The organism is Actinosynnema sp. NPDC091369 (assembly GCF_044757065.1).
Lineage (GTDB): Bacteria > Actinomycetota > Actinomycetes > Mycobacteriales > Pseudonocardiaceae > Actinosynnema.
On record NZ_JBIVUG010000014.1, the window covers coordinates 1 to 110555 of the forward strand.

The following is a 110555-nucleotide window of genomic DNA, read 5'->3' on the forward strand; positions in this document are numbered from 1 at the left end:
AGTTGTCCAGTAACAATCTCAAAGGAAACCTCTTGACGAGGTTCATAAATTTACTGGCTATTCGGCACGCTGTTGAGTTCTCAAAGAACACGCGCACATCATCACTCGCCGCTCGCGCGGCTCGATCCGAGGCTTGTGATTCAGCTAAAGCTTGTTTTGGAAGCTAGACGCCCTGGTCGCAACGGCTCAGACGAGCCTGGACTGGGTCTTCCGTTCCGCGGTCACCCACTCTACCACCTTCGTGGGAGCTTGGTTCGTGACCTGCCGCACTCCGTTCCGGTGTTCCCGGCCCGTTCCGCGCTGACATGGAGAAAGTTACACGCACCCGAACCGGAGGTCAAATCGGGGGCGCAGCGCCGCGCCACAGGCTGAAACCGCAGGTCAGCAGCCCGTGCCGCAGTCCACCCCACGCTATCCGACCCGGTCCACGCGCAACAGTGTGACCGCGATCACACCAAGACAGCGCGAAGGCCGCCGGTCCCACCAGGACCGACGGCCTTCGACGTCACGCTCCGCGGAGCTGTTCTCGCGGGTCAGACCTGCACCCGCACGCCGGCGGTGTTGCGCTTGCCGCGCCGGACCACCAGCCACGACCCGTGCAGCAGGTCCTCCTTGGCGGGCACCCACTCCTCGTCGGTGACCTTCGCGTTGTTCACGTACGCGCCGCCCTCCTTCACCGTGCGCCGCGCCGCGCCCTTGCTGTCCGCCAGCCCGGAGCTGACCAGCAGGTCCACGATGGTGGGCCCGTCGGCCAGGCGGACCTCGCCGGTCGGCGCCTCGGCCATGGCCGCCTCCAGCGTCGACAGGTCCAGCTCGCGCAGCTCGCCCCGCCCGAACAGGGCCTGGCTCGCCGCGATCACCTGCCGCGTCTCGTGCTCGCCGTGCACCAGGTTGGTGAACTCCTCGGCCAGCTTCTTCTGCGCGGCCCGCAGGTGCGGCGCCTCGGCGGTCTGCCGCTCCAGCTCCGCGATCTCGTCCTGGGACAGGAACGTGAACAGCCGCAGGTAGCGCAGCACGTCGGCGTCGCCCACGTTCACGAAGTACTGGTACCAGGCGTACGGGGAGGTCATCTCGGGGTCGAGCCACACGTTGCCGCCGCCGGTGGACTTGCCGAACTTGCGGCCCTCGGCGTCGGTCACCAGCGGCGCGGTCAGGGCGTGCGCGGTCCGGCCGTCGACCCGGCGGATCAGGTCGACGCCGCCGATGATGTTGCCCCACTGGTCCGAGCCGCCGACCTGGAGCCGGGTGCCGTACTGGCGGTTGAGGTGCAGGTAGTCGTGCGACTGGAGCAGCAGGTAGCTGAACTCGGTGTAGGACATGCCGTCGCCTTCGAGGCGGCGCTTGACCGTCTCGCGGGCGAGCATGACGTTGACCGAGAAGTGCTTGCCGACGTCGCGCAGGAACTCCAGCGCGGTCATCGGGCCGGTCCAGTCGAGGTTGTTGACCACGAGCGCGCCGGTGGGGCTGTCGTCGAACTCGACGAACCGCTCGAGCTGGCCGCGGATGCGGCCGACCCACTCGGCGACGGTGTCGAGGGGGTTGAGGGTGCGCTCGGCGGTGTCGCGCGGATCGCCGATCATGCCGGTGGCGCCGCCCGCCAGGACCAGGGGCCGGTGCCCGGCGCGCTGGAAGCGGCGCAGCATGAGCAGGGGCACCAGGTTGCCGGCGTGCAGGCTGGGCGCGGACGGGTCGAACCCGGCATAGAGCGTGAGCGGGCCCGAGTCGAGGTCCTTGCGCAGTGCGTCGAGGTCGGTGGATTGCGCGATCAGGCCGCGCCAGGTCAGCTCGTCGAGGATGTGCTCGCTCACGGCGAGCCATTCTCCTCCACCTGGTCAAAGCAGTTTGAGGCGGTGTCGCTGCCGGGTAGTCGGCGTGGGGGCTCTAGTGAGAGGACCGCAGCGATGACCTACCCGAACCGCGACCGACGTCCCGCTGACCGGCCCACCGAGTTCATGGACCGCGCCGAGCCCGTGTACCGCCAGGAACCCCTGTACGCGGGGGAGGAAGAGGTCGTCGAGAGGGGTGACGGCCGGGTGCGCGCGGTGCGCGTGGTGTGCGCCGTGATCGACCTGGTGTGCTGGCTGTTCGCGATCGTGCTGGCGATCCACATCTTCCTGGTGATCGGCGGGGCCAACCCGGCGAACGGGTTCGCCCAGCTGATCGGCTCGTGGTCGGCGGGGGTGTCGCTGGGCTTGCGCGACCTGTTCACGCCCGCCAACGCCGGGTTGCGTACGTTGCTGAACGACGGTCTGGCCGCGTTGCTGTGGCTGGTGATCGGCGCGGTGCTGACCAGCGTGATCAGCCGGGTGGCGCTGCCCGCGCACGAGCGGCGCGTGTGGTACCGGCGGACGGTGCGCTAGTCGCCGATGAGGTGGGCGACGTCGGCCTCCTCGATCGCCCGCAGGTCGTCCGGGGTGATGCCCCGGCCGGTGAAGCGGGCGACGGCGGTGAGGCCGCGGGCCTTCTTGTGCCGGACGCCGGGCAGGCCCGTGAGGAGGTCGGCGACGGTGTCGGGGACGCGGTGGGTCGCCCAGGGTTCGAAGGCGGCGAGGACGCGTCCCCGTTCGGCGAAGGACAGCCTCGTGACGGCGTTGACGTTCCAGAACATGCTCGCGGCGCGTCCGGTCTCGGAGAGCGCGGCGAGGGTGCGCTCGTCCGCGCCCCGATAGACGTTGTGCTCGACGGCGATGATCGCGCCGTCGACGGCGCGGACGGCCACCCACGGGTCCAGGCCGTAGGCGATCAGCAGGTCCCGCAGTGACGCGGTCTTGGTGGCGTTGAAGGCGGCCAGGACGTGGTCGGTGGTGGAGCCGGTGATCACGGTGACGGTGGCGGCTTCGGCGAGGGAGCTGCGTTCGACCCACCGGTGCGCGGCGTAGGGCGGTTCGGCGGGGTCGAGGCGCTTGATCACGTGCTCGGGCGCGGGCGGCGCGGCCCAGACGGCGACGTGGTAGCCCTCGGTGTCGTGGCCGTCGCGGCCTCGGGCGTGCACGCGGACGCGGTAGTCCGCGGGCCACGGCGGTGCGGCGGTCCGGTGGCCGCCGGGGACGCGCGCGCCGCCGCGTTCGGCGCGCCAGCTGATCTCGACCGCCTCGTCCCACCAGCCGAGGCCTTCGTCGGGCGGTTCGGTGAGGAAGCTCAGCTGGACGCCGACCTGGCCGTGCTCGGTGGCGGTGCGGACGGCGACGCCGTCCGGGGTGGTGGTGACGAGGCCGTTGGCGGAGAAGTCGGGGGTGGCGGTGCTGTCCCCCTCGGCCTCGGTGAGGGTGAAGTGGTGTGCGCGGACGTGGGCGTGGCAGTGGGACGTCACGGGGAGCCGGTACTCGGAGCGGACGCGAGCTCGGGTCGCTTCGGTGAGCGCGGCCGGTTTGGGAGGCGCGGCAGGTGCAGCGCGGTGGTGCCGAGTGCGACGCCCACGACGGCTGCCGGGGTGGCCGCGTCGAGCTCGCGCAGGACGGCGTGCGCGGTGATGACGGCCAGGGCGAGGTGGGGCGTGGCGGGCGGCGGGCGGAGGTTGTCGTGGCGGGAGCGGACCGGGGCGTCGTGGACCTGGACCGGCGGTGCGCCGAAGTGCGCGGACAGGGCGGGGTGGCGGGTCAGCCGGTCGACCAGGTCGGCGATCTGCCGCGTGACGCCGGGGCGCATCGCGTCCAGCATCGCGACGGCGGTGGACGTCTCGCTCTGGCCGGTGGTGCCGAGCGGCGTGAACGCGCCACCGGCCGCCGTCTCGGCCCGCACCAGGCCGTGGGCGTGGGTCGGCAGGTCGTCCAGGTCCGGTTCCAGCGCGCCGAGCACCCGTTCGGCGAGCAGCGGTCCCAGCGAGCGCAGCGCCTCGGCCACGGTCGTCGTCGGTCCGGGTTCGAGGTGGCCCAGCGCGGCGGCGGGCGTCGGCGGGATGCGGGCGGCCACCGCGGGCAGGTGCTCGGCGGTCACGGCGGCGAAGTCGTCGATCTTCCCCATGCCCGCCATAGTGGCACTACCGAACGTCACCACGACGTCACTCGGGCGCGCAGAGGTATGCCCCGGCTGGTCAATTGTCCTCGGGGCGTTCCCCGGCCAAGTTTGCTTGCGTGGCCAGCGACTTGCAGCGGAAGAAGACCTCCATCGTGTTCACCGCCATGGACTCGAACGGTGACGGGTTCCTCGAGCGGGCCGATTTCGAGGCGTTGACGGACCGGTGGGAGCACATCCGGGGCGGCGGCGACGGCCACGGCCGGTTGCGGGAGATCATGATGGGCTGGTGGGACGCGCTGCGGTCGGCGTCCGACCACGACCGCGACGACCGGGTCACGGTCGAGGAGGTGCTGTCCGTGGTGAGCGACCTCGGCACCATGCTCGACCTGGTGGTGGCGACGGCCGAGTCGATGTTCGAGGCGGTGGACGAGGACGGCGACGGCCTGGTGTCCGCGCCCGAGTACGGCCGGATGATCCACGCCTGGACCGGGAACGACGCGCCGACCGACGCGGTGTTCGCCCGGCTCGACCTGGACGGCGACGGCTCGATCTCGAAGTCCGAGTTCGTCCGGCACTGGGTGGAGTTCTGGGCGGGCGACGACGCGGACGCGCCCGGCACCCACGTCTTCGGCGAGGTCTAGCCCGGTTCGGAGGCGATGACGCGGGTCCGGCGGGTGCCGCGGCGGTAGGTGCTGACGGCGGGCGAGTCGACCCAGAACCGCCAGGGGACGTCCACCGCCACGGCGACGCCGACGCGCGGGCCGGTGCGGATGTCGGACTCGGCCACCCGCTCGCCCGCGAGCAGCCGCACGGTCGCGTCCGGTTCGGTGAGGTTGACGCCGTTGTGGCCGCGGTCCAGGCCGAGGACGCTGGTCAGGCGGGCCGGGCCCTTGGCCAGTTCGGCGGCGTTGCGCGCGGACGGGCGGCGGGCGTGCGCCAGGGCCGACCCGGTGACCACCTCGCCCGCCCTCAGCAGCACCGCGCCGGGCACGCCGTCGGTCAGGGAGACCACGTTCGCGCAGAAGTGCATCCCGTAGACGAAGTACACGTAGAGCCGCCCGGCGGGGCCGAACATGACGTCGTTGCGCGGGGTGCGGCCGCGGTAGCAGTGCGACGCGGGGTCGTCGCCGCCCCGGTACGCCTCGACCTCGACGATCCGCACGCCGACCACGCCCTCGTCGGTGGTCGACTCGATGACGCCGCCGAGCAGGAGCCGCGCGGCGTCGACGGGGTCGACCGCGAGCTCCTGCTCGGTGAACTGCCTAGGCGTTGCGGGCAACGGACACCTTGTCGCGCAACCTCTTCAGCTGCTCGGCGACCCGGTCGGGGGCGGTGCCGCCGTGCGCGTCCCGTGACGCGATGGACCCTTCCACGGTCAACACGCTACGCACCTCGGGCGTCAGCGCGGGCGAGATGGTGGCGAACTCCTCATCGGTGAGCTCCTCCAGCCCGACGCCGCGGCCCTCGGCGACGCGGACGCACTCGCCCGCCGCCTCGTGCGCCACCCGGAACGGCACGCCCTGCCGCACCAGCCACTCGGCGATGTCGGTGGCCAGGGTGAACCCGGCGGGCGCCGCCGCGGCCATCCGCGCGGTGTCGAACCGCATGGTGGCGATCATCCCGGCCAGCGCGGGCAGCAGCAGGTCCAGCTGCTCGACCGAGTCGAACAGCGGCTCCTTGTCCTCCTGGAGGTCCCGGTTGTAGGCCAGGGGCTGCGCCTTCAACGTGGCCAGCAGGCCGGTCAGGTTGCCGATGAGCCGGCCGGACTTGCCCCGGGTCAGCTCGGCGACGTCCGGGTTCTTCTTCTGCGGCATGATCGAGCTGCCGGTGGCCCAGGCGTCGTCCAGCACGGCGAAGCGGAACTCGGCGGTCGTCCAGATGATCACCTCTTCGGCGATCCGGGACAGGTCCACGCCGATCATGGCCAGCACGAACGCGATCTCGGCGGCGAAGTCGCGCGACGCGGTGCCGTCGATGGAGTTCTCCACCGGCCCGTCGAAGCCCAGCTCGGCGGCCACCGCCGCCGGGTCCAGGCCCAATGACGAGCCCGCCAGCGCGCCCGACCCGTACGGGGACAGGGCGGTGCGCCGGTCCCAGTCGCGCAGCCGGTCGACGTCCCGCAGCAGCGCCTGGCCGTGGGCGAGCAGGTGGTGCGCGAGCAGCACGGGCTGCGCGGACTGCAGGTGCGTGCGGCCGGGCATGACGGCGGTGGCGTGCGCGGACGCCTGGTCGGCCAGCGCCTCCACCACGTCCAGCACACCGTCGGCGACCCGTCGGGCCGCGTCGCGCAGCCACATCCGGAACAGCGTGGCCACCTGGTCGTTGCGGGACCGGCCGGCGCGCAGCTTGCCGCCCAGCTCGGGCCCGGCGCGCTCGATCAGGCCGCGTTCGAGGGCCGTGTGCACGTCCTCGTCGGCCAACGTCGGCGTGAACGACCCGGACGCCACGTCGGCTTCCAGGGCGTCCAGCGCGGCCAGCATGCGCTCCAGCTCGTCGGCGGTCAGCAGGCCCGCCCGGTGCAGCACGCGGGCGTGCGCGCGGGAACCCCTGATGTCGTACGGGGCGAGTCGCCAGTCGAAGTGCGTCGACGCGGACAGCCGCGCCATCGCCTCCGCCGGTCCCCCGGCGAACCGGCCACCCCACAATGAACTCACGTGATCGAATCCCTACGTCGCGGCGATCTTGTCCGGCAGGCGCCGCGGTCGTCCCGCGCCCAGGCCGAGGTCGGGCAGCGGCTCCTCGCCGCGTCGGCCGGTGACGACCGCGCGGCCACCGTGCAGCACGAGCCGGACCTCGCCGGAGACGTGCTGCTGGGTGGTGTCGATGAAGCTGTCCAACGCCTGCTTGAGCGGGGAGAACCACAGGCCGTCGTGCACCAGTGCACCCCAGCGCCGCTCGACCTGCCGCTTGAAGCGCAGCAGGTCGGGCTCCAGGGTGACGTCCTCCAGCTGGTGGTGAGCGGTGGTCAACGCGCTCGCGCCCGGCGTCTCGAAGGCCCGGACGCCGGTGAGGCGGCCGACCCCCGACACGCCGGCCCTCCGGTTCAGCTCCCGGACGGCTTGCGGCATGGTGACGGTCTCGCCGTCGATGGCGACCGGCGTCCCCCGGTCGAACGTGAGCACGACCTCATCGGGGTCGCCCGGTTCGATCCGGCCCACCGGTCGGTGGTCGGCCGGGTCGTCGGCCGGTGCGACGGCGACGACGGCCAGGTCGGGCGCGAGGGCGGCGACACCGGCTTCGAAGCGGAGCCGGTCGGCGCCGGCGCGGTCGTGGGCCACGGTCGTCGCGCCGTGCCGGCGGGCGGCCTCGACCACGTGCTCGGCGACGAGCGGCGCGAACAGCGCCGACACCGACCGCAGGGCGTTCGCGCGCAGCGCGGGCAGGCAGTAGCGGTCGGCGAACTCGTCGCGGGCGTCGGCGACCACGGCGTCGACCGCGCCGCCGGCCAGCGCCCGCAGGCGCAGCGCCTCCGGGTCCTCGCCGCGGCCGGGGTCCACCACGACGGCGACGACCTCGGCCCGCCCGGCGAGCCGGCGCAGCACTTCCGACGCGCCGGCGCAGGCCAGGACGACCCGCTCACTCATGGGGCTCGTCGGGCCGCTGCTGGTCCTCGCCCGCGGCCAGCGCGGTCACCCGGGCGGCCAGGTCCGCGCCGGTGAGGGGTTCCCGCGCCACGGCGAGGATGGTGTCGTCGCCGGCGATGGTGCCGACGATGTCGTGCAGCGCCGACCGGTCCAGCGCGCTGGCCAGGAACTGGGCCGCGCCCGGCGGGGTGCGCAGCACGGCCAGGTTGCCCGAGTGGTCCACCGACACCAGCAGCTCGCCGAGCAGCCGGGTCAGGCGGGACGTGCCGCCCTGCACGCCGCGCACCGGGCTGCCGTCCTCGGGGATGACGTAGACGGGCGCGCCGCCGTCGGGTCCGCGCAGCTTGACCGCGCCCAGCTCGTCGAGGTCGCGCGACAGCGTGGCCTGGGTGACCTCGATGCCCTCGACCGCCAGCGTCTTCGCGAGCTCCGACTGGCTGCGGATGGCGCGCTGGGAGATCAGCTCGACGATGCGGGCCTGGCGCGCGGTCCTGGTCATCGCGACTGCTCCAGCAGCCACACGAGCAGCGCTTTCTGCGCGTGAAGCCGGTTCTCGGCCTCGTCCCACACCGCGCTGTCCGGACCGTCCAGCACGTCGTCGGTGATCTCCTGGCCGCGGTGGGCGGGCAGGCAGTGCAGCACGGTCGTCTTGACGCCGGTGGCGGCCACGAGGTCGGCGTTGAGCTGGTAGGGCCGGAACGGGCGCATCCGGTCGCGGCCGTCGTTCTCCTGGCCCATCGACGTCCACGTGTCGGTGACCAGCACGTCCGCGCCGTCCACCGCCTCGCGCGGGTCCTCGACCACGGTCACCGAGCCGCCGGTGTCCGCGGCGCGCTTGCGGGCGTCGTCCAGCACCCACGGCAGCGGCTGGAACAGCGCGGGCGCGGCGATCCGCACGTGCATGCCCGCGGTGACGCCGCCGAGCAGCATCGAGTGCGACATGTTGTTCGCGCCGTCGCCGAGGTAGGTGACGGTGAGGCCGGCGAGCTTGCCGTGCACGCGCCGGATGGTCTGGAGGTCGGCCAGCACCTGGCACGGGTGGAACTCGTCGGTCAGCGCGTTGATCACCGGGATGCGGGACACCGACGCCATCGCGTCGATGCGCTTCTGCGCGAACGTCCGCCACACCACCGCCTCGACGTACCCGGACAGGATGCGGGAGGTGTCCTCGATGGTCTCCTCGCGGCCGAGCTGCATGGACCGGCCGTCGATGATCACCGGGTTGCCGCCGAGCTGGGCGATGCCCACCTCGAACGACAGCCGGGTGCGGGTGGAGTTCTTCTCGAAGATCACCGCCACGGACTTCGGCCCAGCCAGCGGCTTGGCCGTCATGCGGTCGGCCTTGTAGTCGTCGGCGAGGTCGAGGACCGCGGCCTGCTCGTCGGGGGTCAGGTCGTCGTCACGCAGGAAGTGGCGCACCATCACGGCTCCTGGCCTGGGGTCGGGAGGAACGACGGCAGGTCGGCCACCAGCCGGTGGGCGTCCGCTTCGTCGAGCACCAGCGGCGGCGCCAGGCGGATGACGTCGGGCTGGATCGGGTTGATCAGATAACCGGCCTGCTGCGCGGCCGCCGCGGCCCTCGCCGAGACCGCCTCGCGCAGCGTGATGCCGAGCAGCAGGCCGGCTCCCCGCACACCGGAGATGAGCGGGTGGTCCAGCGCCTCGACGCCGGCCGCGATCTCCTTGCCGACCGCGGCGGTGTGCTCCAGCAGGCCGTCGGCGGCGATCGTGTCCAGCACCGCCAGCGCGGCGGCGCAGCACACCGGGTTGCCGCCGAACGTGGTGCCGTGCTGGCCGGGCCCGAACAGGTCCTTGGCCGGGCCGACCGCGATGCACGCGCCCAGCGGCAGGCCACCGCCCAGGCCCTTGGCCAGCGTGATCACGTCGGGTACGACGCCGACCTGCTGGAACGCGAACCAGGTGCCCAGCCGGCCGATGCCGGTCTGCACCTCGTCCAGGACCAGCAGCGCGCCGTGCTCGGCGGTGATCCGACGGGCCGCCTGCAGGTAGCCCTCGGGCGGCACGACGACGCCGTTCTCGCCCTGGATCGGCTCCACGACGAACGCGGCGGTCTCGTCGTCGATGGCGGCTTCCAACGCGGCCACGTCGCCGAACGGGATGTGCACGACGCCGGGCACCAGCGGCTCGAACGGCTCGCGCTTCGCGGGCTGGCCGGTCAGCGCCAGCGCGCCCATGGTGCGGCCGTGGAACCCGCCGTCGGTGGCCACCACCTTGGTGCGGCCCGTGCGGCGGCTCAGCTTGAACGCGGCCTCGTTGGCCTCCGCGCCGGAGTTGCAGAACAGCACCCGGCCGTCACCGTCCACACCGGACAGGTCGAGCAGCCGCTCGGCGAGCTTGAGCGCGGGCTCGTTGATGTAGAGGTTGGACGTGTGGCCGATCCGGCCGATCTGCTCGGTCACCGCGGCCACGATCGCCGGGTGGGCGTGGCCGAGCGCGTTGACCGCGATTCCGGTCAGCAGGTCCAGGTACCGGTTGCCGTCGGCGTCCCAGACGTGCGCGCCCTCACCGCGGACCAGGGTCAGGCCGGGCGTGCCGTAGTTGTTCATCATCGCGGCCTGCCACCGCTGCTGGTGCTCGCTCATGCCTCGTCCTCGTCCCCGTCCCCGTCTTCGTCCGCCAGCACCATCGTTCCGACGCCTTCGGAGGTGAAGACCTCCAGCAGCACCGAGTGCGCCAGCCGGCCGTCGATCACGTGCGCCTCGGGCACCCCGCCGCGCACCGCCCGCAGGCAAGCCTCCATCTTCGGCACCATGCCGCTGTCCAGGCCCGGCAGCATCTTCTCCAGCTGCGCGGCGCGCACCCGGTGCAGCAGCGAGCCGCGGTCCGGCCAGTCCGCGTACAGGCCCTCGACGTCGGTGAGCACGACCAGCTTCTCGGCCTTCAGCGCCACGGCCACCGCGCCCGCCGCCGTGTCGGCGTTGACGTTGTGCACCACGCCGTCTGCGTCCGGCGCGACCGTGGACACGACCGGGATGCGGCCCGCGCGCACGATGTCCAGCACCGCGTCCGGGTTGACGCCGACGATGTCGCCGACCAGGCCGATGTCGACCGGTTGGCCGTCCACCACGGCCGGGCGGCGCGCGGCGGTCAGCAGGTGGGCGTCCTCGCCGGACAGCCCGACCGCGAGCGGGCCGTGCGAGTTGATCAGGCCGACCAGCTCGCGCTGCACCTGGCCCACCAGGACCATGCGGACCACGTCCATGGCCTCCGGCGTGGTCACGCGCAGGCCGCCGCGGAACTCGGACTCGATGCCGAGACGCTTGAGCATCGCGGCGATCTGCGGCCCGCCGCCGTGCACCACGACCGGGTGCAGGCCGGCGAGCTTGAGGAACACCATGTCCTGCGCGAACGCGCGCTTCAGCTCGCCGTCCACCATGGCGTTGCCGCCGTACTTGACGACCACGATCGCGCCGCGGAAGCGCTGCAACCACGGCAGCGCCTCGATCAGGATGCCGGCCTTGGCCTGGGGCGTGATCACGAGCTGTACGCGCTGTTCTCTTCGACGTACGCGTGCGACAGGTCCGTGGTGAGCACGGTGGCCGTGCCGTCGCCCAGGTTCAGGTCGACCACGATCTCCACGTCGCGGCCGGACAGGTCGGCCTCGCTCCGGTCCGCGGCCTTGTGGCCGTCGGCGAACAGCGTCACGCCGTTGATCGCGATGCCGAGCCTGTGCTGGTCCACGGTGGCCTGCGAGCGGCCGACGGCCATCGCGATCCGGCCCCAGTTGGGGTCGGAGCCGAACAGGGCGGTCTTGACCAGGTTGTCCTCGGCGACGGTCCTGGCGACCACGAGGGCCTCGGCTTCGCTGAGCGCGCCGTTGACCGTGATCGAGACCTCCTTGGTCACGCCTTCCGCGTCCCCTTGGAGCTGCTTGACCAGGTCTTTCGCCACGGCGGTGAGCACGTCGGCGAACTGCTCGGCGCTCGGCTCGACGCCGGAGGCGCCGGAGGCGAGGACCAGCACGGTGTCGTTGGTGGACGTGCCGCCGTCCACGTCGAGCCGGTCGTAGGTCTTGGCCGTGACCGCGCGCAGGGCCGCGTCCAGGGCGTCGCCGTCGATCACCGCGTCGGTGGTGATGACGCTGAGCATCGTGGCCATGTTCGGCGAGAGCATGCCCGCGCCCTTGACGAAGCCACCCACCGACCACCCGTCCGGGTGGTCCTGCCAGCTCTGCTTGGGGTGGGTGTCGGTGGTCATCACGGCGGTGGCGGCGTTCAGGTCGGCCCGGTCGCCGGCGGCGAGCTCCTGGGCCGCCTTCTCGACGCCCGCCTTGAGGGCGTCCATCGGCAGGCGCTCGCCGATCAGCCCGGTGGAGCACACCGCGACCTCGATCGCGCCGACGTCGAGCACCTCGGCGACCTTCTCGGCGGTGGCGTGGGTGTCCTGGAAGCCCTCGGGGCCGGTGCACGCGTTCGCGCCGCCGGAGTTGAGCACGACGGCGTGCAGCTTGCGCTCCTTGAGCACCTGCTGGGACCACAGCACGGGCGCGGCCTTCACCTGGTTGGTGGTGAAGACGCCCGCGGCGGCCTGGCCCGGCCCTTCGTTGACGACCAGCGCGAGGTCCAGCGCGCCGGACTCCTTGATGCCGGCGGCGACGCCCGCGGCCTTGAAGCCCTTCGGTCCCGTCACGCCCTTGTTGCGGTTCACGGTGCGACTCCCACGGTGGACAGGCCGGTGGTCTCCGGCAGGCCGAGTGCCAGGTTCATGCACTGCACCGCGGCGCCCGCGGTGCCCTTCGCCAGGTTGTCGATCGCGGCGACTACGACCAGCCGGTTCGCGTCGCGGTCGACGGCCACCTGGAGCTGGACGGCGTTCGAGCCGAGCACCGCGCCCGTGGTCGGCCAGTGGCCTTCCGGCAGCAGGTGCACGAACGGCTCGTCGGCGTAAGCCTTCTCGTAGGCGGCGCGGACGTCCGCGTCACCGTCCTTGAGCGTCGCCGAGCAGGTGGCCAGGATGCCGCGCGGCAGCGGGGCCAGCACCGGGGTGAACGACACCGAGACCCGCTCGCCGGCGACCTTGGCCAGGTTCTGCGCGATCTCCGGGGTGTGCCGGTGGGTGCCGCCGACGCCGTAGGCGCTCAGCGACCCCATCACCTCGGAGCCGAGGAGGTTGGGCTTGAGCGCCTTGCCCGCGCCGGACGTGCCCGACACCGCGACCACCGTCACCTCGGGCTCGACCAACCCCATCGCGGGGGCCAGGGCCAGCGAGGACACGGTCGGGTAGCAGCCGGGCACGGCGACGCGGCGGGTGCCGCGCAGCTCGTCGCGCTGACCGGGCAGCTCGGGCAGGCCGTAGGGCCAGCTGCCCGCGTGGGTGCCGCCGTACCAGCGGTCCCAGGCGGCGGGGTCGGTGAGCCGGTGGTCGGCGCCGCAGTCGATGACGAGCGTGTCGTCACCGAGCTGCGCGGCGATCTCGGCGGACCGGCCGTGCGGGAGGGCGAGGAAGACCACGTCGTGGCCCTTGAGGGTGTCCGCGGTCGTCTCCGCCAGCACCCGGTCGGCCAGCGGCAGCAGGTGCGGCTGGTGGGCGAGCAGGGTCGAGCCCGCGTTGCCGCCGGCGGTGAGCGCGCCGATTTCCACGTCCGGGTGACCGAGCAGGAGGCGCAGCACCTCTCCCCCGGCGTAGCCGCTGGCTCCGGCGACCGCGATCCGTACCGTCATGCGGATAAGTATGCACGCTGATGCAAAGTCACTCAAATCCGTTTCGGGGTTCCGCGAAACCGGCGGCGCGGTTCCCCGGTGTCGTGCTTTGCTGTAGGGGAACTGGGGGGTTCATCGTGATGCACGCTTCGCAGGACCACGCTCGGGGGCACTTCCCGCACGGCCGACCACGACGCCCGCGCGAGGGCGGCCCGGACCTGTCGACCGCGCCGCCGTGGGTCAAGGCGCTGGTCTGGGTCGGGGTGCTCACCGCGCTGCTGGGGCTGACCGTCATCGGCCTGGCCGTGGTGTGCGACTCCGCCCCGGCGCCCGACCTCGCCGCGGCGAGCGTCGACGGGTTCCCGGGCCGCGACCCGTTCCCGGGCGCGCCGATCCCGGCCGTCGACGGGCTCGACGGCGCCACCGGCGGCCGAACCGCGCAGTCGGGCGACACCGGCTTCGGCATCGGGCTGCTCTTCGCGGGCTTCACGCTCGCGGCGGTCGCGGCGCTCGCGCACTCGCAGCGCGCGCGTCACCAGGTCACCGGCAGCGCCCCGAGGCCGTAGACGATCTGCTGCGCGCGGAACGACGGCTCCTCGTCCACGGCGCGCAGGCCGGGGAACCGGCGGGCCAGGGCCGGGAACGCGATCCGCAGCTCCATCCTGGCCAGCGGCGCGCCCAGGCAGTGGTGCACGCCGTGGCCGAACGCGACGTGGCTGCCCGCGTCCCGGGTGATGTCCAGCCGGTCCGGGTCCGGCACGAGCGCCGGGTCGCGGTTCGCGGCGGCCAACGCGCAGATGACGACCTCGCCGGGCCCGATCGCGTGGCCGCCCAGCTCCACCTCTTCGGTCGTCACCCGCGGCACGCCGGTGTGCACGACGGTCAGCCACCGCAGCAGCTCCTCCACCGCGGCGTCCGCCCGGTCGGGCTCGTCGCGCAGCATCCGCAGCTGGTCGGGGTGGCGCAGCAGCGCGTACGTGCCCAGCCCCAGCATGTTGGCCGTGGTCTCGTGGCCCGCGAGGAGCAGCAGGTCCGCCATGCCGACCAGCTCGCGGTCCTCCAGGCCGGCGGACTCGTCGCGCACGAGCACGCCCAGCAGGTCGTCGCCCGGCTCGACCCTGGCCCGCGCGACCAGCTCGGTCAGGTAGGCCCGGGACTCGAACTGCAGGGCCAGGCGCTCGTCGGGCAACAGCGACGCGTCGAAGTACCTCGTGTACCGCTCCTGGAAGGCGTCGCGGTCGGTGTGGGGCACGCCGAGCAGCTCGCAGATCACCAGCGCCGGGATCGGCAGCGCGAAGTCGCGCACCAGGTCGGCGGGCGGGCCTTGGCGCTCGATCGCGTCCAGGTGGTCGGCCACGATGTCGCGCACGCGGGGTTCGAGCAGCCGCATCCGGCGCCCGGTGAACTCCCGCGCCACCAGCCGGCGCAGGCGGGTGTGCTCAGGAGGGTCGTAGGCCAGCATGTTGCCCGGCCGGGCGGCGGCCAGCTCCTCGTCGGTCAGCGCGGGCGCGCCCGGCACCAGGTGGCGCGCGGACTGGGCGAACCGCCGCGCGTCGCCGTAGACCTGCCGGACGTCCTCGATCCGGGTCACCAGCCACACCGCGATGCCCATCAGGGGCGAGTCGACCCGGGTGACGCCTTCGCGGTCGCGGACCGCCGAGAGCTGGGCGTCGGGGTCGAAGCCGACCCGGCGCATGTAGAGGGGTGTCGTCGGCATCGCGGCCATGCCGCCTCCCACCGTCGAGGGTCTTGCGAAAAACGTAGCCACGCGGCGGAGTGGTGCGGCAGCCTTCGCACGAGTGAGTCGGTGACTACCGAACGTGACCACGAGGGAGTGCGTCGATGCGCCTGCGGGCCGTGATCTTCGACTGGCGGGGGACGCTGGTGCTCACGCCGACGTTCCGGGACTGGGTGGCGGAGGCGTTGCGCCGGATCGGGCGCGACACCGGCCGGGCCGCGGAGGTGATCGCGGCCCTGGACGTGGACCGGCTGGACGTGCCGGGCGTGGACGCGGACGCCGCGCTGCACCGGGAGACGTACTACGGCGCGTTCCGGGACGCCGGGTTCGACGCCGAGCTGGCCGACTCGCTGTACGCGGTCGAGTCGGACCCGGCGTTCAACCCCTTCGCGGTGGACGCCGGGCCCACGGTGCGGAAGCTGCACGCGGCCGGCGTGCGGGTCGGGGTGCTCAGCGACATCCACTTCGACATCCGGCCCGCGTTCGGCGATCTGCCGGTGGACTCGTTCGTGCTGTCGTTCGAGCACGGCGTGGTCAAGCCCGACCCGGCGATCTTCCGCCTCGCGCTGGACGGGCTCGGCGTCGCGCCCGGCGAGGCGCTGATGGTCGGCGACCGGTCGACGCACGACGGCGCGGGCGTCGAGGCCGGCCTGCCGACCCTGCTCGTCCCGCCGCTGCGGGACGTGGACGACGCCCGCCTGCACCTGGTCACGAACCTGGTCGGCTGATCAGGACCCGAAGCGCTCCAGCGCGCGAATCTTGTTGGTGGCGTCCAGCGCGGCCACCTTGTACGCCTCGGACAGCGTCGGGTAGTTGAAGACGGTGTCCACCAGGTAGTCCACCGTGCCGCCGCACGCCATGACCGCCTGGCCGATGTGGACGAGGTCGGTCGCGCCGGTGCCGAACAGGTGCACGCCGAGCAGCTTGCGGTCCACAGTGGACACCAACAGCTTGAGCATGCCGTAGGCGTCGCCGACGATCGAGCCGCGCGCCAGCTCGCGGTACCGGGCCAGGCCGACCTCGTACGGCACGGCGGACGACGTCAGCTCGGCCTCCGTGGCGCCGCAGTAGGAGATCTCCGGGATGGTGTAGATCCCGATCGGCTGCAACGCCGACAGCTCCCGCGCCCGCTCGCCGAACGCGTGGTAGGCGGCGAGCCGCCCCTGGTCCATCGACGTGGCGGCCAGCGCCGGGAACCCGATCACGTCGCCGACCGCGTAGATGTGCGGCACGGGCGTGCGGTAGTGCTCGTCCACGGTGAGCCGGCCGCGGTGGTCGGCCGCCAGGCCCGCCTTGTCCAGGTCCAGCGCCTCGGTGTTGCCCTGCCGACCGGCCGAGTACATCACCGCGGCGGCCGGGATGCGCTTGCCGCTGGCCAGCGTGGTGACCGTGCCGGTGTCGGACACGTCGACGTTGACGACCTTCTCGCCGAACCGGAACGTCACCGCGAGGTCGCGCAGGTGGAACTTCAGCGACTCCACGATCTCGGGGTCGCAGAAGTCGAGCATCCGGTCCCGCTGCTCCACCACCGTCACCCGGGAGCCCAGCGCGGCGAACATCGACGCGTACTCGATGCCGATCACGCCCGCGCCCACCACGACCAGCGACGACGGGATCTCCTCCAGGGCCAGCACCTCGTCGGAGTCGAGCACCCGGACCTCGTCGAAGTCGACCTGGTCGGGCCGGGCGGGACGGGTGCCGGTGGCGATCACGACGTGCTCGGCGGTGACGGCGTGGTGCTCGCCGCGGTGCGCGCCGTCCACCGCGACGGTGTGCGGGTCGAGGAACCGGGCGGTGCCGGTGAGCAGGTCGACCTGGTTGCGGTGCAGCTGGGCGCGCACGACCTGGACCTCGCGGCCGATCACGTGCTGCGTGCGGGCGAGCAGGTCGGAGATGGTGATGTCGTTCTTGACCCGGTAGCTCGCGCCGTACAGGTCGCGCTGGCTCATCCCGGTCAGGTACATCACCGCCTCGCGCAGCGTCTTCGACGGGATGGTGCCCGTGTTCACGCACACGCCGCCGACCATGTCGGCGCGGTCCACGATCGCGACCCGCTTGCCGAGCTTGGCGCCCGCGATGGCGGCCTTCTGCCCGCCGGGGCCCGACCCGATCACGACCAAGTCGTAGTCGTACTCGCTCATGCCCCGAAGCGTCGCACACCCCGCCCCTCTACGGTGGCCGCGTGGACGGACTCGTGCCGGCGATCCGGCGGGCGTTGGCCGAGGTGGCCGATCCGGCGAAGGCCCCGGAGATGCGGCGGTACATGAAGTCCGCCATGCCGTTCCTCGGGGTGCCCAAGCCGGTGCGCGCGCGGGCGTTGCGCCAGGTGTTCGCGGACCACCCGTTCGAGTCGCGGGACGCGTGGGTCGCGGCGGTGCTGGAGGTGTGGCGCGGCGCGGAGTTCCGGGAGGAGCGGTACGCGGCGCTGGACCTGGCGGGCCGCCACCCGCGGTGGCGGGACGTGGACCTGCTGCCGGTCTACGACGAGCTGGTGGTGACCGGCGCGTGGTGGGACTTCGTGGACGAGATCGCGGCACGGCTGGTCGGGCCGCTGCTGCGCTCGTTCCCCGCCGAGGTCACGCCGGTGATGCGCGCGTGGGCCCACGACGACGACCGGTGGCGGCGGCGCGTGGCCGTGATCTGCCAGCTGGGGGCGAAGGCCGCGACGGACCTCGACCTGCTCACCCACGCCGTCGAGGCCAACGCCGACGACCCGGACTTCTTCCTGCGCAAGGGCATCGGCTGGGCGTTGCGCCAACACTCCCGGGTGGACCCGGAGTGGGTCCGGGCGTTCGTCGAGTCGCACCCGGGACTGTCGCCGCTGTCGAAGCGCGAGGCGCTCAAGCACCTGTGACGGGGTCCTCCGACTCGCGCCGGGTCAGCACCAGGGGCTCGTCGTCGGTGATGGCGATGGTGTGCTCGGAGTGGGCCGTGCGGGAGCCGTCGGCCGACCTGATCGTCCAGCCGTCGTCGTCGTAGACGATCCGGTCGGTCGTGCGGGTGAACCAGGGTTCGAGCGCGAGGGTCAGCCCGGGGCGCAGCGTCAGGCCCCGACCCGCCTTGCCCTTGTTGGACACGTGCAGGTCCTCGTGCATGGTGCGGCCGATGCCGTGGCCGCCGAACTCGGTGTTGACCGGGTAGCCGTGGTCGCGGGCCACCGCCCAGATGGCGGCCGAGATGTCGCCGAGCCGGTTGCCCGGCCGCGCCACCGCGATGGCCGCCTCCAGCGCCTCCTCGGTGGCGCGGATGATCCGCAGGTCCTCGTCGTCGGGGGTGCCGACGACGATCGTGCGCGCCGAGTCGGCCACCCAGCCGTCGATGCCGACCGCGAGGTCCGCGCTGAGCACGTCGCCGTCGCGCAGCGTGTAGTCGTGCGGCAGGCCGTGCAGGACGGCGTCGTTGACCGACAGGCAGATGACGTTGCGGAACGGGCCGCGCCCGAACGAGGGCGCGTAGTCCCAGTAGCAGGACTCCGCCCCGCGCCGCGCGATCATGCCGCGCACGTGGTGCTCCAGGTCCAGCAGGTTGACGCCCACCTCGGCGAGCCGGCCGACCTCGGACAGCACTTCGGCGACGAACCGCCCGGCCACGTGCATGCGGTCGATCTCAGCGGGCGTCTTCAGCTCGATCACGTGCTACCTCGCGTCACCAGGGTCGGTATAGTTATACCGTCAACCCTAGCAGCTGTCGGTATTTTTATACCAACCCTGTCCCGGGCCCTATCCTGGGGAGCATGGTCCGCCAACCGCTCACCCCGGAGCAGGTCGAAGCCGGCCGGCGCCTCGGCGCCCTGCTGCGCCGCGCGCGGGCCGGACGGGACCTGGCGGACGTCGCGCACGCGGCCGGCATCTCGCCGGAAACCCTGCGCAAGATCGAGACCGGCCGGTTGCCGTCGCCCGGGTTCGGCACGATCGTCCGCCTCGGCGAAGCGCTCGACGTGCCGGTCGACGACCTGGCGGCCACCTGGCGCGGCGACGACGTGCCGCTGGAAGCCGCGTCCTGAGTCAGGCGCGGGCCGCGCGGCCCGAGTAGGTCAGCGGGAACACCAGGTCCGTGCACGCGTCCGGCACGTCGTGCGCGATCTGCACGACCATCTCCACCTCGACCGCCCCCGACGGCGGGATCGTCACCGGCTCCGCCATCGGCACCACGGTCAGCACACCGCTCGGGCAGCCCGGCACCCGGTTCTGCGCGGAGTCCAGCGGCTGGCCCGGCTCGGCCTCCAGCGTCAGCACCACGATGTCCACGCTGTTCGGGTTCGACAGCCGCACCACCCGGGCGCCCTCGCTGCCCGGCGTCAGCTCGACCGCGCCGCCGCTCACGTCGGTGATCTCGAACGACTGGAGCTCGGTCACCTCGCCGCCGCTCACCGAGTACGCCATCGCGGGCATGTCCGGCTCCGGCCAGGTCAGGTGCATGGCAGCCACCACGGCGGCACCCACGCCGAGGATGGTCATGGCGACGGCGACTTCCATCCGCGGGCCCAAGCTGCGCATGAGGCAACCTCACTCGATTGCTGCTCCAGGCGGTGGGTTCGCCGCTAGCTCCCCGTCGGACCGGCGACCAGACTCGCCCGGCGGTTCATCGCTTCGCCCCTCGGCCCAGCGGGCCGCGAAGCCAATCTTGGAGAACGTTCAACCTGTGCGCAAGGACCTGGCCGACCCGGAAAGAAAGGTCTTTGTGCCCCTTGACACGGCACGCGACACCGCGTGAACTGCGCGTTCCCACTGCCTCCGCCACCGAGTGATTCACCCGAGCGGCGTAAACCTGGACCCGCACCAGTGCGGGTCCAGGCCCCGCGTCAGCCTCTCAGCACGGCGCCGAAGCGCTCCGCCGCAGCGGCCACGGCCGCGTCCCGCGCCGCCGTCGCCTCCTCCACCGTCAACGTGCGGTCCGGCGCCCGGAACCGCAGCGAGTACGCCAGCGACCGCTTGCCCTCGCCGACCTGGTCGCCGGTGTAGACGTCGAACAGCCGGATGTCCTCCAGCAACGCCCCACCGCCGCCGCGCAGCACCCGCGCCACCTGCTCCGCGGGCACGTCCGCGGGCACGACCACAGCCACGTCCAGCAGCACCGGCGGGTACGACGACACCACCGGCGCGGGCCGGTGATCGGTCAGCGGCAACGCGTCGAGGTCCAGCTCCAGCGCCGCGGTCCGCTTCGGCAACCCCAGCGCCTCCACGACCTTCGGGTGCAGCTCGCCCGCGTGACCCACCGGCCAGTCGCCGACGCGCAGCTCCGCGCACCGGCCGGGGTGCCACGGCGCGAGGTCGGAGGCGACCACGGTCAGCTCCACCCCGTAGGCCCGGCCGACCAGCCGCGCGGCCTCCACCGCGTCCGCCCAGTCCGCCTGCCTGCCCTTGCCCCACCAGCCCGCCTGCTCGCGGTGGCCCGCCAGCACGGCCGCCACGTGCACCGGCTGCTGCGGCAGCGCCGCCAGCAACGACGCCACCTGCGCGTCCGACGGCCGCTCGCCCACGCCCACCTCGGGCACCGGCACCTGCTGCGTGCGCGGCAACGTCACCTGCGCGACCGTGTAGACCGCGAGGTCCTTCTGGCCGCGCGCCAGGTTCCGCTGCACCGCTTCCAGCAGGCCGGGCACCAGCGTGGTGGCCAGCGCGTGCTTGTCCGACTCCAGCGGGTTCAGCACGCTCACCGTGTTGCGCCGCACGTCGCCCTCGGGCAGGCCCAGGGCGTCGAACACCGACGGCGCGACGAACGGGAACGGCTTGACCTCGACGAAACCGCTCTCCGCCAACGCGCGCGACACCGTGCGGCGACGGCGCTGCTGCTCGGTCAACCCGCGACCGGCGGGCGCGGGCGGCAGCGTGGACGGGATCGTGTCGTAGCCCTCCAGTCGCAGCACCTCCTCCACCAGGTCCGCGGGCTGGGTCAGGTCCGCGCGCCACGTCGGCGGGATCGCGGTGACCATGGTGGTGCCGTCGTCGCCCGTGGTGACCTCGACCTGGCAGCCGATCTGGCCGAGCCGGCGCGCGGTCACGCCGCGGGCGTAGTTCACCCCGGCGACCCGGTCGGGCAGGTTGATCGGCATCGACACCGGCTTGGGCTGCGCGGGCGCGCCCACGTCGGTGCGGCCGGGCTTGATGCTGCCGTCGCCGAACATGTCCAGCAGCCGGGCGGCGCGCTCCAGCGCGACCGGCGCGAGCGCCGGGTCCACCGTGCGCTCGAACCGCTTCGCCGCCTCGCTGGGCAGCTTGTGCCGGCGGACCGTGCGGGCGATGGACGCCGGGTCCCAGTTCGCCGCCTCCAGCAGGATGTCCGAGCTGGTCGGCGACACCTCGGTGCTCGCGCCGCCCATCACGCCGGCCAGCGAGATCACGCCGGTGTCGTCGGCGATCACGATGTCGTCCGGGTCGAGCGCGCGGACCTGGTCGTCCAGCGTGGTCAGCTTCTCGCCGGCCGCCGCGCGCCGCACCACCAGGCCGCCCTTGACCGCCTGCGCGTCGAACGCGTGCAGCGGCTGGCCCAGCTCCAGCATCACGTAGTTGGTGACGTCCACCGGCAGCGAGATCGACCGGATGCCCGCCAGCATCAGCCTGCGGCGCATCCACCACGGCGTCGGCGCGGTCGGGTCGACGCCGCTGACGCGGCGGGCCACGAACCGCGAGCACGCCCGCTCGTCCTCGACGGTGACGGGCAGGACCTCGCCCTCGCCCTCGGGCACCTCGGCCGTGCCGGGGTCGCGGTAGGGCACGTCGAACGCGCAGGCGATCTCGCGGGCCAGGCCGCGCACGGAGAACGCGTAGCCGCGGTCCGGGGTCGGCGCTACCTCGATCACCGTGTCGCCCAGGCCCAGCAGCTCGATCGCGTCGTCACCGGGCTGCGCCGTGCCGCTGGGCAGCACCATGATGCCCGAGTGGTCGTCGCCCAGGCCCAGCTCGGCGGCCGAGCAGATCATGCCGTTGCTGGTGCGGCCGTAGGTCTTGCGCGCGGAGATGGTGAAGTCGCCGGGCAGCACCGCGCCGGGCAGCGCCACCACGACCGTGTCGCCCTCCTGGAAGTTCGACGCGCCGCAGACGATGCCGTTGACCTGGTCCGGGCCGACCTCGACCTGGCAGTAGCGGATCGGCTTCTTGAACTCGGTCAGCTCCTCGATCTCCACCACCCGACCCGCGACCAGCGGGCCGGTGACGGAGTCGAGCGTGTGGACGTCCTCGACCTCGATGCCGATCCGGACGAACGCCTCGGCGAGTTGCTCGGGCGTGGGGGTCTCGGCGAACTCGAGGTTCTCGACCAGCCAGGTAACCGGAATGCGCACCGGTCATGCCTCCGTTCCGAATGGCTGGGTGAAGCGGACATCGCCTTCGACCATGTCCCGCATGTCGGGCAGGCCGTTGCGGAACTGCAGCGTGCGCTCCAGGCCCATGCCGAACGCGAACCCGGAGTACACGTCGGGGTCCACGCCGCAGTTGCGCAGCACGTTGGGGTTGACCATGCCGCAGCCGCCCCACTCGACCCAGCCCGCGCCGCCCTTGCGCTCCGGGAACCACACGTCCACCTCGGCGGACGGCTCGGTGAACGGGAAGAAGCTCGGCCGCAGGCGGGTCTTGGAGTCCTCGCCGAACATGGCGCGGGCGAACGCGTCGAGCGTGCCCTTCAGGTGCGCCATGGTCAGGCCCTTGTCCACGGCCAGGCCCTCGACCTGGTGGAAGACCGGCGTGTGGGTGGCGTCCAGCTCGTCGGTGCGGAACGTGCGGCCGGGGCACACCACGTAGACGGGCGGCTCGCGGTCCAGCAGCGTGCGCGCCTGCACCGGGCTGGTGTGCGTGCGCAGCACCAGGCCCGAGTCGGCGGGACCCACGTAGAACGTGTCCTGCATGGTCCGCGCCGGGTGGTCCTTGCCGAAGTTCAACGCGTCGAAGTTGAACCACTCGGTCTCCAGCTCCGGGCCCTCGGCGACCTCGTAGCCCATGGCCACGAACACGTCGGCGATGCGTTCGGCCAGGGTGGAGATGGGGTGGCGGGCGCCACGCGGCACCCGGTCCCACGGCAGCGTGACGTCGACCGTCTCCTCGCGCAGCACCCGTTCGTCGCGCTCGGCCTGCAGCCGGGCGCGGCGCTCCTCGAACGCGACCTTGACCGCGTTCTGCGCCTCGTTCACCCGCTTGCCCGCCTCCGCCTTCGCGGCGGGCGGCAGCGCGCCGATCTCGCGGCGGGCCAGCAGGACGGGCGAGCGGTCACCCAGGTGGCTCGACTTCACGGCGGCGAGCTCGTCGAGGTCGGCCGCCTTCGCGAACGCCTCCCGAGCCTGCTCGACCGCCGCGCCGAGCGCCTCGGGTGAGAGCGCCGCGACCTGCTTGGGGTCGTACGGGTCGTTGGCTCCGGACATGGTTGGTGGACAGCTCCCGTCACGGACAACTGGTGGTCAGCCCTCCGCAAGGCATGCGGAGCAGCGCTCCGATCCTAGGTGATCCGCCATCCGCCAGCCGCACCGCCGTCCGACCAGGTGTTCCCCACCTGTTCGAGTGAACGCGGAGCTAGGCGGGGTCGGCCTTGGCGCGGATCGCCTCGGCCCGTTCGAACAGCGGCCGCGCCTCGTCGGCCCGACCGAGCCCGGTCAGCAGCCCGGCGACCGCGTAGAGGTCACCGGCCACCTCGACGTGGTCCGGCCCGTACGCCACCTCGTCGATGGCCAGGACCCGCCTCATCGACGACAGCGCTTCTTCGAGCCGCCCGACCTCGCGCAACACCGAACTCAGGCTGGCGAGGTCGGCGGCCACTTCGACGTGGTCCGGGCCGAATACCGCTTCATCGATGGCGAGAGCGCGCTCGAACATCGCCATGGCCTCGTCCAACCGGCCCAGATCGCGCAACGTCAGGCCGAAGTTGACCAGGCCGGTGGCCACCTCCGGGCTGTCGGGCCCGTGCACCGCCTCGTCTATGGCCATGGCGCGCTCCACCAGGGGCAACGCTTCTTCAGGTCGCCCGAGTCTGCGCAAGACCCAACCCAGGGTATCCAGGTCGGTGGCCACGTCCGAGCTGTCGGCCCCTTTGGCCGCCTCGTCCATCATCAACGCCCGCTCGAACGCCGACCGGGCTTCCTCCAGCTCACCCAGGCTGTCCAAGACCAGGCCGAGGCTGTTCAACAAGCCGGCGACGACGGGCTCGTCGGCCTCGTAGACCGTCTCCGCGATCGCGTGCGCCAGCTCCAGCAGGGGCCGGGCTTGTGCGGGTCGGCCGTAGCTCCAGAGGTAGACGGCGGCACCGTCCAGCAGCAGCGGTGTGTAGATGGTGGTTCCGCCCGCGCCGGCTTGGACGTCGTGGCTCATCGCCAGCACGTGCGGCAGCAGTGCCCGCCACCGTGGCCAGTCCTCCGGCCTCCTGATGATGGTCCGGGGCAAGTCCTCGTACAGCAGTTCCTGCACCGACGACGAGTCGGGGACGTGCCGGGCGCGCAGCGACTGCTGCAACAGCCGGTGGGCGATGGTGATCTCCCCCGACCCCCGCCGGACCAGGGACTGCCCCACCAGCGCGCCGACCGTCTTGGCGAACGCGATCGGGTCGGTGACCACCTCGGCCAACGGCGAGGGCAGGACGTCGGGGTGGCCGGTGAACAGGTCCAGCGGCACCGGCTCCGGAGCCAGCCAGGCCAGCAGGTGCAGCAACTGGACCGCCGCCGGGTCCTCCTCCGCCAACGCCGCCAGCGACAGGTCCCACAGCGTCGCCAGGGTCTCCTCGCGGTCCGCGACCTTCCCGCGCCCGATCATCTTCGCGGTGTGCTCCCGCAGCAGCACCAGGTACTCGGGCACGGTCAATCCGGTGGCCTCCAGGTACGCGGACGCCTGCTCGATCGCCAACGGCAGGTCGCCCAGCCACTCGGCCAACTCGTCGGCGTCGGTGGCCGTGGGCACCCTGCGCCGCACCAGCGCCACGCTCTCCGCCCGGTCCAGCACGTCGACGTCCAGCACCGCGCCCAGCCCGCCGAACCCGCTGCGGCGCGTCGTCACCAACACGCGTCCCGCGCCCGAGGGCAGGAAGTCGCGCAGGGCGGCCGCGTCCTCCGCGTTGTCGAACACCAGCAGGTACCGCCGGTCCCGCAGTGCCTCCAGCGCCGCCTCCGGACCGTCGGCCCCCAGCTTCGCGCCCAACTCGGCCAGGTGGTCCGGGATCGAGGCGGGCTGCTCGGCGGGCACCCACCACACCACGTCGAAGTCCGCGGCGCACCGGTGCGCGAACTCGATCGCCAACTGCGACTTGCCGACCCCGCCCATCCCCCGGATCGAGTGCACGGTCACGGTCCCCGGCGCGCGCAACGCCTCCCGCAACCGGACCAGCGACTCGGCCCGGCCGGTGAAGTTGGGGTTGCGGGCGGGCACGTTCCACACCGCGGGCAACGCGCCGGGGAACCGACGTTCCACCGGGACCGCCCGGCCGGGGAAGCCCGGCGGCCGCGAGGGCTTCAACCGCCCGTCCACCGCACCGCGGACGGCCCGGTGCAGCCGTTCCCGGGCCTCGGCCTCCGGCACCCCGAACAGGTCGACCGACACCACCGACCCCAGCAACCCCGGCCGTTCGCAGTCCTCCACCCGGAACACCAGCAGCTTGCGCTCCTGCCCCAGCGGGTCGTCACGCCACGCCGTCTGCCACTCCGCCGCCCCGTACACAGACGTCGTGTACGCCGACGACAGCACCGCGATCGTCCGCGAAGCACCCCGCACGCCCCGGTGCATGCCGTCGACCCAGTTGCTGCCCGGCACCATGTCCCACGCCTGTACCAGCACGCGGTACCCGGCTTCTTCCAGCTCCCAGGCAACCCACTCGGCCCAGGCGCGGTCGTCCTGCGTGTAGGAGACGAAGAAGTCCCACCCGTCCGGCACCCGGACACCACCTCCCACCGTCCGTGGTGACATCGTGCCGGAACCGCCATCCGCAACCCCGCGAACCGGAATTGTCGGTGGGCCGTGGCAGTCTTGGCGCCGCGAGCAGGACCCCGGCGGGCGATCAGCGGAAAACCGGGTCACAAGCCGCAGGCAGGCCCTTAGAATCGTCCCTCCCCCGTGACCTGACCCGAGGTGAACTCCAGTCCCATGGCACACACCTTCGGTGTCGACCTGCGCGGGATCATCGACCTGCTCAGCCACCACCTCTACAGCAGCCCTCGCGTGTACGCGCGCGAGCTGCTCCAGAACGCGGTGGACGCGATCACCGCCCGCCGCGCGCTGCAACCGGACGCGCCGGGCGAGGTCGTGATCGAGCCGGTCGGGTCCTCCGGCGGCACCTTCCGCATCTCCGACACCGGCATCGGCCTCACCGAGCGCGAGGTGCACGACCTGCTGTCCACGCTCGGCCGCACGTCCAAGCGCGACGACCTGGGGTTCGCCCGCCAGGGCTTCCTCGGCCAGTTCGGCGTCGGCCTGCTGTCGGCGTTCCTCGTCGCCGACCGCATCCGGCTCGTCAGCCGCTCGGTCAAGGGCGGCCCGGCCGTGCGGTGGACGGCCGACGCGGCGGGCAACTACGAGGTCGAGGTCGACGACTACGCCCGCGCCGAGGTCGGCACCACCATCGAGCTGGTGCCGCACCGCGACTCCGAGCACTGGCTCGAGCACGACGTGGTCAAGGCGCTGGTCACCGAGTACGGCGAACTGCTGCCGGTCACCGTCAGGGTCGGCGACGAGGTCGTCACGCACGGCGAGCTGCCGTGGGTCGAGGACGCGCTGTCCTACGGCGAGCGGGTGCTGGGCGTGCGGCCGTTTGACGCGATCCCGGTCGAGGTGCCGACGGTCGGCCTGCGCGGCGTGGCCTACGTGCTGCCGCGCGGCGTGCACCCCGGCGCGCGCCAGTCGCACCGCGTCTACCTGAAGCGGATGCTCGTCGGCGACGCCATCGAGGGCCTGCTGCCGGAGTGGGCGTACTTCGTCCGCTGCGTGGTCGACTCGACGTCGTTGCGCCCGACCGCGAGCCGCGAATCGCTCTACCAGGACGAGACGCTGCTCGCCGTGCGCGAGGAGCTGGGCCGCCAGGTCCGCGACTGGCTGGTCCGGCTCGACGCCACCGACCCCGACCGCACCCGCGCCCTGCTCGACGCCCACCACCTGGGCATCAAGTCGCTGGCCAGGGTGGACGACGAGATGCTGCGGCTGGTCGAGCGGTGGCTGCCGTTCGAGACCACCGACGGCCCGCAGTCGCTGCGCCAGTTCCGCCGCAAGCACGGCGTCATCGCGCACGTGCCGGACGTGGACGAGTTCCGCCAGCTCGCGCCGGTCGCGCACGCCCAGGGCATGGGCCTGGTCAACGCGGGCTACGCCTACGACGCCGAGATCATGGAACGGCTCATCGCCCTGGACGGTCCCGCGACCGCCCGCCGCGTCGCGCCGAGCGAGGTGCTGGCCGCGCTGGGCGACCCGGACCCGGAGCTGGAGCGCGCCTTGCGCGAGCGGTTCACGCTGGCCAAGGACGTGCTGGAGCGGCACGACTGCGAGGCCGTGCCGCGCGACTTCGACCCCGGCTCGCTGCCCGCGCTGCTGGTCACCAACGCCGACGCCGAGCGCAAGCGGGACGCGCAGCAGGTCGGCGAGCAGGCCGACCCGCTGTGGGCGGAGCTGCTGGGCAGCCTGGTCGAGTCGACGTCGGACGCGGCGCAGCGGCTCGTGCTCAACTGCCGCAACCCGCTGGTGCGGCGGCTCGCGCAGCTGACCGACCCGGCGCTGGTGGAGCTGACCGTGGAGTCGCTGTACGTGCACGCCCTGCTTCAGGCACGGCGTCCGATGCGCCCGAAGGACACCGCGGCGCTGAACCGATCGTTCCTGGAACTGCTGGACCGCGCTGTGGGGGATCACCCGTGAACGAGGAGAAGGAAGCCGCCGAGCGGCAGTTCGTCGAGGCTTACCACATGCCCGAGGGCATGCCGCGGCACGAGGCGCTGGAGCGCGCGGCCCGGGCCGCCGACGCCCTGGACCACCTGCCGCTCGCGGTGAGCTGCCGGATCGCGCTGATCCGCTCCGCCTACGACCTGGGCCGCTACGACCTGATGCTCGCCCCGTTCGCCTGGTGCGGCACGGCCGAGCAGCGCGACCCCACCGCGTTCGACGAGTGGGAGCTGCACAGCTACGACTGGGCGCACAAGTGGATCGTCAGCGGCCTGATCGCCGACCCCCGGTTCACGCTGGAGCAGATCGGGTCGTTCGTCGACCAGCTCGCCGAGCGCTACCAGAGGCTCGGGTACTCGATGCAGCCGGTGCACGGCGCGCGCGCCGACCTGGCCGCGCACGTCGGCGACGACGAGGCGTACCGGGAGCACTTCGCGAAGTACCTGGCGATGGACCGCGGCCCGATGAGCGACTGCGAGGCGTGCGTCATCGAGGAGCAGGCCGGTCACCTGATCCGGCAGGGCCGGCACGCCGAGGCGGTCGCGCACGCCGAGCACCAGCTGGCGCAGGACACGGGCTGCGCCACCCAGCCGCAGGGCATCCTGACCACGTTGACGCCCGCGTTCGTGGCGCTCGGCGACGTGGACCGGGCGCGGGAAGCGCACGTGGTGGCGTACCGGCTGGTGCGCGACGACCTGGTCGGCGGCTACCTGGACGACCACCTGGAGTTCTGCGCGACGTCGGGCAACGTGCGGCGCGGCGTGGAGCTGCTGCGCGGCCACCTGCACCGGGTGCACCACTCGACCAGCCCGTCACGGGCCATGCACTTCGCTGCGGGCGCGGCGCTGCTGCTCAGCCGGGTGTCACCGGACGAGGAGTTCGCCGTGCCGCGGGACGGGAGGACGACCGTGCTGTCCGCGCCGGAGCTGCGGGAGCTGCTCGAAGCGCAGGCGCTGGAGATCGCGGCCCGGTTCGACCGGCGCAACGGCAGCGACGCGGTGAGCACCCGCATCCGGGCGACGCTGGCCGCGCCGGACACCACCGCCGTGCCGCTGGCCGTGCCGGTCGCGGCCCCTGCTCCGGTCGCGCCCCCCGTCGACGAGGAGCCGGTGGAGGTGGCCGACCCGGTCGAACTGGCACGGCAGCTGTGCGACGCGTTCGACCAGGGCGAGTTCATCCTCGGCATGCGGCTGCTGCGGTCGTTGCCGGAAGACCTGGACCCGTTGCTGCCGGAGTCGCTGGGCGCGCTGGTCGCGGCTCGGCGGGCGGTCGCGGGCGGGCACGTGCGGCCGAAGGACGAGGTGCTGGCCGAGCTGGACGCGGCGATCGAACGGCTCGTCGCGTGCGGCGAGCACGACCTGGCCAACCGGTTCCGCGCACGGGGTGCGGGGCTGCGCGCGGAGGACGGCGGTGCGGCCGAGAGCACGGCGATCGCGCGCACCTGCCTGGCCGAGGCGGACGTCGCCGGCACCCCGTTCACGCGGGTGCTGACCAGGCTGCTGCTGGCGGACCTGCTCGCGGACGCGGACGAGACCGACGAGCACGGCGCGTTGACGACGGAGGCGCTGGAGCTGGCCCGCGCCGAGGCGCCGGAGCTGGTGGCGCGGGCGCGCTGCGACCGTGCCCAGTACCTGGCCACCACCGGGCAGCTGGACGAGGCGCACGCCGAGGTCGTGGACCTGCTGTCGGACGCGCCGTCGGCATCGGTGCGGTTCGACGCGCTGCGCCTGCTGCTGAAGATCCAGACCGTGCGCGGTGACGAGGAGGCGGTGCGGACGGCGGCCGAGTTCGTCGGCGCGTTCAGCACGCCGCGCGGCCCGTGGACGGCCGAGACGCACCGGCAGCGGGTGGCGTCGATCGAACGGCTCGGCCTGGAGGCCGAGCACCTGGCGGAGCTGCGCGACGCGGTGAGCGCCGGGCACGAGGTCGGCGTGCCGGACGACGTGGCCAAGGCGTGCTACGCCCTGGCCGGCGGCTACCTCAAGGCGGGCCGGTTCGTGGAGGCCGCCGAAGCCCTGGAGGAAGCCGTCCGCGTGATCGAGGGCGGCGAGGTGGACCCGGACGTCATCGTCCCCGTCCGCTACCGCCTGGGTCAGGTGTGCGCCCGCCTGGACGAGACCGAAGCCGCCCGCCGCCACCTGGAAGTGGCCCTGGGCCTCGTCCCCGCCGACGAGCCGTGGCGCCGAGCCATGGTCCTCGACGTCCTGGCCGGCGTCCTGCGCCGCCTCGACCTGCCCCTGGAAGCCGCCTCCGCCTACCAGGGCGCAGCGGCCGCGTGGCAGGAGGTCGACGAACCGGCCGAGGCCGCCGGCTCCCTGGTCGAAGCCGCCTCCGCCCTGCCGAACGAAGAGTCCGCCGAGTGCGCCACCACCCTGGCCGCAGCGGAAAACCTGCTGCCGTCCGTGGACGACCCTGACCACCGCACCCACCTGACCGCCCGGATCGCCGCGATCCGCGCGTTCCTGCACATCCAGGCCGGCGAGCACGCCGCCGCCATCGAGCAGAACGGCATCGCCGAAGAACTGGCCGCCCAACTGGGCGACCTGGACTGGCAGACGTTCCTGGTGGTCCGCGGCGCGCGGTTCCTGCTGGACTCCGGCGACCCGGCCAACGCCGAAGCCGAAGCCCGTCGCGCAGGCACCCTGATCACCGACGAAACCCCACCCCAAATCCTCGGCGACACCGCCAACGTCCTCGAAGAAGCCCTCCGCACCCAGTCCAAGCCAACCTCGAGCGACCCCCTGCTCCGCGCCCTGACCACCCGCCTGGAAGCCTGACAAACCGGCGTGCTGACCACCAAAACCCCAGGTCAGCACGCCGGTAACGAACATCGCCAGATGTCAACCATGATCACCACATCGAGCGAACACGCGTCCCAGCCAGAACCACAATCGACTTCGCGCGTCGCCTAGAACAAGCAAGGAGGCCGGCCCGAGCAGGCACACCCCACAGCCACCTTCGCCCTACCGACCTCGCAGGGATGCCGCCCAGCGGCCCCGTGCCAGCGAGCCCGGTGACCGCCAAGCCACCCAGCCACCCGGCAGCGGAACCGATGACCGGAGCGCGCCGATGGCAGCCCTCAGACCCGCTGCGCCCCTCAAACCCGCTGCGCCCGAGCCGACGCGTAGAGGCACACCGCAGCCGCCGTCGCCAGGTTGAGGCTCTCCGCCCCGCCGTAGATCGGCACCTTCAACGCAGCGTCCAACCCGGCCACGACCTCATCCGGCAACCCGTGCGCCTCACTGCCGAACACCCACCCCGTCGGCACCGCAAGGTCCCCGCGCAGGTCGGCCGTCACCAGGTCCTCGGGCGCGTACCCGTCCGCCGCGACCAGCCGCAGCCCCGCGTCCCGGCACGCCGCGAACGCCTCGTCCGCGTCCCGCACCCGCGCGATCGGCAGGTGGAACACGCTGCCCGTCGACGCCCGCACGCACTTGCCGTTGTGCGGGTCGACCGCGTCGCCCGCGAAGATCACCGCGTCCGCGCCCGCCGCGTCCGCCACGCGCACGACCGTGCCCGCGTTGCCCGGGTCCGCCACGCCGTGCAGCACGGCCACCAGCCGCACGCCCGGCGTGAGCGCGGCCGTCAGCGGCACGTCGACCAGGGAGCACACGGCGACCAGGCCCTGCGGCGTCACGGTCTCCGACAGCGCCGCGGCGGCCTTGTCGGTCACGGTGCTGAGGGGCACGCCGGCGTCGACGGCCGCGTGCACGAGAGCGTGGTTGCGGGTGGCGGCGTCGGAGGTGAGGAAGAGTTCGTGCACCCGACCGCGGCCGGCGGCGGCCCAGGCCAGGGCTTCGCGCACGGCCTGCGCGCCCTCGGCCAGGAAGCGCTCGGCGCGGTCGCGGCCGGAGCGCCTGGTCAGTCGCCTAGCGGCAACGACCCGGGGAGTCCGTTCGGTGAACGGAGCTTCCCCGGGTCGTGGTGCGCGATTGTCCGCGCTCAGACCTTGTCCTCGACGGGCGCGTTGACGTCGCTCGGCAGGGCGGCGCGAGCAGCCTCGACCAGCGCGGTGAACGCGCCGGCGTCGCTGACGGCCAGCTCGGCGAGGATCTTGCGGTCGACCTCGATGCCGGCGAGCCGCAGACCCTGGATGAAGCGGTTGTACGTCATGCCGTTGGCGCGGACACCGGCGTTGATGCGCTGGATCCACAGCTTCCGGAAGTCACCCTTGCGGGCGCGACGGTCCCGGTAGGCGTAGTTGAGCGAGTGGAGCACCTGCTCCTTGGCCTTGCGGTACAGCCTCGAACGCTGGCCGCGGTAGCCGCTGGCGAGCTCAAGGGTGGTACGGCGCTTCTTCTGGGCGTTCACTGCCCTTTTGACGCGTGCCACGGGTCCATCCTGTCGATCTCGTGGGGCCGGTGGGGGCCGACCCCGGTGTTCAAGGGGGTGAAGGTCTTGGGCCTCGGAAGGCTCAGAGGCCGAGCAGCTTCTTCAGCCGCGGCACGTCGTTCTTCGCGACCTCGGTCGTGCCGGAGAGGCGGCGCGTCAGCTTGCTGGACTTCTTCTCCAGCAGGTGGCGCTTGCCGGCCTTCTCACGGACGAGCTTGCCGCTGCCGGTGACCTTCACGCGCTTGGAGGTCCCGCTGTGGCTCTTGTTCTTGGGCATTTCCGTCCTCAGTCTCGTGCAGCCACCGGGGTTGGGGGCGGCCATGCTTGCTCCCGGCCCGGGGGCCGGGAGATCACTCCTCGACAGACTCCGACTCGGACTCAGACTCCGCCGTCGCCTCGTCGGCGCTGTCGTGCCTGATGGGCCGGGTCTTCGTGGTCTTGTGCGGGGCCAGCACCATGATCATGTTGCGGCCGTCCTGCTTCGGGTTCGACTCGACGAAACCGAGCTCCGCGACGTCTTCGGCGAGCCTCTGCAGCAAGCGGTAACCCAGCTCCGGCCGGGACTGCTCACGGCCCCGGAACATGATGGTCACCTTGACCTTGTTCCCGTGCGACAGGAAGCGGGCCACGTGGCCCTTCTTCGTCAGGTAGTCGTGCGGGTCGATCTTCGGCCGGAGCTTCTGCTCCTTGATGACCGTCAGCTGCTGGTTGCGGCGAGACTCGCGGGCCTTCTGCGCGCTCTCGTACTTGAACTTGCCGTAGTCCATGAGCTTGCAGACGGGCGGCCGAGCCTGCGCGGCGACCTCGACGAGGTCGAGATCCGATTCCTGGGCGAGTCGGAGCGCGTCCTCGATGCGAACGATCCCGACCTGCTCGCCGTTCGGCCCGACCAGACGAACCTCGGGCACGCGGATGCGGTCGTTGATGCGCGGCTCGGTGCTCGCGGGAGCACCTCGGTTCGAGGGACTTGTCATTCACGTCCTTTGTGACTCGTTGTGCGCCAAAAGACAAGAGGCCCCACACCTGCCCGGTGTGAGGCCCGCTTCCGACCGATCGCACAACGAAGGGCGCAGTCCACCCCTCGAGGGACCGGACCCGGCCACCTGCTCGAAGCGGCAGACTCGGGTGGGAGCGGGGCTCCACTTGCCGTCCCCACAGGTGCGGGGACTGGTCGCGCCGAGAATAGTAGCAGACGGCCTTGTCAACCCCCGAATCGGCGACCGGTCCGGTGTGGTTGCGAGAATGGCTCCCGTGACCGACCTGCCTTCAGACAACGTCCGCGACCTGTCCGATGTTCCCAGCGTCGAGGTGATCAGCAAGGCGGCGATCATGCTGCTCTCCTCCGCCGCCGAACGCCTGGGCCTGGCCGACGAGGACCCGGAGCACAGCCCCCGCCGCGACCTCGACGAGGCCCGCCGCCTGATCACCGCGCTGGCCGGCCTGGTCACCGCGTCGGCCGAGTACCTGGGTCCGCACGCCGGGCCGCTGCGCGAGGGGTTGCAGTCGGTGCAGCGGGCGTTCCGCGAGGCGTCGGCGTACCCGGACGAGCCGGGCCAGGGTCCGGGCGAGAAGTACACCGGCCCCGTGTACTGAGCGTTGAACTCAGGGGTCCTGAACGTAGGACTCTCGGGACGCGGACGTAGGACTCTCGGGGCCTGAGCGTTCGACTCGCGGGGCCTGAGGGTTCGACTCGCGGGTGGGGCACGGGTGTTACGAACGTAGGACACGCGGGTTGTGGACGCGGGGACGGGCGCCGTGCCAGGGTCGGAGGGGTTCGCGCGAACTCCTGATCCTCGACCCCTGCACGAGGGAGAACCCGACATGGGAGAGTTCCGCGCGCCCTGGACCCGATTAGCCCTGGCGGTCGGCGCCTCGACGGCGCTGGCGGCCTTGGCGGTGACGCCGGCGGGAGCCGCCGAGGTGTCGATCCGCGACGCCGGCGGTCCGACGGCGGTACCGGGCAGTTACATCGTGGTGCTGGAGGACGGCGTCGGCGCGGAAGGGCTGGCCGCGTCGGTCGGCGCCCGCGTCACGCACCGGTACCGGTCGGCGTTGAACGGTTTCGCGGCGACGATGAGCGAACGGGCGGCGAAGCGGTTGGCGGCCGACCCGGCGGTGGCCTACGTGGCCCAGGACCAGCGGGTCGGCGTGCTGGCCGACCAGCCGAACCCGCCGTCGTGGGGCTTGGACCGGGTCGACCAGCGCGACCTGCCGCTCAACGCGAACTACGGCTACGCCACCACGGCGGGCAACGTGCACGCCTACATCATCGACACCGGCATCCGGACGTCGCACGTGGACTTCGGCGGTCGGGCGAGCTTCGACGCCAACACCACCGGTGACGGCAACAACACCGACTGCAATGGTCACGGCACGCACGTGGCGGGCACGGTCGGTGGCGCGGCGCACGGTGTGGCGAAGGGTGTGCGGCTGCACGGTGTGAAGGTGCTCTCGTGCTCGGGTTCGGGCACGATCGCGGGCGTCGTGGCGGGTGTGGACTGGGTCACGGCGAACGCGCAGAAGCCGGCTGTGGCGAACATGAGCCTGGGTGGCGGCGCGAACGACACGTTGGACGCGGCCGTGCGCCGGTCGATCGCGTCGGGTGTCACGTACGCGGTCGCGTCGGGCAACTCGAACGCGAACGCGTGCACCTTCTCGCCCGCGCGGGTGGCGGAGGCGATCACGGTCAACGCGACGGACAGCTCGGACGGTCGGGCGTCGTTCTCGAACTGGGGCACGTGCACGGACGTGTTCGCGCCGGGTGTGGGCATCACGTCGGCGTGGCACACGGGTGACGGGGCGACGAACTCGATCAGCGGGACGTCGATGGCGTCGCCGCACGTCGCGGGGGCCGCGGCGCTGCACCTGGCGGGCAACCCGGGCGCGTCGCCGCAGCAGGTGCGGGACGCGCTGGTGGCGGCGGCCACGCCGAACAAGGTGGGCAACCCGGGGACGGGGTCGCCGAACGCGCTGCTGTTCACGGGGTCCGCGCCGCCGCCGCAGCCGGGTGGGGACACGCTGGTCCGGGGCGAGAGCCTCCAGGCGGGGCAGTCGAAGGTGTCGCAGGACGGCCGGTTCACGCTGGTGATGCAGGGTGACGGCAACCTGGTCCTCTACACGGCGGCGGGCCAGGCGCTGTGGCACACGAACACGCACGGCACGGGTGCGACGCACGTGGTGCTCCAACAGGACGGCAACCTGGTGGTGTACACGGCGGCCGGTCAGGCGTTGTGGCACACGAACACGTACGGCACGGCGGCCGACCGGTTGATCGTGCAGAACGACTCGAACCTGGTGCTCTACGGGCCGACGGGCCAGGTCTTCTGGCACCGGCTGGCCTGATCGCGCGGTGGTGACGCCGGGGCCGGGCCGCACGGGTCGGGCCCCGGTGTCACGGCCGGACGCCGCTGGCGCGCAGCCGTCGGGCGGCCAGCGCGCGGATGACCTCGGGGTCCTGGCGCCGCCAGCCCTCGACCGGGTCGCCGGGGAACGCGGCCAGGTCGCGCAGGGAGAGCGTGTTCAGGGCGTGCAGGGCGAGCAGGTCGAGGCGGCCCTGGTCGCGCAGCCGGCGGGCCACGGCGGCCCGGCGGGCGAACCGCAGCCGCAGCGGCAGCCACGTGATCAGGGCGAACGCCAGCGGGATGGCGATCAGGGCGATGGTGAGCCACAGGGCGGTGGACTCGACGGCGGTCACCTGGGCCTGGCCCGCGTCGGTGAGGGTGCCGCCCGCGGCGCGGCCGCGTTCGAGCGCGTCGGCGAGCTTGCCGCCGACCAGTGGCACGTCGCGGGCCTTGGCGGCTGCGTCGCCGAAGGTGTCGGTGAGGCTCTGGCCGGCGTGGGACAGGCCGTCGCCGGGTGCGCGCAGCGCGCGGACCGCGTCGCCGACCGCGGTGGCGACCTTCACCCAGAACCAGGTCCAGGCGACGGCGAGCAGGTCGGCCAGGACTTGCCACACGAGCCGGGGCGGGCGATCCGCGTACCACTTCATGGTGTGTGGTCTTACCACCTCGGGCGTTACCGGAAACGGACGTGACGGTCGTCGCGAGCCGTCCTCGCGGCCGGTGGCACTACTGTCGAAGCGTGGGGATGACGTTCGGTGAGCTGCTGCGTGCGCACCGGCTGCGGGTCCGGTTGACGCAGGAGGAGCTGGCGGAGGGTTCCGGGGTCAGCGTGCGGGCGATCAGCGACATGGAGCGCGGTCGTGCGAAGGGGCCCCAGCGCCGCACGGTGGAGGCGCTGGCGGCGGTGCTGTCGTTGGCGGAGCAGGAGATCCGCGAGTTGTTGGACGCGGCGAAGGAGGGGCGGGTGCGGCGCGTGCCGTCGCCCGTGACGCCGTCGGCGTTGCCGCCGGACGTGGCGGACCTGACCGGTCGCGAGGGTGAGCTGGCCGAGTTGGCGGCGGTGGCGGAGCGGACGCGGACCACGTCGGTGGTCGTGGTGCACGGTCCGCCGGGTGCGGGGAAGACGGCGTTGGCGGTGCGGGCCGCGTATCGATTGGCGTCTCGTTTCGCGGACGGGTGCTTCTTCTTCAACCTGCGCGGGATGGACGTGCGGCCGGTGCACCCGTCGGAGGTGGTGCACCGGATGCTGTCGGCGTTGGGGGTGCCGGAGAAGGAGATCCCGGCGGGTGAGGCGGAGCGGTCGGACCTGTATCGGGCGCGGTTGCGGGAGCGGTCGACGTTGCTGGTGCTGGACAACGCGTCGGACGAGGCGCAGGTGCGGCCGTTGCTGGCGACGGGGTCGGGGTCGTTGGTGGTGGTGACGTCGCGGTTGGTGCTGGGCGGGTTGGAGGCGAGCAGGCGGCTGGGGTTGGACGTGCTGGGGCCGGGTGAGTCGTTCGACCTGCTGGGTGCGATCGCGGGGCGGGCGCGGGTGGGTGCGGAGCCGGTGGCGACGGCGCGGGTGGCGAAGTTGTGCGGTCACCTGCCGCTGGCGCTGCGGATCGCGGGGAACCGGCTGGCGAGCCGTCCGAAGTGGACGATCGGGCACCTGGCGGGGCAGCTGGTGGACGAGCGGCGGCGGTTGTCCGCGTTGACGGCGGGTGACCTGCAGGTGCGCACGGCGTTCGAGATGTCGTACCGGCAGCTGGGTGGGAAGGCGGCGGCGCTGTTCCGCAGGTTGTCGCTGGTGCCGGGGGCGGACTTCGGGCCGGAGGTGGCCGCGGTGCTGGCGGACGTGGACCGGTTCGCCGCCGAGGACACGTTGGAGGAGTTGGTGGACATGAGCCTGCTGGACACCGCGGAGGTGCCGGGCCGGTACGTGTTCCACGATTTGATCCGGGTGTTCGCGGGTGAGCGGCTGGCCGACGAGGAGCCGGCGCCGGTGGTGGAGCAGGCGCGGCGGCGGGTGGTGGACTGGCTGCTGGGCACGGCGGTGGCGGCGGCCGGGTTCTTCGGGCCGGACGCGCGGACGGCGCCGTCGGGGTCGTTGCGCGGTCAGGAGGACGCGGACGCGTGGTTGACCGCGGAGGCGGGGAACTGGTTGGGCGCGCTGCGGTGGGCGGCGGCGGACGGGTCGCACGCGGAGGTGGTGCGGCTGGCGACGGCGATGCACTGGTACTCCGACCAGCGGGGGCGGCCCGAGACGTGGGTGGAGGTGTTCACCGCGGGGGTGGCGGCGGCGCGGGCGTTGGGCAGCGTGCGGGACGAGGCCGTGCAGCTGAACTTCCTGACGTGGACGTTGTCGGTGTTGATGCGCCGGTACTCCGAGGCGTTGGCGTTGTACGACGAGGCGTGGCGCGCGTCGGTGGCGGCGGGTGACGTGACGGAGCAGGGCTGGGCGGTGCACTACCGGTCGGTGTCGGAGCTGCGGACCGGGCGGTTGGAGGAGGCGCAGGTCAGCGCGCGGCGGGCGCAGGAGCTGTTCCGGCGGGCCGGGTTCGGCCTGGGTGAGCAGATCTCGTTGTCGTGCCTGGCGCTGGTGCTGGACGGGTTGGCGCGGCACGAGGACGCGGTGCAGGTGCACCGGGAGCTGCTGGCGAACGTGCGGTCGGGGAAGTTGGAGCTGGCGCCGGTGATGGCGACGGAGATGTCGGCGACGCTGCTGGTGCGCACGGCGGGCAGCCTGGGCCGGTTGGCGCGGTGGCCGGAGGTGCTGGCGGCGGCGGACGAGGCGTTGGAGCTGCTGCGGGTGACGACGGCGCCGTCGAGCCTGTGCGACGCGCTGTACCTGCGGGGGTTGGCGCTGCACGAGCTGGGTGACGCGGAGGGGGCGCGGGTGGAGCTGGTGCGGGCGGCGGCGGTGGCCGAGGAGCACCGGCACCCGCGCTGGGCGGCGGTGCTCGGCGCGTTGGCCGAGGTGCACGAGGCCCTGGGCGACCCGGTCGAGGCTGGGGTGTCCCGCGACCGGGCCGCGGCCGTGGAGTCAGCCGATCGGTGATGCGTTCCTAGCCATCGCCGGGTCCTTTTCTACGCGCTTCTCGGGGGTGGCCCCAGTCAATCGCGCGCACGCGCCCGGCACCACGCAGAACAACCGGCAGAAGTACGCGCGGTCCCTCGTTCGGGTGTCCTGCCGGTCGGGGGTCAGTCGACGACGGCGAGCGCGTCGATCTCGACCAGCAGGTTGGCGGGCAGGCCGACGTAGACGGTGGTGCGGGCGGGGTACGGGGTTTCGGTGACGAACTCGCCGTAGGCGGCGTTCATCTCGGCGAAGTGGGCGGTGTCGGTGAGGTAGACGCGCAGCATGACCACGTCGGCGAGGGACGCGCCGCCCGCCTCCAGCACGGCGATGACGTTGCGCATCGCCTGCCGGGTCTGCTCGGCCACGGTGTCGCCGACGACGTCGCCGGTGGCCGGGTCGAACGCGACCTGGCCCGCCACCTGGAGGACGGGGCCCTTGCGGACGCCCTGGGAGAACGCGGCCACGGGGGTGGGCGCGTCGGCGGTCCTGATCTCGGTCTTCGCCATGGGGTGTGCGTTTCCTTCCTGGTGGTTCTTTCAGTCGCGCGGCGTCCAGCCGCACTCGACGGAGGCCGCTCGCGCGGTGGCGAGCAGGTCGGGCAGGTGGCCGAGCAGCCCGTCGTAGTCGAGCAGCACCTTGGGCACGGACATCGACACGGCCGCGACGACCTCGCCGCGCGCGCCGCGGACGGGTGCGGCGATGCAGTGGATGAAGTCCTCGTGCTCGGCGTTGTCGACGGCGTAGCCGGCGGTGCGGACGCGGTCGAGCTCGGCCAGGTAGGCGTCGGGGGTGGTGATGGTGTTCGCGGTCAGCGGCACGTAGTCGATGGAGCGGGCGACGTCGCGGCGGCGCGGTTCGGGCAGGTCCGACAGCAGCACCTTGGCCACGGCGGTGCAGTGCAGGGGTGCGCGCCGGCCGATGCGGGAGTACATCCGCATGGGGTGGGTGCTGTCGTACTTGTCGATGTAGATGACCTCGCCGTCCTCGTAGGACGCGAGGTGGACGGTGTAGCCGGTGCGGGCGTTGAGGTCGCGCAGGGCGTTCTCGGCGCTGCGGCGCACGTCCCGCTCCTCCAGCGCCCGGTTGGCCAGGTCGAACAGGGCGGTGCCGAGCCGGTAGTGGTGCACGCCCTCGCGTTGCACGAACCGGTGCGACTCCAGGGTGCGCAGGAGCCTCATGGTGGTCGACTTGTGCACCTGGATGACGCCGGACAGCTCTTCCAGCGTCTTCGGTCCGGTGGCCAGTTCACCGACCAGGGTCAGCGCCCGGTCCAGGCTTTGGCTCATCGACGTCTCCTCAGGTGTGCGGCGGCCCACGTGCGGGAATCGGCGTCCAGCAGTGGCACGGTCACCGCGGGCGGCAGCGACTCGCCGACATCTTCCCTGGTGAGCAGCGCGGAGGCGGCTTGGAGGTGCCCGGCGCGCAGTCGGCGCGCTGGTGGTTCGCCGGCGAGGTGGGCGGCGAGGTAGCCGGCGGCGAACGCGTCGCCGGCGCCGACGGGTTCCACCACGTCGACCCGCAGCCCCGGCTGGAACGTGGTCTCGCCGCCTTCGACGACGGTCGCGCCGCGCGCGCCGTGCTTGACCACGAGGGTCGTCGGGCCGGGGAGCAGCGCCCGCAGGTCGGCCGGGTCGGCCACGCCCCACACGGCCTGCGCCTCGTCGGAGCCGGCGAGCACGACGTCGGCCGCGTCGGCGAGGTCGCGCAGCACGGACGGGTCGCGGTCGCGCCACAGCGCGGGCCGCCAGTTGAGGTCGAACGACACCGGCGCGGGGCGGGGTCGGCGCAGCACCGCGCGCAGCAGGTCCAGGCAGGTGTCCGACAGCGCGGCGGTGATGCCGCTGACGTGCACCAGGGCCACGTCGTCCCAGGGCAGCCGGTCCAGCGTGTCCGGGCCCATCGCGGAGGCCGCCGAGCCGCGCCGGTAGTAGCGCACGGGGCTGCCCGCGGCGTCGGCTTCCTTGACGTAGAGGCCGGTGGGCCGGTCGGGGTCGACGCGGACGCCGGTGACGTCCACGCCGGCGCCGCCCACGGCGTCGAGGACCGCGCCACCGAACGCGTCGTCGCCGACGGCGCTCACCCAGCGGCTGCGCACGCCCAACCGGGCCAGGTGGACGGCCACGTTGGACTCGGCGCCGCCGATGGCCCGGGTCCACGTGCGGGCCGCGCGCACCGGGCCGGGGTCGGCGGGGACCAGGACCGCCATGGTCTCCCCCAGGCACACCACGTCGCCGGGCAGGTCGAACCGCATCCGGACTCCTCGCTCGACGGGTGGCCGCCCCCGGCCGGTGTGGGCCGATTGACGGCGGGGCCACCGAATGTTACACACTCCAGCATCACATCGCGCAATAGCCGTTGCGTTATATGCAACGTGAGGAGCGACAGACGTGGACCTCGACGCTGTGGCCGCCATCCGCGACGAGCGGGTCGACTGGCGGTTCAAGGGCCTGCCCGCCGACGTGTTCGGCGCGACGATCGGCGACGTGGCCGACCGCCGGCTCGACCTGTTCGCCGACGGGTTCGTCGGCCCCCTGGTCGTGCTGGACGCCGCCGCGCTGGAGCACAACCTCGCCACCATGGCCCGCTGGTGCGCCGACCGCGGCGTGCTGCTGGCGCCGCACGGCAAGACGACCATGGCCCCGCAGCTGTTCGCCCGCCAGTTGGCGCACGGCGCGTGGGGCATCACCGCGGCCAACACCAGCCAGCTGCGCGTCTACCGGGCGTTCGGGGTGGACCGGGTGCTGCTGGCCAACCAGCTCGTGGACCCGGCCGGGCTGCGGTGGCTGGCCCGGGAGCTGGCCGCCGACGACACCTTCGAGTTCACCTGTTGGGTGGACTCCGTGGCGGGCGTGGCGCGGATGACCGAGGCGCTGGGCGCGGTCGACCGGCCGGTGGACGTGCTGGTCGAGCTCGGCGCGCGCGGCGGGCGGACCGGCGCGCGGGACCGGGCTACGGCGTGGGAGGTGGCCCGTGCCGCCGCCGCGAGCCCCGCGTTGCGCCTGGTCGGCGTCGGCGGCTACGAGGGCGCGCTGGCGCACGACGCGTCACCCGAAGCGCGGTCCACTGTGGACGCGTACCTGGACGCGGTGCGCGAGTCGACGATCGGGCTGCGCGACCTGTTCGCCGTGGACGAGCCGATCGTCACGGTCGGCGGCAGCGCGTACTTCGACCAGGTGGCCGCGAAGCTGACCGAGCCGTGGCCGTTCCCGGTGCGGCCGGTGCTGCGCAGCGGCGCGTACATCACCCACGACGACGGCTTCTACCGCGGCATCTCGCCGCTGAGCCGCACGCCCGGCGCGCAGCCGTTCCGCAGTGCGCTGCGCGCGTGGGCGCAGGTCACCTCCAAGCCGCAACCCGACCTGGCGCTGCTGACGCTGGGCAAGCGCGACGCGTCGTTCGACGAGGGCCTGCCCGAACCGCAGGTCGTGCGCGGCGGCGACGGCGTCGAGCGGCCGTTCCGGGCCGAGGTCACCGCGCTCAACGACCAGCACGCGTTCGTGCGGCTGTCCGGCGACGACGTCGAGGTCGGCGACTGGGTCGGCCTCGGCCTGTCCCACCCCTGCACGGTGTTCGACAAGTGGCCGCTGATCCCGGTGGTCGAGGGCACCACCGTGGTCGACCTGGTCCGCACCTACTTCTAGAGAGGACCGGGACGTGGACATCGTCTTCAGAGGCGCACGGGTCGTCGACGGCACCGGCGCGCCCGCCTACCGCGCCGACGTGGGCGTGCGGGACGGGCGCGTCGCCGCGATCGGTGACCGGCTCGACGGCCGCCGGGTGGTCGAGGCCGACGGCCGGGTCCTCGCGCCCGGTTTCATCGACATGCACTCCCACTCCGACCTCCAGGTGCTGGCCGAGCCCGACCACCTCGCCAAGGTCTCCCAAGGCGTCACCACCGAGGTCCTGGGCCAGGACGGGCTGTCCTACGCACCCGTGGACGACGACGTGCTCGCCGTGCTGCGCGCCCAACTGGCCGGGTGGAACGACGACCCGCCCGGCTTCGACTGGGACTGGCGCGGCGTCGGCGAGTACCTCGACCGCCTGGACCGGGGCATCGCGGTCAACGCCGCCTACCTCGTGCCGCAGGGCACGCTGCGCATGCTGTGCGTCGGCTACGACGACCGGCCCGCCACCGACGCCGAGCTGGACCGGATGCGGGAGCTGCTGGCCCGGTCGCTGCGCGAGGGCGCCATGGGCATGTCGTCCGGCCTCACCTACACCCCCGGCATGTACGCCGACACCGCCGAGCTCACCGAGCTGTGCCGCGTGGTCGGCGAGCTCGGCGGGTTCTACAGCCCGCACCACCGCAGCTACGGCGCGGGCGCGCTGGAGGCGTACGCGGAGATGGTGCGCGTGTCGCGCGACTCCGGCTGCCCGCTGCACCTCGCGCACGCCACGATGAACTTCGAGGTCAACCGGGGCCGCGCGGGCGAGCTGCTGGACCTGCTCGACCGGGCCATCGCCGACGGCGCGGACATCACCCTCGACACCTACCCGTACCTGCCCGGCGCCACGTACCTGTCGGCGCTGCTGCCGAGCTGGGCGGGCGAGGGCGGCCCGGCGGCGACCCTGGCCCGGCTGGCCGATCCGGACACCCGCGAGCGCATCCGGGTCGAGATCGAGGAGACCGGCTCCGACGGCTGCCACGGCGTGCCGGTCGACTGGGACGCCATCGAGGTCAACGGCGTGCGCGAGGCCGCGAACGCCCACCTGGTCGGCCTCTCGGTCGCCGAGTCAGCGCGCCGCGCCGGGCGACCGCCCGCCGAGCTGTACTTCGACGTGCTGATCTCCGAACGGCTCGGCACCTCGTGCCTGATGCACGTCGGCCACGAGGACAACGTCCGCGCGATCATGCGGCACCCCGCGCACACCGGCGGCAGCGACGGCCTGCTCGTCGGCGACCGGCCCCACCCCCGCGCGTGGGGCACGTTCCCCCGCTACCTCGCCCGGTACGTGCGCGAACTCGGCGTGCTCGGCCTGGAGGAGTGCGTCGCCCACCTCACCGGGCGGGCGGCGCGGCGGCTCCGGTTGAACGACCGCGGGCTGGTGCGCGAGGGCTGCGCCGCCGACCTCGTGCTGTTCGACCCCGACACCGTCGCCGACACCGCGACGTTCGACCGGCCCCGGCAAGCCGCCGCGGGCATCACCCACGTCCTCGTCAACGGGGTGCCCGTCCTCGACGACGGCCGGCGCACCGACGCCCTGCCCGGCCACTCCCTGCGAAACCCCCGGAGCCACCCGTGATCGACTGGTTGCAGCACACCACCGGAGGGCTGCTGACGCTGTCCGCGCTCAGCATCGCCCTCCTCCTGGCGATGATCATCAGGTGGAAGGTCGAGCCGTTCATCGCGCTGCTCGTCGTCGGCCTGCTCGTCGCGCTGGCCGCCGGCCTGCCGGTGGAGACCCTGGTCGGCTCGGCGCAGAAGGCGTCGGAATCCCTGGTGGAGAAGGGGTTCGGCGGCATCCTCGGCCACGTCGCCGCGATCATCGGCCTGGGCACGCTGCTCGGGTCGATCCTCGAAGCCTCCGGCGGCGCGGAAGTGCTCACCCGGTCGCTGCTGCGGGCGTTCGGCGAGAACCGCGCCCCGCTGGCCATGGGCCTGGCCGGGTTGATCTTCGGCGTGCCGGTGTTCTTCGACATCGGCATCTTCGTGCTCGCGCCCCTGGTGTACGTGGCCGCGAAGCGCAGCGGCCGGTCGATGGTGCTGTACGCCATGCCGCTGCTGGCCGGCCTGTCGGTGATGCACGCGTTCATGCCGCCGCACCCCGGCCCGGTCGCGGCGGCCGGGCTGCTCGGCGTCGAACTCGGCTGGATCATCATCATGGCGCTGGCCGTGGCGCTCCCGGCGTGGTTCATCGGCGGCGTGCTGTTCTCCGCGTGGATCGGCAAGCGGCTGCACGTGCCCGTGCCGGAGGAGATGCTGGCCGCCGCCGAGAAGATGCGCGGCGAGCAGACCAAGGGCGAACCGCCGCTGTCGCTGGTCCTCGGCATCATCGCGGTGCCGCTGGTGCTGATCCTGGCGGGCACGTTCGGCAGCATCCTGCTGCCCAAGGGCTCCACCCCGCTCGGCGTGTTCACGTTCTTCGGCACGCCCGCGGTGGCGCTGACGATCGCCGTGCTGCTCGCGTTCTGGCTGCTCGGGTTCCGCCGGGGCATGACCCGCGAGCAGGTGACCGAGCTGTCCGCCGCGTCGCTGCGGCCGGTGGCGATGATCCTGCTGGTGGTCGGCGCGGGCGGGTTCTTCGGCGCGGTGCTGTCCGCGACCGGCGTCGGCAAGGTGCTCGCCACGTCGCTGGCCGACGTCGGGCTGCCGGTGATCGCCCTGGCGTACGTGATCAGCTGCGGCATGCGCATCGCGCAGGGCTCGGCCACGGTCGCGATCGTGACGACGACCGGCATCGTCGTGCCCGTCGTGGCCGACCTGGACTACTCGCAGCCGCAGCTCGCGCTGCTGGTCATGTCGATCGCGGCCGGCTCGATCATCGCCTCCCACGTCAACGACGGCGGGTTCTGGATCGTCTCGCGCTACTTCGGCCTGTCGGTCAAGGAAACCCTCCAGACCTGGACCGTGCTGGAGACCATCCTGTCCGTGGTCGGCTTCGTCGTGGCCGCGCTGCTCAGCCTGGTGGTGTAGCCGGCGGCGGGCGCCCGGGGCGCCCGCCGCTCCAGCACGGCCACGTCAGTCGATGCCGTGATCGCGGAACGCCGCGCGCTTGAGCGGCGGGACCGCCTCGAACAGCCGCAGCACCGACTTGAACGCCACCCGGCCGAGCGCGTTGCCCGACACGAACTGCCGCGCGCTGCGCAACGACGCCGTCACCGCCGCGAACCCGTACTCCCGCATCCGCCGCTCGTAGTCCGCGACGGCGTCCAGCGGCTCCCGCTCGACCAGGTTGCGGCACAACGTCATCGCGTCCCGCAACGCGGTGTTCGCCCCGATGCCGCGCATCGGCGTCATGCTGTGGATCGCGTCGCCGAGCAGCGTGACGGCGGTCGCCGGCCACGGGTCGACCGGCACGGACGTGCGGATCGGCCACCGCGACACCGAGTCGTGCGGCGACTCCCGCACCACCCGCAGCAGGTCCGGGTGCCAGCCCGCGACGGCGTCGGCCACCACGTCGCGCAGCGGCCGGTCCGGCGGCAGCACCAGGCCGTCCGCCGCGTACGCCCACATCAGGTAGCCGTCCTCGGGCAGCTCGTGCGGCGCGAGGAACATCCCGGCCGCCGCGCGCGGGATCACCGAGTGGGCATGCGCCACGAGCCGCGGCGGCAGCCAGGCGCGGGTGCGCGGGGTCAGCGGCAGCTTGCCCGCGACGGCGGTGATGCCGGTGTCGACGCGTTCGGCGTGCGGCAGGTACTGGGCCCGCACCGCCGAGTTCGCGCCGTCCGCGCCCACCAGCACGTCGCACCGGGTGCTCGTGCCGTCGGCGAAGTGGACCGTGACGCGGCCGTCCTCGTGCTCGTAGCGGGTGAACCGCCGACCGAACTCCACCACGTCGTCCAGGCCGGTCAGCAGCACTTCCCGCAGCGTGATCCGGCTGACCGAGTGGTGCGCGCGGGCCGGCTCGTCGGCCGGGTCGGACACGGTGAGCAGCCGGCGCAGCCGCTCGTCCACGAACCCGAACCCCTCGCCACCGCGTCCGGTGGTGGCGACGAACCGTTCCCACAGGTGCGGCGGCAGGCACTCGTGCAGCGCCCGCGCGCCCACCGGGCTGATGTGCAGCCGGTACCCCTGCAACCGGTCGGTCGGTGTCACGTCGCGCTCGTGCACCGAGACGCTCACCCCGTTCCGCGTCAACCCCTGGGCCAGGCACAACCCGCCCACACCGCCACCGACGACCGCCACGTGAAGACTCATGCGGACCACTATCATCCGTCTGTTTGATTAAGTCAACCAGGTGGATGGTTGTGGTGATCGGCTACCGTGGACCACGTGCCCCGCCGCTCCCCCGACGCCACCGAACGCAAGCGCGACCCCGAGCGCACCAAGGCCCGCATCCTCGAAGCGGCGACGGCGGAGTTCGGCGCGAAGGGCTACGCGGCCGCGAGGGTGAGCGCCATCGCCGACCGGGCGGGCGTGAACAAGCAGCTGATCTCGTACTACTTCGGCGGCAAGGAAGGTCTCTACCGAGAGCTGTCCGGCCGCTGGCAGCAGCACGGCGGGCAGCTCGCCGACGGGCCGTTGGCGGAGGTCGTGCGCGGGTTCGTGCTGTCGACGCGTGAGCAGCGCGACTGGGCACGGCTGATGGTGTGGGAGAACCTGTCCGGTGACGACGACACGCCGGACGAGGGTGGTGGGGAGTTCCTGCGCGCTCAGGTCGACGCGCTGCGGGCCCGCCAGGAAGCCGGCGAGGTGCCCTCCGACCTCGACCCGGCGTGCCTGCTGCTAGCCCTGACCGCCGCGGCCGGCGCGACCGTGTTCATGCCGAAGATGGCACGCCGCATCACCGGCGAGGACCCGGCCTCCGACGAGTTCGCCGAGCACTACGCCGACCAACTGGCCCGCCTCGTACGCCACCTCACCTAGCCACCGGCCCCTGCCACGGCAGCGGCAGCGACAGCGACAGCGACAGCGACAGCGACAGCGACAGCGACAGCGAACCGTCACGCAACGCCGGGCCTGATCTCCGCCTCCGCCTTAACTTTCGCCTCGACCTCGACCTTGACCGTCGCCTTCACCTTGGACTTGGCCTTGATCTTCCGCTTGGCCTGACGCCGCCTGAAATCCCGCCAGATAGGCGCGCAACCCCCGCTGGCCGCTGCGCATCATCAACTCGTGGTTCACCTTCAGCAACGGCCGTCCGAGCAGGGCCAGGCGGCGCAGCAGCGGCTTGCGCACCACCACCTCCTGGTCGTAGACCAGGCGCGACCCGGCACCTTCGCCGAAGATGCGCCAACTCACCGTGCCGTCGAGATCACCGACCAGGTCCGCCCGCAGCAACCCCGCCTCCGGCTCCCGCGCGTTGTGGTGCGCCTGGAACACCAGCTCGTAGGGCAACACGGACCGGCACGTCAGCTCGGCCGCCTGCGCGGCGACCTGCCGGGCGTCACGCACCTCGCGCCACCAGCTCGGGTAGCTGCCCAGGTCCGCGAGCACCTCGAACGCCCGCTCGGGCGGGCAGTCCACCGACCAGACGCTGCGGAAGCGGTAGGAGTTCAGCGGCATACGGCCATGGTCACGCACACCGGCCGGGTTCGCGACCAACCGCCGCCGACCACTCCCTCTGTCCAGGCCCATCTGCGTACCCAAGGCCCATCTGCGACCGGCCCAGGCCCATCTGCGACCGACCGCATCCGGTGACCAACTAGGTCTCCGGATGAGGGGTTGGGCGGTGAGGGGTTGGGCAGGGGTGGGGGTGGCATGGTGGTGTGCCTGGCCGTCGCGCCTCCCTTATTTCCGGCAACGCTTTCCGTGTTTCCATTCATACCCGGGAGGCCGTACCGCCTTTGGGTGATCTTGGCTCAGCCGGCGGCGGCCTCGGCGGGGAGGACTTGGCGGAGGAATTGGCCCGTGTAGCTGTCGGTGACCTCGGCGACCTGTTCCGGAGTGCCCTCGGCGACGACCGTGCCGCCGCCCGAACCGCCCTCCGGGCCCATGTCGACCAGCCAGTCCGACGTCTTGATCACGTCGAGGTTGTGCTCGATCACGATCACCGTGTTGCCCTTGTCGACCAGACCGTTGATCACGCCCAGCAGCTTGCGGATGTCCTCGAAGTGCAGGCCGGTGGTCGGCTCGTCCAGGATGTACACCGTCTTGCCGGTGGACCGCTTCTGCAGCTCCGCCGCCAGCTTCACCCGCTGCGCCTCACCGCCGGACAACGTGGGCGCGGGCTGGCCCAGCCGCACGTAGCCGAGGCCGACGTCGACCAGCGTGCGCAGGTGCCGGTGGATGGCGTTGATCGGCTCGAAGAACGTCGCCGCTTCCTCGATCGGCATGTCGAGGACCTCGGAGATCGTCTTGCCCTTGTAGTGCACTTCCAACGTCTCGCGGTTGTACCGGGCGCCCTTGCACACCTCGCACGGCACGTAGACGTCCGGCAGGAAGTTCATCTCGATCTTGATCGTGCCGTCGCCCGCGCACGCCTCGCAGCGCCCGCCCTTGACGTTGAACGAGAACCGCCCCGGCTGGTAGCCGCGCACCTTCGCCTCGGTGGTGGCCGCGAACAGCTTGCGGATGTGGTCGAACACACCGGTGTAGGTGGCCGGGTTGGACCGGGGCGTGCGGCCGATCGGCGACTGGTCGACCTGCACCAGCTTGTCGACCTGGTCCAGCCCGCGCACCCGGGTGTGCCGGCCGGGCACCTGACGCGCGCCGTTGAGCTTGTTCGCCAGCACGGTCGCCAGGATGTCGTTGACCAGCGTGGACTTGCCCGAGCCGGACACGCCGGTGACCGAGACGAGGCAGCCGAGCGGGAACGACACGTCGATGCCGCGCAGGTTGTGCTCGCGCGCGCCGACCACGGTGAGCTGCCGCTTCTTGTCGACCTTGCGGCGGGCGGCGGGCATGGTGATCTCCTTGCGCCCCGCCAGGTACGCGCCGGTGATCGACTCCTTGTTCTTCAGCAGGTCCTTGTACGGGCCGCTGTGGACGACCTTGCCGCCGTGCTCGCCCGCGCCGGGGCCGATGTCGACCACCCAGTCGGAGGTGCGGATGGTGTCCTCGTCGTGCTCGACCACGATCAGCGTGTTGCCCAGGTCGCGCAGCCGGGTCAGCGTCTCGATCAGCTTGTGGTTGTCACGCTGGTGCAACCCGATCGAGGGTTCGTCGAGCACGTAGAGCACACCGACCAGGCCGGACCCGATCTGCGTGGCCAGCCTGATCCGCTGAGCTTCTCCACCCGAAAGAGTGCCGGACGCGCGGTCCAGTGACAGGTAGTTGAGGCCCACGTCGAGCAGGAAGTGGAGCCGGGCCTGGATCTCCTTGAGCACCGCGCCCGCGATCATCGACTCGCGCTTGCCCAGCTTGAGCCCGTCGAGGAACTCGGAGCACTCGGCGACCGACATCGCGCACACCTCGGCGATGGACTTGTCGCCCTTGCGGCCGTGGTGCAGCGTCACGGCCAGGATCTCCGGCTTGAGGCGGGTGCCCTGGCACGTGGGGCACGGCACCTCCCGCATGTAGCCCTCGTACTTCTCCCGCATGTACTCGGACTCGGTCTGCTCCTGCCGCCGCTCCAGGAACGGGATCACGCCCTCGAAGTTGGCGTAGTAGGAGCGCTCGCGGCCGTAGCGGTTCTTGTAGCGGACGTTGACCTGCTCGTCGACGCCGTGCAGCACCGCCTTCTGCGCCTTGGCGGGCAGCTGCCGCCACGGCGTGTCCATCCGGAACCCGATGGCGAGGCCCAGTGACTCCAGCAGCCGGGTGAAGTACTCGGCGGTCTGCCCGGACGCCCACGGCGCGATCGCGCCCTCGGCCAGCGACAGCTCGTCGTCCGGCACGACCAGCTCCGGGTCGACCTCCTTGCGCACGCCGATGCCGGTGCACGCCGGGCACGCGCCGTAGGGCGAGTTGAACGAGAACGACCGCGGCTCCAGGTCCTCGATCGCGAGCGGGTGGCCGTTCGGGCAGGCCAGGTTCTCGGAGAAGCCGCGCACCCGGCCCGGGTCGCCCTCCGGGACGTCCACGAACTCCAGCTCGACCAGGCCGTCGGCCAGGCGCAGCGCCGTCTCCACCGAGTCGGTCAACCGCTGCTTGGCGCTCGCCTTCACGCTCAGCCGGTCGATCACGACCGCGATGTCGTGCTTCTCCTGCTTCTTCAGCTTGGGCACCTCGCCGAGGGCGTGGACGACGCCGTCGACCTTGGCCCGGGAGTAGCCCTGGGACTGCAGGGTGGAGAACAGGTCGAGGTACTCGCCCTTGCGGCCGCGGATGACCGGCGCGAGCACCTGGAACTTGGTGCCCGACTCCATGGCCAGCACCTGGTCCACGATCTGCTGGGGCGTCTGCTTGCTGATCGCCTCGCCGCAGGTGGGGCAGTGCGCCTTGCCGGCGCGCGCGTACAGCAGCCGCAGGTAGTCGTAGACCTCGGTGATGGTGCCGACGGTCGACCGCGGGTTGCGGCTGGTCGACTTCTGGTCGATCGACACCGCGGGCGAGAGACCCTCGATGAAGTCGACGTCCGGCTTGTCCATCTGGCCGAGGAACTGCCGCGCGTACGCCGACAGCGATTCGACGTAGCGGCGCTGGCCCTCGGCGAAGATCGTGTCGAAGGCGAGGCTGGACTTGCCCGAGCCGGACAGCCCGGTGAACACGATGAGGCTGTCCCTCGGCAGGTCGAGGTCCACCCCTCGCAGGTTGTGCTCGCGCGCCCCGCGAACGACAAGCCGGTCGGCCACAACGGTTCCCTTCGGTTTTTGACCTTCCCCCGAACAGACGTTCGAAAAGCGTATCGGACCACTGCGTCGGCCCTGTCGGGGAGGGCGACAACCATGCTAGGGGCGGGCACCGACAATTCGTGACGGGCACAGTCCCACGATCGTGCGCCAACGGCTCTACCGGTCGGTAGTGAACGCCCCTACGCTGGGGTGATAGGCCGTTCGGCCGCAAACGCCGGGATGAGGTGCCCATGAGCTTCGCTGATGCCGCCCAGGTCCGATCCGCCCAGACGAGCGTACCCGCGCCCCGCGAGCAGTCGGCCGCGGTCCAGGACGCGGTCGCCGGGCTCGCCGAGGTCGAACGGGCGACGCGGGCCTTGTACGAGGTCGTCGGCGGCCTCGACCTGCCCTCGTTGCGGGGTCCGAGCCTGCTCCCCGGCTGGAGCCGGGCGCACGTGGTGACGCACCTCGCACGCAACGCCGACGCCCTGGTGAACCTGCTCACGTGGGCCAAGACCGGGGTCGAGCACCCGATGTACCCGAGCGCGGCCGACCGCGACGCCGACATCGCGGAGGGCGCGGGCCGGTTGCCGCAGCTGCTGCGGGCCGACCTGGACGCGGCGTGCCAGCGGTTCGCCGCGTTCGCCCGCGACCTGCCGCCCTCGGCGTGGGAGGCGGAGGTGGCGCACCCGAAGGCGGGGCCGTTCCTGGCGCACCGGGTGCCGTGGCTGCGGCTGCGGGAGGTGTGGTTCCACCTGGTCGACCTGGACGGGGGTGTCGGGTTCGACGACCTGCCGCCGGAGCTGCTGGAGCACTTCCTGGAGGACGCGGTGGGCCAGTTCGCCGACCGGCCCGACGTGCCGGGCGTGCGGGTGGAGGCGGTGTTCCCGGACGGTCGTCAGCGCAGCTGGGGGCTGACCGCGGACAGCGCCGCGTCGCCCGCGGTGAGCGGTGCGGCGGCCGACGTGCTGGGGTGGCTGACCGGCCGCCACAGCGGGGCGCGGCTGAACGGGACGGCGCCGACGCTGCCCAGGTGGCTCTGAGCCGCGTGCAGGCGGGCGGTGAGCAGCAGGCCGGCCACGGTCGGCCGGCTCGCCGTGAGGGCCCGGTGCGCCGGGCGTTCGACGAACGTGGTGAGCAGCCAGCCGAGGACCACGGCCGAGCCGGTGAAGGACGCCAGCTCGACCCACGGTCCGCCGTGGGGGGCGACCTGGGCCATCACCAGGTAGCCGAGTTCCTGGTGGACCAGGTAGACGCCGTAGGAGATGCCCGCGAGCCACCGGATGGGCCGGGCGAGCAGGCGGACGGGGGCGACGTCCCAGTCCCGGCCGCCCGCCGCGGCGCACACGCCGATCAGCAGGACGCCGAAGCCGACGGTGGACGGCAGGTCCGCGGTGTGCCAAGCCTGGGCCAGCAGGGCTGCCGTGAGCAGGGCGAACAGGTGCCGGTCGCCGAGCCGTCCCCTCGACCAGAGCCAGATGGCGATGCCGATGGCGAACAGCTGGGCGCGGTGCGCGCCGACGCCGTTGTAGAGGGTGTTGAACAGTCCTTGCGGGATCGCCCAGTCCTTGACGACCACGGGCACGACGACGAGGGCCCACAGCAGCGCCTTGACCGACCGGCCGTGGAGGCGTGAGGCCAGCAGGGCGCCCGCGAGGAAGCCCGTGACCTGGATCGGGAGCGTCCAGTAGGAGACGTCGACCAGGCGTGCCTCGGGGAACCAGCTCTGCAGCATGAGGACGTTGACGAGCAGGTCGTGCGGGGTGAGCTCGCTCCAGCCGGCGGGTGCCAGGTGGCGCAGCACGGCGTAGGTGCCCAGGACCGCGACCAGGTAGGGCGGCAGCAGGCGGGCCAGGCGGTTGCGCAGGAAGCGGGCCGGTTCGCCCTTGGACAGCGAGACGCAGGCGAAGAAGGCGGAGATCACCACCAGGGTGCTGGCGCCGAACTCCAGGCCGAAGACGAAGTGCGGCCGGTCGAGTTCCGGGTGGTTGGCGGGCCCGACACGGGTGGCGTGCTGGAGGAGCACGCACAGCACGGCGAGGATGCGCAGGACGTCCCAGTTGATCCGGCGTTTGGTAGGCACGAGGTGGAGAAACCCTAATCAGACGACATCGGACGAGCGGCGGTGACCGTTACGGGCCGGTAGCCAACCCTAAGGGGTCGACCTGTGGGGGACCTGAAGGGTGTCGGGTCGGATACGGTCGGCCATTGTGGACGTACTAGAGGACTACACGGGTCATGTATCGCCGGGCGGCCCGGCGGCACGGCGCACCCTGGACGCGCTGACCATCACGAAGGTCTCGGTGGGACCGATGGACAACAACGCGTATCTGCTGGTCTGCCGTGCGACGAACGAGGGTCTGCTGATCGACGCGGCGGCCGACCCGGAACGGCTGTCGGACGTGGTCGGCCACTCGGTGGACCGGCCGAGGCTGAAGACCGTGGTGACCACCCACCGCCACCAGGACCACTGGGGCGCTTTGGGCGCGGTCGCGGGCGCGAACGGCTCGAACACCATCGCGCACGCCGCGGACGCCGAGGTCCTGCCGATCCCGCCGGACGTCCTGGTCGAGCACGGTGACGCGGTGCACGTCGGCGAGGTCCCCCTGACCGTGATCCACCTGCGCGGCCACACCCCGGGCTCGATCGCCCTGCTGTACCGCGACCCCACCGGCCACCCCCACCTGTTCACCGGGGACTCGCTGTTCCCGGGAGGGGTGGGCAAGACCACGTCGCCCGAAACCTTCAGCTCGTTGATCGACGACGTGTCCTCGCGGATCTTCGACGAGCTGCCGGACGACACCTGGGTGTACCCGGGTCATGGTGACGACACCACTCTGGGCCGTGAGCGGCCTCACCTGGCCGAGTGGCGTTCGCGCGGCTGGTGAGTTGACTGCGCGCTTCTCACCTCGACGATCTCGACCGTGCCGTCGAGTCCGGCGAAGTCCTCGGCGTTCCGGGTGTGGAGCGGCAGACCTCGCGCCGAGGTGGTGGCGTGATCATCAGGCGGTTTCGGGCCGCGGTTCGCTTCGAAAGGGCAACGCTACGAGCGTGCCGAAGCGAACCGCGGCCTGACCGTCGAAGGGCAACGGCCCGAACCCGCGATTGACACCGATGGCGCCTGCAGCGGCAATCCGGGACCGGGGGATGGGGTGCGGTGTCGCGGTACGGCCCGCATGAGCGTGAGCTGTACGGAGGAGAGGACGCCACCCCTACGAACAACCGGATGGAATTGATGGCGCCCATCCGGGCGCGCTCGTGCGACTGTCACTTCGGGGCTATTGCGCGAGCTTCACGGTGACACCGCCGGAGTACGCCGAGTCGTGCAGTTCGACCTTGACGATCTCGGTGCCGACGGGGACGTCGAAGACCACCACGCCGGCGACCTGGTTGCCGGGGTTGATCTCTTCGTACAACGACTTCGCGTCCCCCAGGTAGATGGCCGCGGTCGAGTCGGCGGAGTACTGCTTGCCCGCGGCGTCGAAGACCTTCTGGTTCTCACCGAAGAACGACTGCGGTCGGTCGCCGATGTTCTTGACGGTCATCCTGAGCAGCAGGAACTCGCCTTGGGCGTCCCGGGTGAGGAAATCGTTGGCACCGACGCTCGCACTCTTCTCCGCGCCCTGGACGGTGAACTCGAACTTGCCGTCTCGCACCGACGTCCCCATCGCGGCGTCGCGCGCGGCTTCGGGGACCGCCGCCTGTTCGGCGGACGTCGGCGCCCCGGCCTGACCGGAAGGCGATCCGGGATCGTCGTTCCCGGCGACCTTCGTGACGATCACTATTCCGACGAGGACGGCCAGGAGAACCAGGACGCTCTTGAACCTGCTCCGCTTCCGGGGAGTTGGGGGAGCTTGGTCTTGGGGGACTTGCCCGGGAGTTGCCATGATGCCCACCTTTGCGCGAGATCGACTTTTGTCCCGCTGTGGAGAAATGCAGGCTAACCGCGCCCAACGCCCACCCTCTAGGGCCGATGGACCTCAAATGGCGACACGCTCCCGGCCACGAACAAATTTCGCTTTCGCTTCCGAACCGGGTGGAGGCGGCCACGAGAACCGCGTCCACACCGCGACAGGGGTGGCCGTGGTCAGTCGGTGCGGGCCAGTTCGGCGGTGAGCAGGGATTCGGTGGCCTCGTCGAACGCGACCAGCCGCACCAGGGACACGTTCGTCGCGGTGGCGCGGAGGGTGGTGACGGCGATGCGGGCGGCTTGGGCGGCGGGATAGCCGTAGATGCCCGTGGCGATGGCGGGGAAGGCGACGGTGCGGGCGGCCAGGGTGTCGGCGACTTCGAGGCTGCGGCGGTAGCAGGAGGCGAGGACGGCCGCTTCGCCGCGGCCGCCTCCCGACCAGACCGGGCCGACCGTGTGGATCACGTGCCGCACGGGCGGGGTGAGGTCGAAGGCCGGGGTGGCCATGGCGTCACCCGGGGGGCACGGGCCGATCGCGGCGCCGGCTTCGGCGAGGCGTGGTCCCGCTGCGCGGTGCACGGCGCCGTCGACGCCGCCGCCGCCCATCAGGGACTCGTTGGCCGCGGTGACGATGGCGTCCACGTTCTCGCGGGTGATGTCGCCGCGCGTGACTTCGATCAGGACCATGTGCCCCAGGGTGGCACGTGGTCAGGGGGTCGGGGGACGGGTGAAGACGTCGTCCGGGAGGAAGCAGCCGTAGTCCTGGAGGGGGCGTGGTTCGGTCACGACCAGTTCGCACGTCCGGCCGGCCGGGGAGAGGCCGTCCGGGCGGTCGGTGAGGCGGATGCCCGGCAGGGGTGGGTCGCCGGCCCGGTCGAGGGTGGGGACCAGGTCGCCGTCGCGGTCGATCAGGGCGAACGCGGCGTCGGCGACGTCGACGACGGCCTCGGCCACCTCGGCGTCGGTCAGGTCCGGGTTCAGTTCCCGGTAGGCGGCGCGCGCGGCGGACAGGAAGCGGTCCGGGTCGACCACGACCACGTCACGGCGGGTGCGCACGCTGATCGTCATGCCGGCGAAGGGGATCGGCAGCTCGTCCACAGGACGAGCGTAGAGGTGGCGGGTCAGCCGGTGGCGGGTTTCGATCCGGTCAGCACGGTGACGCGGACGTGCTCGGTGAACGGCGCGTGCGGTTCCAGCGCGTCGCGGATCCGGGCGGTGAAGGTGGGGCGGTCCGCGGGGAGCCGGTCGGCCGGCAGGGCCGACAGGACACCGCCCACGACCGAGTCGAGGTCCAGCGTGTCGGTGTAGTCCACGGTGCGCACGTCGACCCGGAAGCCGGCGGCGGCCAGGCTCCGCCGGTACACCGCCTGGCTCTCCTCGTCGGTGCCGCACGTCTTGCCGGCGGGCGTGCCCAGCCACTCCTCCAGGCACGCGCGCAACGCCCGCGACCAGTCGCCGTCCTGGAGCCACAACGGCGTGCCGTTGGTCAGCACCGCCACCCCGCCACCCGGCCTGACCAGCGTGGACACCGTGCGGAACAGGTCGTCGTGCCGCATCCAGTGCAGCGCCTGGCCGATCGTCACGACGCCGACCGACCCGTCGCCTAGCGCGGCACCCAGCGCGGGCACGTCCGCGTCCGTCCCGACCACCCACGACACGTTGGCCAGCGCGCGCTCCGCCGCCGCACGCCGACCGTGCGCCAGCATGTCCGGTTCCGGGTCGACGCCCACCACGGCGCGGACCCGGCTCGCGAGCGGCACGGTCACCTGGCCCGTGCCGCAGCCGAGGTCCACCGCGACGTCGTCCGGGGTCAACCCGAACACCTCCGCCAGCACGTCGAACGCCTCCGGCGGGTAACCGCGCCGGTAGCGGTGGTAGTAGTCGGCGACCTCGCCCCGGAAACCCAGTGCCATGGCCCCAGGGTGCCCACGGCCCCGGTCCGGCGACAGCGATTGCGCTCACGGCCGAAATCCGTCACCGGACCGGTGGGTATCTTCCCCGCATGGAGCAGGTGGTGGAGATCTACACCGACGGCGCGTGCAGCGGGAACCCCGGACCGGGCGGGTGGGGCGCGGTGCTGCGGTACGGGGCGCACGAGCGCGACCTGTTCGGCGGGGAGTCGACGGCCACCACCAACAACCGCATGGAGCTGATGGCCCCGATCCGCGCGCTGGAGACGCTCAAGCGGCCGTCCGCGGTGCGGATCTACACCGACAGCACGTACGTCCGCAACGGCGTGCTGTCGTGGATGGCCAAGTGGAAGGCGAACGGCTGGCTGACGGCGGGCCGGCAGCCGGTGAAGAACGTGGACCTGTGGCAGCGCCTCGACGCCGCCGCCACGCCCCACCGGGTGGAGTGGCACTGGGTGAAGGGGCACGCCGGGCACCCGGAGAACGAACGCGCGGACCGGCTGGCGGTCCGCGGCGTCCGGGCGGCGATGGAGTCAGATCTGCGGGCAGACGTCGTACATGATGCGGAACAGGCGTGAGGACTCCGGGGTCTGCTCGGGCGGCAGGTCGAAGTAAGCCTTGGCGGCGTCCGCGCACTCGGTGAGCAGGTCGTGCTCGCCCTCCAGGACGGACTCGCGGGACCGGTTGGTCTCCAGGGCCGAGTCGGCTTCGTCCTGCTTCGCCGTGACGTCGGCGAGCGTGCGCTCCCGGTCGGCGCGGGCAGCGGCCGTCGCGTCGCGGTCGGTGCGTTCACCCAGGTAGAGGACGGTGAACAGGCCGGCCACGACAGCGAGGACGGCGGCCACGGCGGTCAGCACGACGATCGGGGTGCGGCTCGGCGGGCCGGGCGGTTCCGGTGACGGCGCCGCACCCGCGGCCGGTGCCGGGTCGTGCGCCAGCGGCACGCCGTTCGGCGGCGTGAACGCGGACGGGGTTAACGCGGAAGGCGTCGGGTCGGGTGGTGTCGGATCGGGTGACGTCGACGCGGGCGGGGCGAAGGGCGTGAACACCCGGTCGTCTTCTGGCGTGGTCATGTCGGCTCCCCGGCTCAGCAGTTGTCCGCGGCGCGGTCGACGGCGGGGCCCAGGGCCGCGTCGTCGTCGTCCCTCGCCGCGATGATCGAGTCACGGGCCGGGTCGGCGCACTTGCGCAGCTCGGTGTTCTGCGCCTCCAGCGTCGAGATCCGGCCGGCGACGGTGTCGTTGGTCGACTCGGTGTCCGCCAACCGCCCCTCGGCCTCGGTGAGCAGGCGGCTCGCCTGGTCCAGCCGCTGCACCTCCAGGCCGTGCTCGTCCTTCGCCCCGACGAACAGCACGATCGCGAGCACCGACGCGCCCGCCAGCACCACGACGAGCAACCCGAGCAGCACGACGGCGGGCCGCGACCGACCCGGCGGCGACGACGACGGCGGTGGCGGTGGCGACGACAGGGACGGTGACGGGATCGACAGCGCGTGGTCGTTCATGGTGGCCCCCTGCTTTCCTTCGGCAGGGCTCGAAAGTAGGGACGCCGGGCAGCACCGGCCAAGCCCCGGGCCGCCGGAAACTTCCGCTACCTGCCGGTGCGCGCGCCGAACCCGTCCCCGGACCGGGCCGGACCGGGGGTCAGAGCCACCCGTGGTCGTGCGCGGTCAGGTAAGCCTCGGACCGGCTCGCCACGCCGAGCTTCGCCACCGCCGCGGCCAGGTGGTTGCGCACCGTCCCGGCGGACAGGTGCGTCCGGCGCGCGATCACCGCGACCGGCGTGTCGTACTCGGCCAGCCGCAGCACCTCCAGCTCGCGGGGCGTCAACGGGCACGGCGGCGTGGTCAGCGCGGCCGCGGCCAGCTCCGGGTCGACGTAGCGCGCGCCGCCGTGCACCCGCCGGATCACGTCCGCCAGCGTGCCACCCGGCGACCCCTTGGGCAGGAACCCCTTCGCCCCGCTCGTCAACGCCCGCCGCAGGTGGGGCGGCTTGCCGCGGCCGGTCAGGATCACCACCGCGCACCCCGGCAGCGACGACGCCAGCGACCCGGTCACCTCGAACCCGTCCAGCCCGGGCATCCGGAGGTCGACCACGGCCACGTCCGGCCGGTGCGCCAACGCCGCGCGCACCGCCTCCCGGCCGTCCCCGGCCTGCGCCACGACCTCGATGTCCGGTTCCAGCCCGAGCAGCGCCGCCACGGCGACGCGGATCAGCTCCTCGTCGTCGGCCAGCAGCACCCGGATCACGACCGCACGGTCGCCACCAGCGTGAACACCCCGTCCTCCTCCCCCGTGCGCACCATCCCGCCGACCTCGGCCAGCCGTTCCGCCAGCCCGCTCAACCCCGAACCGGGCCCCCGCGCGCCGGTCGCCCCGTCGTTCGCCACGGTCAGCCGCACCTCGTCCGCCCCCGCCTCGACGTCGATCGTGCACCACCGCGCGCGGCTGTGCCGCAGCACGTTCGTCCCCGCCTCCCGCAACGCCCACGACAGCTCGCGCGCCGCCGACGGCAGCCCCGCCGGCACCGTCACCGTGCACCGCACCCCGGCCGCGGTCAACACCTGCTCGACCGCGGCCGCCTGCTCGTCCAGCTCCACGGTCCGGTAGCCGTGCACGGCCTCCCGCAGTTCCGACAACGCCGCCGCGGCCAGCGCCCGCACCTCGTCCGCCTCCGCCCCGGCCCGCGTCCCGTCCACGGCCGCCAGCCGGGACGCGAGCTCCGCCTTCAGCGCGATCACGGTCAGCCGGTGCCCCAGCAGGTCGTGCACGTCCCGCGCGAACCGCAGCCGCTCCTCGATCACCGCCAACCGGGCCCGCGCCTCACGCCCCTGCTGCGCCTGCACCACCAGGTCCCACAACCACACCGGCAGCACGTGCATCAACGCCAACCCCAGGCCGACCGCGCCCGCGACGACCAGCGCCCGCACCGGTTCCGCCGACACGGCCACGGCCACCGCCACCACCAGCGGGACCACCACCCACCACCGCCGCCGCACCAGCACCGGCGCCGTCCCCACCAGCGCCGCGCCCACCCACGCCCACGTGTCCCACCTCCCCTCCGCCACGGGCGCGAGCAGCGGCACCGAGAGCAGTGCCGCCGCCAACAGGGCCGTGTCCCACCGCGACTGCGCCCGACCGGGCGTCACCGCCGTGTAGAGCGCGCCCGCCTGCGCCGCGCTGAACAGCAGCACGCCGACCAGGCCCGCCACCACCCAGCCGGGCCGGGTCTCCAGCAGCACGCCGATCCCCGGTCCGACCAGGCTGGTCGACCACGCCACGCCCAAGGACACCAGCGTGAGCACCCGCGCTCGCCGCATCACGGGATCACCATGCCAGCGAAACGCCGACGAACGCGTCCACCACCGCGCACGCCAGGGCGTACCAGGTCGGCACGACGAGGTCGGCGCGGAAGTGCACGAGGTCCCACCCGGCGTGCGCCAGCCACCCGGCCGCGACCAGGTACCGGCCGACCTCCGGGTCCACCAGCAGCGCCACCCCCGCCACCGCGCCGAACCCGATCACGCCCGCCACCTGCGCCCACAGCACGCGCGTGCGGCGCACCTCGGCGCGCAGCAGCCCGGCGACCAGGTAGACCAGCGCGCACGCGACCAGCCCCCACGTGCCGAACCCGGTCCAGCCGCCGTCGCCGTCGGCCACGATCACCACGCCCAAGGCGGTCGAGACCACCAGGGACAGAATCGAAGAACGTCTCATGACCACCACGGTGGGCCGGGCGGCGCACAACCCCCACCCCCGCGCTGTCACGTCCGACCCGTGCGGAACGCACGGTCCGACCGTGCGCCTACCGCAGCACGGCCGCCAGCCGCCGCATGCCCTCGGCGATCTCGTCGACCGCGTTGGTGGTGAACGACAGCCGCAGCGTCGACCGGTCCGGGGTGGTCGCGTAGAACGGCGCGCCGGGCACGAACGCCACGTCCCGGGCCAACGCCGCGGTGATCAGCTCCGAGGTGTCCGCCCCGTCGGGCAGCGTCACCCACACGAACATCCCGCCGTCCGGGTCGCTCCACCGCGTCCCGGCGGGCACCGTCGACGGCAGCGCGGCGATCATCGCGTCGCGCCGCTCCCGGTAGGCCGCGCACAACCCGCGGATGTGCTCGTCCAGGTCGTTCGCCTTCAGGTACACCGCCGCGGCGGCCTGGTCGACGGTGGACGTGTGCAGGTCCGCCGCCTGCTTCACGATCACCAGCGTGCGCATGATCGAGGCGGGTGCGCGCAGCCAGCCCAGCCGCATGCCCGGCGCGCCGACCTTGGAGAAGCTGCCCGCGTACAGCACCCGGTCGCTCATCGACGCCAGCGACGGCACCGGCTCGCCCCGGTAGCGCAGCTCGCCGTACGGGTCGTCCTCGACCACCCACAGGCCGTGCCGGTCGGCGATCCCGGCGATCTCGGCCCGCCGCCGCGCGCTCACCGTCCGGCCGGTCGGGTTGGCGAACGTCGGCACCAGGTACAGCAGCTCGGGCCGCTCCCGCTCGACCACCTCGGCCAGCGCCGCCGGGTCCATGCCGTGCTCGTCGCCCGCGACGGGCACGACCCGCGCGCCGGCGAGCTGGAAGCACTGCAGCGCGGCCAGGTAGGTCGGCTCCTCGACCGCGACCACCGCGCCGGGCTCCAGCAGCGCGGTCACGACCAGCGTCAGGGCCTGCTGCGAGCCGGAGGTGACCAGCAGGTCCTCGGCCGCGGTCGGCAGGCCGCGGCGGGTCAGCCGGTCGGCGACCAGCCCGCGCAGGTCCGGGTCGCCCTCGGTGGGCGCGTACTGCAAGGACCGGCGCGAGACGGCCTGCGCGTAAGCCTCGCGCAGGTGGTCGGCGTCGAACAGCTCGGGCGCGGGCAGGCCGCCCGCGAAGGAGATGACCTCGGGGCGGGAGGTGAGGGCGAGCAGGTCGCGGACGGGCGAGCCGGTGAACGTGCGCGGCATGGAGGGGCTCCTCGAAGCGTCGAGCGGAAGACGTCCGCGCGGTCGTGCCACGCGTGGAGTGGGCTGCACTGGGGTCGAGGAGCCGATTTCATCCTAACGTGTGATGGGTGGGTGTCGACCGGCAAACGCACGCCGTTGACAGCGTATATGCCGATCCGGCTATATTTCCGACATGGCATCCACGTTCGCCGTCCTCGCCGACCCGCAGCGGCGACGCATCCTCGACGTGCTGCGGGACGGCGAGCGGCAGGTCAACGACCTGGTCGACGGGCTGTCGGTGAGCCAGCCGACGGTGTCCAAGCACCTCAAGGTGCTGCGCGACGCCGGGCTGGTCGAGGTCCGGCGGGACGCCCAGCGGCGGCTCTACCGGCTGCGGCCGGGGCCGCTGGCCGAGGTCGACGCCTGGCTGGCGCCGTACCGGCGGATGTGGGAGGACAGCCTCGACGCCCTGGAACGCCGACTGGACGGGACGGACTCATGAGCACCGAGTTGCGGCGGATCGACGGCAAGCCCGTGCTGAGGTTCGAACGGGTCCTCGCCCACCCACCGGCCAAGGTGTGGCGGGCGGTCACCGAACCCGCCGAGCTGGCGCACTGGTTCCCGGCCGCGGTGGCCGTCGACGGGCGGGAGCTGACGTTCTCGTTCCCCGACCAGGTCACCACCGGCGAGGTGCTGGAGTCCGACCCGCCGCGGGTGTTCGCGTTCCGCTGGAACACCGACGTGCTGCGGTTCGAGCTGCTGCCGCACGAGCGCGGCTGCCTGCTGGTGTTCACCCACGTGCTGGGCGACGAGCACGGCGCGGGGCGCAACGCCGCCGGCTGGGACACCTGCCTCGGGGCGCTCGAAGCCCGGCTGGACGACCGGCCGTTCCAGTCGTCGACCGACGTGCTGGGCCCGATGGAGCGCTACATCCGCGAGTTCGGCCTGGACGAGGGCCGGCTCGACGGCGGCGTGGTGCGGTTCGTCCGCGACCTCGTCTGGCGCCCGCTGGACGAGGTGTGGGCGCTGCTCACCGAGGGCGAGGACGGCGAGGGCGAGGACGGCGTGCCGACCCGCGCGACCAACCCGCACGTGCCGCCGGGCCCCCTCGTCGAACGCGTGCCGCCCCGCGTGCTGGCGTTCGACTCGCCGACCGGCCGGGTGCGCTGGGAGTTCCGCCACGACCCGGACCGCGGCACGACGGTCGAGCTGACGCACGCCCTGGCCGACCCGGCGTTCGCGGCGCGGGCGCTGGCCGCGTGGCACGCGCACCTGGAGCTGTTCTTCGCGGCCACGTTCGGCGAGGTCCGCTGCCCGTGGCCGGAGGACCGGGTCGCCGAGCTGCTCGACCACTACCGCAGCTGAGCGTCCACCCGGGCCAGGTGGTCGCGGCCGAACGGCCCGTTCTCCAGCCCGTCCACCAGGGCCCGGGGCAGGTCGGCGCGGATCTCCGCGGACCGTGACGCGGCGGCCAGGGCGACGGTCGCGACCGTGTCCACGTCCCCGGTGAACGCCACGCACGCCCGCAGCACCGAGCTCAGCGACCCGCCCGCGGCCAGCGCGGTCAACGCCGCGCGCACGCTCATCACCCCCTTCGACCCGACCTTGCCGCGCCACGGCCGCGCCCACACCCCGGACCCGAGCCGGTCGGCGATCCACGGGCCGACCTCCGCCACCGGGCCCAGCCCGTGATGGCAGTAGTGCACGGCCAGCGCCGCCGCCCGCGCCGCCGCGACGCCGTCCGGGGTGTCGTGGGTGACCCTGGCCTGCACGTCGGTGTGGTGCAGCACGTCGGCCGCGGTGGGCAGCAGCCCGGCGGGTGAGGCGCGCATCGCCGCGCCGCTCTTGTCGCTGTCCGGCCGGATGCGCGCCAGGAACTCGGCGCCGGTGCGCACGGTGCCCAGGAAAGCCCGGAATCCCCGCGCATAACCCTCGCGCGGATCGCGGTGGAACGCGGTGACGAACGCCGTCGCCACCGACTCGGGCGTCCACTCGACGCCGGAGGCCCGCAGTTCCGCCAACGCCAGCGTCATCTGCGTGTCATCGGTGTAGGCACCGGGGCGGATGCCGTGGTGGCGGGGGTGCCGCACGTACCCGTCGAGGGTGTTGTGCCTGGTCACGAACGCGGGGTCGGCGTACTCGAAGCCCGCGCCGTACGCGTCCCCGATGGCCAGTTCGACGAGCATGCCGCACACGCTATAGCCCGCGTTATAACCGATTCGATATATCCCTTTTCACCCGGTCGAGTGGTACGAATCCGGTGACCCAAGACACCCCCTGTACGCGAGCGATCGCGTTGTCTTCGGAATCGAGGAACCTTGCGCATCACCAGGTTGATCCCCGCGCTCGCGGCCGGGTTGCTGTCGCTGCTCGCCCTCGTCCCCTCGGCCTCGGCCGCACCGGCGACGGCGGACGGCGGCGTGACGCCGTACATCATCGGCGGCGGCTACGCGAGCAACGCCCCGTGGGCGGCCCGGCTGTTCTCCAACGGCAGGCAGACGTGCAGCGCGACGATCATCGCGCCCACGTGGATCCTGACCGCGAAGCACTGCGTCAGCGGCGGCGGGCTGTCGTTCCGCATCGGCAGCCTCGACCAGACGTCCGGCGGCACGGTGGCCAACGGCGTGCAGACCCACACCCACTCGTCGGACCTGGCGCTGGTCCGGCTCGACCGCTCCGTGTCCGCGACCTACGCCCGGCTCGGCCAGCCCGGCTCGGTCACCGTGGGCCAGACCGTGCAGGTCTACGGCTGGGGCGCGACGTCCCAGTGCGGCTCGGAGATCAACTGCCAGTCGCAGTACCTGAAGGTCGCGAACGTCGTCGTCACCGGCGGCTGCACCGACGCCTACGGCGGCAGCGCGATCTGCGCCCGGCGCGGCGACGGCATCACCGCGGGCGGCGACTCGGGCGGCCCGATGATGGCGGGCGGCGCGCAGGTCGGCGTCGCGTCCACCAGTGACCGGCAGACCACCACCGCCTACACCAACGTGACGCGGTACCGGTCCTGGATCCAGTCCATCGCCGGCGTCTGATCCCCGGACGGGCCCGCTCGCGCGACGCGGTCACAGCACACCCCAGTCGCGCGAGCGGGCCATCAGGTGCCCGTGCACCAGCGCCACGGACGGGTTCGCCAGCCCACCGACCCGGGTGGCCAGGAACAACGTGTTCAGCGGCGGCACCGCCGCCTGGTGCGCCGGCTCCACCGACCCGGCCGCCAGCGCCGGGTCGGCCAGGTACCGGGGCAGCGCCGACACCCCGGCCCCCGCGACCACCGCCGCCAGCACCGCCCGCAGGTCCGGCACCACGACCGCGACCGGGTTGGGCGGGCGGCGGCCGAACTCGCTGCGCCAGTACCGCCGCACGATCGGCAGCTCCTCCGCGTACGCGACCAGCGGCAGGTGCGCCAGCGCCCGCACGGGGTCGGCCGCCAGCAGCGCGCGGTCGATCGTGCGCACCAGCGTCGGCGCGCCGACCAGCACGAACTCCTCGTCCACGAACGGCGTGGCGACCAGCGCCCGGTCCGCGGGCCGCACCGCGGACACCACCAGGTCCAGCCGGGCGTTGGCCAGCGCGGCCAGCAGGTCGTCGGCGAGCCCGAGCGTGACCCGCAGCCGCAGCCCGCGCGCGGTCAGCGGCGCCAGCGCGGGCAGCACCCGCGCGGCCACCACCTCCACCGCGCCCGCCAGGTGCACCGTGCCCGCGTACGCCTCCCGGTCGTCCACCTCGGACAGCGCGGACCGCAGCTCGTCCACGTGCGCGCCGACCCGGCGGGCCAGCGCGTCGGCCCGCGCGGTGGGCGTGACGCCGCGGCTGGAGCGCACGAACAGCGGCTCGCCCAGGTCCCGCTCCAACCGCGCCAGGTGCCCGCTCACCGCCGGCTGGGTGAGACCCCGGCGCTGCGCGGCGGCGGTCAGCGAACCGGCCCGGTAGATCTCCACGAACGTGGACAGCAGGTCGAGATCCGTCACCGCGCAACTCCGGAGCTATAAGTCTGCTTATGGCCTGCCTGACGCTACCGGATGAAACGTGATGGAGTGGTCGTTGTCCGACCTGGACAGCGACTTCTCGAAGGGAACGAACGATGAGCAAGGTCCTCGTGGTCGTCTCGGCGGCCGACGAACTGGTGCTGGCCGACGGGTCGAGCCACTCCACCGGGTTCTGGGCGGAGGAAGTGGTCGAGTCGGTGCGCGTCCTGCGGGACGCCGGCGCACGCGTGGACATCGCCACGCCGGGCGGCGCGCGGCCGACCGTCGACGCGGCCAGCCTGACCGACGAGTTCGCCGCCTACCTGGCGTCGATCGAGGACGAACTGGCGGCGCCGCTGCGGCTCGCGGACGTCGACGCCGCCGACTACGACGCCGTGCTGCTGCCCGGCGGGCACGGCCCGATGGCGGACCTCGCGTTCGACGCGGACCTCGGCCGGCTGCTGGTGGCGTTCGACGACGCGGGCAAGGTCGTCGCCGCGCTGTGCCACGGCCCGGCCGGGCTGCTGGCCGCGGTGCGCGAGGACGGCACGTTCGCGTTCGCCGGGCGGCGGCTGACCGTCTTCACCGACGAGGAGGAGCGCCAGGGCGGCTTGGCCGTGCCGTACTCCGTCGAGGCGCGGCTGCGCGAGCTGGGCGCGGTGCCCGAGACCGGCCCGGCGTGGTCCAGCACGGTCGTCGTGGACGGCAACCTGGTCACCGGCCAGAACCCTCAGTCCAGTGCGGACACCGCGCGGCGGGTGCTGGACTCGGTGTCGTAGGCCGACCGCGCGGCCTCGATCTCGGCCTCGTGCCGCAGCACCCACTGTCCCAGGGGGACGACCAGCTCCAGCAGGGACCGGCCGAGCGCGGTCGCCGAGTACGTCACGCCGGCCGCCCTGCCGGGCCGCACCTCCCGGCTGACCAGGCCGTCGCGCTCCAGGGCGCGCAGGGTGCGGGTGAGGATGCGGCGGCTCAGCCCGTGCACCGCGCGGTCCAGCTCGTTGAAGCCGTAGGGGTGTTCGGCCAGGAGCACCAGCACCAGCAGGCTCCACTTGTCGCCGACCCGGGTCAGCAACCCGGACACCGAGCAGGTGGCTCGGTCGGCGGCCGTGACCGGCACCGGGACCAGTGACATGGATGTGCCTTCTTCCGGGTCGTCGCGACGCGCTGCAAGCTCCAGGTTATGGCGAACGCGGTGATCACGGGCGGCACGAACGGCATCGACCGCAGCTTGGCGGAACGACTGGCGCGCGAGGGGCACCGGGTCGCGGTGGTGGGCCGGTCGGCCGCCGCGCCGGACGGGGTGGAGCTGATCCGGGGCGACCTGAGCACGATCGCCGGCACCGCCGCGGTGGCCGACGAGGTGGCGGCGCGGTTCGACGTGGTCGACCACCTCGTGCTCGGCGCGGGCCGCTACACCCGCCGCCGCGAGGTCACCGCCGACGGGTTGGAGCACTCGTTCGCCCTCTACGCGGTGAGCCGGTTCGCGCTGGTGGAACGGCTGCTGCCGGCTCTGGAGCGGTCGGCCGCGCCGGTCGTGGTGAGCCTGTGCGGCGTGGCCGGGCTGAAGGGGCCGGGCATCCAGTGGGACGACCTCGCGCTCAGCCGCGGGTTCCGGCCGTTCCGGGCGGTCAGCCAGGGTGCGCGGGCCGCGGACCTGCTCGGGGCCGGTTTCGCCGACCGGCACCCGGGCAGCGCGGTCCGGTACGTGCTGCACAACCCGATGTTCGTGGACAGCGGCCTCGGCGCGCAGGTCGGCGGGCTGCGCGGCCGGGCGCTGGACGCGGTGGCCCGGCTGTTCGCCCGCTCGACGGCCGGCGCGGCGGCCCAGGTCCACCGCTTCCTGGCCGACCCGCCCACCGCACCGCTCACGGCGTCGCGGGCGGGCAAGCCGGTGGACCTGGGCCGCCCCGAGTTCGACGGCCCCACCGCCGCCCGGCTCTACACCGTCCTGGACGGCATCACCGCGTCGGCGTCGTGACCGGGCTCGACGTCACCGCAGGACGCGGAACCTCAGGTGCAGCACGTCGTCGGCCTCGGTCACCCCGATCCGCTCCAGCCCGGTCGGCCGCAGCCCGTCCAGCAGCCGCGTGCCCGAGCCGAGCAGCACGGGCACGAGCTGCAACCGGATCTCGTCCACCAGCCCGGCCCGCAGCACGTGCTGCGCGGCCTCCGCGGCGGCCATGACCAGCACGTCCCTGTCCCCCGCCGCGGCCCGCGCCCGGGCGATCGCGCTCTTCGGCCCGTCGGTGACGAACGTGAACGCCGCCGACTTCATCGCCAGCGGCGGGCGCGGCTCGTGGGTCAGCACGAAGCTGGGCACCGGGAACGGCGTGTCCTGCCAGAACCGCAGCCCCAGGTCGAACGTCCGCCTGCCCAGCACGACCGCGCCGACCGTCGCCGCGAACGCCGCGTCACCGTCCGCCCCCTCGGCGAACAGCCACTCGTGCAGCCGCTCGCCGCCCTCGCCCATCGGGTGCTCGTCGCTCACGTTCGGCCCGGCGCTGTACCCGTCGAGCGACACCGAGCCGTTCAACACGACTTTCGTCATGGTCGTCCTCCGCTGAACTCGGCCCGCACCCCCAGCAGGCGCACGGCGCGCGCGTCGTCGAATCGTGCCAGCGCCGCCACCGCCGCGTCCTCGATCGGCTCGACGTCCGTCGTCGGCTCGGCCAGCGCCACGCCCCGCGTGTACGTGAAGAACGGCACGAACCGCACCTTCACCACCACCCGGACCGCGGGACGCCCCTCGGCGCGCACGTCCTCGGCCACCCGCCGCGCGAGCAGCCGCACCTGCTCGCGGACCTCGTCCGGGTCGGTCAGGTCCTGCTGGAACGTCGTCTCGCGGCTGCGCGACTTCGCCACCCACGGCGTGGCGGTGACGACCGGGTCGCCCGCGCCGAGCGCCAGGTCCCGCAAGTGCGGCCCCATCGCCGGGCCGAACCGCGCGGCCAGCACCTCCGGTTCGGCCCGCGCCAGCTCCGCGACCGTGCCGACGCCCAGCGCGGCGAGCTTGGCCGCGGTCCGCGACCCGATGCCCCACAACGCGGTCACCGGACGCGCGGCCATCACCTCGACCCAGTTGTCCCGGGTCAGCCGGTACACCCCGGCGGGCTTGGCGAACCCGGTGGCGAGCTTGGCGCGCAGCTTGTTGTCGCCGATGCCGACCGAGCACTCCAGCCCGGTCCGCTCCTTCACCGCCCGGCGCACGGTGCCGGCCACCGCCTCGGGGTCCTCGGTGCGCGCGCCGAGGAACGCCTCGTCCCAGCCGAGCACCTCGACCACCACGGGCAGCTCGCGCAGCACGTCCATGACGTGCGCCGACACCTCTTCGTACGCCGCCGCGTCGGACGGCAGGAACACCGCGTCCGGGCACTTCTTCTTCGCCAGCCGCAACGGCATCCCCGAGTGGACGCCGAACTCGCGCGCCTCGTAGGACGCGGTCGCCACCACGGCGCGCCGCGTCGGGTCGCCCGCCCCGCCGACGACCACCGGCTTGCCGCGCAGCTCGGGTCGGCGCGCCACCTCGACCGCCGCGATGAACTGGTCGAGGTCGACGTGCAGCACCCAGTCCGATCCGGACACCCCGCCAGTATCGCCGTGGCAGGCTGGTCCCGTGCGACCGGAAGAACTGGCCCACCTGCGCCGGGCACGGGACCTGATGGACCGCGAGTACGCCCGGCCCCTGGACGTGCCCGCCCTGGCGCGCGCCGCGCTCATGTCGCCGTCCCACTTCGCCCGGCAGTTCAAGCTGGCCTACGGCGAGACGCCGTACAACTACCTGATGACCCGGCGGGTGGAACGGGCGAAGGCGCTGCTGCGCCGGGGCGACCTCACCGTCACCGAGGTGTGCGTGGAGGTCGGCTGCACCTCGCTGGGCTCGTTCAGCTCCCGGTTCACCGAGCTGGTCGGCGAGACGCCCAGCGCCTACCGGGCACGCCGCCACGACGCCGTCGTCGCCGTGCCCGCCTGCTGGTCCAAGATGGTCACCCGGCCGAGCAGATCTCGAGAAGCACGGGCCTGACCGGCGCGGCTACGTTCGCCGCCATGAAGATTTCGCACACGTTCCTCCAGGTCCGCGACCAGCAGGAAGCACTGGTCTTCTACCGCGACGTGCTCGGCCTCGACGTGCGCACCGACGCGCCGGTCGAGCAGTACCGGTGGCTGTCCGTGGGCCCCGCCGACCAGCCCGACGTGGAGATCGTGCTGGAGGACCCGGGCATGGGCAGGCCGGCCGACGACGCGACCGCGATGAAGGAGCTGATGGCCAAGGGCTCGCTGGGCGCGGTCATCTTCCGGGTGGACGACTGCGACGCCGAGTTCGAGCGGATCCGCGCGGCGGGCGCGGAGGTCATGCAGGAGCCGATGGACCAGGCTTACGGGGTGCGCGACTGCGCGTTCCGCGACCCCTCGGGCAACCACCTGCGCTTCTCCGCGCCGATCAAGCGCTGACCCGGGCGCACCGGCCGCGCCGTTTCGCGGTGGCGGGGATCGTGACACGATCAAGAGGTGTCGACCAGCCCCCGCGATCGCGACGAGCAGGGTCGGGCCCGCAACGCGCGACCGCGTGACGGGCTCGGCCGCCCCCTCCCCTACGGGCTGCAGGGGGTCGAACGCCAGCCCGAAGGCGTGCCCCGCACACCCGGGGAGGCGCTGACCGAGGCCCAGCGCCTGCTGGACCTCGGCCGGCCGTTCCACGCCCACGAAGTGCTGGAAGACGCGTGGAAGGCCGCGCCGGAGCCCGAGCGGGAGCTGTGGCGCGGCCTGGCGCAACTGGCCGTCGGCCTCACCCACTCCGCCCGCGGCAACCAGGCGGGCGCCGAGGCGCTGCTGAGCCGGGGCGCCCGCAACATCTCCCCCTACCTCGACGACCCGCCGCACGGGGTGGACGTGGCGGGCCTGCTCGCCTGGGCCGAGTCCGGCACCGGCGTGCCGAGGCTGACCGGGGGTTCGTGACCGTGCTGATCAGGCCCTACCGGGACAGCGACCGGGACGCGGTCGGGGACGTCTGCGCGCGCACCGCCGACGCGGGCGGCGACTCCCGGCACCTGCACCCGGCCCCGGAGGTGGTGCCGACCACCTTCGCCTGGCCGTACACCGACCTGGAGCCGTCGCTGGCGTTCGTGGCCGACAACGGCGAACGCCCGGTCGGCTACGTCATCGGCACGGCGGACACGCCGGCGTTCGTGTCGCGGTGGGAGTCGGAGTGGCTGCCGGAGGTGGTCGACCGGTACCCGCCGGTCGACGAGCCGACCACGCCGACCGAGGAAGTGGTGTGGCTGCTGCACCACCCGCGCCGGATGGTCCTGCCCGAACTCGTCGGCTACCCCGCGCACCTGCACGTCGACCTGCTGCCCGAGTACCAGCGGTCCGGGTACGGGCGGGCGTTGATGACGGCGTTCCTCGGCGCGCTGGCCTTCCGGGGCGTGCCCGCCGTGCACCTGGGGATGCTCACCGCGAACACGCCGGCCCGCGCGTTCTACGACCGGCTGGGCTTCCACGAGATCGCCGTGGCCGGCGCGGGACCGGTGACCTACCTGGGGCTCGAAGTTGGGCCGAACGCCGGCTTGGCGGCCGTCGCGGCGGGGTAACTGGTGGTCACCCACCCCACCCTGGAGGTTCCCGTGTTCGCGATCATCGCCGCGGTCATCTTCGGCCTCGCCCTCCTGCTCGACCTGGCGAACGCCTCGCTCGGCACCGTGCTGGACGGCGGGACGCTGCTCATGGCCGGACTGCTCTGCGTGGCGCTGCACCTGGCCGGCGTCGGCGTCGGCGCGCGGGCGTTCAGCTTCCGCCGCCGCCGCTGAGCCGACCCCGTTGAACGGACCCCGTTGAACGGACACCTCTGAACGGGACCGCCCTCGCCCGGTGCGGGGGCGGTCCCGGATGGACAATCGGCGCGTGGACGTGTCCGCGCGCCGATTGATCACCCGGCCGCCGGAGGTGGTGGCGCGCTACGCCATGGACTGGCGGCACGACCACGAGTGGACCCGGGGCATCAAGCGGGCCGAGCTGAGCGCGCCCGCGCCCGGCGGCGGGTTCGGCGTCGGCGCGGAGGTCACCCGCACCGCGCGCTTCCTCGGCAAGCGCATCGACTACGTGCTGCGGGTCGTGGCGCACGAGCCGCCCGCCCTGCTGGAGATGAAGTCGGTCGCGGGGCCGTTCCCGATGCACGTCACCTACCGGTTCGACGCCACGCCCGCCGGCACGACGATGGCGTCCATCCGCATCCGCGGCGACGCGGGCGGGCACTACCCGCTCCTCGGCCCGCTGCTGGCGCGGTTCGTGCGCGCGACCATCCGCGAGGACCTCCGCGACCTCGCCCGCCACGTCGGCTGACGGGTCAGCTCCGGGGCGTCGCCGACAGCAGGCACGCCACGCACGGCATGCCCTCCGGTTCGGGCAGCAGCTCCGCCGCGCCCACCTCGATCTGCTCGCCGCACAGCGTGAGCAGCGTCGAGCGCGTGCCGTCCTCGGGCAACGGCGCCAGGTGGCAGCTGCGCTCCCACTCGCCCACGAGGTCGGCGCGCTTGCGCACGAGCAGGACGGGTTCGGTGTGGTGGTGGTCCAGTGCCATGGCGGACGTCCTCTCCCCAGAGACCAGCAGTCTGGCACCGCTCCCAGAGCCGCGCGACCGTCGATTCGGGACTCCGCCGCGCTCTCCGCCGATATGCTCCGGCGGTGATCAGGGTGCTGCGGGACTTCTCCACCGGTGTCAAGCTGCTCGGCCAGGGCTTCGCCCTGGTGTTCCGGTCGCCGAAACTGCTGCTCATCGGCGCGGTCCCGGCGTTGCTCACGACCGTGCTGCTGATCGGCGGGGTGGTCGGGCTCGCGGTGTGGATCGACGAGATCGCCTCCTGGGTCACGCCGTTCGCCGACGACTGGAACGAAGGGCCGCGCACGGCGATCCGGTTCGCCGCCGGGTTCTCGATCATCGGCGCGTTCGTCGCGATCGGACTGCTGCTGTTCACCGCGATCACGCTGATCATCGGCGGCCCGTTCTACGAGCACATCGCGGAGACCGTCGAGGACACGCACCTCGGCGGCGTGCCCGAGGCCGAGCAGGTGACGTGGCTGAAGTCGGCGGCGGTCGGCGTGCGGGACGCCGTGCTGCTGGTCGGGATCGCGATCCTGTGCGCCATCCCGCTGTTCGCCGCCGGGTTCATCCCGGTCGTCGGCCAGACGGTGGTGCCGGTCGTCGCCGTGCTGGTCAACGCGACGCTGCTGTCGATCGAGCTGACCGCCATCCCGTTCACCCGGCGCGGCCTCAAGCTCGACGTGCGCCGCCGCACGCTGCGCAAGCGGCGCGCGGTCACGCTCGGCTTCGCCGTGCCGGTCTACCTGCTGTGCCTGATCCCGCTGGCGGCGCTGGTCGTGCTGCCGGCGGCGATGGCAGGCGGCACGATCCTCGCGCACCGCCTGCTCCACGACCAGATCACCTGAGGACCGGCATCAGGTGAACGGCACCCACGCCTGACGCGCCAGCCCGTCGATCCGGTCGACCCGAACGCCCACCGCGGACACCGTCCACAGGTCGTCGCCGATCACCAGCGCCCGCCGGATGCCCGGGTCGTAGGCCGACCCGTCGTGCTGGACCGTCCCCAGCGGGGAGAACGCGCCGTCGCCCAGCCGCAGCACCAGCAGGCCGCCGGCCGCCGGCACGTGCCGGGTCGCGATGCCCGACCCGGTCACCGGCAGCACCACCAGGTCGCGGGCCGGCCAGTACAGGAACGCGTGCGGGTCGAACTCGACCTCCGAGCTCGCGCCGGGCACGTAGTGCCCGGCGACCTTGGTCGGCGCGGCCGGGTTCGACACGTCGAACAGCGACACCTGCGTGCCGGTGACCCGGCCCTGCCCGGTGGCTTCCTGCCCGACGCCGATCAGCTTCCCGTCGCCGGCGGGGTGCAGGTAGGCCGAGTAGCCGGTGATCTTCAGCTCGCCGACCTTGCGCGGCTTCGCCGGGTCGGACAGGTCCAGCGTGTACAGCGGGTCCACCTGCCGGAACGTCACCACGTAGCCGACCGGTCCGACGAACCGGACGCTGTAGATCCGCTCGCCCACTCCCAGCCCGTCGAGCCGGCCGACCTCCACGAGCTTGGCCCCGTCCCGCTTGAGCACGGTGACCGAGCTCTGCGTCGCGGGCGCCTGCTCGGGGATGCCCGGCGCGTCCGCCGAGGTGGTCGCGACCCGCAGGTGGCCCTGGTGCTCGGACAGCGAGTACTGGTTGAGCAGCGTGCCCGCCACCGAGCCGGACGCCACGTGCTTCGGCGGCCCCGGCTGGGAGAGGTCGAACTGGTGGACGGCGGTGGAGGCGGGCGCGTCCGGCGCGAACCGCGTCATCGGCCGCAGGTGGTGGTCGTCGGCCACGTACAGCGACGTGCCCGTGCCGTAGACGGTGTCACCGTCCGCCATGATCGTCACCGCGTCGCCGGTGCCCAGGTCGCCGGGGAAGTCGAACGTCAGCACGGACAGCATCGACGTGGCCGAGTGGTGCTCCGGGTGGCTGACCCGGTCGCACGCCACCAGCCTGCCCTCGGAGGTGGCGCCGTCGGCGTCGGTCAGCTCGTAGCGCGGCAGCCACGCCTCGATCGGAGCGGTCGCGACGAGCTCCCGGTTCGCGATCAGCGCCTCCGCCTCGCTGCGACCGTCCATCGGGTACACCCACGCCAGCCGCGGCCCCGAGTGCACGACCACGCGCACCACGCCGTCGACCTGCCGCGCGTCGACGTAGCGGCCCTGCACGGTGAGGGTGCCCAGGACGCGGGGCGCGCCGGACAGGTCGACCAGCGTCACCGACGAGTCCTCGGCGTACACCTCGGCCGGGCCGTCGACCACGATCCCCCGTCCCGCCATGCCCGTGCCCGCGCCGACGACGAGCGCGCGGTCCCCGTGCAGCAGCAGTTGGGAGGCGTGGCCCGCGGGCACGTCCAGCGTGCCGGTGAGCTGACGGGTCGCCACGTCCAGCACGCGCAGCTTGCCGTCGGCCACCGTGACGACCCGCTTGCCGTCGGTCTTGACCAGGTCGGGCTCGTCCACGCCCGACTCGTGCGCGTTCGTCTTGGAGTGCTCGGGCACGGCCGCCGTGTCACCCGGTGCCCGCTGCGCGCTCCCGACGCGCGCGTCGGCCTGGCTCTCGACGGCGACGCCACCGTCGATCTTGGTCCGGAACGTGGGGCCGCCCAACCCGTACGCGCCGACGTGCGGCGCGATCGCCGCCCTCAGCTCGGCCAGCGCGCCGTCGCACGTGTCGAACGCCACCAGGTCCACCGGCACCGCCTCGATGGGCGGCACCACCCGCCAGTCCTCCACCTCGGAGGGCACGGCCGAGGCCGCGCTCACCCCCACCACCAGTGCCGCGCCGCCGAACAGCGCCGCCCGCGTACCCCAGGACCATCGCCTCATGCCCCCAGGACGGGGCGGACCGGGCAAACGGTTGCGCGGGGGCCTGCGCGGGCCGGGCGGCTCCGCTCCGGGCGACGTGATTGAGTAGGCGCGGACCGAATGCCCAACACCCCCGGCCGGGGGTGGAACGACCACAGGAGAGTCACATGGCCCCGAGCAAGCCCGAGGTCGAGCCGTACGAGGGCGCGCCGCCCGCCGACCTGGTGATCGAGGACATCACCGTCGGCGACGGGCCCGAGGCGGTCCCCGGTCAGCTCGTGCACGTGCACTACGTCGGCGTGGCGCACTCGACCGGCGAGCAGTTCGACGCTTCCTGGGACCGCGGCGAGGCGTTCAGCTTCCCGCTGGGCGGCGGTCGGGTCATCGCCGGCTGGGACCGCGGCGTCGCGGGCATGAAGGTCGGCGGCCGGCGCAAGCTGGTCATCCCGGCGCACCTGGGCTACGGCGACCGCGGCGCGGGCGGCGTGATCAAGGGCGGCGAGACGCTGATCTTCGTGGTGGACCTGCTCGGCGTGAACTAGCGCGTCGGCGACGGCCCGGTTGCGCCCGCTGCTCCGTTCGGAGCATTTGACCCGGAGGCGGAACCGGGCCGTTCACCATTGCGTCATCCTGGACGGACCGAGTGGGAGGGGGTAAGCCGTCGTGCCCGAGGACATCGGCGGGTCCGAGCGGATGCTCAGCCAGTGGCAGCAGAGCATCGAGCAGAAGGCCGAGCGCTACCAGGAGATGGCCGCCCGCGTGCAGGGCATGACCATCTCCGAGGCGTCCCGCGACGGCTCGGTGCGGCTCACCATCGGCTCGAACGGCATCCTGACCCACCTGGAGATCGCCGAGTCCGCGCGGGACAAGCGGATGGCCGAGGTGTCGGCCGAGGTGATGAGGACGTTGCAGCGCGCCCAGTCGCGCATCCCGGAACTGCTCCAGCAGGCCATGGCCGAGACCATCGGCACCCAGGACGAGACGGCCAACGTGCTGTTCAACGAGGCCAAGCGCAACTTCCCCACCCCGCCGCACGAGGACCCCGCGCCGCCGCCCGTGGGCCGGGAGATCCGGTTCGGCATCGAGGACGACGACGCGCCCGCCCCGCCGCCCTCCCGCCCCGCGCCGCCGCCTCCGCCGTCCCGCAGGCCGGCCCGCCGCCCGGACGAGGACGACGACTTCGGCGGACAGTCCTTCCTGTCGTGAGCAGTGACCTAGGGGGATCGCAATGGCCGGTTTCGAGATCGTCGCGGACACGCTCGAAGCGCACAGCAAGCAGCTGGACGACCTGAGCGCGCGCTTGCAGGGCGCGGTCGACGCGGCGAGGACGGTGAGCATGCCGACCGACGCGTACGGCATCATCTGCCAGCCGTTCCGGATGATGCTCGACCCGGTCGAGCAGTACGGGCTGGACGCGTTGCAGGGCGCCGTGGAGGCCATGGACGCCGCCGGCAAGGCCGTGAAGCACACCGTCGACCAGTACCGGGAGATGGAAGAGGCGATCCGGGACAGCTTCCGGTCCGGCGGCTGACGAGCCGCCGCTCACCCCAGGCTCGTGAGCGGCGCCGGCGGCACCCGCGGTCTCGCCCAAGCGGACCACGGCGGTGTGTCCCGGCCGTTAAGATCAGCCCACCGTGTCCGGGGGGAGCCAAAGGGGTGTTCGACGCATGAGCCAGCCAGCCACACCGCTGACCGAGCAGGAGCAGAACCAGCTCGTCAAGCAGATCGGCCGCGCCATGCTCCCCGCCCTGCCGCCCGGCTGGCAGCGCATCCGCGCCGAGTACCGGGCCGCGGGTCGCCACATCGAGGTGGACCTGGCGTTCGCGGGCCCGGACGGGCAGTGGCGGCCGGTGCGGCCCCCGATGGACGTGGTGCAGCTGTTCGGGCAGTTGCGCGCCGGGATGTACGAGCCGGTGCGCGGCACGTGGCTGAGCGCGGTGTACGAGATCGAGGCGCCGGCCGCGTTCTCGGTGGACTTCAACGCCGACGACGAGCCGCGCTGGCGCAACGCCCCGCCGGTGATCGGCTTCCAGGACGAGCTGCGCACGTTCCCCCGCCAGGACGAGCGCATCCCGGCGTGGCTGCGGCAGCGGGTCGGCCTGCCGCCGCTGCCGGAACCCGAGCCCGAGGCCCGGCCGGACGGCGAGCTGCGCACCGCGCACGTCTACGACGGCCGCGACGAGGCGGGCCGCCCGGTGGTCAACCGGCAGATGATCGACCCGCAGCTGGCCGACGCGCTGCTGACCTACCTGGAGGGCGCGCCGGTCGTGCTGGCCGCGCGCAACCTCGACGTGGACGAGTTCGTGCCCGGCGACCAGGACGTGCCGCTGAACTTCCGCACCGACGGCGCCTGGATCTGGGCCGGCGCGGTGCCGCACTACCTGCGCAAGCACGGCCTCCCGCCGGAGCCGGAGCTGGTCGCGCACATCGTGGCCCGCGGTTTCCGCCTCGACGAGGTGGACGAGGCGACCCGCGAGCGCGCGGTCGCGCTGATCACCGGCAGCGCCTGACCGGAGCTCCGCCACCTCACCCCACCTCGTCCTCGAATGAGGCCGAGGTCACCGTGCTCGACCTGGTTTGTTTACGTACAGTCAATGATTGTGCGCACTCTGTCGACCGCCTCCGACGATCGGGTTACGTATGCGCACAAAAGCGCACGCACGGGATACCCTGTGCGCATGAGTCCCGCGCTGGAGGCGGTGTTGGCCAAGGCAGGCTTGCAGGTCACCCCCGACGAGTTCCTGTCGCTCGTGGCCGACGCGGCGAAGAAGCTGGCCCCACCCCACCCGGACCCGGCGAGCTACTTCCCGCCCGACCAGCGCGACGCGCTGGAGGACGTGGGCCTCGACCTGAGCCCGCACCGCATCACCGACGACCAGGGACGCGCGCGGACCGTGGTGGCGCACGCCGTGCTGCGCGACTCGGCGCTGACCGTCGCCGAGGCCGCGCGGCAGCTCGGCGTCGACACCAGCCGCATCCGGCACCGGCTCGGCGTCGGCCGCCTGGTCGGCTGGAAGGACCGGGGCAGCTGGCGGCTGCCCGCCTGGCAGTTCGCGGGCCCCGGGGTGCTGCCGGGCCTGGAGGCCGTGCTCGCGGCCGTGCCGCCGGACCAGCCCGCGCTCGTGGTCGCCGGGTTCATGACGACCGAGCAGGAGGACCTGGTGGTGGACGGCGCGCCCACGACGCCGCGCGAGTGGCTGCTGGCCGGCGGCGACCCCCGCCGCGTGGCCGCGCTGGCCGAGCAGCTGGGCACGCCCGCCTGACCCGGTCGCCGACCCCCGTCGCCGAGAACCTTGGACACGCATGTCACGGCTACCCCAGCCGCCCTCTCCCGCTGTGCTCCAGGCGACGCTGCGCCGCACCGAGGACGTCGTGGCGGTGCACCGCGCCACCCGGCTGGTGCGCGTCTTCGCCGCGAAGGGGCTGCACCCGCAGCGGTGGAACAGCTTCCGCTACACCGGCCCCCTGCCGCACGCGCGGTTCGACACCCAGCCACCCGGCCCTGACGGCTCGCCGACGCACGCCCACGACCAGGGGGTGCTCTACTTCGGCCTGACCGTGCGGACGTCGATGGCCGAGGTGTTCCAGGCGACGTCGGTGGTGGACCGGCGCACGCGCAGCCCGTTCCTGGTGATCCTGCGCCCGCGCCGGACGCTGCGGCTGCTCGACCTCACCGGCCTGTGGCCGACCCGCGCGGGCGCGTCGCAGGAGATCAGCTCCGGGCCGAAGGCGCTCACACAGCAGTGGGCGCGGGCGATCCGCGCGGCCTACCCCGAGCTGGACGGCCTGTGGTACCGCTCGTCCATGGACTCCGGCGCCCCGGCGGTGTGCCTGTGGGACCCGCCGGGCGGCACGGGCCTGCCCGCCTCGCCGGACGTGCTGCTGCCGCTGGAGCACCCCGGCCTCGACCTGCCGCTGGCGCGCGTGTGCGAGGAGCTGAACTACACCCTGCTCGGCTGACGGCGCCGGCGCGGCGCGGGCAGGAACCGGCCGTAGCGGACCTCGGGCAGCTCCTGGCCACCCAGCTCGTAGCAGTGCACCAGCCCGTCGTGCCGCCAGCCGTGCGACTCGTAGAACCCGCGACTGCGGGTGTTGTCCTGGAAGACCCACAGGACCGCGTACCGGAACCCCTGGTCCAGCAGGTGGCGCAGCCCGGCCTCGTGCACCTCGTGGCCCGCGCCCCGACCGTGGTAGCGGGGGTCGGCGTAGATCGCCACCAGCTCGCCGGTCTGCAGGTCGGGGTGCGCGTCCTTGGACTCGCGGACCGCGTCGACCGCGCAGTACGCGCCGATCCGGCCGGTGCTCTCGTCGACCGCGACGAACACCCGGCTGGGTTCGGGCAGCCGCAGCACGCGCGCCCACGCCGGGAGCCTGCTCTCGGGCAGCATCCGGTCCAGCACCGGGTCGTCCACTATCCCGCGGTACGAGTGCTGCCACGCGTCCACGTTGATCCTGGCGATCTCGGGCGCGTCGTCGGGCCGTCCGGCCCGCACGGTCCACTGCATCCTGCAGAGCGTGCCGCAACCACCACGTGGTCCGCTAGCCATTGGGCCAACCCCGCCGGGGCGCGCCCGCGCACAGGTAGCCCGAGTACACCTGGTTCTTCACCCGGAAGCGGGTCGGGCGGAACCGGGACGGGTCCAGGTCGTGGAACCGGGTGCGCACGACGTCGTCGTGCAGCTGCTGCGAGATCACCAGCACCAGGTCGTCGTCGGCGGTGGTGGCCAGCGCGTCGCGGACCACCTTGGCGTCGAGCAGCCGGCAGGTCACGATCGGCGCGTCGCCGACCAGGCCGAACGCGCCGGCGGTGAGCGGCCCGCAGTGCATGGCCACGCGCATCCGCAGCGGCGTGCCCGCGCGGCGCAGGTCGGCCAGCGCCTCGACCAGCTGCTCGGTGAAGTGGGCGACCACCCACGCGGCGTCGGCGTCGGTGGGCAGCACGGCCAGTTCGCCGTCGCCGCGCACCTGCCGGTACCACAGGTCGCGGTCCAGCCCGGCCTTGCGGGCGGCCACGTCCAGCACGTCGCTCAGCCGCGACTGGACCAGCGACTGGTCCAGCGCGTCGAGCTTGCTGTAGCCCTCGACGTCCACGGCCACCACGAGGCGGTACACCAGGCCGCGGAGGGGCGTCACCATTTCCAGCGTCACACGAGGAGCATCGCGCCCGTCCGCCTTCGGAAGTAGGGCGATCACCGGGTTTCCCGTTTCACAGCTCGGCGATCTTCCGCAACTGGTCCCGGTCCACGATCGTGGTGGTCCGGTACCCCATGGTGATGACACCGCGGTCGCGCAGCGTGCGGAACTCCCGGCGGGCGGTGTCCTCCTCCACGCCGACGAGCGACCCGATCTCACCCTGGGTCAGGTTGAGCTTCAACGCGATGCCGTCGGGGCCCTGGTGGCCGTAGGCGTCGGTGAGGTAGGCCAGCACGCGGGCCAGCCGCACCGACGCCGGGTAGCCGTTGAAGTCCATGCGCCGCTGCTCGCCCCACTCCAGCGTGCGCAGGATCATCTTGTCCAGGTCGAAGTGGGCGGCCGGGAACCGGGTCAGGTAGTCGGTGAACTGCGCCGCGCTGATCACCCGCGTGCGGGTGTCGACGCACGCGGTCACCGTCGCCGAGCGCGGCTTGCCGGTCAGGAACGCCATCTCGCCGACCACGTCGCCGCCGACCTTGACGTTGAGCAGCGCGACCCGCCCGTTCTCCAGCGTCACCGTGGCCTTGACCAGCCCCTGGACCAGCAGGATCACGTGGTCGGAGCGCTCCGCCTCGCGCACCAGCGCCTCACCGCGCCGGAACACCTTCTGCACGCCCAGCCGCAGCAACGCCTCGCGGCCGGTGGCGGACACCGTCGCGAGGTAGGTGCCGGTGGGCCAGGCTGATGGGATCACCATCACGTTCGACCTCCTCCGCAAGGGACCAGTGTGCCGCTCGCGGAGGAGGGAGATCCGGGATTCCGACCGGTTTCAGGCCAAGTGGCGCGCCCACCAGTCCAGCACGGCCTCGAACCGCTGCGCGCGGTGGCGCGGCTTGCCCGAGCGGGTCAGCTCGTGGCCCTCGCCGGGGAACACCAGCATCTCCGCCTCGACGCCGTTGCGGCGCAGCGCGACGAACAGCCGCTGCGCCTGCTCCAGCGGGCAGCGCCAGTCGTGCTCGGAGTGCACCACCATGAACGGCATGGAGATCTTCTCGGCGTAGGTCAGCGGGCTCATCGCGCGCTGCGCCTCCAGGCCGGGCCCGCAGTAGGCGTCGGTGAAGAACCAGCCGATGTCCGACGACCCGGCGAACGAGTCCCACGCGTTGACGGCGCGCTCGCTCCACGCGGCGCGGAACCGCTCGCCGTGGTGCGCGGCCAGCCAGGAGGTCATGAAGCCGCCGTAGGAGCCGCCCATCACGCCCACGCGGTCGGCGTCGAGCTCGGGCCGCTCCAGCGCGACGTCCAGCACGGCGAGGATGTCGTCCACGTCGACCGTGCCGAAGCCGCCGATCACGGCCTGGCCGTGCGCCTGGCCGTAGCCCGCGGACCCGCGCGGGTTGGGCAGCACGACCGCGTACCCGGCCGCGGCGTACACCTGCGCCTCGTCGAAGAAGCCCCAGCCGTGGTACATGAACGGGCCGCCGTGCACGGCGAGCAGCACCGGGTGCGGCCCCTCGCCCTCGGGCAGCACGAGCCAGCCGTGCACCGGGTAGCCGTCCGGCGCCGTGCCGGTCAGCTCGACCGACGGCCGCAGCGGCACGGCGGAGCCGAAGTCGGTGAGCGCGCCGCCGCCGACGAGCTCGACCTCGCCGGTGTTGTCCGCCCGCGACACCACGGCCACGACCCGGTCGCCGTCCGCGGCGAACGACTTCACCTCGGCCCGCTCGCCCGCGAGCAGCTCCAGGTCGGCCAGCACGGCGTTGTCGGCGTTCAGCGGCACGCGGCGCAGCTCGACCGCGCCCCGGTTGCGGACCGCCACGAGCACGCCCGCGTCGGTCACCACCGGCGCGCCGGCGGCCTTCTCGCAGTCGACGGTCTCGGTGTCGGTGAGCCGGGTCAGGCCCTCGCCGTCGAACCGCCACAGGCTCGTGTTGCGCGCGACGGCCGAGGTGTTGGGCGCGTGCTCGGGCGAGTAGAACAGCACGCCGCCGTCGGGCAGCGCGACCGGCAGCATCGCCGCACCCGGCGCGCGCACGACCAGCTCGGGCTCGCCGCCGGCGGCGGGCACGCGGTACACGTCGTTGTGGAACACCTCGACCGCGCCGAGGTCGCGCTCGGCCAGGAACAGCACCGCCGCGCCGTCGGCGGTCCAGGTGGGGTCGGCCGCGGAGAACGTGCCGTCGGTCAGCTCCACCGGCTCGGCGTCCGGGTCCAGCGCGTCGACGGTGAACACCCGCGCGTGCCGGTCGGCGGTGAAGCCGATGTCGTCCATCCGGTAGTCGAGCCGGGTGATGTGCCGGGGCGCCTCGGCGTCCGGCGTCGGCGCCTCCCCGCCGTCGGCCGGCGGCGCGCCGTAGCGGCCGGGTTCGGGAACCCGCGAGGTGAACGCGATCCGCCGCGAGTCCGGCGCCCACGCGGGCAGGCCCGCGCCCAGCTCGAGGTCGGTCAGCGCGCGGGCCTCACCGCCGTCGGCGGGCATCACGTGCAGCTGCGGCGCCTTGCCCCGCCCGGTGACGCGCAGGAACGCGACCCAGCGGCCGTCCGGGGAGATCCGGGGTGCCAGGTCGCGTTCCGCCCACGTCCAGCGCGTCGTCCCGCCGCCGTCCAGGGCGACGCGGTGCAGTCCGCCCCGGTAGGCGTTCGCGGCGACGTCCGGGGTGGAGACGTTCACCAGGACGAGGTCCCCACGCACCGTCACGGAGCCGGGCTGGGTCAACGACTGCAAGTCATCGGGGCGCACGCTTCAGCACGTTACCCCAACGATCATTAGCAAGGCTCACGAGATTTTGACGCTCACAGATGGTCACTGGGGGCCGGGACCGGCTTGACCGCCTCCGGGTGCCGGCGCACCTTGACCAGGCTGGCGACCGTGGTGATGGCCAGCACGCCGATGATCACCGACAGCGACACCTCGATGCCGATCGTGGGCACGTGCAGCGGCTCACCGCCGTTGAGGAACGGCAGCGAGTTGGTGTGCAGCGCCTCCAGGATCAGCTTCACGCCGATGAAGCCGAGGATCACCGACAGGCCGATCGACAGGTACACCAGCTTGTTCAGCAGACCGCCGAGCAGGAAGTACAGCTGCCGCAGCCCCATCAGCGCGAACGCGTTCGCGGTGAAGACCAGGAACGGCTCCTTCGTCAGGCCGAAGATCGCCGGGATCGAGTCGAGCGCGAACAGCAGGTCCGTGGTGCCGATGGCGACGATGACGATGAACATCGGCGTGACGAACCGCTTGCCGTCGATCCGCACGAACGACTTGCCGTCGCGGTAGCCGTCGGTCACCGGGTACACCTTGCGGACGAACCGCAGCGCGACGTTCTCCTTGTACTCCTCTTCCTCCTCGTTGTGGTCCGTGCGCGCCAGCTTGTAGCCGGTGTAGATGAGGAACGCGCCGAAGAGGTAGAAGACCCAGCTGAACTGCGCGATGACCGCCGCGCCGACGGCGATGAAGATGCCGCGCATGACCAGCGCCATCAGGATGCCGATCAGCAGCACCTTGTGCTGGTGGATCGCGGGCACCTTGAAGGTGGTCATGATGATCAAGAAGATGAACAGGTTGTCGACGCTCAGCGAGTACTCGGTGATGTACCCGGCGAAGAACTCGCCCGCGTAGACACCGCCCGAGAAGTACCAGATGCCGAGGCCGAACAGGATCGCCACACCCACGTAGAAGGTGACCCACCGGGCGGCTTCACCGATGGTGACCTCGTGCGGTTTGCGGTCGACGATGAAGAGGTCGATGGCCAGCAGGACCATCAGGCCGGCGATCGTGGCGAACCACAGCCACACGGGGACAGACATTGAACGAACCTCCGGTGCATCGCGCGCGCACGCCAATGACCGGAGGTCTCCTCCGCCGGTCAAGCAGACCGACCGGCGGCACCGGGAACCTCACGCCAGGTTCCGTGCTGACGACACCGCCGCTAGGGAGTACTCCCCTCCACGCACACACAGTCTCACGCATGACTGCGGTCCCGCGCCAGCGGAGGTGATCAGGGGCACCCGACCGGACCGCCGGAACCAGCGCGTTCCGCTGAGAGCGCGACCCCCGACCGACAGCCCACTCTCAGCCAATCACGCCTATGGTCAACTCCGTGGCCTCCCTCAACCGCCTCCGCGGCAGGTGGTCGCTCCCCGCGCTCGTCGTGCTGGTCGCCCTGGTGGGCGCCATCGTGGTCTTCACGCGCCAGGGGGACGACCCAGTCCCGGTGAGCACCCGCGACGCGGTGATCGACGTGCCGGAAAGCCCGGACAGCGACCGCACCGTGCAGATCGACACCACCCTGTACCTGCCCGAACGCACTCCCGCACCCGCCATCCTGCTCCCGCACGGCTTCGGCGGCAGCAAGGCGAGCGTCGCCTCCCAGGCCACCGAGCTGGCCCAGCGGGGGTTCGTCGTGCTGGCCTACTCGGCGCGCGGCTTCGGCCGCAGCACCGGCCAGATCGCGCTGAACTCCCTGGACCACGAGGTCCGCGACGCCCAGAAGCTGCTCGACTGGCTGGCCACCCGGGAAGAGGTGGTCACCGACGGTGGCGGCGACCCGAAGGTGGGCGTGACCGGCGGCTCCTACGGCGGCGCGCTGGCGCTGTCGCTGGCCGGTGTCGACCCCCGCGTCGACACCATCGCCCCCGTCATCACCTACAACGACCTGGCCCAGGCGCTGCTGCCGAACTCGGCGCGCGCCGACGGCGTGGCGGGCGACACCCCGGCCGCGGGCGCGTTCGCCGACGACGGCGTGTTCAAGCGGTCGTGGGCGGGCATATTCTTCTCCGCCGGCCTGTCCGGCGCGGACGCGACCAACCCCGGCCAGGAGGCGAGCGAGCCCGGTCAGGACGACGACAGCCAGGGCTTGGACAACGCGGCCGCCGCCGCCACCGCGCCGCCGCAGCAGTCGGGCGACGCCCGACCCGCCGGACCGCTGAACGGCGCCTGCGGTCGCTTCCAGGCCGACGTGTGCGCCGCGTACACCGAGGTCGCGACCACCGGCAAGGCCGGGCCGCAGACCCTGGAGGTGCTGCGCCGCGCGTCGCCGTCCTCGGTCACCAACAAGATCACCCAGCCGACGCTGCTGGTCCAGGGCGAGCAGGACACCCTGTTCGGCCTCGACCAGGCCGACGCCAACGCCCGCCAGATCGCCGCGAACGGCGCGAAGGTCAAGGTCGTCTGGTACGCGGGCGGCCACGACGGCGGCTCGCCCGGCCCCGAGCTGCGCGGGCAGATCGCCGACTGGATGGCGTTCCACCTGGAGGGCGAGGGCGCCGACCCCGGCACCGGCTTCGAGTACACCGTGGTCGGCGCGTTCCGCAGCAGCGGCGCGCCCTCGCTGCGCAACGTCGTCGCGCCGAGCTACCCGGGCCTGGGCGACTCGGCCGCGACGCAGCGCCGCGACGTGCCGCTGACCGGCCGCGAGCAGGTGGTGGTGAACCCGGCGGGCGGCAACCCGGCCGCGGTGTCCAGCCTGCCCGGCCTCGGGTCGGTGGTGTCGCGGTCCAGCTCGCTGTCCTCGCGCCTGTCGATCGACATGCCCGGCCAGGCCGCGGTGTTCCAGAGCGAGCCGCAGACCGCGCAGACGCTGCTGACCGGCGCGTCCACGGTGCGGCTGCGGGTCGCCGCCGTGCCCGGCCAGCCGGTGCCCGCCGACGGCGCGGTGCTGTTCGTGAAGCTGTACGACGCCGACGCGAGCGGCGTGCGGACGCTGCCCGGCTCGGCGGTCGCGCCGGTGCGGGTGACCGACCTGCCCGCCGACGGCACGCCGGTCGAGGTGACCGTGACGCTGCCCGGCGCGGTGCGGCCGGTCGAGACCGACCACCGGCTGCAACTGGTCGTGTCGACCACCGACATGGCCTACGCCAACGCCGCGGAGCCCGCCGCGTACCGGATCTCGCTGGCCTCGCCCGCGCTGTCGGTGCCGGTGGTGCCGGGCGTGAACGCGACCAGCGAGGTGCCGGTCGGCGCGCTGTGGGGCATCGCGATCGTGCTGATCGCGTGCGTCATCGCGGGCGTGGTGGCCTGGTTCCGCCGCCGGCTGACCGCCGACGTCGAGCCGTCGCTGGAGTCGGTGCCGCTGGTGATCGAGAACCTGAGCAAGTCCTACGCGGGCGGGTTCGTCGCGGTGAAGGACCTGTCGTTCCGGGTGGAGCACGGCCAGGTGCTGGGCCTGCTCGGGCCGAACGGCGCGGGCAAGACCACGACGCTGCGGATGCTCATGGGCCTGATCCGGCCCACCGAGGGCGGCATCAGGGTCTTCGGCCACCGGGTGACGCCCGGCGCGCCGGTGCTGTCGCGGATCGGGTCGTTCGTGGAGGGCTCCGGCTTCCTGCCGCACCTGTCCGGCGCGGAGAACCTGCGGCTGTACTGGGCGGCCACCGGCCGTCCCCCGGAGCAGGCGCACGTCGAGGAGGCCCTGGAGATCGCGGGCCTGGGCACCGCCGTGAACCGGCGGGTGCGGACCTACAGCCAGGGCATGCGGCAGCGGCTGGCGATCGCGCAGGCCATGCTCGGCCTGCCGGACCTGCTGGTGCTGGACGAGCCGACCAACGGACTCGACCCGCCCCAGATCCACCAGATGCGCGAGGTGCTGCGCCGCTACGCGGCGGCCGGGCGCACCGTGCTGGTGTCGTCCCACCTGCTCGCCGAGGTCGAGCAGACGTGCACGCACGTGGTCGTGATGCACAAGGGGTCGCTGGTCGCGGCCGGTCCGGTCGACGAGATCGCGACCGGTGGCGGCGAGGCGAGCTTCCGGGTCGACCGACCGGACGAGGCGGCCACCGTGCTGCGGGGCCTGGCGGGCGTGCACGACGTGCACGTGGACGGCGAACAGGTCCACGCGAGCCTCAACGGCACACCGCGCGCCTCGGCGTTGCAGGCGCTCGTGGCCGCAGGCGTGGCGGTGGACCAGGCCGGTCCGCGCCGCCGGTTGGAAGACGCGTTCCTGGAGTTGGTGGGGGAATGAGCGAGAACGGTGTGCACACCGACCCGGCGGCGATCTCGGACCTGACCGACGCGGCGCGGGCCGAGCGCTCGTCGGTCGCACCGGACGGGTCGAAGGTCGGGTACCGGGCGTCGCGGACGCTGCCGGTGCGGGTGGAGCTGGTGCGGCAGTTGCGCCGCAGGCGGACGCAGTTGGTGCTGGGTTTCCTGGTGCTGCTGCCGTTCATCCTGGTGGTGGCGTTCGAGCTGGGGCAGACGTCGCCGAACCGGCGGGCGGGCGGGTTCGTCGACCTGGCCACGGCCAGCGGCGTGAACTTCGTGATCCTGACGCTGTTCGTCAGCGGCAGCTTCCTGCTGCCGATGATCGTGGCGCTGTTCTTCGGCGACACGATCGCGAGCGAGGCGTCGTGGTCGTCGTTGAAGTACCTGCTGGCCGCGCCGATCCCCCGGCACCGGCTGCTGCGGCGCAAGGCCGTGGCGTCCGGGCTGATGTCGGTGTTCGCCCTGGCGCTGCTGCCCGCGGTGGCGCTGGTCGTCGGCGTGGTCTGGTACGGGGCCGGCGAGGCGGTGTCGCCGACCGGTGAGGCGGCGTCGTTCGGGGCCGGGGTGTACGGCGTGGCGCTGGCCGTCGTCTACATCTCCATCCACCTGTTCTGGGTGGCCGGGCTGGCGCTGTACCTGTCGGTGTCCACCGACGCGCCGCTGGGCGCGGTGGGCGGCGCGGTGCTGGCGTCGATCCTGTCGCAGATCCTCGACCAGATCACCGCGCTGGAAGGGCTGCGGGACTACCTGCCGACGCACTACGCGCTGGCGTGGGCGGACCTGCTGTCGTCCGACGTCGACTGGTCGCAGATGGCCAAGGGGACGTTCTCGGCGTTGGCGTACGGGGCGTTCTTCACGTTGCTGGCGGCGCGGAAGTTCGCGCGCAAGGACATCACCAGCTGATGTCGCGCTTCGCCGAACGGCGCACCCGGACCACTCCGGGTGCGCCGTTCGGCGTTCCGCCGGGATCGTCCCGCTAGTGTCCTGCGCCAGGAATCCGGTCAAGATATGAGGCGAGGCGGTCGAGGATCTCGTCCGCGTCCTTGGTCCAGACGAAGGGCCTGGGGTCCTCGTTCCAAGTCTTGATCCAGTCGCGGATGTCGTTCTCCAGGGCGCGCAGTGACTTGTGGGCGGCGCGGCGTAGTCGTTTGTCGGTGAGCAGGCCGAACCACCGCTCGACCTGGTTGAGCCAGGAGGAGTAGGTGGGGGTGAAGTGCATGTGGAATCGGGGGTGCGCTTCCAGCCACTTGCGGACGGTGGGGTGTTTGTGGGTGCCGTAGTTGTCGCAGATCAGGTGCACGTCCAGGTCCGCGGGCACTTCCTTGTCCAGTTTGGCGAGGAACTTCCTGAACTCCACGGCCCGGTGGCGGCGGTGGATCGAGCCGATGACCTCGCCGGTGGCGATGTCGAGTGCGGCGAACAGGGTGGTGATGCCGTGCCGGATGTAGTCGTGGGTGCGGCGTTCGGGCAGGCCCGGCATCATCGGCAGTGTCGGCGCGGACCGGTCCAGGGCCTGGATCTGCGACTTCTCGTCCACGCACAGCACCAGCGCCTTCTCCGGCGGGTTCAGATAGAGCCCGACCACGTCGCGGACCTTGTCCACGAACTGCGGATCGGTGGACAGCTTGAACGTGTCGACCTGGTGCGGCTTGAGGTTGAACGCCTTCCAGATCCGCCCGACCGTGGAGCGGGACAGTCCGCTCTCGGCCGCCATCGACGCGCGCGACCAGTGGGTGGCGTCGACCGGTGTCCGTTCCAGCGTGGCCACCACGACCTGCTCGACCCGCTCGTCGGTGATCTTGCGCGGGGCACCGGGACGCTGCTCGTCGACCAGCCCTTCCAGCCGCTTGTCCAGGAACCGGCGTCGCCACTTGCCCACCGTCTGCGGCCAGATCCCCAACTCGGCGGCGACGTCCTGGTTCGACTTGCCGTCGGCACAGCCCAGCACGATCCGGCACCGCTGCGCCAACGCCTGCGACGACTTCGCCCGCCGCGCCCACCGCGTCAGCGTCTCGCGTTCCTCGTCGGTCAACACCACAGCGGCCACCGGCCGACCCGTCCGAGCCATCGGACAAATCTACACTTACTCAACGAATTTCAGGCGCAGGACACTAGGACAGCGCCGGTCGCTTCGACCTGGGCAGCTTGGCCACGATGAGGTCGTAGGACAGGTCGAGCAGCTCGCGCACCTCGTCGGCCGGGACCGCACCGGCCAACCGGACCCGGTTCCAGCCGTAGCGGCCGATGTAGGCGCTCACGGCGACGTCGTCGGGGTACCGCTCGCGCCAGTGGCCCGCCTCTTCGGCGGTGGCGCCGGACTTGACGCCCACCGTGCCGCCGTCCAGGCCGATGAACGCGAAGATCCTGCCGCCGACCTTGCAGCACAGCTCGCCGTCGCCGAACGGGTAGGTCTCCTCCGCGCCGGGCTTGGCGAGGCAGTGGGCGATCACGTCGTCCAACGTCATGGCGTTCGCCGTCATGCCCTCACGCTAACCGGCCGCGATCTAAGGTGATCGGGTGAGTGTGTACACGGAGGACGAAGGCCGGACGCTGCGCACGGCCGTCTTCGGCGCGATGGTGCTGGTGTCCACTGCGGAGCCGGGTGCGCTGGACGAGGAGAGCCACGCGGGCATCCGGGCCATGGCGACGTTCCCGCCCGGGTTGCGGCAGGTGCTGGGGGCGGCTCGGCCCGAGCTGCCCGCGGGCTCCACGGCCGACGTGGAGGCCGGGGTGCTCGACGCGTTGCGGCGGTCGGTGCGGATCGTGGCCGCGAGGGCGCCGGAGGAAGCCGAGGCGTTCCCCTCGGCGGTGCTGGCGGTGTGCGAGGAGGTCGCCGCGGCGGACGGGACCGTCGGGACGGCGGAGGGCGCCGTGGTGGGCAAGGTGCGAGCCGCCCTCACCCGCGGCTGACCCGCGTCCCCGGCACGGTGCCGCGGTGGTCCCGGTGCCCGTCGTGACCGGCACCGGGACCGCCGAGGCGGGTTACTTGACGCCGGCGGCGTCCATGCCGCGCAGTTCCTTCTTCAGGTCCTGGATCTCGTCGCGCAGGCGGGCGGCCAGTTCGAACTGCAGCTCGCGGGCGGCGTTCATCATCTGGTCGGTCAGCTGCTGGACCAGGTCGGCCAGTTCCGAGCGGGCCATGGTGGTGGTGTCGCGGTCGGCCAGGACGCCCGAACTGGCGCGGCCCGAGGCGCCCGGGTCGCCGGTCGGCTTCTTGCCCCGGGAGGTGTTGCGGCCCGAGCCGCCGGGGGCGATGGCGTCCTCGGCCTCGGCGTAGACCTGCTCGAGGATGTCGGTGATCTTCTTGCGCAGCGGCTGCGGGTCGAGGCCCCGTTCCTCGTTGTAGGCGACCTGCTTGGCGCGCCGGCGGTTGGTCTCGTCGATCGCGTGGCGCATCGAGTCGGTGATCCGGTCCGCGTACATGTGGACCTCGCCGGACACGTTGCGGGCCGCGCGGCCGATCGTCTGGATCAGGCTGGTGCCCGAGCGGAGGAAGCCCTCCTTGTCCGCGTCCAGGATCGCGACCAGGGAGACCTCCGGCAGGTCGAGGCCCTCGCGGAGCAGGTTGATGCCGATCAGCACGTCGTACTCGCCGAGGCGGAGCTGGCGCAGGAGCTCGACGCGGCGCAGCGTGTCGACCTCCGAGTGCAGGTAGCGGACCCGGATGCCCAGCTCCAGCAGGTAGTCCGTCAGGTCCTCGGCCATCTTCTTGGTCAGCGTGGTGACCAGGACCCGCTCGTCGCGCTCGGCCCGCACGCGGATCTCGTGCACCAGGTCGTCGATCTGGCCCTCGGTCGGCTTGACCACGACCTCCGGGTCGACCAGGCCGGTCGGGCGGATGACCTGCTCGACGAACTCACCGCCGGTCTGGCCCATCTCGTACGGGCCGGGCGTGGCCGACAGGTAGACGGTCTGGCCGATCCGGTCGGCGAACTCCTCCCACGTCAGCGGGCGGTTGTCCAGGGCGCTGGGCAGGCGGAAGCCGTGGTCGACCAGGTTGCGCTTGCGCGACGCGTCGCCCTCGTACATGCCGCCGATCTGCGGCACGGTCACGTGCGACTCGTCGACCACGAGCAGGAAGTCGTCCGGGAAGTAGTCGATCAGGGTCGCGGGCGCGGTGCCCGGACCGCGGTCGTCGATGTGGCGCGAGTAGTTCTCGATGCCGTTGCAGAAGCCGACCTGGCGCATCATCTCGATGTCGTACGAGGTGCGCATGCGCAGCCGCTGGGCCTCCAGCAGCTTGCCCTGCCGCTCCAGCACGGCCAGCCGCTCGGCCAGCTCCAGCTCGATGTTGCGGATCGCCTTCTCCATGCGCTCCGGACCCGCCACGTAGTGGGTGGCCGGGAAGATGCGCAGCTCGTCCACCTCCTTGACCACGTCGCCGGTCAGGGGGTGCAGGTAGTAGAGCTTGTCGATCTCGTCGCCGAAGAACTCGACCCGCAGCGCCAGCTCCTCGTACGCCGGGATGATCTCCACCGTGTCGCCGCGCACGCGGAACGTGCCGCGGTTGAACGCGATGTCGTTGCGCGTGTACTGGATGTCGACCAGCGCGCGCAGCAGCAGGTCGCGCTCGACCTCGACGCCCACCTCCAGCTTGATCGACCGGTCGAGGTAGGACTGCGGCGTGCCGAGGCCGTAGATGCAGGACACGGACGCGACCACGATCACGTCGCGCCGGGTGAGCAGGCTCATCGTGGCGGAGTGGCGCAGCCGCTCGACGTCCTCGTTGATCGAGGAGTCCTTCTCGATGTAGGTGTCGGTCTGCGGGATGTACGCCTCGGGCTGGTAGTAGTCGTAGTAGCTGACGAAGTACTCCACGGCGTTGTCCGGGAAGAACCCCTTCAGCTCGTTCGCCAGCTGCGCGGCAAGCGTCTTGTTCGGCGCCATCACCAGCGTGGGCCGCTGCACCTTCTCCACCAGCCACGCCGTGGTGGCCGACTTGCCCGTGCCGGTCGCGCCGAGCAGCACGACGTCCTTCTCCCCGGCGCGGATGCGCCGTTCGAGCTCCGCGATCGCCGCGGGCTGGTCGCCCGCCGGCTGGTAGTCGCTGACCACGCGGAACTTCCCCTCGGTGCGGGGGATGTCACCGACGGGACGGTGCGACGAGTGCGCCTTGACCGGGATCTCGGTTGGGAATGCCACGGGTACGACGGTACGCCGGGGGTACGACATTTTCCGATCCGGACCAGGTCAGGGGTCCGACCGGTGGTCGGGGGGAGCGGGGTGGCAGGTTCCGGACGCGGGCGGTCGACCGGTGGGTCGCTGTCGTCACACTGCGACCATGGTCCTCATCCCCCGCTTGCTCGCGGTCGTCCTGGTGGTGGTCGGCGCGGCCGTGTCCGGGTGCGGTTCCGCCGAGGCTCCGGACCCGAAGCCGAACCTGATCAAGGAGTACTGGGAGTCCCCGCAGGTGGAGAACGACCGCCTGCCGGGCTACGGCGCGAGCCCGGGGGACCGACAGGCCAACCTCGCCGCCTACTACTCCCCCGACCAGCTGGTGTCCCGGCTGATGAGCGTGTTCGAGTGCACCGACGCCTCCGGCGCCACGCGCGGCGGCAACCGGTTCGACACCTCGTGCGACCTCACCCCGGCGGTCCGCCGCGCGGTGCGGGACGTGGGCGGCGACCCCGGACGCGTCTCCGGCCGCGTCCTGCTGGTCAAGCACGAGGACGGCGGGCTGGAGCTGGTGACGCTGTTCATCGCCAACGGCCGGGCGATCGACGCCACCGGCGAGACCTACTCCGGCCTCGACGAGTTCCGCGCGGAGAACGACCTGCTCGACGCGGACGACGTGATCCTCGCGCCCAGCGACCTCACCAGGGTCGAGGGCGACAACCAGCTCGTCACCGCCTACGGCCGGACCCCGTGGGCGGGCCTGCCGTGGCTGCTCGGCGGCGGTGGCGTGCTGGTGCTGGTCGGGCTGCTCCTGGTCCTGCGCAAGGTGCGCCGGTCGCGGTCGTGACGGTGGGTCAGCAGTTGCAGTCGCAGCAGCCGCAGTCGCAGTCGCAGCCCGGTCCGCAGTCGCAGTTGCACCACGCCTCGCGCGGCTTGCCGCTGAACGGGCCGGGGTAGGGGTCGCGGCAGCAGTACTGGCACGTGCCGCACTGGTAGAGCACCGCGAGGCAGCCCAGGACCACGCCGCGGGTCACCGGCGGCTGCACGAGCTTGGGCCAGCACCACAGGCCGCTGCCGGGACGGGGCGGCTCGCCGCCGCGCTTGCCCTTCTTGCCGCCGGTCGGCGGACCGGGCGGACCGCCGTGACCGGGGGCGGAGGGCGGCGGCACGGGACCGGGCGGCGGCGCGGCGCCGGAGGGCTGACCGGGGTGACCGTGCGGGCCGGGGTGCCCGTGCTGACCGGGGTGACCGTGCGGGCCGGGGTGGGCCGGGGGCGGGTACATGCCCGGCGCGGGTTGCCAACCCGGCGGCGGCTGGGGTGTGTGCGAGTGGGGCGCGTGCGCGTGGGGGTCGCCGAACGCGCGCCGGATCGACTCCTTGACCTCGTGCACCAGCAGCACGTGCACGAGCCGGTCGTCAGAGAACTCCACCTCCCGCATCGCGAGCTTGATGCCCAGCGCCGCGTCGTCGCACAGCCGCCGCGCCTCGTCCGGCGTCGTGCCGGTGGCCACCAGCGGGTTCCACGCGCCCGACGCCCGGTCCTCCGCCAGGTCCTCCACCGCGTCCAGCAGGTGCGCCAACCGCCCGAACAGCCGTCCCACCTCGCGCAACGGGGCCGCGTTGCCCGGCCGCCCGGCCAGCACGGCGGTCTGCGCCACGGCCTCCCCCGCCGCCGTCTCGGTCGGCTCGGTCACCGCCGGCACGGACGAGCCGAGCCCGGCGGCGGCCTCCACCTCCGCCTGCCGCCGCACGGCGTCCACCAGCACCGCCGTGTCGAACCCCAGGTCCAGGCCCGTCTCCGCCGCCTGCGCGGCCCACCGCCGCGCCACCTGCCTGCCCACGCCGCGCATCGGGGCCCGCGCGAACACGCCGTCGCCGTCGGCCACGTGGTCGCCGACCTTCGCCGACGCCAGCACCAGGGACACCGACGCGGCCAAGCGCGCGCCCGCGCCGACGGCGACGTCCGCCGACTGCATTCCCCTCAGCGCGCACGGCCCGGCGGAGCGCCGCGACCGCCCGACCTGCGCCTCCACCAGCGCGGAGATGACCAGGCCGTCGTAGTTGGTGACCACGCGGGCCAGGTGGCCGTGGTCGTCGCGCAACGCCAGGCACAGCCCGCACAGGTGCGCCAGCCACGACTCGCGCAGCTCGGGGCCCAGGCGGTTGCGACAAGGGCGGATGATGCCGAACATGGCGGGAAGAGTAAGCGATCATCCTACTTTCGGGTGACAGAAAGGGGCATCTCGGCGATGTCCGTGCCTAAGGTCGGCGCTGTGACGTCGAGCACCGCCGGGACCCGCATGCACATCCACCCGCCGAAGATCGAGTACTTCGACCTCGACGCGAAGAGCAACACCGATCCCAAGGGCCACCTGCGCGGGGTCGACGAGTACCGGCTGACCGCCGCCGGCCTCTACATGTACCGCCCGGTGCCCGGCCACCCGCACCTGTCGCACTTCGAGTCGTGGCTGCTGCCCGCGCACGGCCTGCGCGTCACCCGGCAGTCGTGGCACCCGGGCCACGAGCGCGACTACGACCTGTACGTGGACGTGGTCGAGATCAGCTCCAGCGGCTCGGTGTGGAAGACCGTCGACCTGTACCTGGACCTGGTGGTGCGCACGGGCCGCAGCGTGGCCGTGCTGGACACCGACGAGCTGCTGACCGCGCTCGACCGCGGGCTCATCCAGGCCGACCGGGCGCAGTGGGCGCTGGAGACGACCTACCGCGCGGTCGCCGGCATCGCCGCCCACGGGCACGACGCGGTGCGCTGGCTCGCGTCCCTCGGAACGATCACCACCTGGCGTCGGCGGTAATACAGAGGGTCACACTCGCAGGTCAACCGCCATCCGTGTCCGTCACCTGATAGAGACCGCTTCCACCACAGACCGTGATATAACGAATCAAACCTGATAGTTACCAAGGACACATTCGCGTCTACCCTCGGGTCGCGTGGGAGCGGTCATCACACCTCAGCTCGTTGACGTGGTCGACACCGTCAGCGCAGTTCGCAGCTACTCCAGCGGCATGTCGCGGCACCTGTCGACGTGTCGGGTCGAGCCGTGGGGACTGCGGCTGGAGTGCCCGACGCCGGAGGACCCGTTCTCCGATTCGGAGGTCACCTGGTTGATGCCCTCGCTGGGTCTCCGGCTGACGCACCAGCGGCCCCGGTCCCGGCACGCGCGCAGCGGCCCCAGCGTGCTCAGCGCGGTCCGCGTGCAGCGCGACGGCCGCGCCTGGCGCACCACCGACCTGCTCCTGGGCCTGGCCGTGCCCGGCGGCACGACCGCGCGGATCGTGCGCTGCGAGGAGTTCGCCGCCGCCGTCGCGGGCCGCGTCCTCGGGCCGGGTGACGCCGACCAGGCGCTGCGCACCGTGCACCGCACCCTCGAAGAGGTCAGCCTGCACCGGCACGACCTCGGCTCGTGGCTGACCCACCGGGGCATCTACGACGTCTGGCCGTCCCTGTAGAACGCGTCCACGCGCGCGGTCGCGGCAGCCATCCACGGCTCTTTCGACTCGGCGTAGGCGAACCCGTCCGCGTCACCCCGGTGCCGGTCGGCGAGCTCCAGCTTGAGCGCCGCGTACTCCTCCCGCGCCGCCGCGTCCGCCCGCAGCCAGTCGCGGAACCGGATCGCCCAGGTCCACGCCGGACCGCCCTCGACCCGCACGTGCAGGTTCACCCGCCGCCCCGGGTCCGCGCCCGCGTGCAGCCGCTTGTGCCAGTCCTCCGGCGAGTCGCCCTCGTACCGCACGCTGTCCTCCGCGAGGCCCAGACCGGGGAACCCCGCCTGCGCCAGCGCCTCCTCCAGCTCCGCGGCCTCCTCGAGCGACGTCACGCCCAGCTGGAAGTCCAGCACGTCCTTCGCGGCCAGACCGGGCACGGCCGTCGAGCCGATGTGCTCGACCGCGCGGCCACCGGCGGCGAGCCGGATGCGCGCGGCGACCCGGGCGGCCTGGGCGGGCCACGTCACGTCGTAGGGCACCACGACCGGCGCGCCCGCGGCGTAGCGGCGCAGCCGGACGTTCGACTCGTAGCGCACCAGCCGGTCCGCCCACAGCGCGTCGACCTGCGCCAGCACCAGGTCGGGCGTGCCGGAGTTGTCCAGCCACACGTCCGCCACCGCCCGGCGTCGCTCGTCGTCGGCCTGCGCGGCGATGCGCCGGCGCGCGTCCTCCTCGGGCAGGCCGCGGTCGCGCAGCCGCGCGAGGCGCTGGTCGAGGTCGGTGTGCACGATCACCACCAGGTGGTACAGCGGCGCCATGTCCTTCTCCACCAGCAGCGGGACGTCGTGCACGACGATCGCGTCCTCGGGCGCGGCGGCGATCAGCTCGCCGGTGCGGGCGGCGATCCTCGGGTGCGTGATGCCGTTGAGGGTGGCCAGGGCCCGCTCGTCGCCGAACACCTTCGCCGCGAGCGCGGGCCGGTCCAGCGCGCCGTCCGGGCCGAGCACGTCCGGGCCGAACGCCTCGACGACCTCGCGCAGGCCGTCCGTGCCGGGTTCGACCACCTCCCGGGCCAGCCGGTCGGCGTCGATCACCACCGCGCCGTGCTCGGCGAACCTGCCCGCCACCGTCGACTTGCCCGACCCGATGCCCCCGGAGAGCCCCACGCGCAACATGGCGACCAGCCTGCCACGCGGAGGATCTTCAGGCTCCCTCGACGGGCGTCATCGCCTGCTGGGCCAGCGCCGCCAGCGCGCCCGCGACCGCGTCGTCGGGCAGGACCCCCGCCTTCGCGCGGGCGACGTAGGTGGTCTTGCCCAGCGACCCCATGACCAGCCGCTCGTCCTTCGTGCTGACGAACTGGCCCTTCTTCTTGCCCACGTCGACCTCGCGGACCGTCGCGCCCTCCTGGCGCTCGGCGTCCACGCTCTCGGCGACCCGGCTGGTGGCCGTGGGCTCGTCGTTGTAGGTGGCCAGGCCGATGATGACGGGCGCGGCGGCGATGGGCTGGCGCTCCGGGACCCCGTAGTAGCAGTCGATCTTGCCGGTGCGCCCCAGCGACGGCTCCGGGATGCCGATGATCGTCTTCAGCTCGCCGGGCAGCTCGCGGCCGAGCTTCTGGTGGAACAGCTCGACCGGGACCACCAGCTCGCAGTCGTCGGGGATCGGCCGGTCCACCATCTGCGGGATCCTGGTGATCGTGGTGGGCGGCAGGATCGTCGGGATCTGCGGCTGCACCACCGGTTGCTGCTGCACCGCGGCGCAGCCCGCGCACACGAGCACCGCCATCGCCGCTGCCACCGCCGTCCGCATGCTCATAGCATTCTCAACTTAGCGCACGGCGACGCCAACTCACCCCGAAGGAGTGAACGACGACCGCCCCCCGCCCGAGGTGGGCGAGGGGCGATCGTGGTCGTTCAGTCAACCGGCGAGGATCCGCCGGCCGGTGCTGCTCAGGCGCCGCCCGACAGCTTCTCGCGCAGCGCGGCCAGCTGCTCGTCGCTGGCCAGCGTGCCACCGGCCTGAGCCGGGGCGCCAGTGCTGGACGACGCGGCGGCCGGGGCCTCGCCACCGGACGAGTAGTTGGTCTCGCCGGCAGCCTCTTCCTCGGCCGCGGCGGCCTTGGCGACCTGCTTCATGTGGGCCTCGTAGCGCGTGTGGGCCTCGGCGTACTGCCGCTCCCACTCCTCGCGCTGCTTGTCGAAGCCTTCCTGCCACTCCTGGGTCTCCGGGTCGAAGCCCTCGGGGTAGATGTAGTTCCCCTGGTCGTCGTACTCGGCGGCCATGCCGTACTGGGTCGGGTCGAACTCGGAGTCGACCGTGAAGCCCTCGTTGGCCTGCTTGAGCGACAGCGAGATGCGGCGGCGGTCCAGGTCGATGTCGATGACCTTGACCATGACGTCGTCGCCGACCTGCACGACCTGCTCCGGGATCTCGACGTGGCGCTCGGCCAGCTCGGAGATGTGGACCAGGCCCTCGATGCCCTCGTCCACCCGGACGAACGCGCCGAACGGAACCAGCTTGGTGACCTTGCCCGGCACGATCTGGCCGATCGCGTGGGTGCGGGCGAACTGGCGCCACGGGTCTTCCTGCGTCGCCTTGAGCGACAGCGACACGCGCTCGCGCTCCATGTCGACGTCCAGGACCTCGACCGTGACCTCCTGGCCGACCTCGACGACCTCGGAGGGGTGGTCGATGTGCTTCCAGGACAGCTCCGAGACGTGCACCAGGCCGTCCACGCCACCCAGGTCCACGAAGGCACCGAAGTTGACGATGGAGGACACGACGCCCTTGCGGACCTGGCCCTTCTGCAGCTGGTTGAGGAACTCGCTGCGGACCTCGGACTGGGTCTGCTCCAGCCACGCGCGGCGGGACAGGACCACGTTGTTGCGGTTCTTGTCCAGCTCGATGATCTTGGCTTCGAGCTCGCGGCCGACGTAGGGCTGCAGGTCGCGGACGCGACGCATCTCCACGAGCGAGGCGGGGAGGAAGCCGCGCAGGCCGATGTCCAGGATCAGGCCGCCCTTGACGACCTCGATGACCGTGCCCTTGACGGGCTCGTCCTTCTCCTTGAGCGCCTCGATGGTGCCCCAGGCGCGCTCGTACTGCGCGCGCTTCTTGGAGAGGATCAGCCGACCTTCCTTGTCCTCCTTCTGGAGAACAAGAGCCTCGACCTCGTCACCGACCTTGACGACCTCGTTGGGGTCGACGTCGTGCTTGATCGACAGCTCGCGCGAGGGGATGACGCCCTCGGTCTTGTAGCCGATGTCGAGCAGGACCTCGTCCCGGTCGACCTTGACGATGGTTCCCTCGACGATATCGCCGTCGTTGAAGTACTTGATCGTCTTGTCGATAGCAGCGAGGAAGTCCTCCTCCGTCCCGATATCGTTGATGGCGACCTGCTTCGGCGCAGCGGCAACCGGGACAGTGGTGGTGTCGGTGGACATTAGGTAGGTGGCTCCGGTACGGATTGGGGTTTGTGGCCTGCGGGTTCAACGCTTGCGCGCCAGGCTCGCCCCACCACGAAGACCGACTCACGGTGATCACCGATCGAGGACAGCGCGAACCCACTACGCGGGCGATATCGTACGCGGCTTCCGGCCCGCCGGGCAAACCGGCACCCTTGAATGGAGCAGTGTGTCCGACCAGCACGCGAGCGCCGAACAGGCGCTCGGCACCACCGGCATCGCCAAGCGGGGCGTGGACGCGGCCGAGTCGCGCGCGGCCAACCGCATGTGGTGGGACGCCGACGCCGACGACTACCACGCCGAGCACGGCGACTTCCTGGGCGCGGCGGACTTCGTCTGGTGCCCCGAGGGCGTCCGCGAGCAGGACGTCTCCTACCTCGGTGACCTGCGCGGACGCCGAGTCCTGGAGGTCGGCTGCGGCTCCGCGCCGTGCGCGCGGTGGCTGACGGCGCGGGGCGCGCACGCGGTGGCGTTCGACCTCTCGGCCGGGATGCTGCGGCACGCGGTGGCGGCCAACGCGGCGACCGGCGTGGCCGTGCCGCTGGTGCAGGCCAGCGCCGACCAGCTGCCGTTCGCCGCGGGCAGCTTCGACGCGGCCTGCTCGGCGTTCGGCGCGGTGCCGTTCGTGGCGGACGTGGGCGAGGTCTTCAGGGAGGTCGCGCGGGTGCTGCGGCCGGGCTCCCCGTGGGTGTTCTCGGTCACTCACCCGATCCGGTGGATTTTCCCGGACGACCCGGGACCGGGTGGGCTGACCGTCACCCAGTCGTACTTCGACCGCACGCCGTACGTCGAGGTGGACGACACCGGCCGGGCGACCTACGTCGAGCACCACCGGACCACCGGGGACTACGTGCGGGCGCTCGTCGGGGCGGGTCTGGAGCTGCTGGACGTGGTGGAGCCGGAGTGGCCCGCGGGGCACACCCGGACGTGGGGCCAGTGGAGCCCGCTGCGCGGCCGACTGTTCCCGGGTACCGCGATCTTCCGCACCCGGAAGCCGTAGCCTGCCTCGCATGACCGTCGGTCAAGGGCTGATGGAGGCGCAGAGCGCGCGCTTCGCGAGCGTCGACCCGCTGCTGCCGGCGGTGGTCGCGCCACCCGACGGCGACGTCATCACTGCGGCGCTGCCGGACGGCACGAGGGTCGCGGGCGTGCTCCAGCGCCAGGTGCACGACCGCCGCTCGCCCGCCCGGCTGTGGTCGGCCACCGAGGTGTGGGAGCTGACGCCCCTGCTCGGCAACGCGGGGGCCGCGGGGATGGACGCCCTGCTGCGCGCCTGGCGCAAGCGGCTGGACCTGCTCGGACCGGCGGAGCGGGACTCGGCGTGCGTGCTGAGCTGGCCGAGCCGGGACGCCGAGGCCACCAGGGCGCTGCTGGACCACGGCCTGGTGCCGCTGACCGTGATCGCGGTGCGGCAGGCCCCGCCCCCGCCGGTGGCGGGTTCGGCCACGATCCGCCGGGCCACGCCCGCCGACCTGGAGACGGTGCTGGCCCTGGCGCTGGCCGAGCTGCGCTACTCGTCCATGGTCGGCTCGACGGTGCACCGGCCGGACGCGGCGGCGCTGAAGCGGCGGACGCTGGCCGACCGGCTGGCCTCGGGCGGACCGGCGTGGCTGGCCGAGCGGGACGGCATCGCGGTGGCGCTGGCCGAGTGCGCCCTGGTGACGTCGGAGCCGGGCAACTGGACGGCGACGAGGCTGCCGCCGGGCCGCTGGGGCTACGTGAACTGCGTGTCCGTGCTGCCGGGCGCGCGCGGCACCGGGGTGGGCCGCCAGCTCATGGCGCACGCGCACCGCGAGCTCCAGCGGCTGGGCACGGTCGGCACGTACCTCTACTACAACCCGCCGAACCCGCTGTCCTCGGTGTTCTGGCCGCGACAGGGCTATCGTCCACTGTGGACGATGTGGGAGGTCCGCCCCGCCGGGGCGCTGCGCTAGGCGTCACACCGCGCCGGGTTGCGAGCAATCCTCGGCCGGACCACTATTTGAACTGACCGGTCAGTTCAAAAGGAGGTCCGACGGTGCGCATCCACGCTCGGCGCGTCGGCGTCACCGGGCCGCACGGCCCGCTGCTCAAGCCGACGTCACTGCTGGTGGAGCCGGGTGAGCTGGTGCTGGTGGCCGGTGACCCCGGAGCCGGGCACACCGCACTGGGCCTGGTGCTGTCCGGCCGGATGCGGCCGAGCACCGGCGAGGTCTCCCCCGCCGCAGCCGGGCTGCGCGAGCACGTCGTGCTGGTGGACTCCCCCGACGTCAGCGAGCCCGAGGCGTCGCTGCCCCTGGCCGGCGTGGTCGGCGAGGAGCTGGCCGTGAACGGGGAGCGGAGCGGGCGCAAGGCGGTGGCCGACTGGCTGGTCGAGCGCGGCGCGGACGAGCACCTGGACCAGCGGTTCGAGCAGGTCCCGGCGGCCGTCCGGTGCGCCCTGATGCTGGAGCTGGCCGCGGGCCGGCCCGGCGCGACGACCCTGGTGCTGGACAGCCCCGACCGCTACCACGGCGACCCGGCCGGGTGGATCGGGCTGGCCCGCCGGCACGTGACGCCCGAGCGGTCCGTCGTCGTCCTGTGCACCACGACCAGCGCCGCCGTGCTCGACGTGCCCGTCGCGCGCATCGGCGCGGACAACACCGCCGCGGAGAACTCCGGCGCGGACAACGAGGAGTCGCAGTGACCGCCGTCCGGATGGCGTTCAACGAGCTGCGCCGGATCACCTCCGGCAAGCTGCCCAAGCTCGCGGTGCTGGCGCTGACGCTCGTGCCGCTGCTCTACGCCGCCCTGTACCTGTACGCCAACAAGGACCCGTACGCGCACCTCAACCAGGTGCCGGCCGCGCTGGTCGTCGAGGACAAGGGCGCGACCGCGAGCGACGGCACCCGTCTGGACGCGGGTGTCCAGGTGGCCGAGGAGCTCGTCAAGGGCGACAGGTTCGACTGGCGCCGGGTGGACGCCGAGCAGGCCGAGGCGGGCGTGCGCAACGGCACCTACACGTTCGCGCTGACCCTGCCCGAGGACTTCTCGCAGGCCCTGCTGTCGTCCGGCGACTTCACGCCCCGGCAGGGCGTCATCGTGCTGACCACCAACGACGCGAACAACTACCTCGGCTCCACCATCGCCAACCAGGTCGTGGCCGAGGTGCGCCGGTCGGTGTCGGTGAAGGTCGGCGAGGAGGCCGCGGACAAGCTGCTGCTCGGGTTCTCCACCATCCGGCAGAAGACCGCCGAGGCCGCGGACGGCGCGACGAAGCTCGCCGGCGGGCAGCAGGACGCCCTGGCCGGCGCCCAGGAGCTGGCCGACGGGACCGTGCCGCTGGCCGACGGCGCGGCGCAGGTGTCGGCGGGACTGAAGCAGCTGCGCGACTCGACGGCTGACCTGCCGGTGAAGTCGCAGCAGCTCGCGTCCGGGGCCAAGCAGGTCTCAGACGGCAACGAGACCGTCGCCCGGACCGCCGAGGACTACGCCGCCAAGGCGCAGGACCTGGTCAACCGGCTGGACGCGGTCAACGGCGACGTGGCGGCCAGGCTGCGCGCGCTCGGGTTCACCGAGGAGCAGGTGCAACGCGTGCTCGGCGTGCTGGGCGACGCCCGCCGGCCCGTCGACGACGCCAACGGCAAGGTCCAGGGCACGGCCGGGCAGTTGCGCGCGCTCGCGAACGGCGCCAAGCAGGTCTCCGACGGCGCGGCGCGGCTGGCCGCGAGCACGCCGGCGCTCACCGACGCCGTCACGCGGCTCAACGACGGCGCGGCGCAGGTGTCGTCCGGGGCGGCGCAGGTGCGCGACGGCGCGGCCGGGCTGCGCGACGGCGAGGCGCAGCTCGTCGACGGGGCGAACCGGCTCCGCGACGGCCTGACCTCCGGCGTCTCCCAGATCCCCAACCCCGACGACCCGACCCGCGAGTCGACCGCGCGGACGATCGGCGACCCGGTGAGCGTGCGCGGGGTGAGCCAGACGTCCGCGGGCAGCTACGGCGCCGGGCTGGCCCCGTTCTTCCTCGGCCTGGCCACCTGGATCGGTGCGTTCGTGCTGTTCCTGCTGCTCAAGCCGCTGCCCCGGCGCGGCCTGGCGACCGGCCAGTCGCCGCTGCGGGTGGCGCTCGGCGGCTGGCTGCCCGGCGTGCTGCTCGGCGCGGCGCAGGTGGTGGTGATGTACGCGGTGGTCACGCTGGTGGTGGACATCCGGCCGTCGCACCCGCTGGGCGCGCTGGCGTTCCTGCTGCTGGTGTCGGCGACGTTCGTGGCCGTGCTGCACGCGCTGAACGCCCTGTTCGGCGCGGTCGGCAAGTTCATCGGCCTGGTGCTGCTGATCCTGCAGCTGGTCAGCGCGGGCGGCACGTTCCCGTGGCAGACCATCCCCGTGCCGCTGTACCCGCTGCACTACGGGCTGCCCATGGGTTACGCCGTGGACGGCCTGCGGCACCTCATGTACGGCGGTTCGCTGGGCGGCGTGGGCCGGGACGCGCTGATCCTGGTCGGCTACCTGGTGGGGAGCCTTGCCTTGGCGACGTTCGCCGCGTACAAGCAGCGGGTGTGGACACCCAGCCGCCTCAAGCCCGAACTGGTCCTGTGACGGGCGCGCGCCCCGGCCGCACCGCCGCGACCAAGCAGAAGCTGTTCGACGCCGCCCTGCGGCTGGTCGGCGAACGGGGCGCGGCCGGGGTCACCGTGGACGAGATCGCGGCCGAGGCGGGCGTGGCGAAGGGCACCGTCTACTACAACTTCGCCAGCAAGGACGCGCTGGTGGACGCGCTGCTCCGGCACGGCGTCGACCTGCTGGCCGCGCGGCTGAAGGTCGCCGAGGAGGAGGACGACACGTCCGCGGCGATGGCGTCGCTGGTGGACGGGATGCTCGGGTTCTTCGCCGAGTACCCGGCGTTCGGGCAGTTGCTGGTCTCGGAGCTGTGGCGCACGCCCGGCCAGTGGCACGACACGTTGAGCCTGCTGCGCGACGACATCGTGTCGATCGTGCGCGGCCAGATGCAGCGGTTGGCCGACGCGGGCCGCCTGCCCGACGGCGTGCAGGTGGGCACGGCGTCGGCGGCGCTGTTCGGCACCCTGCTCGTGACCGCGCTGGACTGGCAGGTGTTCCAGCCCGAACGCAGCCTCGCCGACGTGCGCGAGTCGGTGTTGTCCCTGGTGCGGGGCCTGCGGCCGGCCTGATCAGCGGGCAGGCGACCCGGTGGGCCGCAGGTCGCGGAGCACCACCAGGGCGGCGGGCAGCTCCGCGCAGCCGGGGCCGTGCGGGTCCACCGCGCCGAGGTCGGTGGTGATCGCGGCGGTGCAGAAGCCCGGGTCCAGGTCGAGGACCACGCGGGTGCCGGCGCCGGCGGGCGCGGCGAACGGCTCCGGTCGCCCGGTCGGGCGGAGGCCGGTCAGGTCCTGCCGGAAACCCCGGCCGTCCCGCCACACCTCGACGGTGGCGTGCGCGCTCAGCGCCGCCGCCGCGGCGGTGACCCACCGGTTCGGGCCCAGCAGCGAGCCGAAGTAGCCGGGTCGGGGCAGGTCCCGTCCGCCCAGGGCGTCGGCTTGGTCGTCCACGACGGAGAACGCGAGGTCGCCGCGGACCTCGACCACGACCCGCGGGACGTGCGGCGGCGCGACCCGGGCGGCCGGGTGCAGCGCGTGGTCGAGGACGCCGCGCAGCACCTCGGTGGCCGACCTCGGGTCGCCGCGGCCGAAGAACAAGCCCGGTCGGCGGCGGACGAGCTCGTCGAACTCCGGCACCGTGATGTCGCCGGCGTCGTACCCGTGCTCCGCCACGCGCTAGTGCCGCATCACCCAGGTGTCGATCTCGCCGACCTGGTGCACCGACGGGGGTCGGCCGTCCAGGGCGCGGTGGACGGCGTCGAGGACGCCGGTCGAGGTCTCGTCGTGGCTCAGCCAGCGGGTGCTGCCGCCGTGGCGGACGAAGCCGAGCACGACCTGCTGGGTCGGGTGGCCGTCCAGGGCCGGGTCGGGCACGCCGCGCACGGCGTGGATGGCGCCGCTGTCGTGCACCTCCACCACCGGGGCGTGCGGTGCGAGCAGGGGTGCGACGGCGCGCAGGACGGCGTCCCGGTAGCTCGCGTGCACCCAGGCCACCAGCAGGTCGGAGGGCCCGTCCACCACCTCGCGGACCCGGTCGGCCAGCTCGGCCGGTCTGGCCCAGTCCGCGGCCACGGCGATCCGCGCGCCTCGCGCGCCGCTGACGTGCGGCACGTGGGCGCGACCGCGCAGGGCGGCCTTGGCCGCGCTGCCCAGCAGCCCCTCGGGCCGGCGGCTGGGCAGCACCACCCGCCAGCCCTGCGCCACCAGCTCGTCCGCGCACCCCTTCAGCATCCCGGTCCCGCCCAGCACCAACGCCGTCCGCTCGCTCATCGCACCGACTCCTCGCCGCGTTCGGCGGCCCGCCGCAAGGGGCCGGACCGCCACTGGTCGACCTCACGCTGCCCGCGCAGCCGCACCACCGCGATCCGGTCGGCGTGCTCGCCCCGGAGCACCGCGCGGACCCGTTCGCCGGTGCGGGCGTGCGACTTCCACGCCCACCGCAGCAGGTGCTCGGGATCGGTGAGCACCGTGCGCAGCGGCGGTTCGACGTTGCCGTTCCACAGCTCCTGGCGGCGCAGCCGGCGCACCGCGGTCCGCACCGTCACCCGCCGCATCACCACGTGCCGCGGGTGGTCCAACCAGACCAGCGTGTCGGCGTGCTCCAGCAGCACCGGCCGGACCAGGCTGTACTGCCACTCGGTGGCCCACGCGTCGCCCTTGACGAACCTGCGCACGTCGTCCTCGAACTCCACCCTGGGAGTCCACTGTGGACCATGGAACAGCGAGTCCATCTCCACATAGGACAGCCCGAGGGTGCGGGCGACGAGACTGGCCAGGGTCGATTTCCCGGAGCCGGACGTGCCGGCCACGAGCACCCGGCGCGGCGGGTGCGGCAACTCGTCGGCGGGTCCCAGGAGCGGCACCGAGCCAGGCTACCGCCAACCGAGGTCCGACAACTCCGCCACGCGCACGGGTTCTCCGGTCTCGATGCTGCGGTTCGCGGCGAAGCCCGTGGCCAGCGACAACGCGCCGTCGCGGTGCGTGGCGCGGCGGCCGAGGGGGTCCGGCTGGCCGGGCGGTCCGTACAGCACGGCGGTCATCCGGGCGTCCGCGCCGCCGTGCCCGGCGCGACCGGCCTCCAGCGGGATCTCGACGGCCCTCTCGAACAGGGGCTGCACGGTCAGCCGGACGTGCCCCTCCTCGGGGTTGGCCTCCTTGCCGTGCACGGCCGGCTGCCGGCCGCTGACCCAGCTGTTCTCCACCACCTCCAGCTCCAGCCGGCCGCGGCTGCCGTTGACCATCAGCCGGTAGCCCTCCCACGGCGAGTAGGCCGTCAGGTGGTAGGTCAGGGTCGCGCCGCCGGCGTAGCGGACCAGCACCGACATGTCGTCCTCAATGGACACACCGGGGGCGAAGGGGTTCCGGTCGCGCAGGTAGCCGTCCTCGTGCTCGGCGTCGAGGTAGAGCCGGCGCAGCCAGTCGTCACGGCCGATGTGCAGGGCGAACGGGTCGTCATGGGCCTCCGGCGAGCCGTGCACCCGGTCGTAGGGCCGATGATGGCCGTGCCGCTTGCCGTTCTCGTCGCCGTAGAAGAACAGCCGCCCGTACGCGTGCACGACCTCCGGCACCGAGCCGACCCACCAGTTGAGCAGGTCGAAGTGGTGGGTGGCCTTGTGCACCAGGAGACCGCCGGAGTCGGCCTTGTCGCGGTGCCAGCGGCGGAAGTAGTCGGCGCCGTGGCGCACGTCGAGCAGCCACTCGAAGTGCACCGAGCCGATCTCGCCGACCGCGCCGCCGGCCAGCAGCTCGCGGACCTTCTCGTGCACCGGGTTGTACCGGTAGTTGAACGTGACCGTGACGCGGCCGCCGGTGCGGTCCACCGCGTCGAAGACCCTGCCGACGCCCGCCGGGTCCACCGTCATCGGCTTCTCGGTGACGACGTCGCAGCCCGCGTCCAGCGCCTCGACGATGTAGGTGTCGTGGTTGCGGTCGACGGTGCAGACCACGACGACGTCCACCCGCTCGTCGGCGATCATCCGCCGGAAGGCCTCGGCCGCGTAGGTCGGCACGGGCCGGTCGAGGCGTGCGTTGTGCACGGCCATGCGGGTGGGGTTGACGTCGCAGAACGCGACCAGCTCCCCCTGGTCGGCGTGCTCGACGATCGCGTCCACGTGCAGCTCGGCGCGTGCGCCGGTGCCCACGACCGCGTAACGCCTGCGTGCCATGCGCGCCTCCTGGTAAGCGTTTTCCGCCACGCTAACCCGCGCCGACCGGACACCGTCAAGGCCGCGATCTCACCCGGCGGTCAACGACGCCAGGTGCCGGCGCAGCACGGCGCGCATGACCTCCGGCGTGGTGAGGTCGGGCTGGAGCACACCACCCAGCGCGAGGCCGTCGAGGAGCGCGGCCAGCCGTTCGGTCTCCACCTCCACGTCCGCCACGCCGCCACCGGCCAGGACCCTGCCGACGATCATGCGCAGGCCCTCGTGCAGCCGCCGCGCCTGCGACCGCAGCGCGGGCCGGGTGCGTGCGGCGGTGGTGAAGGCCAGCCAGATCTCCGACTCGTCGCGGCGGTCCGGGTCCAGCGGCAGGAGTTCGCCGAGCAGGTCCTCGACCGCCTGCCGCCGCCCGTCCCGGGTCGCCGCCGCCCGGACCGCCGCGACGTGGGCCATGATGCGGCGTTCGAGCCGGTCGTTGAGCTCCTCGAGGGCGAACCGGAGCAGGTCGTCGTGGTCGGCGAAGTAGTGCCGGACCGAGCCGATGGCGAGCCCGGCCTCGTCGGCGACGTTGCGCAGCGACGCCTGCTCCAGACCTTGGCGGCGGACGACGCGGAACACGGCCTCGGCCACCTCGCGGCGACGGGCCTCGGGGTCGACGACCTTGGGCACACCCCTTTCTAGCACACCCGTGCTAGCTTATTTGGCACAGGCATGCCACAAAACGAGGGGGACGTCGTGCCGACTTGGGTGTTGATCGCCGCAGGGGTGGTCGTGGTGGTGGCGAAGCGGTTCCACGGCGAGCGGGTGAACGCGCGCGACCTCGCCGGGCCGCCCGTGGTGCTGGCGGGGCTCGGGGTGTACGCGCTGCGGGAGGTGCACCTGACCGCGGTCGACTGGACGTGGCTGGTCGCGGGCTCGGTGGTCGGGCTCGGGCTCGGCGTGGCGCGGGGCGCGACGATCCGGGTCTTCACCCGGGACGGCGTGCCGTGGCAGCGGTACACGCCGTGGACGCTGCTGGTGTGGGCGGGCTCGGCGGCGGTGAGCGTGGCGCTGGCCCTGGCCGCGGCGTCGGCCGGCACGGCGGCGGACGCGCGCCCGCTGACGCTGTCGATCGGGATCGGCCTGCTCGGCGAGGCGATCCCGATCGGCATGCGCTTGCTGAAGACCGCCTAGCAGGCCGGGAACAGGCGGCGGGTGCTGTTCGGCTCGGTGCGGGCAGCGGCGTCGGTGAACCGGCAGCCGTAGGTCGGCGCGGCCACGACGGCCGGGTCGTCCACCACGTCCGCGGCGGGCCGGCGGCCGGTGTCCGCCCAGGCCAGCAGGTCGTCCCAGGCCCCGCCGACCTCGTTCGGGCTGAACTCGCAGTGGCCGATCGCGCGGATCGCCCGCTGCGCGAGCAGGTGGCCGCGGCCGTTGCGCTCCACGTCGCGCTCGTAGACCTGTTCCATCGAGAACGGCACGAACAGGTCGCCCAAGTCGTGCAGGGACAGCACCGGCGCGGACGGGCGGCCGGCGATGCGCGGCACCTCGGTCAGCCTCGGCGTGAGGCGGGCCTTCGGGTTCTCCGGCAGCACGCGCTGGACCTCGCGGTTGACGTCGACCGGCGCGTTCGGCTCGTACCGGGTCAGCACGTTGGTCGCGACCTGGCCCGGGTCGGCCGCCAGACCCTCGCCGCCCGACGGCGTGGCGAGGCCGAACAGGAAGTCCTTCCAGTACGCGAACGCGGGCGCGAAGCCCGGTCGCGGTCCGCCGCTGCGGTTCGCGACGATCGCGGCGAACTGCGCGCCCCGCTCGTTCGGCGTGCCGGTCAGCCCGAGCGCGGCCTGGATGCGCGGCACCACCGCGGTCGGGTAGTCGGCCGGCGCCGGCCACGCGCGGATGCCGCTGAGTGCCTGCGCGGTGACGTTGTAGTCGAGGAAGAAGTCGAACAGCTCCTGGTCACCGAGCACGCCGCACAGCGGTAGCGCGGCCCGGTAGAAGCCGGGGAACTGCTCCAGCGACCGGCCGATGACGTGACCGCCCATGGAGACGCCCGCGATGAACGCGTCCCGCGGCTTGCCGACCACCCGGTGGAAGTGCTTGGCCAGGTCGTGCGTGCTCAGCACACCGGCCTCCACGTCGTAGCCGTTGGCGTAGTAGCTGGACGCGGCCCAGGCGAAGCCCTGGTCGAGCAGCTTCTGGCGCAGGCCGTAGGCGGGCGGGTCGACGGTGAGCACGGTGCTCGCGCCGCGGTGGCCGTGCGCCCACAGGACCAGCCGGCCGTTCCAGCGCGGCGGCACCTCGATCGTGTACGCGGCGTGCTCGTGCACGCCCTGCAACACCCGGGACGGCTCACCACCGACCTGCGCGGGCGGCAGCGGCGGGTTGTCGATCGTGTAGCCGGGCAGCGGCCGGTCACCGGGCGGCGTCGACGCCGCGGCCGGTGGTGCCAGCAGGACCAGGACGAGCGCCAACCCGAAGATCCGTCGCATACCGCCCATTGTGCTCACCACCGCAGGTCCGCCACCAGCTCCTCGTGGGTCAACTCGAAGGTCAGCGGGTAGCTCACCCGGATCACGTCGTCCTCCTCGCGGGTGAGGCGGGCGCCGGGGAAGACGCGGGCGACCAGGCGCAGCATCGGCTGGTTCTCGCCCAGGACGTCGCCGTGCAGCTCGTGGTAGCGCAGGCCGGTGGCCAGTCGGCCGAGCGCGGCCACGAGCTCGGTGCCGACACCCTTGCGCTGCCACGGGTCGACCACGGCCAAGGCGATCTCCGCCGTGTCGTCACCGGTGGCGATCAACCGGCCGATGCCGATCGGCGTGCGGTGGCACTCGGCGACGACGGCGGCCTTGCGGTGGCCGTCGAGGTCGGTGAGCCGGCGGCGCATGGACGCGGTCAGGCGCGGCACCGGGGCGTGGAAGCGCAGGTAGCGGCTCCGCGGGGACAGGCCGTGGAACACGGTGTCGACGACGTGGCCCGCCTCGGCGGCGTGCAGTTCGCGGACTCTCATGGCGGACGCCCCTTGGGTTCGGATTCCGAACCCTAGCTGGATCCGTTTTCCGAACGCAAGGGGTATCGTGGGCGGACATGGCCCACGTGAAGGTTGCCGACGAGCTGTGCACGGTGTCGCTGCCCGCCGCCCTGCTGGGCGAGCGCTGGACGTTGTTGCTGCTCAGGCAGGCGTTCCTGGGCACGCGGCGGTTCGAGGACTTCCAGACCGCGATGGACATCTCCCGCAGTGTGCTGACCGAGCGGCTGGGCACGCTGGTCGAGGAGGGCATCCTGCGCCGCGAGGCGTACAAGGACGTGCGGACG

General features: G+C 72.7%; 115 protein-coding genes and 2 pseudogenes (1 of these 117 running past the window's edge). 50 read left to right on the plus strand and 67 right to left on the minus strand.

The features are described from left to right. Positions 1-533 precede the first annotated feature (533 nt). Positions 534-1808 carry a tyrosine--tRNA ligase gene (tyrS, locus tag ACIQMJ_RS34390; protein WP_499765171.1) on the minus strand — a complete coding sequence of 425 codons (1275 nt, stop codon included), beginning with the start codon at positions 1806-1808 and terminating at the stop codon, positions 534-536. 93 nt (positions 1809-1901) lie between these two features. On the opposite strand from tyrS, the gene ACIQMJ_RS34395 reads away from it, so the two are divergent. Further along, entirely contained in the window at positions 1902-2360 is a 459-nt protein-coding gene (locus ACIQMJ_RS34395) for a hypothetical protein (RefSeq protein ID WP_499765172.1), read from the plus strand. Here the strand turns inward: ACIQMJ_RS34395 and ACIQMJ_RS34400 are convergent. Together ACIQMJ_RS34400 and ACIQMJ_RS34405 are read right to left on the minus strand one after the other, a co-directional pair. Continuing rightward, positions 2357-3310 carry a DUF6461 domain-containing protein gene (locus ACIQMJ_RS34400; RefSeq protein WP_499765173.1) on the minus strand — a complete coding sequence of 318 codons (954 nt, stop codon included), beginning with the start codon at positions 3308-3310 and terminating at the stop codon, positions 2357-2359. The two genes, ACIQMJ_RS34395 and ACIQMJ_RS34400, sit on opposite strands and share 4 nt — an antisense overlap. Continuing rightward, positions 3307-3960: a hypothetical protein gene (locus ACIQMJ_RS34405; protein ID WP_499765174.1), complete on the minus strand. Its 654-nt coding sequence runs from the start codon at positions 3958-3960 to the stop codon at positions 3307-3309. Before ACIQMJ_RS34405 ends, ACIQMJ_RS34400 begins: the two co-directional genes overlap by 4 nt. A 110-nt stretch (positions 3961-4070) precedes the next feature. On the opposite strand from ACIQMJ_RS34405, the gene ACIQMJ_RS34410 reads away from it, so the two are divergent. After that, positions 4071-4595: an EF-hand domain-containing protein gene (locus tag ACIQMJ_RS34410; protein WP_499765175.1), complete on the plus strand. Its 525-nt coding sequence runs from the start codon at positions 4071-4073 to the stop codon at positions 4593-4595. On the opposite strand, the gene ACIQMJ_RS34415 is transcribed toward ACIQMJ_RS34410, so the two are convergent. From ACIQMJ_RS34415 to argC, 9 genes are read right to left on the minus strand one after another with little or no spacing between them, the layout of a single operon-like run. Then, entirely contained in the window at positions 4592-5233 is a 642-nt protein-coding gene (locus tag ACIQMJ_RS34415) for a DNA-3-methyladenine glycosylase (RefSeq protein WP_499765176.1), read from the minus strand. The two genes, ACIQMJ_RS34410 and ACIQMJ_RS34415, sit on opposite strands and share 4 nt — an antisense overlap. Further along, entirely contained in the window at positions 5217-6608 is a 1392-nt protein-coding gene (argH, locus tag ACIQMJ_RS34420; RefSeq protein WP_499765177.1) for an argininosuccinate lyase, read from the minus strand. Before argH ends, ACIQMJ_RS34415 begins: the two co-directional genes overlap by 17 nt. Positions 6609-6620: 12 nt before the next feature. Continuing rightward, entirely contained in the window at positions 6621-7538 is a 918-nt protein-coding gene (locus tag ACIQMJ_RS34425) for an argininosuccinate synthase domain-containing protein (protein ID WP_499765178.1), read from the minus strand. After that, a complete protein-coding gene (locus tag ACIQMJ_RS34430) occupies positions 7531-8037 on the minus strand; it encodes an arginine repressor (RefSeq protein WP_499765179.1) in 507 nt (168 codons plus the stop codon). Before ACIQMJ_RS34430 ends, ACIQMJ_RS34425 begins: the two co-directional genes overlap by 8 nt. Continuing rightward, on the minus strand, positions 8034-8960 hold the full coding sequence (gene argF / locus ACIQMJ_RS34435) for an ornithine carbamoyltransferase (RefSeq protein ID WP_499765180.1): 927 nt from the start codon (positions 8958-8960) through the stop codon (positions 8034-8036). Before argF ends, ACIQMJ_RS34430 begins: the two co-directional genes overlap by 4 nt. Further along, positions 8960-10141: an acetylornithine transaminase gene (locus tag ACIQMJ_RS34440; RefSeq protein WP_499765181.1), complete on the minus strand. Its 1182-nt coding sequence runs from the start codon at positions 10139-10141 to the stop codon at positions 8960-8962. The genes argF and ACIQMJ_RS34440 overlap by 1 nt, the downstream gene beginning before the upstream one ends. Next, complete coding sequence (gene argB / locus ACIQMJ_RS34445) at positions 10138-11037, minus strand: acetylglutamate kinase (RefSeq protein ID WP_499765182.1); 900 nt, start codon at positions 11035-11037, stop codon at positions 10138-10140. The genes ACIQMJ_RS34440 and argB overlap by 4 nt, the downstream gene beginning before the upstream one ends. Continuing rightward, positions 11034-12206, minus strand: a complete 1173-nt coding sequence (gene argJ, locus ACIQMJ_RS34450; protein WP_499765183.1) for a bifunctional glutamate N-acetyltransferase/amino-acid acetyltransferase ArgJ — start codon at positions 12204-12206, stop codon at positions 11034-11036. Before argJ ends, argB begins: the two co-directional genes overlap by 4 nt. Further along, positions 12203-13219 carry an N-acetyl-gamma-glutamyl-phosphate reductase gene (gene argC / locus ACIQMJ_RS34455; protein ID WP_499765184.1) on the minus strand — a complete coding sequence of 339 codons (1017 nt, stop codon included), beginning with the start codon at positions 13217-13219 and terminating at the stop codon, positions 12203-12205. The genes argJ and argC overlap by 4 nt, the downstream gene beginning before the upstream one ends. Positions 13220-13338: 119 nt before the next feature. On the opposite strand from argC, the gene ACIQMJ_RS34460 reads away from it, so the two are divergent. Continuing rightward, positions 13339-13764, plus strand: a complete 426-nt coding sequence (locus ACIQMJ_RS34460) for a hypothetical protein (RefSeq protein ID WP_499765185.1) — start codon at positions 13339-13341, stop codon at positions 13762-13764. Here ACIQMJ_RS34460 and ACIQMJ_RS34465 read toward each other — a convergent pair. Next, a complete protein-coding gene (locus tag ACIQMJ_RS34465) occupies positions 13731-14924 on the minus strand; it encodes a cytochrome P450 (protein ID WP_499765186.1) in 1194 nt (397 codons plus the stop codon). The genes ACIQMJ_RS34460 and ACIQMJ_RS34465 overlap by 34 nt on opposite strands. A 116-nt stretch (positions 14925-15040) precedes the next feature. Between ACIQMJ_RS34465 and ACIQMJ_RS34470 the strand changes: the two genes are divergently transcribed. Further along, on the plus strand, positions 15041-15664 hold the full coding sequence (locus ACIQMJ_RS34470) for an HAD family hydrolase (RefSeq protein WP_499765187.1): 624 nt from the start codon (positions 15041-15043) through the stop codon (positions 15662-15664). Here the strand turns inward: ACIQMJ_RS34470 and sthA are convergent, their stop codons facing one another. Next, positions 15665-17077 carry a Si-specific NAD(P)(+) transhydrogenase gene (gene sthA, locus ACIQMJ_RS34475; RefSeq protein ID WP_499765188.1) on the minus strand — a complete coding sequence of 471 codons (1413 nt, stop codon included), beginning with the start codon at positions 17075-17077 and terminating at the stop codon, positions 15665-15667. Between the two features lie 41 nt (positions 17078-17118). Between sthA and ACIQMJ_RS34480 the strand changes: the two genes are divergently transcribed. Further along, on the plus strand, positions 17119-17790 hold the full coding sequence (locus tag ACIQMJ_RS34480; RefSeq protein ID WP_499765189.1) for a DNA alkylation repair protein: 672 nt from the start codon (positions 17119-17121) through the stop codon (positions 17788-17790). On the opposite strand, the gene map is transcribed toward ACIQMJ_RS34480, so the two are convergent. Then, entirely contained in the window at positions 17777-18568 is a 792-nt protein-coding gene (map, locus tag ACIQMJ_RS34485; RefSeq protein ID WP_499765190.1) for a type I methionyl aminopeptidase, read from the minus strand. The genes ACIQMJ_RS34480 and map overlap by 14 nt on opposite strands. Before the next feature lie 101 nt (positions 18569-18669). Here map and ACIQMJ_RS34490 point away from each other — a divergent pair, with 101 nt between their 5' ends. Then, complete coding sequence (locus ACIQMJ_RS34490; RefSeq protein ID WP_499765191.1) at positions 18670-18939, plus strand: helix-turn-helix transcriptional regulator; 270 nt, start codon at positions 18670-18672, stop codon at positions 18937-18939. Position 18940: 1 nt separating this feature from the next. Here the strand turns inward: ACIQMJ_RS34490 and ACIQMJ_RS34495 are convergent, their stop codons facing one another. The 4 genes from ACIQMJ_RS34495 to fxsT all read right to left on the minus strand — a co-directional run bounded on the left by ACIQMJ_RS34495 (position 18941) and on the right by fxsT (position 25774). Further along, on the minus strand, positions 18941-19432 hold the full coding sequence (locus ACIQMJ_RS34495) for a hypothetical protein (protein ID WP_499765192.1): 492 nt from the start codon (positions 19430-19432) through the stop codon (positions 18941-18943). Between the two features lie 305 nt (positions 19433-19737). Beyond that, entirely contained in the window at positions 19738-22215 is a 2478-nt protein-coding gene (pheT, locus tag ACIQMJ_RS34500) for a phenylalanine--tRNA ligase subunit beta (RefSeq protein WP_499765193.1), read from the minus strand. Between the two features lie 3 nt (positions 22216-22218). Continuing rightward, entirely contained in the window at positions 22219-23286 is a 1068-nt protein-coding gene (pheS, locus tag ACIQMJ_RS34505; protein ID WP_141981902.1) for a phenylalanine--tRNA ligase subunit alpha, read from the minus strand. A 148-nt stretch (positions 23287-23434) separates the two neighbouring features. Continuing rightward, the gene (gene fxsT, locus ACIQMJ_RS34510; protein ID WP_499765194.1) at positions 23435-25774 is read right to left on the minus strand and encodes an FxSxx-COOH system tetratricopeptide repeat protein; all 2340 of its coding nucleotides are present in this window, start codon (positions 25772-25774) and stop codon (positions 23435-23437) included. A gap of 210 nt (positions 25775-25984) precedes the next feature. Between fxsT and ACIQMJ_RS34515 the strand changes: the two genes are divergently transcribed. Further along, positions 25985-27739 carry an HSP90 family protein gene (locus tag ACIQMJ_RS34515; protein WP_499765195.1) on the plus strand — a complete coding sequence of 585 codons (1755 nt, stop codon included), beginning with the start codon at positions 25985-25987 and terminating at the stop codon, positions 27737-27739. After that, on the plus strand, positions 27736-30540 hold the full coding sequence (locus ACIQMJ_RS34520; RefSeq protein ID WP_499765196.1) for a hypothetical protein: 2805 nt from the start codon (positions 27736-27738) through the stop codon (positions 30538-30540). The genes ACIQMJ_RS34515 and ACIQMJ_RS34520 overlap by 4 nt, the downstream gene beginning before the upstream one ends. Before the next feature lie 320 nt (positions 30541-30860). Here the strand turns inward: ACIQMJ_RS34520 and ACIQMJ_RS34525 are convergent, their stop codons facing one another. The 4 genes from ACIQMJ_RS34525 to infC form a co-directional block, all read right to left on the minus strand. Next, a complete protein-coding gene (locus tag ACIQMJ_RS34525) occupies positions 30861-31709 on the minus strand; it encodes a TrmH family RNA methyltransferase (RefSeq protein WP_499765331.1) in 849 nt (282 codons plus the stop codon). Then, the gene (gene rplT / locus ACIQMJ_RS34530) at positions 31706-32095 is read right to left on the minus strand and encodes a 50S ribosomal protein L20 (protein ID WP_499765197.1); all 390 of its coding nucleotides are present in this window, start codon (positions 32093-32095) and stop codon (positions 31706-31708) included. Before rplT ends, ACIQMJ_RS34525 begins: the two co-directional genes overlap by 4 nt. Before the next feature lie 82 nt (positions 32096-32177). Continuing rightward, positions 32178-32372 (minus strand): 50S ribosomal protein L35, encoded by a 195-nt coding sequence (rpmI, locus tag ACIQMJ_RS34535; RefSeq protein ID WP_053722438.1) that lies wholly within the window; start codon positions 32370-32372, stop codon positions 32178-32180. A 73-nt stretch (positions 32373-32445) separates the two neighbouring features. Next, positions 32446-33069 (minus strand): translation initiation factor IF-3, encoded by a 624-nt coding sequence (gene infC, locus ACIQMJ_RS34540; protein WP_499765198.1) that lies wholly within the window; start codon positions 33067-33069, stop codon positions 32446-32448. Positions 33070-33337: 268 nt separating this feature from the next. Here infC and ACIQMJ_RS34545 point away from each other — a divergent pair, with 268 nt between their 5' ends. Both ACIQMJ_RS34545 and ACIQMJ_RS34550 read left to right on the plus strand, forming a co-directional pair. Next, on the plus strand, positions 33338-33688 hold the full coding sequence (locus ACIQMJ_RS34545; protein WP_499765199.1) for a DUF1844 domain-containing protein: 351 nt from the start codon (positions 33338-33340) through the stop codon (positions 33686-33688). 228 nt (positions 33689-33916) lie between these two features. Beyond that, positions 33917-35437, plus strand: a complete 1521-nt coding sequence (locus tag ACIQMJ_RS34550) for a S8 family serine peptidase (protein WP_499765200.1) — start codon at positions 33917-33919, stop codon at positions 35435-35437. 49 nt (positions 35438-35486) lie between these two features. Here ACIQMJ_RS34550 and ACIQMJ_RS34555 read toward each other — a convergent pair whose 3' ends face one another. Continuing rightward, positions 35487-36083 (minus strand): hypothetical protein, encoded by a 597-nt coding sequence (locus ACIQMJ_RS34555; protein ID WP_499765201.1) that lies wholly within the window; start codon positions 36081-36083, stop codon positions 35487-35489. Positions 36084-36181: 98 nt separating this feature from the next. Between ACIQMJ_RS34555 and ACIQMJ_RS34560 the strand changes: the two genes are divergently transcribed. Next, positions 36182-38473 (plus strand): ATP-binding protein, encoded by a 2292-nt coding sequence (locus ACIQMJ_RS34560; protein WP_499765332.1) that lies wholly within the window; start codon positions 36182-36184, stop codon positions 38471-38473. Between the two features lie 143 nt (positions 38474-38616). On the opposite strand, the gene ACIQMJ_RS34565 is transcribed toward ACIQMJ_RS34560, so the two are convergent. The 3 genes from ACIQMJ_RS34565 to ACIQMJ_RS34575 are packed head-to-tail and all read right to left on the minus strand — an operon-like array spanning position 38617 to position 40745. Continuing rightward, entirely contained in the window at positions 38617-39000 is a 384-nt protein-coding gene (locus ACIQMJ_RS34565) for a RidA family protein (protein WP_499765202.1), read from the minus strand. A 30-nt stretch (positions 39001-39030) separates the two neighbouring features. Beyond that, complete coding sequence (locus ACIQMJ_RS34570) at positions 39031-39780, minus strand: IclR family transcriptional regulator (protein ID WP_499765203.1); 750 nt, start codon at positions 39778-39780, stop codon at positions 39031-39033. Next, a complete protein-coding gene (locus ACIQMJ_RS34575) occupies positions 39777-40745 on the minus strand; it encodes a sugar kinase (protein WP_499765204.1) in 969 nt (322 codons plus the stop codon). Before ACIQMJ_RS34575 ends, ACIQMJ_RS34570 begins: the two co-directional genes overlap by 4 nt. A gap of 136 nt (positions 40746-40881) precedes the next feature. Between ACIQMJ_RS34575 and ACIQMJ_RS34580 the strand changes: the two genes are divergently transcribed. Genes ACIQMJ_RS34580 through ACIQMJ_RS34590 form a run of 3 tightly spaced genes read left to right on the plus strand, consistent with a single transcriptional unit; the run spans position 40882 to position 45129 of the window. Next, complete coding sequence (locus tag ACIQMJ_RS34580) at positions 40882-42135, plus strand: amino acid deaminase (protein ID WP_499765205.1); 1254 nt, start codon at positions 40882-40884, stop codon at positions 42133-42135. Positions 42136-42148: 13 nt separating this feature from the next. After that, positions 42149-43738 (plus strand): N-acyl-D-amino-acid deacylase family protein, encoded by a 1590-nt coding sequence (locus ACIQMJ_RS34585; protein WP_499765206.1) that lies wholly within the window; start codon positions 42149-42151, stop codon positions 43736-43738. Next, positions 43735-45129: a GntP family permease gene (locus tag ACIQMJ_RS34590; protein WP_499765207.1), complete on the plus strand. Its 1395-nt coding sequence runs from the start codon at positions 43735-43737 to the stop codon at positions 45127-45129. Before ACIQMJ_RS34585 ends, ACIQMJ_RS34590 begins: the two co-directional genes overlap by 4 nt. Positions 45130-45174: 45 nt before the next feature. On the opposite strand, the gene ACIQMJ_RS34595 is transcribed toward ACIQMJ_RS34590, so the two are convergent. Then, complete coding sequence (locus tag ACIQMJ_RS34595; RefSeq protein ID WP_499765208.1) at positions 45175-46353, minus strand: FAD-dependent oxidoreductase; 1179 nt, start codon at positions 46351-46353, stop codon at positions 45175-45177. 75 nt (positions 46354-46428) lie between these two features. On the opposite strand from ACIQMJ_RS34595, the gene ACIQMJ_RS34600 reads away from it, so the two are divergent. Next, the gene (locus tag ACIQMJ_RS34600; protein WP_499765209.1) at positions 46429-47022 is read left to right on the plus strand and encodes a TetR/AcrR family transcriptional regulator; all 594 of its coding nucleotides are present in this window, start codon (positions 46429-46431) and stop codon (positions 47020-47022) included. Positions 47023-47133: 111 nt separating this feature from the next. Here the strand turns inward: ACIQMJ_RS34600 and ACIQMJ_RS34605 are convergent, their stop codons facing one another. Together ACIQMJ_RS34605 and uvrA are read right to left on the minus strand one after the other, a co-directional pair. Beyond that, positions 47134-47661 carry an SRPBCC family protein gene (locus tag ACIQMJ_RS34605; RefSeq protein WP_499765210.1) on the minus strand — a complete coding sequence of 176 codons (528 nt, stop codon included), beginning with the start codon at positions 47659-47661 and terminating at the stop codon, positions 47134-47136. 296 nt (positions 47662-47957) lie between these two features. Next, positions 47958-50831 (minus strand): excinuclease ABC subunit UvrA, encoded by a 2874-nt coding sequence (gene uvrA, locus ACIQMJ_RS34610; RefSeq protein WP_499765211.1) that lies wholly within the window; start codon positions 50829-50831, stop codon positions 47958-47960. Positions 50832-51061: 230 nt separating this feature from the next. On the opposite strand from uvrA, the gene ACIQMJ_RS34615 reads away from it, so the two are divergent. Next, positions 51062-51853 (plus strand): maleylpyruvate isomerase family mycothiol-dependent enzyme, encoded by a 792-nt coding sequence (locus ACIQMJ_RS34615; RefSeq protein WP_499765212.1) that lies wholly within the window; start codon positions 51062-51064, stop codon positions 51851-51853. A gap of 101 nt (positions 51854-51954) precedes the next feature. Here the strand turns inward: ACIQMJ_RS34615 and ACIQMJ_RS34620 are convergent. Continuing rightward, positions 51955-52893, minus strand: a pseudogene (locus ACIQMJ_RS34620) (acyltransferase family protein); the annotation flags it as partial. A 127-nt stretch (positions 52894-53020) separates the two neighbouring features. Here ACIQMJ_RS34620 and ACIQMJ_RS34625 point away from each other — a divergent pair. Both ACIQMJ_RS34625 and ACIQMJ_RS34630 read left to right on the plus strand, forming a co-directional pair. Further along, positions 53021-53698, plus strand: coding sequence for an MBL fold metallo-hydrolase (locus tag ACIQMJ_RS34625; protein WP_499765213.1), 678 nt, complete (start codon positions 53021-53023; stop codon positions 53696-53698). 216 nt (positions 53699-53914) lie between these two features. Continuing rightward, positions 53915-54063, plus strand: a pseudogene (locus tag ACIQMJ_RS34630) (RNase H family protein); the annotation flags it as partial. A gap of 25 nt (positions 54064-54088) precedes the next feature. Here ACIQMJ_RS34630 and ACIQMJ_RS34635 read toward each other — a convergent pair. From ACIQMJ_RS34635 to ACIQMJ_RS34650, 4 genes are all read right to left on the minus strand, one after another. Then, positions 54089-54466, minus strand: coding sequence for a DUF4352 domain-containing protein (locus ACIQMJ_RS34635; protein ID WP_499765214.1), 378 nt, complete (start codon positions 54464-54466; stop codon positions 54089-54091). Positions 54467-54897: 431 nt separating this feature from the next. Next, positions 54898-55407, minus strand: a complete 510-nt coding sequence (locus ACIQMJ_RS34640) for an O-acetyl-ADP-ribose deacetylase (RefSeq protein WP_499765215.1) — start codon at positions 55405-55407, stop codon at positions 54898-54900. A 21-nt stretch (positions 55408-55428) separates the two neighbouring features. After that, complete coding sequence (locus ACIQMJ_RS34645) at positions 55429-55818, minus strand: hypothetical protein (protein ID WP_499765216.1); 390 nt, start codon at positions 55816-55818, stop codon at positions 55429-55431. A 23-nt stretch (positions 55819-55841) separates the two neighbouring features. Beyond that, positions 55842-56633 carry a class I SAM-dependent methyltransferase gene (locus tag ACIQMJ_RS34650; RefSeq protein WP_499765217.1) on the minus strand — a complete coding sequence of 264 codons (792 nt, stop codon included), beginning with the start codon at positions 56631-56633 and terminating at the stop codon, positions 55842-55844. Between the two features lie 89 nt (positions 56634-56722). On the opposite strand from ACIQMJ_RS34650, the gene rnhA reads away from it, so the two are divergent. Next, the gene (rnhA, locus tag ACIQMJ_RS34655; RefSeq protein ID WP_499765218.1) at positions 56723-57208 is read left to right on the plus strand and encodes a ribonuclease HI; all 486 of its coding nucleotides are present in this window, start codon (positions 56723-56725) and stop codon (positions 57206-57208) included. On the opposite strand, the gene ACIQMJ_RS34660 is transcribed toward rnhA, so the two are convergent. The 6 genes from ACIQMJ_RS34660 to ACIQMJ_RS34685 all read right to left on the minus strand — a co-directional run bounded on the left by ACIQMJ_RS34660 (position 57164) and on the right by ACIQMJ_RS34685 (position 61568). Continuing rightward, on the minus strand, positions 57164-57703 hold the full coding sequence (locus ACIQMJ_RS34660; RefSeq protein WP_499765219.1) for a hypothetical protein: 540 nt from the start codon (positions 57701-57703) through the stop codon (positions 57164-57166). The two genes, rnhA and ACIQMJ_RS34660, sit on opposite strands and share 45 nt — an antisense overlap. A gap of 14 nt (positions 57704-57717) precedes the next feature. Next, on the minus strand, positions 57718-58134 hold the full coding sequence (locus ACIQMJ_RS34665) for a hypothetical protein (RefSeq protein ID WP_499765220.1): 417 nt from the start codon (positions 58132-58134) through the stop codon (positions 57718-57720). A 139-nt stretch (positions 58135-58273) separates the two neighbouring features. Next, positions 58274-58879 (minus strand): response regulator transcription factor, encoded by a 606-nt coding sequence (locus ACIQMJ_RS34670; RefSeq protein ID WP_499765221.1) that lies wholly within the window; start codon positions 58877-58879, stop codon positions 58274-58276. Beyond that, on the minus strand, positions 58876-59949 hold the full coding sequence (locus ACIQMJ_RS34675; protein WP_499765222.1) for a sensor histidine kinase: 1074 nt from the start codon (positions 59947-59949) through the stop codon (positions 58876-58878). The genes ACIQMJ_RS34670 and ACIQMJ_RS34675 overlap by 4 nt, the downstream gene beginning before the upstream one ends. A gap of 7 nt (positions 59950-59956) precedes the next feature. Beyond that, complete coding sequence (locus ACIQMJ_RS34680) at positions 59957-60346, minus strand: hypothetical protein (RefSeq protein WP_499765223.1); 390 nt, start codon at positions 60344-60346, stop codon at positions 59957-59959. An 88-nt stretch (positions 60347-60434) separates the two neighbouring features. After that, positions 60435-61568: an aminotransferase-like domain-containing protein gene (locus ACIQMJ_RS34685; RefSeq protein WP_499765224.1), complete on the minus strand. Its 1134-nt coding sequence runs from the start codon at positions 61566-61568 to the stop codon at positions 60435-60437. Between the two features lie 172 nt (positions 61569-61740). On the opposite strand from ACIQMJ_RS34685, the gene ACIQMJ_RS34690 reads away from it, so the two are divergent. Continuing rightward, complete coding sequence (locus tag ACIQMJ_RS34690) at positions 61741-62049, plus strand: ArsR/SmtB family transcription factor (RefSeq protein WP_499765225.1); 309 nt, start codon at positions 61741-61743, stop codon at positions 62047-62049. Further along, entirely contained in the window at positions 62046-62912 is an 867-nt protein-coding gene (locus ACIQMJ_RS34695) for an SRPBCC family protein (RefSeq protein WP_499765226.1), read from the plus strand. Before ACIQMJ_RS34690 ends, ACIQMJ_RS34695 begins: the two co-directional genes overlap by 4 nt. Here ACIQMJ_RS34695 and ACIQMJ_RS34700 read toward each other — a convergent pair. Then, positions 62900-63733, minus strand: a complete 834-nt coding sequence (locus tag ACIQMJ_RS34700) for an ADP-ribosylglycohydrolase family protein (RefSeq protein ID WP_499765227.1) — start codon at positions 63731-63733, stop codon at positions 62900-62902. The two genes, ACIQMJ_RS34695 and ACIQMJ_RS34700, sit on opposite strands and share 13 nt — an antisense overlap. 132 nt (positions 63734-63865) lie before the next feature. Between ACIQMJ_RS34700 and ACIQMJ_RS34705 the strand changes: the two genes are divergently transcribed. Continuing rightward, complete coding sequence (locus ACIQMJ_RS34705; protein WP_499765228.1) at positions 63866-64579, plus strand: S1 family peptidase; 714 nt, start codon at positions 63866-63868, stop codon at positions 64577-64579. Between the two features lie 30 nt (positions 64580-64609). Here the strand turns inward: ACIQMJ_RS34705 and ACIQMJ_RS34710 are convergent, their stop codons facing one another. Next, complete coding sequence (locus ACIQMJ_RS34710; RefSeq protein WP_499765229.1) at positions 64610-65515, minus strand: LysR family transcriptional regulator; 906 nt, start codon at positions 65513-65515, stop codon at positions 64610-64612. Between the two features lie 113 nt (positions 65516-65628). Between ACIQMJ_RS34710 and ACIQMJ_RS34715 the strand changes: the two genes are divergently transcribed. Further along, entirely contained in the window at positions 65629-66291 is a 663-nt protein-coding gene (locus ACIQMJ_RS34715; RefSeq protein ID WP_499765230.1) for a type 1 glutamine amidotransferase domain-containing protein, read from the plus strand. Here the strand turns inward: ACIQMJ_RS34715 and ACIQMJ_RS34720 are convergent. Further along, positions 66243-66647 (minus strand): winged helix-turn-helix transcriptional regulator, encoded by a 405-nt coding sequence (locus ACIQMJ_RS34720; protein WP_499765231.1) that lies wholly within the window; start codon positions 66645-66647, stop codon positions 66243-66245. The genes ACIQMJ_RS34715 and ACIQMJ_RS34720 overlap by 49 nt on opposite strands. A gap of 48 nt (positions 66648-66695) precedes the next feature. Between ACIQMJ_RS34720 and ACIQMJ_RS34725 the strand changes: the two genes are divergently transcribed. Next, on the plus strand, positions 66696-67493 hold the full coding sequence (locus ACIQMJ_RS34725) for an SDR family NAD(P)-dependent oxidoreductase (RefSeq protein ID WP_499765232.1): 798 nt from the start codon (positions 66696-66698) through the stop codon (positions 67491-67493). 12 nt (positions 67494-67505) lie between these two features. Here ACIQMJ_RS34725 and ACIQMJ_RS34730 read toward each other — a convergent pair whose 3' ends face one another. Together ACIQMJ_RS34730 and ACIQMJ_RS34735 are read right to left on the minus strand one after the other, a co-directional pair. Beyond that, positions 67506-68063, minus strand: coding sequence for a dihydrofolate reductase family protein (locus ACIQMJ_RS34730; RefSeq protein WP_499765233.1), 558 nt, complete (start codon positions 68061-68063; stop codon positions 67506-67508). After that, the gene (locus ACIQMJ_RS34735; RefSeq protein ID WP_499765234.1) at positions 68060-69097 is read right to left on the minus strand and encodes a DNA polymerase IV; all 1038 of its coding nucleotides are present in this window, start codon (positions 69095-69097) and stop codon (positions 68060-68062) included. The genes ACIQMJ_RS34730 and ACIQMJ_RS34735 overlap by 4 nt, the downstream gene beginning before the upstream one ends. 31 nt (positions 69098-69128) lie before the next feature. Here ACIQMJ_RS34735 and ACIQMJ_RS34740 point away from each other — a divergent pair, with 31 nt between their 5' ends. The 6 genes from ACIQMJ_RS34740 (at position 69129) to ACIQMJ_RS34765 (ending at position 71851) form a co-directional block, all read left to right on the plus strand. Beyond that, on the plus strand, positions 69129-69536 hold the full coding sequence (locus ACIQMJ_RS34740) for a helix-turn-helix transcriptional regulator (protein WP_499765235.1): 408 nt from the start codon (positions 69129-69131) through the stop codon (positions 69534-69536). Between the two features lie 23 nt (positions 69537-69559). Next, entirely contained in the window at positions 69560-69964 is a 405-nt protein-coding gene (locus ACIQMJ_RS34745; RefSeq protein ID WP_499765236.1) for a VOC family protein, read from the plus strand. Positions 69965-70021: 57 nt separating this feature from the next. Then, positions 70022-70468 (plus strand): DUF309 domain-containing protein, encoded by a 447-nt coding sequence (locus tag ACIQMJ_RS34750; protein WP_499765237.1) that lies wholly within the window; start codon positions 70022-70024, stop codon positions 70466-70468. A 2-nt stretch (positions 70469-70470) separates the two neighbouring features. Next, positions 70471-71103, plus strand: a complete 633-nt coding sequence (locus tag ACIQMJ_RS34755) for a GNAT family N-acetyltransferase (protein ID WP_499765238.1) — start codon at positions 70471-70473, stop codon at positions 71101-71103. Positions 71104-71136: 33 nt separating this feature from the next. Beyond that, entirely contained in the window at positions 71137-71319 is a 183-nt protein-coding gene (locus tag ACIQMJ_RS34760) for a hypothetical protein (RefSeq protein ID WP_499765239.1), read from the plus strand. 94 nt (positions 71320-71413) lie between these two features. Next, on the plus strand, positions 71414-71851 hold the full coding sequence (locus ACIQMJ_RS34765) for an SRPBCC family protein (RefSeq protein WP_499765240.1): 438 nt from the start codon (positions 71414-71416) through the stop codon (positions 71849-71851). Positions 71852-71855: 4 nt separating this feature from the next. On the opposite strand, the gene ACIQMJ_RS34770 is transcribed toward ACIQMJ_RS34765, so the two are convergent. Then, positions 71856-72089: a hypothetical protein gene (locus ACIQMJ_RS34770; RefSeq protein ID WP_499765241.1), complete on the minus strand. Its 234-nt coding sequence runs from the start codon at positions 72087-72089 to the stop codon at positions 71856-71858. Between the two features lie 113 nt (positions 72090-72202). On the opposite strand from ACIQMJ_RS34770, the gene ACIQMJ_RS34775 reads away from it, so the two are divergent. Continuing rightward, positions 72203-72955: an EI24 domain-containing protein gene (locus ACIQMJ_RS34775; RefSeq protein WP_499765333.1), complete on the plus strand. Its 753-nt coding sequence runs from the start codon at positions 72203-72205 to the stop codon at positions 72953-72955. A 9-nt stretch (positions 72956-72964) separates the two neighbouring features. Here ACIQMJ_RS34775 and ACIQMJ_RS34780 read toward each other — a convergent pair whose 3' ends face one another. Next, complete coding sequence (locus ACIQMJ_RS34780) at positions 72965-74914, minus strand: beta-propeller domain-containing protein (RefSeq protein WP_499765242.1); 1950 nt, start codon at positions 74912-74914, stop codon at positions 72965-72967. A gap of 146 nt (positions 74915-75060) precedes the next feature. On the opposite strand from ACIQMJ_RS34780, the gene ACIQMJ_RS34785 reads away from it, so the two are divergent. The 6 genes from ACIQMJ_RS34785 (at position 75061) to ACIQMJ_RS34810 (ending at position 78853) form a co-directional block, all read left to right on the plus strand. Then, positions 75061-75435, plus strand: coding sequence for an FKBP-type peptidyl-prolyl cis-trans isomerase (locus ACIQMJ_RS34785; RefSeq protein WP_499765243.1), 375 nt, complete (start codon positions 75061-75063; stop codon positions 75433-75435). Between the two features lie 121 nt (positions 75436-75556). Beyond that, positions 75557-76099 (plus strand): YbaB/EbfC family nucleoid-associated protein, encoded by a 543-nt coding sequence (locus tag ACIQMJ_RS34790; RefSeq protein ID WP_499765244.1) that lies wholly within the window; start codon positions 75557-75559, stop codon positions 76097-76099. A 16-nt stretch (positions 76100-76115) separates the two neighbouring features. Continuing rightward, positions 76116-76424: a type VII secretion target gene (locus ACIQMJ_RS34795; RefSeq protein ID WP_499765334.1), complete on the plus strand. Its 309-nt coding sequence runs from the start codon at positions 76116-76118 to the stop codon at positions 76422-76424. A gap of 136 nt (positions 76425-76560) precedes the next feature. Then, the gene (locus ACIQMJ_RS34800) at positions 76561-77403 is read left to right on the plus strand and encodes a hypothetical protein (protein ID WP_499765245.1); all 843 of its coding nucleotides are present in this window, start codon (positions 76561-76563) and stop codon (positions 77401-77403) included. Positions 77404-77571: 168 nt separating this feature from the next. Next, complete coding sequence (locus ACIQMJ_RS34805; protein WP_499765246.1) at positions 77572-78156, plus strand: DNA-binding protein; 585 nt, start codon at positions 77572-77574, stop codon at positions 78154-78156. 40 nt (positions 78157-78196) lie between these two features. Beyond that, positions 78197-78853, plus strand: a complete 657-nt coding sequence (locus ACIQMJ_RS34810) for an RES family NAD+ phosphorylase (RefSeq protein ID WP_499765247.1) — start codon at positions 78197-78199, stop codon at positions 78851-78853. Here the strand turns inward: ACIQMJ_RS34810 and ACIQMJ_RS34815 are convergent. From ACIQMJ_RS34815 to ACIQMJ_RS34835, 5 genes are all read right to left on the minus strand, one after another. Further along, on the minus strand, positions 78835-79398 hold the full coding sequence (locus ACIQMJ_RS34815; protein WP_499765248.1) for a GNAT family N-acetyltransferase: 564 nt from the start codon (positions 79396-79398) through the stop codon (positions 78835-78837). The genes ACIQMJ_RS34810 and ACIQMJ_RS34815 overlap by 19 nt on opposite strands. Before the next feature lie 34 nt (positions 79399-79432). Then, on the minus strand, positions 79433-80029 hold the full coding sequence (locus tag ACIQMJ_RS34820; protein WP_499765335.1) for a nucleotidyl cyclase domain-containing protein: 597 nt from the start codon (positions 80027-80029) through the stop codon (positions 79433-79435). Between the two features lie 70 nt (positions 80030-80099). Further along, positions 80100-80783, minus strand: a complete 684-nt coding sequence (locus ACIQMJ_RS34825; protein WP_499765249.1) for a Crp/Fnr family transcriptional regulator — start codon at positions 80781-80783, stop codon at positions 80100-80102. Between the two features lie 72 nt (positions 80784-80855). Next, positions 80856-82766 carry a S9 family peptidase gene (locus ACIQMJ_RS34830; protein ID WP_499765250.1) on the minus strand — a complete coding sequence of 637 codons (1911 nt, stop codon included), beginning with the start codon at positions 82764-82766 and terminating at the stop codon, positions 80856-80858. A gap of 53 nt (positions 82767-82819) precedes the next feature. Beyond that, on the minus strand, positions 82820-83830 hold the full coding sequence (locus ACIQMJ_RS34835; RefSeq protein ID WP_499765251.1) for a TerC family protein: 1011 nt from the start codon (positions 83828-83830) through the stop codon (positions 82820-82822). Between the two features lie 281 nt (positions 83831-84111). On the opposite strand from ACIQMJ_RS34835, the gene ACIQMJ_RS34840 reads away from it, so the two are divergent. Next, entirely contained in the window at positions 84112-86982 is a 2871-nt protein-coding gene (locus ACIQMJ_RS34840; RefSeq protein WP_499765252.1) for an alpha/beta fold hydrolase, read from the plus strand. Continuing rightward, the gene (locus tag ACIQMJ_RS34845; protein ID WP_499765253.1) at positions 86979-87905 is read left to right on the plus strand and encodes an ABC transporter permease; all 927 of its coding nucleotides are present in this window, start codon (positions 86979-86981) and stop codon (positions 87903-87905) included. The genes ACIQMJ_RS34840 and ACIQMJ_RS34845 overlap by 4 nt, the downstream gene beginning before the upstream one ends. Positions 87906-87978: 73 nt before the next feature. Here the strand turns inward: ACIQMJ_RS34845 and ACIQMJ_RS34850 are convergent, their stop codons facing one another. Both ACIQMJ_RS34850 and ACIQMJ_RS34855 read right to left on the minus strand, forming a co-directional pair. Further along, on the minus strand, positions 87979-89070 hold the full coding sequence (locus tag ACIQMJ_RS34850; RefSeq protein ID WP_499765254.1) for an IS630 family transposase: 1092 nt from the start codon (positions 89068-89070) through the stop codon (positions 87979-87981). Between the two features lie 43 nt (positions 89071-89113). Beyond that, positions 89114-89482: an MmcQ/YjbR family DNA-binding protein gene (locus ACIQMJ_RS34855; protein WP_499765255.1), complete on the minus strand. Its 369-nt coding sequence runs from the start codon at positions 89480-89482 to the stop codon at positions 89114-89116. Positions 89483-89519: 37 nt separating this feature from the next. On the opposite strand from ACIQMJ_RS34855, the gene ACIQMJ_RS34860 reads away from it, so the two are divergent. Then, the gene (locus tag ACIQMJ_RS34860; protein WP_499765256.1) at positions 89520-89912 is read left to right on the plus strand and encodes a hypothetical protein; all 393 of its coding nucleotides are present in this window, start codon (positions 89520-89522) and stop codon (positions 89910-89912) included. A 72-nt stretch (positions 89913-89984) separates the two neighbouring features. On the opposite strand, the gene uvrB is transcribed toward ACIQMJ_RS34860, so the two are convergent. Further along, positions 89985-92174, minus strand: a complete 2190-nt coding sequence (gene uvrB / locus ACIQMJ_RS34865; protein ID WP_499765257.1) for an excinuclease ABC subunit UvrB — start codon at positions 92172-92174, stop codon at positions 89985-89987. 109 nt (positions 92175-92283) lie between these two features. On the opposite strand from uvrB, the gene ACIQMJ_RS34870 reads away from it, so the two are divergent. Further along, positions 92284-92964 carry a hypothetical protein gene (locus ACIQMJ_RS34870; protein ID WP_499765258.1) on the plus strand — a complete coding sequence of 227 codons (681 nt, stop codon included), beginning with the start codon at positions 92284-92286 and terminating at the stop codon, positions 92962-92964. A 7-nt stretch (positions 92965-92971) separates the two neighbouring features. On the opposite strand, the gene ACIQMJ_RS34875 is transcribed toward ACIQMJ_RS34870, so the two are convergent. After that, a complete protein-coding gene (locus ACIQMJ_RS34875) occupies positions 92972-94309 on the minus strand; it encodes a DUF5685 family protein (protein WP_499765259.1) in 1338 nt (445 codons plus the stop codon). 81 nt (positions 94310-94390) lie between these two features. Here ACIQMJ_RS34875 and ACIQMJ_RS34880 point away from each other — a divergent pair, with 81 nt between their 5' ends. Further along, positions 94391-94930: a ribonuclease FAU-1 family protein gene (locus ACIQMJ_RS34880; RefSeq protein WP_499765260.1), complete on the plus strand. Its 540-nt coding sequence runs from the start codon at positions 94391-94393 to the stop codon at positions 94928-94930. A gap of 136 nt (positions 94931-95066) precedes the next feature. Beyond that, positions 95067-95585 carry a ribonuclease FAU-1 family protein gene (locus ACIQMJ_RS34885; protein WP_141981791.1) on the plus strand — a complete coding sequence of 173 codons (519 nt, stop codon included), beginning with the start codon at positions 95067-95069 and terminating at the stop codon, positions 95583-95585. Here the strand turns inward: ACIQMJ_RS34885 and coaE are convergent. From coaE to rpsA, 3 genes are all read right to left on the minus strand, one after another. After that, a complete protein-coding gene (gene coaE / locus ACIQMJ_RS34890) occupies positions 95561-96736 on the minus strand; it encodes a dephospho-CoA kinase (RefSeq protein WP_499765261.1) in 1176 nt (391 codons plus the stop codon). The two genes, ACIQMJ_RS34885 and coaE, sit on opposite strands and share 25 nt — an antisense overlap. Before the next feature lie 28 nt (positions 96737-96764). Continuing rightward, positions 96765-97379, minus strand: a complete 615-nt coding sequence (locus ACIQMJ_RS34895) for a hypothetical protein (protein WP_499765262.1) — start codon at positions 97377-97379, stop codon at positions 96765-96767. A 134-nt stretch (positions 97380-97513) separates the two neighbouring features. Beyond that, on the minus strand, positions 97514-99007 hold the full coding sequence (gene rpsA / locus ACIQMJ_RS34900; protein ID WP_158851991.1) for a 30S ribosomal protein S1: 1494 nt from the start codon (positions 99005-99007) through the stop codon (positions 97514-97516). 190 nt (positions 99008-99197) lie between these two features. Between rpsA and ACIQMJ_RS34905 the strand changes: the two genes are divergently transcribed. The 5 genes from ACIQMJ_RS34905 to ACIQMJ_RS34925 all read left to right on the plus strand — a co-directional run bounded on the left by ACIQMJ_RS34905 (position 99198) and on the right by ACIQMJ_RS34925 (position 104175). Then, entirely contained in the window at positions 99198-100028 is an 831-nt protein-coding gene (locus ACIQMJ_RS34905; protein WP_499765263.1) for a class I SAM-dependent methyltransferase, read from the plus strand. 10 nt (positions 100029-100038) lie between these two features. Further along, the gene (locus ACIQMJ_RS34910) at positions 100039-100962 is read left to right on the plus strand and encodes a GNAT family N-acetyltransferase (protein ID WP_499765264.1); all 924 of its coding nucleotides are present in this window, start codon (positions 100039-100041) and stop codon (positions 100960-100962) included. Between the two features lie 83 nt (positions 100963-101045). Beyond that, complete coding sequence (locus ACIQMJ_RS34915; RefSeq protein WP_499765265.1) at positions 101046-101693, plus strand: P-loop NTPase family protein; 648 nt, start codon at positions 101046-101048, stop codon at positions 101691-101693. Continuing rightward, positions 101690-103585: a YhgE/Pip family protein gene (locus ACIQMJ_RS34920; RefSeq protein WP_499765266.1), complete on the plus strand. Its 1896-nt coding sequence runs from the start codon at positions 101690-101692 to the stop codon at positions 103583-103585. The genes ACIQMJ_RS34915 and ACIQMJ_RS34920 overlap by 4 nt, the downstream gene beginning before the upstream one ends. Next, positions 103582-104175: a TetR/AcrR family transcriptional regulator gene (locus tag ACIQMJ_RS34925; protein WP_499765267.1), complete on the plus strand. Its 594-nt coding sequence runs from the start codon at positions 103582-103584 to the stop codon at positions 104173-104175. Before ACIQMJ_RS34920 ends, ACIQMJ_RS34925 begins: the two co-directional genes overlap by 4 nt. Here the strand turns inward: ACIQMJ_RS34925 and ACIQMJ_RS34930 are convergent, their stop codons facing one another. From ACIQMJ_RS34930 to ACIQMJ_RS34950, 5 genes are all read right to left on the minus strand, one after another. Further along, positions 104176-104775, minus strand: coding sequence for a hypothetical protein (locus ACIQMJ_RS34930; RefSeq protein ID WP_499765268.1), 600 nt, complete (start codon positions 104773-104775; stop codon positions 104176-104178). A gap of 3 nt (positions 104776-104778) precedes the next feature. Continuing rightward, positions 104779-105372 (minus strand): Rossmann-fold NAD(P)-binding domain-containing protein, encoded by a 594-nt coding sequence (locus ACIQMJ_RS34935; protein WP_499765269.1) that lies wholly within the window; start codon positions 105370-105372, stop codon positions 104779-104781. After that, positions 105369-105965: a P-loop NTPase family protein gene (locus ACIQMJ_RS34940; RefSeq protein WP_499765270.1), complete on the minus strand. Its 597-nt coding sequence runs from the start codon at positions 105963-105965 to the stop codon at positions 105369-105371. The genes ACIQMJ_RS34935 and ACIQMJ_RS34940 overlap by 4 nt, the downstream gene beginning before the upstream one ends. A gap of 9 nt (positions 105966-105974) precedes the next feature. Further along, entirely contained in the window at positions 105975-107267 is a 1293-nt protein-coding gene (locus tag ACIQMJ_RS34945) for a Gfo/Idh/MocA family protein (protein WP_499765271.1), read from the minus strand. A gap of 69 nt (positions 107268-107336) precedes the next feature. Continuing rightward, positions 107337-107930, minus strand: coding sequence for a TetR/AcrR family transcriptional regulator (locus tag ACIQMJ_RS34950; protein WP_499765272.1), 594 nt, complete (start codon positions 107928-107930; stop codon positions 107337-107339). Positions 107931-107996: 66 nt separating this feature from the next. Between ACIQMJ_RS34950 and ACIQMJ_RS34955 the strand changes: the two genes are divergently transcribed. Then, complete coding sequence (locus ACIQMJ_RS34955; protein WP_499765273.1) at positions 107997-108434, plus strand: DUF1453 domain-containing protein; 438 nt, start codon at positions 107997-107999, stop codon at positions 108432-108434. Here the strand turns inward: ACIQMJ_RS34955 and ACIQMJ_RS34960 are convergent. Further along, positions 108431-109732, minus strand: a complete 1302-nt coding sequence (locus ACIQMJ_RS34960) for an alpha/beta hydrolase (protein WP_499765274.1) — start codon at positions 109730-109732, stop codon at positions 108431-108433. The genes ACIQMJ_RS34955 and ACIQMJ_RS34960 overlap by 4 nt on opposite strands. Positions 109733-109746: 14 nt before the next feature. Next, positions 109747-110250, minus strand: a complete 504-nt coding sequence (locus ACIQMJ_RS34965) for a GNAT family N-acetyltransferase (RefSeq protein ID WP_499765275.1) — start codon at positions 110248-110250, stop codon at positions 109747-109749. A 77-nt stretch (positions 110251-110327) separates the two neighbouring features. On the opposite strand from ACIQMJ_RS34965, the gene ACIQMJ_RS34970 reads away from it, so the two are divergent. After that, positions 110328-110555, plus strand: partial view of a winged helix-turn-helix transcriptional regulator gene (locus ACIQMJ_RS34970; protein ID WP_387495238.1) — the start only. The gene runs 228 nt beyond the window's last position; 228 of the gene's 456 nt are visible here — the first part of the coding sequence; it begins with the start codon at positions 110328-110330; its stop codon lies off the right edge, out of view.

Coding starts and splice junctions, on each gene's coding strand:
- ACIQMJ_RS34395 (WP_499765172.1), top strand. CDS start 1,902: ATGACCTACCCGAACCGCGACCGACGTCCCGCTGACCGGCCCACCGAG.
- ACIQMJ_RS34405 (WP_499765174.1), bottom strand. CDS start 3,960: ATGGGGAAGATCGACGACTTCGCCGCCGTGACCGCCGAGCACCTGCCC.
- ACIQMJ_RS34425 (WP_499765178.1), bottom strand. CDS start 7,538: ATGAGTGAGCGGGTCGTCCTGGCCTGCGCCGGCGCGTCGGAAGTGCTG.
- ACIQMJ_RS34430 (WP_499765179.1), bottom strand. CDS start 8,037: ATGACCAGGACCGCGCGCCAGGCCCGCATCGTCGAGCTGATCTCCCAG.
- argF (WP_499765180.1), bottom strand. CDS start 8,960: ATGGTGCGCCACTTCCTGCGTGACGACGACCTGACCCCCGACGAGCAG.
- ACIQMJ_RS34440 (WP_499765181.1), bottom strand. CDS start 10,141: ATGAGCGAGCACCAGCAGCGGTGGCAGGCCGCGATGATGAACAACTAC.
- argC (WP_499765184.1), bottom strand. CDS start 13,219: ATGACGGTACGGATCGCGGTCGCCGGAGCCAGCGGCTACGCCGGGGGA.
- ACIQMJ_RS34460 (WP_499765185.1), top strand. CDS start 13,339: ATGCACGCTTCGCAGGACCACGCTCGGGGGCACTTCCCGCACGGCCGA.
- ACIQMJ_RS34465 (WP_499765186.1), bottom strand. CDS start 14,924: ATGGCCGCGATGCCGACGACACCCCTCTACATGCGCCGGGTCGGCTTC.
- ACIQMJ_RS34470 (WP_499765187.1), top strand. CDS start 15,041: ATGCGCCTGCGGGCCGTGATCTTCGACTGGCGGGGGACGCTGGTGCTC.
- sthA (WP_499765188.1), bottom strand. CDS start 17,077: ATGAGCGAGTACGACTACGACTTGGTCGTGATCGGGTCGGGCCCCGGC.
- ACIQMJ_RS34490 (WP_499765191.1), top strand. CDS start 18,670: ATGGTCCGCCAACCGCTCACCCCGGAGCAGGTCGAAGCCGGCCGGCGC.
- ACIQMJ_RS34495 (WP_499765192.1), bottom strand. CDS start 19,432: ATGCGCAGCTTGGGCCCGCGGATGGAAGTCGCCGTCGCCATGACCATC.
- pheS (WP_141981902.1), bottom strand. CDS start 23,286: ATGTCCGGAGCCAACGACCCGTACGACCCCAAGCAGGTCGCGGCGCTC.
- ACIQMJ_RS34515 (WP_499765195.1), top strand. CDS start 25,985: ATGGCACACACCTTCGGTGTCGACCTGCGCGGGATCATCGACCTGCTC.
- rpmI (WP_053722438.1), bottom strand. CDS start 32,372: ATGCCCAAGAACAAGAGCCACAGCGGGACCTCCAAGCGCGTGAAGGTC.
- infC (WP_499765198.1), bottom strand. CDS start 33,069: ATGACAAGTCCCTCGAACCGAGGTGCTCCCGCGAGCACCGAGCCGCGC.
- ACIQMJ_RS34545 (WP_499765199.1), top strand. CDS start 33,338: ATGGCTCCCGTGACCGACCTGCCTTCAGACAACGTCCGCGACCTGTCC.
- ACIQMJ_RS34550 (WP_499765200.1), top strand. CDS start 33,917: ATGGGAGAGTTCCGCGCGCCCTGGACCCGATTAGCCCTGGCGGTCGGC.
- ACIQMJ_RS34555 (WP_499765201.1), bottom strand. CDS start 36,083: ATGAAGTGGTACGCGGATCGCCCGCCCCGGCTCGTGTGGCAAGTCCTG.
- ACIQMJ_RS34560 (WP_499765332.1), top strand. CDS start 36,182: ATGACGTTCGGTGAGCTGCTGCGTGCGCACCGGCTGCGGGTCCGGTTG.
- ACIQMJ_RS34565 (WP_499765202.1), bottom strand. CDS start 39,000: ATGGCGAAGACCGAGATCAGGACCGCCGACGCGCCCACCCCCGTGGCC.
- ACIQMJ_RS34570 (WP_499765203.1), bottom strand. CDS start 39,780: ATGAGCCAAAGCCTGGACCGGGCGCTGACCCTGGTCGGTGAACTGGCC.
- ACIQMJ_RS34575 (WP_499765204.1), bottom strand. CDS start 40,745: ATGCGGTTCGACCTGCCCGGCGACGTGGTGTGCCTGGGGGAGACCATG.
- ACIQMJ_RS34595 (WP_499765208.1), bottom strand. CDS start 46,353: ATGAGTCTTCACGTGGCGGTCGTCGGTGGCGGTGTGGGCGGGTTGTGC.
- ACIQMJ_RS34605 (WP_499765210.1), bottom strand. CDS start 47,661: ATGCCGCTGAACTCCTACCGCTTCCGCAGCGTCTGGTCGGTGGACTGC.
- ACIQMJ_RS34615 (WP_499765212.1), top strand. CDS start 51,062: ATGAGCTTCGCTGATGCCGCCCAGGTCCGATCCGCCCAGACGAGCGTA.
- ACIQMJ_RS34640 (WP_499765215.1), bottom strand. CDS start 55,407: ATGGTCCTGATCGAAGTCACGCGCGGCGACATCACCCGCGAGAACGTG.
- ACIQMJ_RS34650 (WP_499765217.1), bottom strand. CDS start 56,633: ATGGCACTGGGTTTCCGGGGCGAGGTCGCCGACTACTACCACCGCTAC.
- rnhA (WP_499765218.1), top strand. CDS start 56,723: ATGGAGCAGGTGGTGGAGATCTACACCGACGGCGCGTGCAGCGGGAAC.
- ACIQMJ_RS34660 (WP_499765219.1), bottom strand. CDS start 57,703: ATGACCACGCCAGAAGACGACCGGGTGTTCACGCCCTTCGCCCCGCCC.
- ACIQMJ_RS34665 (WP_499765220.1), bottom strand. CDS start 58,134: ATGAACGACCACGCGCTGTCGATCCCGTCACCGTCCCTGTCGTCGCCA.
- ACIQMJ_RS34675 (WP_499765222.1), bottom strand. CDS start 59,949: ATGCGGCGAGCGCGGGTGCTCACGCTGGTGTCCTTGGGCGTGGCGTGG.
- ACIQMJ_RS34680 (WP_499765223.1), bottom strand. CDS start 60,346: ATGAGACGTTCTTCGATTCTGTCCCTGGTGGTCTCGACCGCCTTGGGC.
- ACIQMJ_RS34685 (WP_499765224.1), bottom strand. CDS start 61,568: ATGCCGCGCACGTTCACCGGCTCGCCCGTCCGCGACCTGCTCGCCCTC.
- ACIQMJ_RS34690 (WP_499765225.1), top strand. CDS start 61,741: ATGGCATCCACGTTCGCCGTCCTCGCCGACCCGCAGCGGCGACGCATC.
- ACIQMJ_RS34695 (WP_499765226.1), top strand. CDS start 62,046: ATGAGCACCGAGTTGCGGCGGATCGACGGCAAGCCCGTGCTGAGGTTC.
- ACIQMJ_RS34700 (WP_499765227.1), bottom strand. CDS start 63,733: ATGCTCGTCGAACTGGCCATCGGGGACGCGTACGGCGCGGGCTTCGAG.
- ACIQMJ_RS34715 (WP_499765230.1), top strand. CDS start 65,629: ATGAGCAAGGTCCTCGTGGTCGTCTCGGCGGCCGACGAACTGGTGCTG.
- ACIQMJ_RS34720 (WP_499765231.1), bottom strand. CDS start 66,647: ATGTCACTGGTCCCGGTGCCGGTCACGGCCGCCGACCGAGCCACCTGC.
- ACIQMJ_RS34725 (WP_499765232.1), top strand. CDS start 66,696: ATGGCGAACGCGGTGATCACGGGCGGCACGAACGGCATCGACCGCAGC.
- ACIQMJ_RS34730 (WP_499765233.1), bottom strand. CDS start 68,063: ATGACGAAAGTCGTGTTGAACGGCTCGGTGTCGCTCGACGGGTACAGC.
- ACIQMJ_RS34745 (WP_499765236.1), top strand. CDS start 69,560: ATGAAGATTTCGCACACGTTCCTCCAGGTCCGCGACCAGCAGGAAGCA.
- ACIQMJ_RS34770 (WP_499765241.1), bottom strand. CDS start 72,089: ATGGCACTGGACCACCACCACACCGAACCCGTCCTGCTCGTGCGCAAG.
- ACIQMJ_RS34780 (WP_499765242.1), bottom strand. CDS start 74,914: ATGAGGCGATGGTCCTGGGGTACGCGGGCGGCGCTGTTCGGCGGCGCG.
- ACIQMJ_RS34785 (WP_499765243.1), top strand. CDS start 75,061: ATGGCCCCGAGCAAGCCCGAGGTCGAGCCGTACGAGGGCGCGCCGCCC.
- ACIQMJ_RS34800 (WP_499765245.1), top strand. CDS start 76,561: ATGAGCCAGCCAGCCACACCGCTGACCGAGCAGGAGCAGAACCAGCTC.
- ACIQMJ_RS34805 (WP_499765246.1), top strand. CDS start 77,572: ATGAGTCCCGCGCTGGAGGCGGTGTTGGCCAAGGCAGGCTTGCAGGTC.
- ACIQMJ_RS34810 (WP_499765247.1), top strand. CDS start 78,197: ATGTCACGGCTACCCCAGCCGCCCTCTCCCGCTGTGCTCCAGGCGACG.
- ACIQMJ_RS34815 (WP_499765248.1), bottom strand. CDS start 79,398: ATGCAGTGGACCGTGCGGGCCGGACGGCCCGACGACGCGCCCGAGATC.
- ACIQMJ_RS34820 (WP_499765335.1), bottom strand. CDS start 80,029: ATGGTGACGCCCCTCCGCGGCCTGGTGTACCGCCTCGTGGTGGCCGTG.
- ACIQMJ_RS34825 (WP_499765249.1), bottom strand. CDS start 80,783: ATGGTGATCCCATCAGCCTGGCCCACCGGCACCTACCTCGCGACGGTG.
- ACIQMJ_RS34835 (WP_499765251.1), bottom strand. CDS start 83,830: ATGTCTGTCCCCGTGTGGCTGTGGTTCGCCACGATCGCCGGCCTGATG.
- ACIQMJ_RS34840 (WP_499765252.1), top strand. CDS start 84,112: ATGGTCAACTCCGTGGCCTCCCTCAACCGCCTCCGCGGCAGGTGGTCG.
- ACIQMJ_RS34845 (WP_499765253.1), top strand. CDS start 86,979: ATGAGCGAGAACGGTGTGCACACCGACCCGGCGGCGATCTCGGACCTG.
- ACIQMJ_RS34850 (WP_499765254.1), bottom strand. CDS start 89,070: ATGGCTCGGACGGGTCGGCCGGTGGCCGCTGTGGTGTTGACCGACGAG.
- ACIQMJ_RS34855 (WP_499765255.1), bottom strand. CDS start 89,482: ATGACGGCGAACGCCATGACGTTGGACGACGTGATCGCCCACTGCCTC.
- uvrB (WP_499765257.1), bottom strand. CDS start 92,174: ATGTCGTACCCCCGGCGTACCGTCGTACCCGTGGCATTCCCAACCGAG.
- ACIQMJ_RS34870 (WP_499765258.1), top strand. CDS start 92,284: ATGGTCCTCATCCCCCGCTTGCTCGCGGTCGTCCTGGTGGTGGTCGGC.
- ACIQMJ_RS34875 (WP_499765259.1), bottom strand. CDS start 94,309: ATGTTCGGCATCATCCGCCCTTGTCGCAACCGCCTGGGCCCCGAGCTG.
- coaE (WP_499765261.1), bottom strand. CDS start 96,736: ATGTTGCGCGTGGGGCTCTCCGGGGGCATCGGGTCGGGCAAGTCGACG.
- ACIQMJ_RS34895 (WP_499765262.1), bottom strand. CDS start 97,379: ATGAGCATGCGGACGGCGGTGGCAGCGGCGATGGCGGTGCTCGTGTGC.
- rpsA (WP_158851991.1), bottom strand. CDS start 99,007: ATGTCCACCGACACCACCACTGTCCCGGTTGCCGCTGCGCCGAAGCAG.
- ACIQMJ_RS34910 (WP_499765264.1), top strand. CDS start 100,039: ATGACCGTCGGTCAAGGGCTGATGGAGGCGCAGAGCGCGCGCTTCGCG.
- ACIQMJ_RS34935 (WP_499765269.1), bottom strand. CDS start 105,372: ATGAGCGAGCGGACGGCGTTGGTGCTGGGCGGGACCGGGATGCTGAAG.
- ACIQMJ_RS34945 (WP_499765271.1), bottom strand. CDS start 107,267: ATGGCACGCAGGCGTTACGCGGTCGTGGGCACCGGCGCACGCGCCGAG.
- ACIQMJ_RS34960 (WP_499765274.1), bottom strand. CDS start 109,732: ATGCGACGGATCTTCGGGTTGGCGCTCGTCCTGGTCCTGCTGGCACCA.
- ACIQMJ_RS34965 (WP_499765275.1), bottom strand. CDS start 110,250: ATGAGAGTCCGCGAACTGCACGCCGCCGAGGCGGGCCACGTCGTCGAC.